The following is a 106,336-nucleotide window of genomic DNA, read 5'->3' as shown; positions in this document are numbered from 1 at the left end:
AGCCGCGACTACACGCACACGCAGCGGGTGTCCGCCCAGGTGCATGCGATGCTCGGAGATGATGGCCAGGCGCTGTTCGACGGGGTGCTCTATCCGTCGCGCAACAACTATCCCGCCAAGAGCATCGCCCTGTTCGAGCGTGCGGGAGCGAAGGTTGGCGTCATCGAGGACATCGACCTGGTGGACCATGTGGACTGGCCGCGTTTCGTTGTTACCTACCGCATCGGCGTTGAACCCGACCCCGGCCCGGTGGGGCCGGATGACGAAGCGTCCTGAAGCAGCAAGAAAACACATTGAAGCCGCAAACCGAATGAAGTGGAGCAAACTGGAATAGGCATTCCTCAACAGCAGGAGACGACCATGAACACGACGACCCGCACCAGCACCGCAGAACGCCTCGGCCGCGCCTTTGGCCGCGGATGGCGTGCCTATGCGCGACGCGAACGGCGGGCGTCGAACTGGTTGGTGTCCAAGGGCATGCCGCGAGCTGGCGCTACCGCGCTCGTGTGGGTAGCCAAGCTGGCTGTACTGGGGGTGCTGCTCTACGTTGCGTTTTGGTTTGCACTCGTGATGCTGGGCGTTGCGGCGGCGGGATGGGCTGCTGCTGCAAATACTTCGGATGAGGACGAGTGGCCTTTCACCGACCTCACCGAGCTGCGCAAGACGCCGGGCTACGATCCCAACCTGTACAACGACACGTCGCACGAGTTGTACACCGACGACTGACCGGCCTCGCGCTATTTCAGTTTTCCTCCGGTGAGCGCCCCGGCACCCTTGCCGCCAGCTTGGCCGGCGCTCTTGCTGCCATCGGAAAGTCCCTGGATGACGTGCCCGGCCCGAATCCCAACCCAGGTAAGGCTCGCCAGCCAGAATCCCGGCAGAACCAGGAACATCGTGCCCATGACGAACATCAGGAGCATGTCGCCGAAGGCGTTGTTCAACCCTACCAGCGGGTCAAAGTTGGTGTGCGGCCGGTTCCAGCCAAAGCCCCAGCCATAAAGCGCGTCCAGAATCGTTGAATCGATCCAGCGTGCGAGCTGGAACCAGAAGTCCGTGAAGAACAGCGCGAACTGCACGACGCTGACGGTGACGACCGTCTTCAGGTCGTAGGTGCCCACAACCAGCACGAGCGGGATGCAGATGACCAGCGCCATCTTCAGTAAGGCGAGGATCATGGGCAGGGATTGGCGCACGACATCCATGGCAGGAAACGCGGCAATCGCGCCGACTGCCATCCCCACGTCGCCCGTGGCGCGCGTCACGATGTTCGGCAGGGTCTTGTCGATCTGGCCGCCGTAGTCCGTATAGACGCTGCCCTGGTTCAGTTTCTGCTGCCGCGGTGACGCGATGGCGCGGATCACCGAATCGTCCACCTCGGCCCGGCTGAGGAACCCGGCCCAGCCCGCCAGGCGATTCAGCAGGGTCGGGTCCACTTGCCCCAGCAGCCGCGCGCGCAGGCCGTTGCTGCCGTCTGACCACCACTGCCTGCAGGTCGGGTAGCCGCCACCATTGGCAACCTGCGCGAGGCCTGCATCGCGGGTGTCGTCATAGGGCCATGCCTCGCGCGCCGTGCTGGAGCGGTAGCTGTCGTAGTAGCCACCCGTGTCCGTGAAAAAGCGCGAGCCGATCCAGGTTACGTCGTGCATCTGCTGCTCATCGAGATCCGGGCGCTGCATGAACAATTTGGCCCGCGCAGGCCCATAGCAATCCCGCGAGAAGTCCGCGACCTCCTGAGCCAGTACCGGGTCGTCAATGCGGGTCGCGTCGATCTCCATCCTCATCTGCCGCAGGTCCGTACCGCACGGGATCGCCGCTACCGAGGCGCTCGTGACGGCGCGCGAGAGCGCGTGCATGAAAGCCCACCAGACCGGCACCTTCGCCGACTGGTTGTTGATGGTGCTGAAGGACTGCGACCAGCCGGTTTCCGTGGGCTGCGGCACGCTGACCTGGCACTGCGCCGAGCGCGAGCTGTCGTACTGGATGGTGCTGAGGTCCACGTCGATGAACGGAATGCCCGCGAACATCACCACCACGATCGCGACGAACACCCGGTTCTCGATACGGGCGGCACTCAGAACGCCTTTGTTGCCCTCGTCAGCGCCTTCCGCGCGGGCCTTCAGCCACTCCTGCACGACGATGGCGACGAAAGGCAGCGCGAACACCCCGCTGGACACCAGCACGGCCCAGATACCGTTGTTGACGATCCAGGACACGAGGGTGAGGTAGTACTCCAGATAGTCGGTCGTGAAGAGCGTCATGGCCCCGATCTCCCCTCAAGCGGCCTGCATCAACAGGCTGGCTTCCAGCGCGACGATGGCGACGACGCCGGCGACCTCGGTACGGATCAGCCGGCGCCGCGCCTGCCCATCTGTCCCGCTTTGGTCTTCGCGGGCCAGCACCCGGCGGCGCATCCAGAACCATCCATAGGCCGTTGCCGCGTACACGCACAGCCGCCAGATGAAGAAATACCCTGCGGAGGCCGCCAGCCACCGTTCCCAGCCTGCAACGCTGCCGACCAGGTTGATGCCCGCGACGTTCGCCCCCACTGCGGCGGCAACGATAAGCACCAGCCACAGCAGCGTCTTCGCCGCGCGCCGGCTGAACAACCAGCGCAGCGGCCGCCAGGCCATGCGCGCCGGGCTCATGGCCGACTCCCCGGATTGCCCTTCTGGAGCTGGTCGAGACGGTCCGGCACAGGATCGCCCTCGTAGATGCCGCGCGAACCGGCCGCGCGCGCGCCGTGGCGCTGGATGATCGCCATGGGCGAGTTGTTCGCCAGTTCGCGCCGCAGCTCCAGTTCGGTCTTGAGGTTGCGAATCTCACGGTCGAGCGTGTCGCTCTCGTGGTTCACCGCCTCCACGGCAAGTTCGTTCGCCGCGACGTTGGGCTCCTTCTTGCCCGTGAGCAGCGTGCGCTGCAGCAGCAGCGCTTTCTCCAGCACGGATGCCAGCGCGACCTCGGACGCGAGGCGCTGCGACAGCAGGTGCTGGTCGGGCTCGTCGCGCAGCGCCTCGATCACGCCGCGCGTGATCGGCAGCGACGCACTGCCAGCTTCGCGCAGGTTCTCCGGCGTCGTGTTCTTGGCCTTGGTTACCAGGTCCTGGAGCGCCTGCAGCTTGGCGTCGTACTCCTCCTGGATCAGCGGCGTGAGCCCGACGCCCGGCGTCGTCTCGGTCTTGGTGCAGGCATCGCACGTGCGCTGCTCCTTCTCGCCGAGCACGCGCGTGGCCCACTCGACGGCAGCCTGCGGCGAGGTCCAGGTCTGGCACGAGAGACTGCTGCAACTGGCCGGCGCAATGGACGAGGTGTCGGTCACGCCGCGGCCGTTGACCAGGTTGTAGCCAGCGCGGGTGACATCGCCGACGACCTTGATCGCGGGCTGGCCGGAGCCGCCCGCGTTGCTGCCCCCGACCCACGGCACGCCGTCATTGCCGCGGCGCGTCTCGGCCTGCTCGATGGCCGAGACCGCATCCGTGCTCGACACGGCATCGCGCAGCGCCAGCCCTTCGGCCATCTGGCTCCAGCCGAGTTGGCCGCCCGCCGTTTCGGCCATCTTCTCGGCCATGGCACGGCACGTCAGCTTGCTGCGGTCGAAATCCAGCCGCGCCTGCAGCACGCCATTGGTGAGCAGGTTGTACAGACCGGGATCGGCCCGCTGGATGATCAGTGCGGGCAACGATGCCACCGCACTGGTGGCACTCTGGATCACCGACGACATGATTTGCTGGAAGCCGTTGGTAATGCCGTTAAGTTGGTTCTTCAACGTGGTCTGGATGCTCATGTCGCCGCAGATCAAGTTGCTGTTCCAACCCACGCCGACACCGATGGAGCGCATGCCGGCTGCACGTCCCATCGACACGGCGTTGCCGCCACCGATCGAGTACATGACGTCATCGCCGATGACGCTGCCGCTGGTCTGGTATCCCAGTTGACCCCAGGCCACGCCGCTGCCCAGCGCGAGCGCGCCGGCCAGTGCCAGGACGATCTCCGTGCGACGTACCCGGCGGGAGAACGGATTGAATGCAGGACGGAACTTCATGGCACCCCCTCAGAGGAAATCGACGCTGCCCAGGAACACCTGGCCCCGGCGCTCGCAGCAGGCATACGGCCGCCACAGCGCCCATGCGTAGTCGCCTTGCTGGGCCTGGGTAAGGAAGCCGCTGCGCGGGAAGACCGTGCAGGACGAGGACAGGACGGGCGTGAGTTCTTGCCACTTGCCGGTCGAGGCATCGCCCTCCATCAGCGCGCCGGCCGGCCAGTAGCCGTCACGGGAGTTGGCAAGCAACGGCTGATAGACGTGGATCTGCCCGCGGCGCGTGACCACATCGCCCGCACGCTGGGCCACCACTGCGCCGGCCTTGAAGTCGTCGGTCTGGTGCAGGAAGCCGCCACGGGGATACACGTTGCCCCAGAGATTCATCGTGGTACGGGCACCGACTTCGCGCCGGCCCGGAATCAGCGCTTCCGGGTAGGCCATCTCGGGCACGTTGTAGCGCCAGGCCAGCGTATCCAGGGTGCTGAGCAAGTACGGCATAAACGCCGTGCCCGCGCCCTCACAGAAGTAGCCTGACGAAGAGACGAACTGGTTGAACACCTCTGCGCCGGGGTGACCGATGACATCCGCGTTCTTGAATTTGGCGAGGCTGTTTTCGTGATCCTCGTTCGTCGTTCCGTCGCCGCCAGCTTGGGCGGACGGGTTGGGCGTGCTCATTGCCTGGACTTCGACCCAGGGGTTTTCTCCGGTATTCGAGTACGACGACACCACTGCATCGGGGATGTAGTGGCGCACCTTGATCGACGTGCGCACGGTGCAGCCCGTCCATGTGCAGTAGAGCCAGTAGCAGATGCCGACGACGCGGTATTCGAGGCAATCGGGCGATGCCACCGAGCCGATGATGGTCGCTGTATTGAGGGCGTAGCTGCCCGTGGCGCTGAGCAGCAGCAACGAAGCCACGCCAGCGCGCAGGCGGCGCATCAGGTCGAATGGTCGGGTCACGGCTGGGTCCTCCGGTGCTGCTCGATGCGCGCGACAGCGCGAGCCACATCCGGCTCGCCATAGACCACATAGCGCCTGTCCACCACCACGGCCGGGAGGCTGGTGATGCCGAGGCTCCATGCGTCGGTAACGCCTTGGTATGCGGAAGCGATGCGTCGCTGCAGATCGGCACCGCCGCCATTCAGCCGGCGCTTGACGATGGCCGTCGCCTGTTCGGGGTCGGTGGGCAGTCCCGCGGAAAGCTCCGCTTCAATCCTGTGGGCTTCGTCCAGCTCGATCAGCCGCTCGCCGCCCATGGTCTTGACCGGGTGGCGGCTGTCGGTGACGACCACCACGTCGGCGGCGAAGGTGGCCGGGCTGAAAACGGCCAGGGCTGCCGGCAGCGCCACGGCCCGGCCGAGGGTTCGCCAGCCCGGCGCGAACCTGGAAAGGGATGCTGTCATGTCGCGTGCCCTTGAAGTTGATCAGAGCAGTAGTCAAACGCGAAGCCGACGCGGCCCCAACAAACAATGCGCATCGCGCACTGCCCGCATACCTGCTTGTCTCGCGCCCATGAAAAAGCGGAGGCCGAAGCCTCCGCGTGGATCAGGGAGCCGATGCCGTCGCTACAGCAGGCCGGATTCCGCGAACGAGTACGGCGTGCCCTGGCCGACGATGAGGTGATCCAGCACCCTCACGTCGATCAGCGACAACGCGGCCCTCAGCGTTTGGGTCAACGCACGGTCCGCGCTCGACGGCTCCGTGCAGCCCGAAGGGTGTTGGTGAGAAAAAATGACCGCTGCCGCATTCAGTTCCAAGGCACGCTGCACGATCGGACGCGCATGCACCGAGGTCGAATGGATCGTGCCTCTGAACATCGGCTCGTAGGCCAGCACCTCGTGCATGCTGTTGAGGAACACGATGGCGAAGACTTCATTGGGCTCGGCGGCCAGTTTCAGGCGCAGGTAGTCCTTGACGGCGGCAGGCCTCTCCAGGGATGGCCCCTTCTTGAAGACCCGCTGCTCCAGCAGCGCGATGGCTTGCCGGATGATCCAGTCATCGGATTGGGACATGGGGGCAAAACGTGGCTCCACGCAGGAGTCGTTGGCGACGAGAGACATGGCGGACCTCCAGAAAGTGAGCGGAGGGCGCCACCCTGGGAGGGCAAGCCCTCCTGGGGATGGAAACAGCGGAACAAGGTGCATCCATCACCGCGCGGCGGTGATTGTTCGCGGCCAGGATGCGAAAGCGAACGGGTAGCGGTCAGCGCGGCGAGCCGCGCCGTAGCCTTCAAGACCGAGGGCTACCTGGGCATGTCGCCGACAACGTCGGCAGGCATTTCGGATGTGGGGGTGGCGGGCGAACCCGGCGCGTCGCTGGCCATTTCCCCGGCCGCCAGCAGGTCCATGGCCGAGAGCAAGGCATCGCCCTCGATCGGCCCCTGCAACAGGATGGCCTGGCCCGTCTGGCGATCGAGCAGTCGCAGCGACGGCGTGGCGGTCACGCCGCTCTTGGTGGCTTCCGCGGCCTGCGCGCGGATGGCCACGTTGGGGCGCTCGCTAGCCATGCACTGTTCGATGGCTGACGTTGTTTCGGGGTAACGCAAGCCATCGGGCAAGCCCTGGCCGTCGCTGCGCGTGTGGGCATAGACCCATTCGACCGCCTGCCAGAACGCCGCATGCCCGCCCGCTTCGGCGGCGCACTCGGCCAGACGTGCCTCGGCCGACGCGGCAGGCTCGTGCGCGGCCAGCGGCTGGTGATGCCATTGCAGCGCCACGTCGGTGTTGTTGCCGACCCAGCGCTTGAGCTGCGGGAAATACTCCCGGCAGAACGGGCATTCCAGGTCGGCATAGAGCGTCAGCGTGAAACGGCCTTCCGGGTTGCCCATCTGCCAGGGTGGCCCAGCGACCTGCGCCGTGCTGACCGGCGCGCGCGACGGCGCTGAGGATTCGCCGGGCGTCCGGGACACCAGCCAGATCAGCAGCAGCGCGACCAGCGCAGCAGCCAATACCCAGGGCCAGCGAGGCCGCCAGCGGCGACGGCGGAACGCCTGGACCTGCATCGGAATGGAAGGACGTTTCTGTTCCATGGCGTTCTCCGGTTTACGACAGTTCCAGGGCCGGCGACTCGATGCCGCGGGCCTGGTCGATCTTCTCGGCCACCTTGAAAGCCGCTTCCAGTTCGGTGCAGCCGTACTGCTGCATGAGCTGGTAGCGTTCGGCCTTCTCCTCGGGTTCTGTCTGCGCGAGGGCGAGGTACAGGGACGGCGGCACGGCGCGGAACAGCACTTCCATGCTCTTGGAGAGGATGACGCCTTCGGTGAATTTCCCCGCTTCCTTGCGCGCCGAAAGCATCAGCGCCTTCTGCGCGGGCGAGAGTTCGCGGAACCGCGCGATCTTCTCAACTTCATCGGGCGGCATGCTGAGACAGATCCACCACTCGATCATGTTGAGCATGGGCTCCGCGGCGCGCGGCAGGTCGTCGATGTTCTGCGTCGCGAGCCAGAACCAGGCCCCCAATTTCCTCCACATCTTTGTAATTTTCACGACGTAGGGCGCGAGCAGCGGGTTCTTCGTGATGATGTGGCCTTCGTCGGTGACGTTGATGATCGGGCGTCCCAGGTATTGGTCGCGCTCGGCGATGTTGTTCACCGTGCTGATCAGGCTGATGTAAGCGATGGAGAGCTGCGCGTTGTAGCCCTCGCGGGCGTATGTCGCGAGGTCAACCAAGGTGATGTCGGCTTCGGGCCACGGCGTGCCGTCGCGGTCGAACATTTCGCCGTCCGTGCCTTGACAGAACATGTCCATCGCATCCGCCATCTCCAGCAGCCGCACGCGGCGCATTTCGGGCAGCGTCGGGTCCTGGCCGCGGGCGCGCAACGCGTTGCGCACGTCGCGCGTAAGCACCGTGCGTTTGTCGGCCACGCAGTGCTCGGCGGCGTCGAGGATGCACTGACGGATCAGCGAGCGGTCAGCCCGCGTCATCCGGGCTTCCTCCTTGTCCTCTCCGCCCGTGATCATCAGCCGCGCCGTGATCTCCAGTTCGCCGAGCACGTCGCGCTGCTCGTCCGCCTCCATGGCCGAGGCATCTGGTGGCGGGTCTTCATCCAGCGCGTCGGCGTCGAGCGTCTGCACGTCGCTGGGCGTCTCGATCAGCCGACGCGCGTCTGCGAATGGCGCGAGGCTGATGCCCGAACCTGGGGCCAGCTTGACCCGGTTTACCGTCAGCCCGAGCATGCGTGCGAAGTCGCTGAACAGGCCGAAGCTGTTGCCAGCCTCCACGATGAACAGCCGCGGTCGGTAGATGGCCGTGACCTGATTCAAGAGGTTGTTGAGCGTGGCGCTCTTGCCGGAGCCGGTGGGGCCGAACAGGAACAGATGGGCGTTCATCTGCCGATCCAGGCGGCTGAGCGGGTCGAAGGTGATCGGCCCGCCACCGCGGTTGAACATCGTGATGCCCGGGTGCCCCGTACCTTGAGCGCGGCCCCACACCGGCGACAGGTTCGCCGCGTGCTGAGCGAACATCAGTTGGGTGTACCACTTGCGCCGATCCTGGCCGGGGTTGTAGCAGCATGGCAGCCACCGCAAGTAGCTGTTGAGCGGCGCCACCTCGTCGTCCTCGCGCACCGGCTGCAAGCCAGCATTGAGCATCACGTTCGCCAGGTCCAGGCCGCGCCGGTCCAGTTCCGCTTCGTCGCGTCCGCGCAGGTAGAATGCCAGCGTCCCCCGGTAGAGCTTGTGTGCGCTGCCGATGAGGGAGCGGGCTTCCTGCACGTCCTTCAACGTCTGCTCCGACGCCAGCGTCTCGCCCACGGCCTTCTTCGCCAGGTGGTTGAGATCCGCTTCCAGGACATCCTGCGGCGTGGCGACCATCGTGAGACACAGCAAGGTGTCTTCCGGCATCTGGTCGAACAGCGTGTTGATGGCATCCCCTTTGCGGGTCTCGCCGGTCAGGTGTCCGGTGCCGGGCGGCATGCGCAGCCGGTCGGTGATCAGCACGCGGTGCGGCATGCCGTCGAAATACCAGGTGCCGTGCTCCACGTCGGAGCGTGGCTGGCCGAAGAACAGCCGCTGGCTGAAATCCCGCCCGCTCGCCAGCTCGATTTCGCCGGCCTCGCTTTCTTCGGTGCTGTCGGGGTAGCGCGCCAGCGCGTAGAAGCGCTCCCGGTCCTCTGCACTCGGTCCAAGCATCGCCGGGCGCGGATTGAACCACCGCAGCAGCCAGTCGTGGACGTCGGCTGCGACCATGCGCCGTGCCTGGATGCCGGCGTTCGCCAGGCCGCCGCACAGGCGGTCGCAGACGATGTTCAGCATCTGCTCGGGCGTCTGGCCGCGGCGGCTTGCCTGCCCAGTTGCACGGCGATAGATCACCATGCGCACCCGCCGCGTCTGGCCGCGCCAGCGCAGCCGCGTGACCACCGTGTCCTCGAACAGGCCGCCCGGCTTGGCGACCGCGCGCAGGTGGTGGCCGAAGAAGCGCAAGTAGAACTCGGTGAAAGCGGTGCCGCGGGCACGCGGCTGCACGTAGTCGCGCAGGGTCTGCATGTACTGGTCGAAGCTGGGCTCGTCCTGGGCATAGAGCTGGAGTACCCAGGGGTTTTCGTCCAGCTCATCGAACGAGTCCTGGAGCGCGTTCTCCAAGGCATCGCGGGCATGCGCGAGCCAGCCGGGCTCCCGCCCCTCGGTGCCCAGCGGCACCAGCTCGTAGAAGGCAGCGACCGACTGCCCATCCTCCAGCAGCATGGACTTCGACTGCGGCAAGAACTCCACCCAAGGCAGCAGTTCCGCGAACGACGGCGCGACGTCGTACAGCGCCTGCTCGTCGGCTACCGTCGCCGGCCTGCGGCCCTGGACCGCTGCGCCGGGTTCAGGGACGCCGGCCTGGCGCAAGGCCTCGACGTGGCGCTGCCAGCCGTCCGGCTTCTCTTCGTCGCCGGTGCCGGATGCGGCCAGCTTCGGCCAGGGAAGTTCCCAGCGCATCAATAGTCCTCCAGCCGTTCACCGGGCATGGCGTACTGCACGCGCTGGTACAGGGGGAAGACCGTCGTGTAGCCCGGAACCGGCACGGGGTCCGTGCCCGCCAGGTGCGGGTACACATACATGACGAGATCGGGGTTGGGCAGGCGCTGGAACTGGCGATAAACCTCGTTGCGCGCCGTGCGCGTGTAGCGCATCTGCTCGACGGGCGCAGCCTGCACATCGGCGTCGGTCAGCGGCCGGCGCAGGCTCTGGCGCGCGTCGAGCAACTGCCGGCGCGCGACCTGGCCGGTGCCACTGCCGCCGCCACCCGTTTCCTGCTGCCAGATGTCCATCATGGTGCGGTCGCTATGGGTCAGCAGTTCTTCCTTGCTGGTGGCGCAACCGCTGAGCACGGCGACGGCCGCGGCCAGCGCGAGGCCCTTAATCGAGTTCGAGCGCATGGCTTTCTCCTGCACGGTGATCGACGCGCCGGCCTTCGGGGTCGTGATCGATGGCCAGCGGCTTTTCGAGGTGGACGGCGACCTTGGCGCCTGGCTGCACATAGACGGCGGCGAAAGCCTGTCCGTAGAGCTTGTTGACCCAGGTCGACATGTCCCGGACGCCGCCCGCGAGGATCTGGCCGACTGCTTCCTTGCCGCTGATGCCCACGGTGCCGATGGCGCCGTCCGAGCCGACGTAGGACATGCGGCCGCTGTCGCTCTCGATGAGCGAGGCCACGCCGGCTCCGGCCGCGGTGATCAGAGCTTGCGACCCGAGGTACTGCTGGGCGTTGCTGCGCCGTTCGCCGCTGACGCACGGGATGCCGTGCGGGTCGCTGATCCAGCCCAGGCCGTCGCGCTGCTGGTTGTTCTGCTGGTTGCCTTCGCGGTCTTCGGGAATCGTGCGGATCGTGCCGTCGTTGAAGACGAAGGTGATGCTGCGAACCTGGCCGCGCACGCACGAGAGCGTCCAGTCGCCCGATGCGGTTCCGGAGAACACCGCGCCGGCCACGTCGGGAATGTCGATGCCGTTGGCAGTCAGATTGTCCGGCCCGACCAGCACCTTGAAGGGGTACGGATCGTTCACCGTCCCGTCGATCGGCACGCGCCCAATCAGCGCCGTCATCGCCACGGAGCCCATCAGTGTCGAGTTGGTCGGCACGGTATAGACCGGCTTGGCGCTCTTGACGCCTGCCGCACCTGCGCCGGCGTTCGCCACGGTTTCCGCGGTGGTTTCCAGTGTGCTTTGTGCCGGGCCGAAGCTCGTCGGGAAGCTCATGCCGCTGCCTGCGCCACGACTGCCATTGCGGCCCTCGGCCTTCTTCGCGTCGTCCGGTTCGACCCAGCGCATGCCGCCTTCCATGCCGGCCTCGTCGCCGCCGCGCAGCCCCAGGCCCACCGGCAGATCAGCGTGACCGCCGCCGCGCCCGCCAATGCTGTCCAGGCGCCGCTGCAGGTCGGCGAGCAGCCCCTCGGTCTGCTGGCGCGCGCTGGCCGCCTGTTCCTGGTCGCGGCGCAGGTTGGAGCGCTCGGATTCGAGGGCCGAATTGATGCGCTGATCAATGGAGTTCTCCCGCTGGCGCAGCCGCTGGTTTTCCTCGCGCTGCGACTTGTTGTCGGTCAGCGCGGTCTGAAGCTCGGTGCGCAACTGTTTCACCTGGGCGACGAGCGTTGCCACGGTATCGCGCGGGGTATCGCCTTCGATGCCCAACGCCTTCATTTCCTCGGGCGTGAGCTTGGAGCCAGCATCCGCGGCGGGCGGTGCCGACGTGCTTCCACCGGAGAACAGCCGGATGGCAACGAACAGCACCAGCAAGGCGACCGGGATCATCAGCCACTTGAGCAAGCCGTTACTGCGCATGGCGGGCCTCCTTGCCATCGTCGGCTTCAGCTTCCCGCTGCGGCAGATGCACGGCCGGGTCGAAGCGGTGGATCGCCGGCAGCAGCGATTGCGCGAGGCCGTGCCCGCGCGTCACCAGGTACAGGACGGTCGTGTCCTCGGGCGTCCCGCGCGGTCCGAGCGCTTCGTGCTGGAAGGTGGCGGTGAGGAAATCGCCTTGCAGCACGCGCGGGTCGAGCGTGACCCAGCCGCTGCTGCTGTTGGTCAGGCGCACGGCCGTGACCCACTGGTCTTCCAGACGCCACGACGCGAGCGCGACCGCGCGCACCGGCAGCGTCGGCATCAGCGTGCCGAGGTCGAGGTCACGGCGCAGGTTCACCCGCATGACGCCAGGCAGCGACTCCACAGTGCGCAGCGGCGCGTAGAGGTTCTGCGCGGCGAAGCGCGTCAGGACGACCGGAACCGGGGTTTCGCGCCGGGTCGCCCGCGTACCTGCTTGGTCCTGGGCGCGTGCCGGGGCCTCATCGGCACCGCCTGGCTGATCGCCGTAGCGCGCAGGGGTGCTGCTGCCCTCGACGATGCGCACCGGCTCCAGCTCGGCTTCGCCGTCTTTGGGCGGCTCGGCCGCAATGTCGAGCAGGATCAGCGCGCCCGTGTCGGCGTCCTGCAATTGCAGCCGCGTGGGCTCGATCGGCTCGCTGGCGCGCAGGTACACCGCGCCACCTGCGCTCTGCACGCGCAGGCGTTCGCCCACGCCTGCGGGCACGCCCACGCGGACGTTCCGGTCGATGAACACGATGCGCTCCTGGCCGACCTTCAGCGGCACCGCCAGCGGCATGCGTTCCCACCGCAGAATCTCCACAGCATGGGAGACGGGTGCCGCGGCCACGGCCAGCAGCCCCAGCAGCACGAGTACAGGATGCTTCATGGGGTGTTTCCTCCTTGGGGCGCTTGCGGAGACAGGCCGCCAGGTGCCGGGCGAGTCGGCTCCGGTGCGCTGATGCGCTGGGGCGCGCCGTCGTAGCAGTCCAGCGCCAGGCCGAAGGGGTTGCGGGCGGGATCGACGTCCACCCGCGTGACCTTCACCGGGTAGCGCACGAGCGCGCGCTTGACCTGCTCGGCGCCGTAGTACTCGTCGGCGGTGATGTCGAGCGTCACCACCCAGTCGCGGTCGGAGACCACGCGCACGCGCGCCGTGGGGTCGTCGCCGTAGCCGCGGCCGGGGATCTCATAAATCCCGCGCACGCGCTGGCGCAGCTCGCCCGTGGAACGGCGGTAGTCGTAGTCCGCGCGCAGGAAGGCCTGGCAGGACGGGGTAAGGTACGGCGAGAGCGTGTGGAGGTTGCGCGGATAGTCCTCTTCGCCGTTCGTCGGCCAGCGGTTGAGGGTCTGGAACACGTAGAACGTGAACGCATAGACCGATTCGGGCGGCACTTCCCACCACTTGCGGGTACTGCCCGAGCGCAGGTCGGGCGGGACGTGGATGGTCAGGTCGCGCGGCGCGCTCCACCAGCCACCGCCCATGACCAGGGCGACGATGACCAGCGCACCAGCACCCAGGCGAAGCGTCTTGATGTGCGCCTGCAGGTGGGTGATCTCGTTCTTGAAGCGGCTCATCGTGCCCCCCTTGCAACGGACCTTCGGGTGGACCAGAAGCCGGAGCGCGAGATCAGCACGTGGCCGCCTACCCATCCCGCCATCAGTGGATGGCGCGTGGCGATGCGCCATTGCAGTTGCCGGTACAGCCAGGTGTCGGGGCGCCCGCGCTTGAGCCGGCGCAGGATGCCGCCGCCGATGAAGACGCCCAGGGCCACGCCCAGGACGACGAACGTCGGCGCGATGGCGATCGTGCGGAACACCCAGGACAGCGGCGCGCCGACCAGCAGGCCGGCGGCGCCGGACAGGCCGCAGCAGATCCACAGTTCGTCGGCGGTGAGGCCGCGCACGACAACAGGGTGGCGGTTGAGCCGATGCGGAAGGAACGTGACCGTCCCGTCCGCACGGACGTGCTGCTGCTCGGACATACCGGCCTCGCCTTACAGGATGCCGGTGGCTTCGGTGAGCAGCCAGATGCCGATCACGAGCAGCACGGCACCGATCGCGACGGTGAGGCCAAACTGGCCCCAGGTCTTGCGGCCGGTGTGGATTTCCGCGTAGGTGCCGTAGGCGTGGTAGCAGACGCCGATGAACATCGACGCCACGACCAGGAGGGCTACGAGCATGATGATGTCGTAGCCGTAGTTCCTGATCGTTTCCATGATGCCGTTGCCGGTGCCGCGGGTCGGGTTTTCCAACTGCGGCAAGCCTTGCGCGAACGACAGCGCGGGCAGCGCGGCGGAGCCCAGTGCCACAGCGGCGCGCTGGGCAAGGCGGGAATGGAGGATGCGGTTTTGCATGGTCGTGCCTTTCAGGTCAGGAGAGGAGGAAGAAGCTCAGGACGAGGTACATCGCGACGAAGCGGATGCAGACGCCGAGGAACTGGCGCTGGTTGAGGCGGCTCTCGGACCACCCCACGTAGGCCGTTCGGATGGCCCAGACGCCCCAGACGAGGAGCACCGCGAACACGGCGCCGACCAGGACGGTCGCCATCGCCGAAGGCGCGATGCCGCTGTTGGCTTGAAATGCCGAGACCTGGGCGCCGTTCATGGCTTGGCTTCCGTAGTCGTCGGCGATGGCGAAGCGGACCGCTCGGTGCGGTAGTCGCTGGCCAGTTCGGAGGGGTCGCGCGGCTGGGCACGCGACGGTGTGAGATGGGCCTGGATGCCGGCGCGCACGCGCGCCAAGTCAGCCAGCAACCGCGGGTAATCGAAGTGGTAGCGCTCGCCCGGCTGGATGGGGGCACGCGCGGCGCTGTCGGCGACGGTGCGCTCCAGCGCGTCGAGTTGGCGCAGCGCGGCGACCAGCTCCTGGCGCTGTGCGGGGGACTCGGCCAACGCCATCGGGGACTGACCCAGCAGCAGGGCCGTCACGAGAAAAATGGGCACGCCGCGATGCGCGGCGCGCTGCCAGATCGGAGCCAACATCGCGCCATTCCTGTGTGATCAGAATAGTGCGATGGTGGAGTTCAGGGTGACTGCAGGCAGCAAACAATAGGAAACTGCGCTGATCGGTTTGATTGGCAGCGTGCGTCCAGTTCGCTCAGGGAGTGGTCGTCAGGCCAGAATTCAAGAAGGGAATTTCCACCGGCCGCGTGGCAAAATATCAACGCTCTTACAAAGATCCAGGATAAAAATGCAAGGACTGACCTTTAGAACTGATCAAGATTTTGAGGAAATTTGCTGCTACCTCATGAGGGACTGGGTCGCGCGGAATATGAGGTATGACGTGCAATTCAGAAGATACGGCGGAAATGGGCAAAGGCAGCATGGCATTGACATTTTTCCTGCCGTTGGCGGCTACTCAGTGTTTGGGCAGGCAAAATTTGTTAATCAACTAAACTCTACAGACGTTACGGCTGAGTTGAGTAAGACCGATTCCTTCCCTGAGCCGATTGGTTGTTATGTGATTTTCACAACGGCAAATCGCCATACCAGCATAAATCATCATCAGTTCCATGGCACTCAACACAAAAGGCTGGATGGATCGATTTTTCCGGTTCACGTGGTCTATTGGGGTGAAATTTCTGATATTAGTTTTATCCCACAAGATGTCTGTAAGAGAATTTTCCCATCAGCATTTCAAGTTGCCAGGAGCGCATTAACGCCTCAGCAGATGGCGGATTCCATAGCCACACTTCAAAATATTGTTCCTTCATATTTCAGGTCTGACTTTCTCGACTGGCTCGAAACATGGGACTTTTCATGTGGTTACATTCCATCTGTGCATTATGACGCCGTGGACAATCTTTACATTGAGTTGGATCGGGTAGGATGGGGAATGAAGGGTGTCAATGATTTTTTATATGCCCAAGGTCGCATTGACTTATCTCGTGCGCTTCCGGCTGGCGATGCCTTCTTTTATGCTCTCACTGAATTTCGAGATTCAATATATAACTACATAGCTTTTGTACGCGGACAGGATGGGCAGGGCTACGTTACATTGCAAGGAATGGATGGGCGCGGCGCAACAGATTTCCCAAAGATTACAGAGCAGTGGAGCATGAGGGCGCGCCATTTGGCCAATATGTATCGCGAGAAAATCCTTGGTCAGCAAATTCAATAAATAAGAAATACTGAATGAGTTGCCTAATGATCTGGTTTCTCTGTCATCACAAGTATTTTTTGAAGCTGCCCGCAGTCAGGCTCACGGCCAGTCCCAGCAAGGCTGCGCTGGGCAGCAGGATCAGCAGTGGATGCACAGAGATCGGCAAGGCCAGGTACGTGACCCACGGCAGCACGGCCAGCGGCATCAGGCTCGCCTTCGCGCGGTGGTAGATGAAGCCGGATTCCCGGCCTGCGCCGAACCGGCGCACGTCCCGCCGCACAAGACCGTCGATCAGGCCGACGAACGCCGCGGTGCAGATCAGCGGCAACGTGAGCACCAGAACCAGCAGGCGCACCAGAAACGTGAGGGTGGTGAAGGCCGCGGCAATCAGGTAGTTCTCGGTCCAGACATAGACCTGGCTGATGTAGTAGCGAAAGTTGCGCCCCCCGTCCTGGATCCTCCCGTGGCTCGGCGCGCGGGCGCGCTCGGCGGTCTGGCTCATGCGCTCCAGCAGCCCGGAGCGAACGAATACCCATTCGTAGCCGGTATCCACCAGTTCGTGCGCGGTGCGCCCCGGCTCCTGCACGACGACGCTGCGCGTGAAGTGGCTGGACAGGTGCCCCAGTTCGTACTGCAACATCTGCTGCGAGTGCCGCCAGCCCTGGTCCTTCCAGAACAGGTGCATGCCGACGCACTCCACGACGATCGAGAACAGCAGCGAGCCGATCAGCACCCCGAGCAGCCGGAACGGCAAGGTGATGGTGCCGACGATCAGGCCCTGGCGCTGGTTCTGCTCCCGTTGTGCAGTCGAGGCGGCGTCCTTCATGGCGAGGCCTTGTTGCCGGTGTCCTCGTCGGTGGCAATGGCCACCGCGGGAGGTTCGGCCGCAGCGGCGTCATCCAGCAGGTCGTCGGGCAGGCCCGTGTCCTGCAAGGCGGGGGAACTGGTGAACTCCCACCACTGCGTCGCTTCGCTGTAGCTCTGGCGCATGTACCCGGCCAGTTGCTGCAAGTCTGCCGGCATCACTTCGTCCGGGTCCGGCGCCGGCAGCGGCATGCGCACTTTCCAAAGCTGGCCGCCCTGCAGCAACGCGAAGCACTGGCCTTTCGGCAGGCCGACGACGTGCGACGGCTCGATCATCGGCACGCTGGACATGCTGATGCGGTCCTGAGTGTTCGACGTGAAATCCGTCGCCCCGCGAATGTCCGAGCTGTCGGTCGCGCCGCTGACGATGGTGGTCGTATAGACCTCGACCTTCGGCAATTGCCGGGTCAGCAGTTCGGCGGTCGCGGTCTCGCGCACGCGCAGCATGAACAGGTTGTTGAAATTCCCGATCACCTGGCCTGCCTTCGCGCGGTTGCCGATGCGGGCCTCGATGTCCGACAGGGTCTGCGTGTACGCAGTGACTTGCAGGCCGGCACCGCCGCCCTTGTTGATCAGCGGGATGAACTCGTCGCCCATCAATTCGTTGAACTCGTCGGCATGGACGTTGATCGGCACGCGCGCACCGGCCGATGCGCCCGGCAGGCCATCGTCGATCCCATGCTTGTAGATATGCCCGGCGACCGACACGAGATCGCTGAACATCGAGTTGCCGACCGCGGTGGCGACCTCGGCGTCGGAGAGCGCATCCAGGCCCACATAGACGATGGCCCTCTTACGGATGATCTGCATCCAGTCGAAGATCGGGCGCGGGTCGGCCAGGTCGGAGTAGTTCGGGGCCAGGAGCTGCGCGATCTTGCCGCTAGTGAGCTTCTCCAGCAGCGGCAGCAGCGATGCGACGATCTTGTCGAAGTACGTCTTGTCGTAGCGAACCGCCGAGCGCAGGCCATCCAGCACCGGGTCGTAGTTGCGCGCCTGCGAGAGGTACTGCTCCAGCGCCACCACGCGCTTCTCGCGCCCGATCATGTTGCGCGGGATGTTCTTCTCGTTGAGCTTGGCCTCGATCTGGACGATCACCTCCCAGGCCCTGGGCTCGGTCTTGGCGAAGTAATGCTGGGCGTACTCGATGAACAGCGCGTCGATGTTGATGACGTGCCGTTGGATCAGCATGTAGTCGGGCCGCTGTCCCAGCTCCACCAGGGCGCGGGCAATGATGTTGACGAACCGCCACGCAAACTCTCGGAAGGCGGCCGAGTTGCCTTCACCGGAAAGCTGCCCCGCAACGCGGGTGGCGACTTCCGATATACGCCCGAATCGCCCCACGGCGTTGTAGCGCGCGGAGATGTCCGGCCATCCCAGGTGGAAGACGTAGAACTCGCCTTCGCGGCCGGCGCGCTTAGCCTCGACGTACATCCGCTTCAGGAGATCGGCATCGCCCTTGGGGTCAATGACGATCACCACCTCGTGCTCGCCCGCGGCGTTCACGCGCCGGATGTCCTGGGTCACGAATAGTTCGGCCAGCCGGGTCTTGCCGACGCGCGTCGTGCCCAGCACCAGCGAGTGGCCGACGCGCTCGCCCAGCGGCAGGCTGACGTCCATCTCCTCGGGTTCGATGCCGTGCAGGCGCGGCAGGCCGCCCACAGGCGGCAACGGCCGCACCGGGTTGAAAGGTACGTCCCAGCCGGTGAGTTTCGACAGCCGGGACAGCGGGAACGGCGCGTACTCCAGCCGTTCTTCCAGCCGTCGCGCCAGCCGGTAGGCTGGTGTGGGCTCGACGTAGCGGCGGAACTCCGGCCGGTACGTTTGCATGAGCCTATGGGTGTGCTTCTGCTCCCACAGGAACCCGCGCCCCACGAACAGCCGCTGCTGGCTGACCGGCACGTCCTTGCTGGTCATCACGTAGCGCGGCAGGCGGCGGATGTTGCGCCGGTAGCGCAGGATGACGCGGGCATCGCGGTAGCGGATGGCACCGTAGGCGCCGAACGCCAGCGCGCTGCCGACGCCCATGGACGGGCTCAGCGCGAGCGACCATGGGGCCACCAGGGACAGAAACGCGGCGCCCGCGCATGCGGCAACGGTGTATAGCTCCACCGCTGGGCGAAGCAGTACCTCGACCGGCTGTTTCCCCGACATGGCTTCATTGCTCGATGCCGGTGGCTGTGATCAGCACCGGGTAGTGCCGCAGGCCCAGGCGCTCGGCCAGGTCGTCGCCGGACATGGGCGCGAGGGGTACGCCGGGCACCAGGGTGCGCAGCCGCGCCAGGCCCTGCACGGTCTCGACGTTGACCACCAGACCGACCGCGCCGCGCTCGCGCAGCGCGGCTGCCTGGCTGCGCAGCCAGGCCCGAGATGCCTCGTCGTCGCCGACGACAACGAAAGGCCGCAGACCCGGAGCCTCGATGACACGCCGCGGGACGGTGCCGGGGGTGAGCTTGGCGCTGCGCACCGGCAGCATCGCGGCCTCGTCCGCCGGCGTGGCGGGAACCTGGGGCGTCGGGATCGGCGGCCGGGCCGGTGCGTTGGTGCGCGGCTGGAGGTTCAGGGCTTCGTAGTACGGCAGCGCCGACGCGCCGCCGCGGTCTTCGACCACGATCAGCGGCTCGCCGGCAAGCGAGGCCAGCGGCAGACCCGCCAGCAGTACGAGCAGGCCACGCAAGGCCAGATGGGATGTCGTCATGGGGATGTCTCCTTGCGTGCGGCGAGAACCGCGGCGGTTGGGCGTGCGCCCTGCACCCGGGCGAGGTGGCGCGACACGCTGCGCCGGTAGCGGGCGGCGGGCTCGCCACCCGCGGGGCGGTGGTAGCGGCCCATCGCCAGCAACCAGTCCTCGCCGGGGGCGTGTTGCTCGCGCAGGATCTCGGCAGCGATGGCGAGATTCCGGTACGGGTCGAGCAGGTCGCAGGCGCTGGCGTAGCGCTGCTGGTGGTAGCCGAGGTTGATCTGGCCCAGGCCCGCGTCGATGCGCGTGTGCGGCGTGGAGCGCATCGCCTGCTGCAAACCCGCGCAGGCATCGGCGCGGGTCGCATAGCGGCGTGATTGGCCGGCGACGTTGAGGGACCACGGCCACGGGACGATGCGTCCGTTACGGCGGATGCCACTCTCCTGCAAGGCCACGGCGTAGAGCACCGTCGAGGGGATGCCTGCGCGCTGCGCGGCGAGCTGGTAGGCCGGTGGCGGAACCTCCTGGGCTTGGGCGACGCAGGCGCATAGGCCAGCGGCGAGCACCAGTGTGCGCAGGGGGGCGGCTATGGCTGGCGCTGCCATTGGCCGTTCACCTCGCGCACGACCGCCGGCAGGTCGCCGGGTACCCCCAAGGTCAACCAGCGGCCGCCGTCGTGGTTGAGCGTGATGCTGCCGCTGCGCACGCGCGCCGGATCGACGTTCGCGCGCTTGGCCCAATCGCGGATGCGCGCGTCGTCCTGGCGGCTGCCGACCATGTACAGGTCGAATTCGGCGCCCGAGGATTGCAGGCGCTGCACGAGCTGGCCGCAGGCCACGCAGTTATCTTTCACGAACACTGCCGTGCGGCCGGAGCCGCGCGTGGCCCCGGCGACCGGCTTGTCGTCCGGCAGGTTCACCCGCTGCATCCCGGGGTTCAGGCGCTGCCAGGCCTCGTCATAGGCCCGCTGATAAGCGAGCAGTTTCTCCACGCGGCGCGCTTCGACCTGCACCTGCAGCTCGGCGTAGCGTCGCCGTTCCTCTTCGGTACGCGCCTCGATGCCCAGGGCCGACAGCGGGTCCAGGTTGGGCGAATAGATGCCCAGTGGACCGTCCATCAGTTCGCGATAGCGCGCCCACTCCTGAGGTTGAAGGCCCCAGTCGCTCGCCACCCGGTCGTCCAGAATGCGGGCGACCAGCGGGCGTTCCTGACTCTGCGCATTGCGGGCGGGAGCCGTGGCGGATTGCTGCGCCCACGCGGGCAACTGGGTGGACGCCAGCAGAAGCGCGGAAAGGATGATCGACGGCTTCATGTGGTGTGCTCCGTTCAGGGGATCGCCACGTGGCGGGTCTGGTCGCCGGCCTGGAACACCGCAGTGCTGCCCTCGACGGCCTGCAAGCGCCACGGGCCGACCGCATCGCCGGGTAGCAGCACCTGAAGCTGGTCGGGCGTGAAGTCGCCATTGCTCGGCGCGACGGACACGCTGCGCTCGCCGGCACGCAGTTCGGCACCGACGATGCGGAACGGGAGCGGCGTCGGTTCGGGCTTGGCGGTGGGCTTGTTCCTGGTGCGCGGCTGGGCGGGTGCAGCGGCGCGCGCAGCGGTCTGCCGCGCCTTGATTTGCTCGACTTCGGCGCGCAGTGCCTGAAGGTCGTCGGCGGAGGCATAGGCGCTCAGCGATTTCTCGACCTGGGCCGCGCGTGCTTCCAGGATTTGGCGGGTGTCTTTGAGGTCTGCCGCCGTGGCGACGGCTGGACGCTGCTGGATGGCCTCGACGGTCTCGGCCAGGCCTGTTGCCTGCGCTTCGAGGCGTTGCAGGCGGGAATCGAGGCGCTCCTGGTCGGCCTGGTCGTTCATCGTCTGGTAGCCGAGGGCAACGAGGACACTGAGGCCGATCAGCCAGAGCCACATCAGGCTCTGCACCACCACGGCGGCCGTTGAACGATGGGCGGGCTGCGGGGCGTTCATGGCTGGCCTCCCGATGCCGCGGGCGCCAGCGGGAACGTCTGCACCGCCTCGGTGGCAGGCGGCGCGGGTACGTTGTCGGCGGTCATGCTGTCGCCGGGCCGCTCGAAGCAGATTTGCCGCGCGCGGTCATCCGCGTGCAGTTCCCAGGCCGAACCAGCCAGGGTGAGCAGCGCATCCCGCAGGGTCATGGGGCCGAGGTGCAGGTGGGCCGCCGGCAGCGGCAGTGCGTACAGCTCGATCACCGCGTGCGTCGTCTGGCACAAGCCGTAACCGCTGCGCTTGAGCACATGCCGTAGCCCGTCGCCGACCGTAGCGCGTGCATCCTCGGGCATCGACACGTCGATGGTCTGCAACAGCAGGTCGCGCTGCGCTGCTGTCGGTGCCAGTTCCACGAGGGTGTAGCGGCCGTAGCGCACAACGGGGATGTATTCGGGCGCCTCGGGTACGGGTGCGGCCGAGACTTCCTCGATGGTGTCGGGCGCGACCGGCGCGCTCGTCGTCGCGCAGCCGCCAGCCAGCACCGACCAAAGCAGGCCGAGAAAACCCGCCAGCAGACGGCGTTCGGGATGGTGAAACCAAGGTGGAGAGGGGCACATGGCGCGTCGTCCTGAAACATCGAGCCCTCACCATCGCCGCTCGGGCCACGAGCGGCAGCAAACAATGCGAACCAGGCAGCGCCCGATTTCCCGGCAGCCTCCCTCCAAAGGAAAAGGCCCCCGAAGGGGCCTGTGAAAACGCATCGGGCTTCGCCCGATCAATCCCGAGCCAGCTTCAGGCCGGGATCGACCCGTGCCAGTTGGGTGTGCGACCAGCAGCGCACGAACTGCCCGTTCTCGCCGAGCGGCCGGTTCGCCACCGCCGCCGAATACTCGTCAGTGTCGCTGGTGTCGTAGCAGATGACCTTGATCTCGCCGCTGTCGCAGCGGATGGAGTGGATCTGGCCGTCGGTCATATCGACCACGACGACCTGCGGAACGAGGCCAAGTTCGCGGGCGGCCGACAGGATGGGGCCATATTCGGCGGCGTCGAAGCAGATGAACGGCCCTTCGTACCGGGCCTCTTCGGCCAGGTCCCTGGCCTTGTCGTAGTGGATACCCAGGTCGTATTCCTCCTGGGTGATCCTGACCTTGAAGACCGGCACGTTGGGGCTACCGGAGGCACCGATGCAGACGACCGCGACTTGCATCTCGATCTCACCGCCGTCGGCAGGTTCGGTCGAGGGGATGACGGCTCGGCCCGTGGGGGCGTCGTCTTCCATGCCCATGCGCTCGCGCATTTCGTCGATGAAATCCTCGGGGGCCATCAGGCCATAGCTCGCCAGGCGCAAGGGAATGTCCTCTGCACAGAGGTTGCCGTCCCCGATGCGTTGCTGCATGAAGGCGGCGATCTCGGCTTCGAGCGCATCGCTGTTAGTCGCCGAGGGCAACTCGGTCACCTCGATCGACCAAACATCCACCTTCGCGGCGGTCTCATCGATTAGCAACCTCTCGCCGATGGCGCGGACCCACATGCGTTGCAGCCGTGCCAGTATTTCCGACGCGGCCTCGCCGTTGAGCAAACAGGTCACGTCCAGCGTCAGGCGGGCCTTCACGTTTTCGGGCGTGGATTGGGTATGGGTGTTCATGGAAATCTCCTTGGAATGAAAAATGCGCAGCCACGTCCACGGAGACCGTGGGCGTGGCTGCAAGGTGGGAACAATGGAAAGCCGGCGGCGCGAGGCCGGCGTTGGCGTGGGGATCAGGCGGCGACCAGTTGCCGGGCCAGCGCGACCTCGACGGAATCACCGTCCTGGTTGAGCACATCCAGGCCCGATTCGGGCACGTCGCCCGAGGTGGACTGCGAGACCATGATCTTCTTGGCCATCAGCTCCAGGCAGGTCATCTGCGAGGAACCGGCGTAGCCGAGGTAGATCACGCGCACCGGCTGTTTCTGTCCGATGCGCCAGGAGCGGCGTGCCGCCTGCTGGAGCGAGTACACGTTGTAGCCCGACTGCATGAAAACGATCGTCGGGAAGTCCAACAGGTCCAAGCCCGTCTTGACCAGCTCGGGGTTGGTGATGAGCACGTCGATGCCACGGTCCAGTTGCTCGGCGATCCAGTCCTCGCGGCGGCTGGCGTCCACGCTTGCGCGCAGCACCGCCACCCGAAAACCTTCCTGCTCCAGCAGCACCTTCAAGCGCGACGTGGTGTCGCGCGTGCCGGTATAGACCGTGTAGGCCAGGACCTTGCGGCCCTGCGCCTTCTCTTCTTTGCAGATGTCGATCAGCTCGCGCTCTTTCGGCGTCACCTCAAACTCGTTGAACTGAGCCGGGACGAACGCCAAGGTGTTGCGCGTGCGCGGATGCACCACGGTTTCCGACCGGAAGCAGCAGTCCGGCCAGGCCAGCAGCACGTTGAGCACCACACCCAGCAGCGTCGTATCGCGTCGCGCCAGAGCCTGTTTCAGCTCCGCGGTCAGCCGACCCGCCAGGTCGCGGTAGGCCGCGGCTTGCGCCGTGTCCATTGCGACTTCACGGAACTCCTCGTCATACGGCGGCAGGACGTTGCCGCCGATGTCCTTGAGCTTGAGGAAGATCGTGAACGGCAGGATGCACCGCAAGACCCCTTTCGGCCCGAAGCCGGGAGCCTTGACCGTGCGCACCGATACCTTGGTGCCCCTGGCCGTCTTGTGCGCCGTGCCGGTGCTTTCGGAGTAGATGTCCTTGAGGACCCCGTGGTCCCTCATGAACGCCATGGCCGCCGAGGTCATGCTGCCGCTCGTGGTCGGGCGGTAGCCGTCTTCGATCATCCGCCCAGGCAGGGCTCGGAACAGCAGGTAGAACAGGTCGTCCCCGTAGCCGCCCATCAGCGTGCCTGTCAGCAGCAAGGTCTTGCGAGCCTTCGCCGCCAGCACGCCCATGGCCTGGCCCTGGGCACTGCCACCGTTCTTGTACTCGTGGGCCTCGTCCGCGATGCACAGGTCGAACGTGCCTTGAGGCAGGTAGCGCTTGATGAACTCGGACGGCTGGTAGCCGCCTTCGCCGAAGCCGAACTCCATGTTCGCCATCGCTCTTTCCATGCGATGCGCCTGGCGGTCAGAGAAGACCAGTTCGCCGTTGCCGTCCATGAGGTTGATGAACTCATGGATGTTGTCGCCCAGCATCGACGCGAGGAAGCCTTCGCCGAACTTCTGCATCAGCTTCTGCGCGGTGACTTCCCCGATCGTCGGGATGCGCTTGAGGGCTTTCAGCACGGCCGAGGACTGGTCGCTGCCGGACAGGCTGCGCGGGCGGATCAGCGTCCACAGGGGGGCGGCGCAATGGCTGCACTTCCTGCGGTATTCCTCGGCTTGGAGCGCGACCGGATTGACCGGCTCGCCGTCGAGGTCGGTGATGACCGTGCCGCAGTCCGGGCACGCCGCCACGTTGCCGTGACGGGTGCGCCGCTGGGTGAAGACGGGCTTCCAGTGGAACCCCATCCGCATCCTGACCCGGCCCAAGACGAAGAACTCCTGGCCCGTGGGCTGGACATTCAACTGCTCGCGCAGCTTGATGAGCTTGATGAGCGTGTCCGGCCCGTTGAGCACCCACACCTTGGCGCCTGCCACCGTCTCCTGGATCTCGCGCCGCCACTTGTAAACAAGGTGCGGCGGCGAAAGAACCAGGGTGCGGCGATAGCCTTCGGCGTTGAGCACGGCGGCCGTGGCGATGCCGACGGTCGTCTTGCCGCAGCCCATTTCGCCATTGACGATCGCGGCGCGTTCGCCACGGTCGATCAGCAGCTCGGCGGCGGCGTGGACGACTTCGGCCTGGGCCGGAAACAGCTTGCGCTTGAGGCTGGCGACGACGAGTTGCCGGTGCGCCTGCGGCTGGCCGTTATAGACCGGCGGGTTCGCGCTGTTGAGGGCGTCGAGCAGTTCGTCGCCGAACTCGCCGACGAAATCCTGAAGGCTCAGGGTCAGAGGGGAAGATTCCGCATCGAGCAGTTCGCCCTGTACGGGCGCGGCTTCAGCGGCAGTGGTTTCGAGATCGAGGGACATGGTGATGCTCCAAAGAAAATGGGGCATGCACCACCCCCGCGGGGCGATGGCATGCCCCGTGGTGGGATGAAGAGACGGCAGGCGGCCGTCGTCTGGGAGAGATCAGTACTCGCTGGGCAGTAGCAGCGTGGTCACGCTGCGATCCCATTCGGTGATAATCCAAAGCTGCAGGCCGGGTGCGACCTGGTAGGAAGAGAAAAGGCGGTCCTCGCCGGACTCCAGCGCGGCATCGTTCTGCCGCTTGTCGTAGTCGTCGAGGTCGCCCCAGTCGCCATTGAGGTGGCGGTGCAGATACGGCACCGGGTTGAGCCGGCCCTGCTGGACCAGGGCGTCAACGCCACAGGTCACGACGGTCTCGCCAGGGAAGAAGCGCCGGCTCGATGCTTGGCCGATGGGAAGTGCTTGGGCTGCCATGGAAAGGCTCCTTGAAGATGAAGGGGCCACGGCGCCCCCTCGGGGCGACTGGACCCCGGTGGGTGGAGGAAGCCGACGGTGACCGTCAGCGGTAGAGAAGCGATCAGCGGATGGTCAACACCTCGCCCCGCGTGGCGGAGCCGGGCGTCATGTCCCACGCGCGGATGACGGGCACGAACTTGTCGGTGAGGATGCGGGTCTCGGCGATGGAGCCGTCTTCGCGTTCGGTGAATTCCCGCTGGAGCGTCTTGTCCTTGTGGGTGTCACCTTTGACGACGAGCACGCGCCCGGTCTTGGAGCGCACAACCCCCGAGATCGCGCCCGCGGCCAGAGCCAGGGCGAGATGCCAGTGGGACAAGGCACGCGCCGGTGGACGCAGCGACTGCTGCGCGGCCCCCAGGTGCGTGTCCTGCGACGGCCAGAGGCCTTGCAGCCGGCCGACTTCATCGGCGAACTGCTCTGGCTCCATCGTCACGCGGAAGAAATGCTCCGGCTCGGCCGGACTGGCGGGGACGATGTACGGCAGGAACGGCCATTCGCTCGGCAGTTCCTCGGCTTCGACTTCACCAAGCCCGATCTGCAGCAGCAGATTGCGCACGGCCTTGAGACCATCGGGTGCCAGCTCGCGCTGGCGCACCCTGCGGCCGAAGATCACCACCTGCTTGAACTGCGTTTCCACCGCTCGGTAGATGCGTAGGTCCGTGTAGTGGCGTGTCAGCCAGCCGACCAGCTCGGCGTCGAGCACGTAGCCAGGGACGATGAAGACCAGCACGCCGCCATACTGCAATAGCGAGAGGCTGCGCTGATAGAAGAGCTTCTCGAAGCGGGCACGGCCCTGGCCCTGATAGCCGATGTTGCCGTTGACGTCCTTGGACAGATCGCCATACGGTGGGTTGAGCCAGAGCAGCCCGAACGACTGCTTTGAGATCATCGTGTCCATCAGGTCCGCGTGCAGGCAATGATCGACCAGGCCGCGGGCATGGCGTGCCCGCTCCGCGTCGAACTCGACGGCGAACGCCTTGGCTTGCTCGCGCCCGAGAGCATGAGCGGCTTCGGCGATCGCCACGCCTTCGCCGGCGCAGGGATCGAGGATGCACATCGGGCCATCGCTGGGCATCAGTGCGTTGAGGGCTCTTTCGAGCGTGGGTTCGTCGGTCGGGTAGTACCCGTTCTTGGAGAAATTGCGGGCGAGCCGCGGGAACATGAGGGCCATGGAAGTCTCCTGGTTGGCGGGGATGAAGTGCGAAAGCACGCCTTGGCGTGCTCTCGCGGGCGGGTCAAGCCGCTACCGCTTCCGGCGTCCAAATCTTGGCCGGATACGGATAGGCGGTGAGCACGTCACTGCGGATCAGGGAGCCCAGCGCCAGGGTCAGCGCCGGCACGTCGATGGCGAGCCGATGGCCTTCCAGCGACCCGAGGGCGAACGGAAGACGGGCCAGCATCTCGCGGGTCTGTAGCAGCTCCAGCACGGTTTCGCGCCAGTGGTCGAGCAGCGGCAGTGGGCAGGTGTCCCGCACCAGCATCCACAGGCGGTCAAGCCGGTGGGCGCTGCCCTTGGGCAGCAATGCCAGTGCGCTGGCGTTGGCCTTGTCGGGCTTGACGCAGCGGCGGTCGAACAGCCACACGTTGGACAGCGAACCGAACAGCGTTCGCCGGTAGGCGCGGGTCATGCGCTTTTCCAGACGATCGACGTTGCTGACGAACACCGGGACGCTGCCGCCCTGGTCGGTGATGACGTGGAACTGGTCCAGGCCCTGTTCGTCGCGCCCGAGGGTCAGACGAGCGAGGAACTGCTGGACGGCGGTGTCGCGCGCCCAGATCGACAGGAAGATCAGATTGCCCTGGTCATCGCCGACGCAAGCATCGGCCATCACGTCGGAGCATTCGTCGATGCGATACAGCGTGGTGGAAGAAGTGTTTTCGGGCATGGTGGTGTCCTCGGATGAACGGGAACAGCACCGCCCGCTGGGGCAAGTACTGCCCCAGGGGGTGGAAGAAAGCCGCTCAGTCCGGCTCGAACTGCCGGGTGTGCGGGTTGAAGTGAAGCGCCTCATCTACCGAAGTGATTGGCGTGAAGCCCTCCAGGTAGATGTTGTTGAGGTACTGGTCGCGGTGGGTCAGTGCCTGCCGTGCCTGTGCCTCGGTGAGGCCGTTGCTGATGAAGTACTCCAGCATTTCCTCGTCGGAAGAAACTTCGTCGTTGGACAAACTCCCTTCAACGAGCTTCAACAGCGAGGGCGGAAGCGCAGCCAGGATCGGGTCCATGTCGGTTCCTCCTGGCTCAGGCCATCAGCGCTGCGGTGGGTGCCGCAGGTGCCGTGGGTGTGCGCCGCCGCGCGTGGTAGGCGCGAACGCCTGCACGCCAGTCGGCGGACTGCTCTGGTGCGAGGTCCAGATAGGACAGCGGGCACGTGTAGTAGTACGGGTGCATGGACTCGTCCAGTGGCTTGTAGCCCCACTGGTCGCCGCTGCGTTCGAGAAGATCGCAGCGGATGTAGCGCAGGGATTGGCCTGGCGCCAGATGACGATGCACGCCTTCGACCTTGGCCGTCACTTCCGTGACGGACCACAGGACGTTGCCGCGCAGCGCGTGGGCGATGACCTTGACGCTGGCGCGCTCGGTCTCTTGCGGTGCGATCAGTTCCGCGATCAGTTCAGACCGCGATTGGGGGGAGAAATACCAGCCCATGAAAGGCCTCCTGAAGAATCGAGCCGGAGGCCTCCCCGTGGGGGAGAGCCCCCAGCGGGTGATGGAATGCCGCGCGTGCGGCGATGGAGTCCGGTGCGGACTAGGAGCCGCAACCGGCTGGGCAGTAGCCCAGTTCGATGCCATGGGAGCAGTAGCCGTTCGCAGCGTTCCACTCCTGCGTTTCCTGCCGTTCGGCAGGGGTTGCGTAGTCCCATTCCTGGGTCGCGATTTCCAGGGCCTGAGCCCGCTGGGTTTCCGGCAACCGACTGGCTTGCGCGTCGATCTCCGAACTGAAAAGCGTGACCCAGTGATCCCAGGACAGGCCGCAACCACGCTGGGCGTGCTCGGCGGCCGTCTTGCAGACAGCGCGCCACGCGGGTTCGTCCAGCGTGCAATGAGGTGCATCGCAAGCGATGGTGGACATGATGGAGACCTCCAGAAGAAAGTCGGAGCCTCCCCCGCATGGGGAAGGAACCCCGGCGGATGGATCAAGAACACCGCGGATGCGGCGTCTGCGATCACGCAGGTTGCAGTTCGGCCTGGCGGCTCCACTCCTGCGTCTTGAAGTCCAGCGCGTAGCCCAGTTCACCCAGGCGGGCGATCTGCGCGCGCAGGGTGCGGCGGTCGATGGTCGAATCCAGTTTCACGGACTCTCCCAGCGGCCAGAGCAGCCCGAACAGCGCGGCGTCGCCATCTTCGGTGCTGCCGGGGGCAGCAGCCGCAGCGGGCGGCGGGGCATCCACACCAAAAGGCGTGGTATCGATCAGCGGGTCCGCGGACGCCTGCACGGATGCGGGCTTGGCGGGTCTGGATGCCTTGGCGGGCTTGGCCGGCGTTGACGCAGGCTGCGCGCCCAGTTCTTCATCGAGCGGATCGACTTCCTGGGTGGTGAAGCTGCGTGCCTCGTCACGGCTCAGTTTGTCGATGCCGTTGAGCGTCATCCCGTCCAGGTTGGCACGGATCTCGAACCGCATGCCGTCGCCGACGGGATAGGACTTCGGGAAGATGTAGCGGATGACGAACTCCCCGTCGTACTTGCCTTCGGGGTACTGCTCCAGCTCCGCATCCTTCACCGCGAACTTGCCGATGGGGGTGACAAGTCGGCCGACGTTGAAAGGGCCGTTTCTTCCGCGGATCGTGCGCAGCGTGAGTTGGCCTGGGACGGTGATGGGCGAACCCGATTGGTCGGGCGCCGATGTGACTGCCATGATGGTTCTCCTTGGGGAATAGGAAAAAGGCAAGGCCCCGTGAGGGGCCATGCCGGATCAGAACGAAGCAGCCAATGCCGGCTCCTGCTCCTTGACTTCACCTGCGGGCTCGCGCACGGCGGGCTCGACAGGCTGGTCGGCAGCGGTGTCGGCGGCAACCTCGGCTTCGGGCGCGGGTGCGTCCTCGGCTTGCGGCGCCTCGGCTTGCGCCTGGCTCGTCGGATAGACCTGGGTGCCGTCGATCTTGATGAGACCGATGTGGACCAGCGTCGATTCCAGGCTCGCTCCCGGTTCCCCGGCGCGCTCGCCCTTGGTGCGGATGTACGGATCGATCTTCATGTCGTTCAGACGGAAGGCGATCAGCACCTTGCGGTCCCCTTCGATGGCCTGCACGCACCGGCGAACCAGGTGCTCGGCTTCAGGGGTGGCGACGATGGTGTCGAAGTACCGATATTCCGGTTCACCGACAGGTCCGGCCAGCGCCGCGACGCAGCACGACAGGAACGGATCGCCATCCTTGGGGGAGACGTCCTTCGGGCGGCTGAGGTAGCCGATGCCGCGGGTGATCAGCTCGTGCAGCTTGATCGAAGCCAGTTCGGCCCGGTCAAGCGGCTCGGCCTTCAGCAGTCGCGCCTTCAGAGACGCGGCGGCCTGGCCCTTGTGCTCACCCTTGTCGCGGATGTACGCATCGCCCCAGAGGTCGCCGAGGCGGAAGCGCACCAGCGGCCGCTGCTTGGGATCGTCAACGCCGATGTAGCGCTCGACCAGTTTCTTGGCCTCGGCACCCGAGACCTTGACGTCGAAGTAGCGGTAGCTGGGGTCCTTGGCGGAGCCGACCAGCGCGGCGATGGTGCATGCCAGGAAGGGCTGCGCACGGCGGCCGCCCCGGACGGGAACCTCGCGGACACGCTGGATGTAGCCGATGCCCGAGGTGTGGAGGTCGAAATACGATTTCTCGTTGGACGTGGTGCTCATGGTGAATCTCCATTGGGATGAAGCGGAGACACACCGGCCCCACGCATGCGGGGAAAGGTGCGTAACCCCGCGGTGGGTTGATAAGGCGAAAGCATCCGCCACCAGGACTGGTGGCCGCTCGCGGATGGATGCGGTGCGAGCTGGCTCGGTCACGCAGTGGAAACTGCGCGGCAACCTCGAAGACCGATGGTTGCCTGGCATGTCGCTGACAACGTCAGCAGGCATGGGGGCAGCATGGACGGGCTTCGCGCGCGCGGCAGTAATCAATCGGCATCCGGACGCTTCCCTTTGTCCATGCCGCCAGCGCCGCAAAAAAAGAAGCCCCCATGAAGGGGGCCGTGAGGGGACAGTGGTATTCGCACTACATCGATGGCACCACCTCCAGCGACAGGTGCGTCGTGGTGGCGGATAGCATCAGATCGTCCATGCCGCGCAGGATGCGGGCGAAGACGCCTTCCTTCGGATCGAAGAACTCGCCGAAGTCGTCGCCACCCAGCTCGGCACGCGCCAGTTCCCACCAGCCGTCAAACGGGTCGGTATCCGGGTTGCAGCCGACGGCATAGGCCAGCAGCTTCACGCGGCCATCGGGACGGCGCTCTCCCTGCTCGGCGAGGAAGTACACGCCCTGGTCCTTGGCGAGGACGACGCGGCATTGGTTGGCAACGGCCTCGGCCAGCACGGGGCGCAGGTCGGAACCTTTGAATCGCAGTGACATGGTTGATCTCCTGAAGAAAAAGGCCCTCCACCCGAATGGATGGAAGGCCTATGGGGGCAAGTCGCCGGTAGGCTGCGGTCAGCCGTAGCGCCGCTTGGTTGCCTTGGCGTCGATGACGCTCACGTCGATCAGACGCCAGTGCCCGTCGTCGATAAGCCGCTCCAGCACTTCACCGAGCATGTCGAAATACACCTCGTCGTGCCGATCGACCAGTTCGCCGTCGCGGCTCAGTTCCACCGCGTAGGTGTCGCCGCCGCGGTCGTAGAGGATCGTCACCTGGCCCTCGAACTTCGAGGTCGAAACCGAGAAGCTGATCGCCGGGGGTGTCTCGATGATCTTGGACGGCTTCGGATCGACCCAGGTGAAGTCGCGGGCACCCGCATCGACCAGCATGTGGGTGATGCGCCGGAACCCATCGGGAGCCGGCATTTCCTCCAACTGCTGGATGAGCTGTCCCAGTTCCATGCACTGCGGCTCGGGGATGGGCAGCTTGGCAGGCGCGGAGCCGAGGATGTGCCTGGTGATGGTGTAGGGAACACCGTCCGCGGTCTTCTCGGTGATTACTTCCGGGGTGTCCGCGCGCAGGCCGTCGAAGCGGCGGCGGGCATACGGTTGGACATGCACCTTGGCGCCTTCGCTGGGAAGGGTGGTCACCAGGTGGGGGTCGAGCACCGCGAACTCGCTGGGCTTGAGCTTGACGACGATGGCGTCGTCGCTGGCCGCGACCACCTTGCCGTCGAAGGGCTGGGGGTCGATGGCGAAGCCCAGCGTCGAGGACTGCGGCTGATCATCGAACACGCGATACTTGAACGACCGCACGTTGCGGGGCACATGGCCTGCGACAAGCGAAGGCATCATGGATTTGATGAGGGAACGGTCCATGGGAATCTCCTTGAGGAAGAACAAGGGATTCCCCGCCCGCAAGGGAGAGGTCCCTTGTGGGTGGATGGACGCGGTGCGTCCGTAGGAAGAAACAACCAGCGCGGTTTCCCGTGCTTGCAGCCTCGAAGGTCTCGGCTGCCTGGGCATGTGTCGGCAACGCCGACGAACATGGGGGCAAGGATGGCCCTGGGCCGGGCTACCCGCCCGCATGAAACGGCACTGCGCCGCACCCGGTTTCCCGCGCTGGGGACAAGAAAAAGGCCCCTCGAAAGGGGCTGGTTGGATCAGGCTTGGTACACGAAGTAGTGTTCGCGCTGACGCGGGAAGAACACATGCTTCCACGTGTCGCCGCCGGTGTTGCCACCGTCGAAGACGACCATCTCGTAGTCGTCAATGTCGGTGTCCACCAAGTCGGCGCCGGCGATATGGCGCATGTGCAGCGTGCCGTGCGTGCGCTCGAATACCAGGATCTGGCCGATGGCGTCGTCCTGGCTCATGGCGTTGACGCAGGCTCCGAGCTGGTGCTCGAAGTCCGGTGCGCGCGAAATGAGGTTGGGGAACATGAGGTTGCTCCTATGAAAATGGACCAGCCCGACTCTTGGGGGAGACGGGCTGGCATGAGGGGACAAAGAGGAAGACCCGCGTGTCGCGCGGCTGCTAGCCCTCGGCCAGCGGCAGGCCCAGCAACGCGGGTGCGTCTGCATCGAGGATGAGGATGCGCACATCGGCCTGGCCAGCCAGTTCAAGGATGTTCGCCAGGTCGTCCGGCATGCCCTTGTTCCGGTGCTCCTGTCGAAGCTGCTCGGCGGTGATGCCCTCGGCGTGCTCCAGGTTCTGGTCCGTCCAGGGCGTGGAAATCAGCTTGACGCCGATCGCCGGGCTGTACGGCACACGGAAGGCGATGAACAACATGGCCTCCGGCGTGGCGATGTCCGCCAGGCCGGCGAGGTAGTGCCAGCTATCGACCGTGATGTGCTCACGGCTGATTTCCCAGCACCGGCTGTAGTAGCCGGTCTCGAAACTCAGGCGCTGCATCGCTTCCCGCGCGGCCTCGGCCGAATAGGCGTCACCGACGTGGACTGGGCGGCCGTCGAAGTCCTCGCCATGGATGGCATAGACCACGGCACCGATCACACCTTCGCCGCTGACGCCTTCACCGGCATCGCATTCGGCCAGTACCTCGGCGTTCACGGCTTCGCGGCCATCGCTGACCACGGCGAAATCGTTGGCGACGATGCAGGACGATGAAACCAGTTCCTCGTCGGAGAGGTGTTGCTGGCTCGCGTGGATGTTGCGCCAGACATGCGGGCTTCCGTCCTCGTAGCTGATGCACAGCGTGCGGACGATTTTCAGATTCCAGTAGCCACGGTGAAAGGGATTGGGTTTCTGGGACATTGGGAACTCTCCAGATTGAATAATGGAGCCAATTCCCGCCACCGGGAATTGGACCCGGTGGGTTGAAAATGGAAAATGCGTCAGGCGGCGCTGATCGTTGGCATCTGGGCCAGTCGGTCGGCGACGCGACGGCGCACATTCAGGCGGAACTGCTCGTCGTTGATGCCTGCGAGCAGGTTGGCGGCCTCCAGCGCGATCAATGCCGAGGCCTCTTCGATGTCGGCGGACAGGATCGTCTTGCGCAGTTGGTCGCCGAGTTGGAGCGCCTGCGAGGACGTTCTGAAGACCTGGACCTCGCGGCTCAGGTAGCAGCCGTTGCCGCCGAACTCGAACAGCCTCGGCCTGCTGCAATGCCAGCAGCCTTCGAACTGGATGGCGGTCAGGCGATGGCCGTCATCGAAGCAGGAAGCGATCAGAAGCAAGGCTTCCAGGTCGGCGCTGTCCTCGAACTTGTGGTGCTCGATCAGGTTCTCCAGCTCCGCGTCCTGCTCGGCACCGAAGTGCGCGGCCAGCCGTTCGAGCAGAGGTGGAATCGACAACTCTTCGTCGTCGGGCATGGGGATGCCGAGTTGTGCGGCCAGGTCTTCCAGGCCGTCCAGCACATCCGTCCAGCGCGGATCATTGGTCTCGGCGATCTGGGCGATGTAGGCCTGCCCGTTGCCGGGATGGCCTTCGTTCAGCGCGAAGGCGCCGAACAGCGCCTTGATGACGGGGGTGACACGCTCCAGCACGAGAACGCCCGTGCCTTCGTAGTAGTTGTTCGCCATGGTGGCTCCTTTCGAGAAAGCGGAGCCAGCCCATGCGGACGATGGCATCCGCAGGGTGATGGAGAAGAAATTGAGGGACATGGCCTTTTGGGCGCATGTCCCTCTCGGGGGGAACGAAAGACAGTGGTGTGCCGGAGACCGGCTCACCAACCGTTGTAGTTCACGAGCAGGTCGGCGATGACCTTGCGGCGTTGCAGGTCGAGACCGTCGAAGTCCGACAGCCCGTGGAAGTGGCAGCGCTTGAGCATGGCACCGCCCTCACGCGCGTTGTAGAAGCTGACCATGGCAGACAGGAACATGCGTTCGCCGCTGCTCAGGACGCCGAGGGCGTCGTTGAGCCGCAGCATGTTGGGACGCAGATCCCACTTGCTCTTGGCCTGGTTCAGACCTTCACGGGTGCCGTCGCCGAACCACTCGGGGCCAGCAATCTCGACGCCACGCTTCCATGCCTCGAAAAAGGCTTGAGGCGCGGCGGCGAAATGCTGTTCTTCCCGCATGATCTGATCGACGACTTCCCGCGGCAGTAGCTGGTTCATGACGTGATTCCTCCAGTTTGGATCAAGGAACGGCGAGCTGGGACCAGCCGCCTCTTTCGAGGGCACGTTGAGCCGCGGCATAGCTGCGGAAGTACTCGCGGGATTCCCGCGAAACGGGGCCTTCGGTATCGCGCGTGCCGATGTAGTGGCCGGCGGCGCTTTGCAGGACTTCGAGCGGCAGGAACTTGCCGCAGTAGGTCGAGGCCAATTGCCCGAAGGTTTGGCCGAAAGAGGCTTGCTGGGACATGGATAGGCTCCTTGGAAAAGCGGGGCCTCGTCCCTCACGGGATGGCGGCTCCCGCACGCGGTTGATAAAAGGCATCGACGTCACGAGGACGCGCGTCCGCAGACTTGATGCGATGCGGACTGGTGGGTAACGCGGGAGAGACCCGCGACAGCCTAAAACCCTGGCTGCTGGCATGTGCTGACGAATCAGCGAACATGCGGGCAGCTTCGTGCGCGGACCGCGCTGCGTCAGTTGGAAAATGGCATCCAGCCCAGACCCGATTGATGGGGACCGAAAGAAAGAAGCCCCGCATCGAGTGCGGGGCTGTCAGGAGGGTGCGGTGACGCTGGGTCAGTCGGGCTTGTCGCCCAGGACATACTGCTTCCACAAATCGAATGCCTGCTCGGGTGGAAGCTCGGCCAGGATGACGATGGGCTGGGCCTGCCGGGCGCGCAGCGAAGCGAAGTACGCCTTCCGGTCGGCGATGGCCTTGAGCTTGATGCCCTTGATAAACAGCAGTTTGCCTTCCTTGATGAACAGCACCTTGTTGCCGATGTCGCGGTTGAATGCGGCTCGCACCTTGCGTTCCGCGTGCATGGCGTCGGCCAGCTCATCGACCAGGAAGTCGAGCGTCATGTCGATGTAGTGAGGGTCTTCACTCTCGTGGCCGAGGTCAAGCGGCGCAGGCGGCAGGCCCTTGGCGAAGGCTTCGGCCTGCGCCAGTAGCCCCGCCTTGCCGTTGAGCGCGTGGAGGAACGTCGAGCCACCGTGGCCGTCGTTGCGGGCCTCGGCGATGGGAGTACCGTCGAACACGACGGTTGCGTTGAAGCACAGTGTTTCCTCGCTGGCGAAGTCGGCCACCTTGAGGTTCTTCAGCGTAATGCGGTCTTGCTTGGTGATGTTGTCCATGGGGAAGTCCTGAGATCGACCGGGTGGCGACATGCTCCTGACGGGACGTGGCGGCCATCCCGTGGGTTGGAGAAATGAGGCATCGATGCCCAGTGGGCAGCGTTCGCCGGTGAGATGCCGAGGCGAACTGGCGGGTGGCGTGGGTGAAACCCGCGGCAGCCTTGACACCCTGGCTACGGGCTGTTGCCGAACCATCGGCAATGCAAGAGGGAGAATGGAGTGGCCCGCAGGCTGCGTCGCCGATCAATCCGAAGCGGTCGAGCCCGTCTTGTGCAGGTACTGCACCAGGCGCTGGCCCAGCCACGCCATGCACGGGACGGCCATGGAGTTGCCGATCGCCTTGTAGCGCGGAGCATCTGCAGCGGGCTTGCCGCGGTACGGGATCAGCGTGTAGTCGTCGGGCATGCCTTGCAGCCGCTCGCACTCCACGGGCATCAGCCGCCGCACCCGCCAATGCGACCAGTCGCCGGGGCCAGGGTCGTTCCAGTCGTAGCGGAAATGCGCCTCGAAGTCGGGAGCCAGGACATAGGGCTTGTCCGCGCCGCCGCCGCTGGTGCGCAGTGCGCCCGCTACGCTGCCGCCCAGCTCGGCGGCAAGACCCTGCTCGCGGCCGTGCAGAGACACGCAGGCCACCATAGGTACGCCGTAGCCCGGCTTGCCGTTGGACAGCACGGTGCAAGCGACCTGGCCATGGCCCGACTCGAAGCGCACTTCACCGCGGTTGTTCTGCGCGAACGCGATGGCGGGCACGACCCCGGCGTTCGCATGGCTGTTGCAATGGCCGCCAGCGCGCAACGTCGGTGTCAGGTCGAGCGTGGCATCGGCGCCGCTGCCCTGCGCGATGAAGGCGATGATCGGAACACCCTTGCCGGTGCCGTCCTCGCTGCTGCCCTTGCCGTTGTTGGCGGTGTCGAGGGTGTGGCTGATGTTGCCTGCGACGGATTGCACCAAGTAGGTCTCGGTGCAGATGTCGTGCTTCGGGCCGCCAGCCATCAAACTGGCTGCAAGATCGGTCGGGCCACGCCCATTGCTGAACCCAAACGTCGTCGTGACCTTGCCGCAGGGCTGCTTCAGTCCTGCATATCCGTCTGCTGGGTCAACACTAGGTTCAGCAGTGCAGGCAGCTTCTTGCCACGGCGCGCTGCCCGCACAAGAATCCCCGAGCAGGCCTGCGCGCTCAAAAAGTACTTCTGCGGGATCGAGGTCATCTCCACCACTTGCCACAAGAAACACACGCTTGCGGCGTTGGGCGACACCGAAATATTGAGCATCGAGCACGCGCCAGGCGATGCGGCGGCGGGGTCCAGACACACAACCAGCGTACGCCCATTTTTCCCCTGGCGGCTGGAGCGCACGGCTTTCTCCGGCCAGTGCGCCCAGGAAATGCCCGAAGGCATTGCTGCGGTCGTTGAGTACGCCTGGGACGTTTTCCCAGACGAGCGTGGCCGCCGGGCGGCTGTCTTGTTGGCGGGTTTGGTCGATGGCATTGGCAAGCTCCACATAGGCAAGGGAAAGGGCACCGCGCGGGTCATCCAGCCCGCGACGGCTACCTGCAACGCTGAACGACTGGCACGGCGTGCCGCCGACCAGGATGTCGGGCGCTGGCACAGTGCCGGCACGCACCTGGCGGGCGATCGCGGTCATGTCGCCCAGATTGGGCACGCGGGGGTAACGGTGGGCGAGCACGGCGCTCGGGAACGGCTCGATCTCGGCGAACCATGCGGCTTCGAGGCCGAGAGGTTGCCAGGCGAGGCTCACGGCCTCAATGCCGCTGCACACGCTGCCGTACAGCAGTGGCGCGGTTTGGGGCACACCGCGTGGGGGGCGAGGTTGCGGGTTCATGTCGGGTCTCCTGTTTGTGTGGCCTTGGACTGTGTGGCCGGGCCGGGACGTTGATCGGCAGGAGAAAGGCGCCGAAGGCCCAGTGGCCTCCGGCTCGGGATGACAGAACCACCCGTGGGCTGTTGCAGGCCCGGTTGTCGCTAGAACCGGCTGCTCATCAAGCAATCGCACCCGGCGCATGTCGTGGTTGGCGCCGGCATCTTCTGGCGCACATCCGCGCACAAAAGGAGCCCAGTTTTTCGCCGTTGGGCACGGCATCGAATACCGCTGACCACGAAGGGTCTCCGGGTGGCTCGCAGGCGGGCAAGCCATCGGGGGACCCTTCGCAGAAGCGGAAAAATGCAGATCAGTAGAACGCGCCGGGAAACCCCGGACATGGTTCGTGGAGAAGCTACCTTCAGGTCCCGCGGCCGGGGACGGCCGGGCGGGACGCGCACACGGACAAGAGAAGGCGTTGCGCGCTGGGCGTCCCGCAGGGCGTGCGGGACATGGGCCACGCCGCCGATGGCGGACACGGCTCTCGGGGAACGGGGTCGGTCAAGAGCCTTTGCGGCCGCTACTGCCATAAAGGCGTAGAGATCGCGAGGCTCCGCGTTTGGACGCGCCGGATTCGACCGGCAGCGTACCTTTGCAGTCGGGGTAGCGACTGCACGACCAGAAGGGGCCGGTCTTGCCGGTGCGCTGGCGCGTGGGTGCGCCGCACTGCGGGCAAGCGGGTCCCTGGGGAACCTTGATGGACAGCGAGGTGCTGCCGTACTGCGCGATCAGTTGCGAAATCCATGCGGCCTGCTTGCCGATAAACACATCCAGGGTGAGCTGACCAGCCTCGATCATGTCGAGCGCCTGTTCCCACACTGCCGTCGTGCCGGGGTCTGCAATCGCCGCGGGTACGGCGTCGATCAGGGTGAACGCTGCATCCGATGCGCGAATGGAGCGTCCTTTCTTCACAAGGTAGCTGCGGGCGATCAACCCGCTGATGATGTTGGCCCGCGTGGCCTCTGTGCCGATGCCGACCGTATCCTTGAGCTTCTGCTTCAGGCGCGGGTCCGTCACCAGCTTGGCGACCCCCTTCATGGATTTGACCAGCTCGCCCTGCGTGTAAGGCTTGGGCGGCATCGTCTTGAGCGCCTTGATCTCGGCCTCGGTCACCTGACACGCCATGCCTTCGCGCAGCACGGGGAGTACCTGGCTGCGTGCCGTGGCTTCACCGTCCTCGTCCGCTTGCGGCTCGGCCAGCACCAGGCGCCAGCCCTTGACGATCACCTGTTTTCCGGTGGCCACCAGCTTCTGCTGGTCGCAGGACAGCTTGGCGACAGTGCGGTCGAACTCGTGGTGAGGGAGGAACTGCGCCAGGTAGTGCGCGCGGATCAGCCGGTACACCGCCAGTTCCTTCTCGCTCATGGCCGAGAGGTTCGCGGGTTCCAAGGTGGGAATGATGCCATGGTGCGCCGTCACTTTGCCGTCGTTCCAGGCGCGCGAGCGCTGGGAGCGGTCGAGCTGGCCCATGATCGGGCGCAGCGAGGGATCGGTCTTGAGCAGGCTGTCCAGAACAGTGGGCACCTCGGCAAACATGCTTTCGGGCAGGTAGCCTGAATCGGAACGCGGGTACGTAGTGGCCTTGTGGGTCTCGTACAGGGACTGGGCGATCTCCAGGGTTTCTTGAACATCCAGCCCAAGCTGTTTGGAACAGACCTCCTGCAAGGTGCCCAGGTCGAACAGCAGCGGCGGGCCTTCACGCATGTGTTCGGTCTCGACAAACACCACCTGAGCGCTACCCGCAGCGCGGATCTGTTGCGCGGCTTGCTGGGCAACCGGCTGTTGCAGGCAGCGGCCAGCGTCGTCGGTGCAGCCATCGGGCGGAACCCACTGCGCGCTGAAAGCCTGTCCACCCGCAGACAGGGACACGTCGATGGCCCAGAACGGCACCGACTTGAAGGCCGCGATCTCGCGGTCGCGGTCCACGACGAGCTTCAGGGTCGGCGTCTGCACGCGCCCGACGGACAGCACGCCGTCGTAGCCGGCCTGACGCCCGAGCACCGTGAACAACCGGCTGAGGTTCATGCCCACGAGCCAGTCGGCGCGTGAGCGCGCAAGCGCCGAGTAGTACATCGGCAGCGTGTCGGATGAGGGCCGCAACTTGCCGAGCGCGGTGCGGATCGACGCATCGTTGAGCGCCGACAACCACAGCCGTTCGATGGGGCCGCGGTAACCGCACAGGTCGATGATCTCGCGGGCGATCAGCTCTCCCTCGCGGTCGGCATCGGTGGCGATGACCAAATGGGTCGCCTTCGCCAGAAGCGCTTTGACGACCTTGAATTGCGTGGCGGTCTTCGGTTTGACCTCGACCCGCCACTGCTGGGGAACGATGGGCAACTGCTCCAGCGACCAGCGCTTGAGCGCCGCGTCATAGACCTCGGGAGCTGCTGCTTCTACGAGATGGCCAATGCACCAGGTGACGGTGACGCCGGAGCCGCTGAGACAGCCTTCACCGCGCTGCGTCGCGCCGAGAATCCGGCCAATGTCTTTGCCCTGGGAGGGCTTCTCGCACAAGAACAGCCGCATGTCAGTCCATCCGATTTCCATGGTTCATTGAGTTGCGGGAATCGAGGATGCCGAACACCACCAAGGGCAGCAGCAAACAAGCCGCATGCGGTGGCGACCACTTTTACGGGATGGGATGGCGGGGACGGGAGTGGCGTTCGGCCGGGGATGTGCGGGCCGGGAGCCGCGATTTTTTGGAGCGCACGGACGCCGGTGGACGTTGATGGAGCTATCCCCTGGGGATAGCTCGCGAGGGCATGGGGGCGACGGACGACTGCCACCGCCCCATGCCGGATCACTTCCTGCGCTTCGGCTCCTTCGGCGCGGTCGGTTCCTGGGCGGCCGGGGGTTTCGGCTGCGCATCCTGCGCGGCCTCTTGCTGCCTGGGGCTGAGGGCTACGGACTCGATGCGGAACGGCAGGATGCCGACGCTGCGCGCGTTGATCTGCCAGGTCTCGCGCGGCTGATCCTCGTTGTCCGTCCAAGGTTCGCGCTCCATCCGGCCGACGACCAGCACGCGCATGCCCTTCTGGTAGAGGTCCTTCCAGTGCGCGGCGTCGCGGTGCCAGATTTCCACCGGCGCCCAGAAGCCGCCGCGATCCTCGAAGGTGCCATCCTTCTTGGGAATGGGGTTGTCGAAATAGACGTTCAGGCGCAGAAGGCGGCTGGGCTCGTCGTTGCCGTTGGGGAACTCCCGGTACTCGGGGGGCGAGCCGATGTTGCCCTCGCCAGAAAAATGCGTACTCATGTTGCAATCTCCGTGGTGGTTGAAATACCCGCACCTGGTCGGTGACGAGCGCGTGCTGGGTTGCCCGGCGCGATCACTGATCGCGCAGTGCGGGTGGGATGGACTTGAGCCGACGCAGGTAAGCGTCTTCCGCCTCGGTGGCCTTGCTGGCACACTCCTGGGCCAGCCTGCCCAAGGTGTGCAACAGGCTGATCTGCATGTTCAGCGTGATGCGCTGCAGCTCGATGGCGTGCAAGTCGGCCAGCAGGTTGACCGGCGTGCTGGTACTCGCCATCAGCTCCTGCCACAGTGCCACGCCCATGGCCGAGCGGTCGTGCTTGCGCCAGCGAAGAAACGCCGTGCCTGCGCCAGTTGTCTGCTGGGCCAGTTCGATGGGGAGCAGGTGGAAGGGATGCCCGAGGGCTTGTTGCAGCACCTGTCGCTGCGCCAAGCCAATCAACTCGTCGCGCATGGCGAAGCACTGGCTGGCCCAGGCCTCCAAGTCCCCTTTACCCTTAAAGGGCTTTAAAAGGCCTTTTTGAGAGGCTGCGTGTTCCAACTGCATGAAGGCTGTCTGTTGCAGAGGGCGGAAGTAGCGGGTGTCGCGGTTTGGGTCGCTCATGCCTGCGCGTCCTCGCCGGCCGTCGCTTCGGGGGCGGCGGCCTCGTCGCTGGGCGATGCGGCTGCGGCAGGACCGTCACCGCGCTGCTGCAGGCCACGGCGCATGATGGGCGGCGCGAACTTCGAGCGGCGCGTGCCCTCCAGCACGTCCGGCGGCATCTCGCCGAACTTTTCCAACGCCGCCCGCGCTGCGGCATTCTTGGCGGCGAAGTCGTCGCGGGTGCAGCCCGAGTAGCGGTACTGCTGGGCCAGCGAGAACAGGCTGCGCAGTGCATGCGCGCCTTCGTTGAGCCAGCGTTCGAGCGTCGAGCGATCGATCAGCGCGGTGTGGTGCGCGAGGATCAGCTTGCGGGCGATATCGTCGTAGTCGGCGAGCAGGTACACGGCGGCAAAGCCGAGCTGCGCATTGACGAACAGCGGCAGCTTGACCGGCTGGACGTTGAGGTTTTCGCCCAGGGTGAGTGCCGGCGGCACGCTCGCCAGGGCCTGGTCCACCTGTTCGCGCAGCGATTGCAGCGTGGCCTTGGTCTGGTCGAGCTTGTCCTCGATGCGGAGCATCCAGAAGTCGCTGTACGGGTCGTCCTGCTCCGAGCCGCGCCGCATCTTGTTCATCTGGGCGATGTAGCCGTTCAGGCCGACGATGCCCGGTCGCCCTTCGGCGGCGGCGCGGCCGTGCCAGATGCGCGAGGCGTGGTGCGTGTGCAGCGTCAGCGACATCGCGCTGCGCAAGGAGCCGAGATTCAGTTGCAGGGGTTCGTTGGTGGTTGCCATGGTGTCCGCTCGTTGTTGGAAAAGAGCGGACAGCTTCGGCAGGTAGCGGAAGGCAGTCAGTCAACAAACCGAAACCCGCCCGTCCCCGGTTCACGGCGCGGTGGGTGCATGCGTCGCGATCTATCCCCTGGGGATAGCGCCATGGAGCGCCAAGGAACGCTGCACACCCGGATCAGCGCGAACAAGGCCGATCCCGCTGCAGGCGATCGAGGCCTGGCGTGCAGCGGTTCGACGTGTAGCCGTCAGTGGAACTATCCCCAGGGGATAGCTCTACTGGAAGCCACCGGCATCCACTTCACCACCTTGCAGGCCCGCTCACTTGCTGGCGAGCAGGTTGCGCAGCCGCTCGATGTGCTGCCTGGCGACTTCTGGCGGCACAGGCTTGCCCTGCGGCTGGGATGGTGGCGGTGCTGGTGGTGGCGGCCGCTCGTTCGGCGCAACGGGCGCCGATGGCGCGTCCTTCTTGGCCCAGGCGTTGAACTCGCCATGGATGGCCCGCTGGATGATGCCGAACAGATACCCTGCAGGATTGCGGATGCCATGGTTGCTGCATCGTGCAGCCCATTCGTCCAGCACGGCCTGCCTCAGCGCAGCATCGACCTGCTGTAGTGCCACCCTCGCACCTGTCTGCTGCTCTGCCTTCAGTTCCGCGAAGCGTTTGGGCCATTGCAGGTCGCCCAGCGCGCGCGCATGCGCTTGTGCCTGCGCGGTAGTACGTACTTCATTAATACGACTACTACGTACTGTACGGGCCTGCTTCGGATTCCGAAGAGAGGCGTCTGGCGCGGGTTTCGACCCTGCTTCGGATTCCGAAGTGGGATCGTCAGGATTCCGAAGAAGGCTCGTCGCCCCTTCTTCGGATTCGTGCGTGGCGTCCTCCTGTGGATAACTTTCGTGCGCCCCGACGCCCTGGCTGGCGAGGCGTTCGGCCAGGACTTGCAGCCTCGATGGCAGGGTGCGCCCGGCCAGCATCGGGTCTTCGCCGATTTCCTTGAGGGTGTGCAGGCCTACGATCTGCACGGCTTTGGCCGAATGGCCGAGCGCTTGGCTGACGAGTTGCAGGTAGTCCGGGTCGAGCTGCATCGCTTCAAAGGGGGTCAGCGGCTCGTCGTGCAGGACATAGAGGTTGCCGAGGATGCGGCCGGTCTTGGCGTCGCGCCGTCGCCGCACCAGGCTCAGCCATCGAGTCAGCCGCAGCAGCGTCAGTGCTCGCGCCACGGTTTCGTGCGAGGCTTGCCCGGCGCAGGGCATCGACGCCAGCCAGGGCCGAAGCTGTTCATACGTCGGGAACGCCGTCACGCCATCGTCGTTGAGCATCAGCCGGAAGACCTGCCAGGCATTGCGCTCCAGCGGCGTCAGGCGGCGGTCGAGGAACAGCCGTCGCGGTACGGTCTCGTGCCGGTTGCCGCTGAACAGGAAGGCATCGCCAGACGCCGGACCAGTGGGCATCGCGACAGGTGTAGGTGTGGGCGGGGGCGCGTCGGCGTTGGGCTTGGGCACAAGGTCTTTCAGCGCAGCGTCGAACAGGTCTGCGAGTGCGATGGGGCCACGACGTGGTGCGGTGTCGTCCACGGCCATGGTTAACCCAATCCTTGATCGACCCAGCTCTTGATCGAAGCCCAGACCACCGACAGAGGCAGCGACATGCCTTCGGCGAGGTCCATGGCGGCATCGAGGATGGAGGTTTCGTCTTCGAGATCGACGTTCCTGCTGCTGGTCACGGCCTTCCATTGCCGCCACAGCTCCGTGTCCTGCTTCTCGTCCAGCACGGGATGGCGACCCTTGCGCTTGGGCAGGCCGAGGATTTCGCGGCGAAGCGCCACTTCCTGGTGGGTCAGGCCGTAGAAGCGGCTGACCATTTCGGTGCTCGCGCCGAGGCGCAGCATGCGATCGACCGTGGCGATCTCCTTCTCCACATCCTGCGCCTGCCTGAGCAGACGCCGGAGCACTTCGCGGTTGACCGTCACCGAGCACCACGAGACGTTGGCGTTGGCCAGCACGCTGATCAGCGCGGGATGCTTGAGGGCGTCCAGCTCTTCCTCGCCAAACCCCATCAGCTTGCAGCGGCGCAGTTGCCCATTGCGCAGGTCATAGAGGGCCTGGGCGATGACGGCCTGGTTGAGTGGGTGTGGTGCGGACATGCTGGTCTCCCTCGGTCACGTTCCAGGGTCCGCAGCGCCGGCGTCCAGGTCGAGCAGACGGCGGGCCAGCCGCAGCAGCCGGAACAGCTTGACCAGTGCGGTGTCGCTCAGTCGCCGGGTTGCGTCGCCTTGTCCGTGCAGCAACGCCGACAGGTCGATGACGAATTGCCTGTTATCCAAGCCGACGTCGGCGGGCTGCTGACCGGCCATGCATGCCAGCAGCGCCAGGACGGCACGGCCCAGCGGCTCCAGGTCTTGGGCGTGGGCACGGCAGGCGAAACCGATGCCGTCTGGACGGTCATCGATGCACTCGTCCAGGCGAGCCTCGCCCGCGATCTCGCGGGCGAACTGCGCGACGTGGATGCGCAGGCGCTCGGGCGTGTCCAGGCTCGCGTCGATGTGCCAGACGTCGGAAATCGGGTAGAGACCGCCTGCTTGGACGGGAATGGACTGCAAGACGTTGGCCGAGAAATCGGGCAGCGCATCCCCCAGCTCGTCGGCGACCATCCGCTGAATGGATTGCAGCCGCTCCGTCGTCGGTGCAGGCGAAACGATGTGCCCCTGCAGCCGATCACCAGGAGCAGCCATGGGGCTTCCTGCGGGTGAGCCGTCCGACCCTGAGCCGCCCTCGCGCTCGCGCGACCCAGGTGTGGTTGCCGGCGTCGGGGCCGATGGGGCCGGCGCCGCGGGCGGGCGTGCCATGGTGTCAGGCTCAGGCAGCGTGGGGGGTGCCGTTGGTGGGGTCGGATCGCTGACCAGGGCGCGATGGCGGCTTTCGGATTCGGTGAGGTCGAGCGCCAGTACGTCGTAGTCGATGCCGAGCAGTTCGGACATTTGGCCGATCAGCTCGTCCTGCACGCGCTGGGGGGCGAACTCGTCGGCCTGCGTGTCGAACTGCGACAGCACCTCCTGAAAGAAGTCATCGAAGTCCTGTACCAGTAGTGTGCGGCCTTTGGCGTAGCGCTCCCACGCGAGCATGCAGGCCTTGCGCATGACCGACAGGCGTTCGACCTGGTGGCGGCCGAGCCCGCCATAGAGCACGGTCGGGATCGCCGGCAGGAGGTAGCGCACCGCGTCGTTCATCCGGCTGATGTGCGACTGCTGGACCGGGAAACCATCGGCGGCGAGGCGGCGTGCCAGTTCGGACTGGCTCAGGGCGGCGCCGCTTTCCTGCTCGTAGAACTCGCGCGCCTTCTCGACGCCGAGGGCGCGCTCGATGAACGTCAGGCCTCCACGCAATTCGTTCTCGGCCAGGTGGCCGGTCAGCATGACGACTTCGCCGCGGCTGGGCCACGGCCGGAACAGGCACGATATGCGAAAGAACCGCTCGTCCTTGGTCTCCGACCACAGTTCGCGCAGGATCGCCAGGCGCGTGTTGCCGCCGTTGCGAATGATGTAGTGGTCCTCGCCCGGGCGCCGGGTGATCGCCGGGGCTGCGTCCAGGCCGCGCTCGCGGATGGACGCCTTGATGTCCTCGTAGGCCGGGTTGCGCTTCTTCCTGGGATCGTGGTCGTAGGGGCGCAACTGGTCCAGGGTCACGACCATGGGCGTGTCGGCGATCGGGTCGCTCAAGGCCGAGGTGGACGGGCCGCTGCGCTCGAACCCGGCCGCGAGCAGCTTGCCGGCCATCTGCTGGGAGGTCATTTCAGCCATGGCGGCCTCCCTGCACTGGGGACCGGGCCTCGCGCTCGGCGCGGCGGATCTGCGCGCGGGCGTTGAGGGCGGCCCGGTGGTCACTGGCCGTCGAACTGGTGTAGATCGCGGCGCAGCCGGCCTTGGTGAATTTGAGGTGGCCGCCCGGCGTGCGCTTGACGTGCCAGCCCTCGCCGACGGCGAATTCGATCAGGGCGCGCAGCCGCTTATGGCCTCGGGCCAGTTCATGTGCGCTCGCCATGGGGCCTCCCGGTATCCAGAGGAAATGGCGGGCGGCCGGACACCGTGGCAAATCGGTGCTGCCATTGCGGGAACAGTTCGCCGGCGAGGCCGCGGATGGTGTCGAGCGCGGCGGGGGCGACTCTGCCCGGTGGCTGGCGGTATTCGACCCGATGCACTGGCAGGCCGCGCGTCGCGGCGCGCGGATAGGCTTCGATGGCCGGCACGTCGGTGGTCAGCACGCGGATGCCGGCGTGGTCCTGGAACAGGTCGCGCAAGGCCTGTTGGATCAGCCGGGCGTTCGCCGACACCGGGTGGACCCTGTTGATGAGCAGATGCAGCGGCGGCGGCTCAATGCCCAGGTGCCGGTACGGAGCGATGTCCTCCAGCAACTGCATGGTGCCGCGCCGCAGTTCGCGGGCGGCGAGGATTTCCGGGGTCACGGGTGACAGCGCGAGATCGGAAGCGAGCACCGCCATCTCCAGCGTCACCGAACGCGCGCCCTGGGTGTCGATCAGCACCAGGTCGTAGAGAGGAGCCAGCATGGGCAGCAGGTGCCGCAGCCGCAGGCGCCCATCCGGCGCGTGCAGCAACAAGGTGCTCAGCTCGCCCCGGTGGTCGTTGGACAGCACCAGGTCCAGACCCGTAATGATCGTGCGGGACACGAGCTGGCCGAGGTCGCGCTCGTTGAAGGCCAGCAGCTCATAGATGCCACCAGGCGCACGGTGTCCCAGTTCGTAGTAGGACGACAAGGTGGGCTGCACGTCGAGATCGAGCAGCAGCACGCGCAGCCCCGCGTCGGCGACGAGCCCGCCCAGGTTCGCGGCAGTGGTGGTCTTGCCGACGCCACCTTTCGTTGAAATGATGGATACAACCTGCATGGCGTTCTCCGTGTGAGGATGGAAGGTCCGCGGGAGAATGGGTCAGGCCCGGTTGTTGACGCGCTCGGCGATCCACTGATCGATTTCGATGGAATCCCAGCCGACGGCGCGCACACCCAGGCGCAGCGCCTTGGGGAACTTGCCCGCGCGCATCAGGTTGTAGAGGTGGGCGCGCTTGAAGCCGGACTTCGATTCGACTTCTTCCAAGCGCAGGATGCGGCGCTCGTTGGGCGGCAGAACAGGTGTTTGCGACATGGTGGTCACTCCTGAACGCTCAGTGGCGTTTGTTGGCGTGACCTCTATTCAATAGACATGGCTACGGAAAGACATTGCAAATGCAATCTCCGCGACTGCACATACAAGCTGGCAATCCTCAGAGGGTGGCGCTATGCAGCCGGCGTCTGGCCGTGGCGAACTTGCCGTTCAACGTCCGCTCGGCGATCCCCATGACGCCGTGGTGATGGGCGACCAATGCGCTTACGACAGCCTCTTGCGTTTTGAAGCTGGAGTACGGTGTGCCCGAGGGCGATTGGCCGAGCATCAGCTCCAATATGCCGCCGATGATGTTCAGGTAGGTGGCTTCGGCCCGATCACTGATTGGGTACTGCGCGCAGGCCGGGATGATTTTGGACTGTTTGAGCAGTGCGTCGTGCTTGTCTTGCAGCTCGCGGAGTTGGCGCTTGGACTGCTCCAGGGCAGATTTGAGGGCCAAGCGCTCGACCAGCATGGCCTGCCCGGTTTCCAGAGAGATGGAGGGATGGGCGATGCGCTCGCTGCGCGAGAAGAGAAAGCCGGGGCGCTGTTCGGGGTAGTGCTGGCGCATCCAACGCTTCAGATCGACGTGACGGACAGTGAGATCAGGGGAGTCGATCAGCGCGGTGTCGTGCGTCGTGATGCCGTTCCTCCCGAAAGGAAGTTCCGCATTGAGGATGCCATCGTAGATGCGTTCGGTATACAGCCTCAGCTCACCCCAACGTGGGCAATCCAACGACTGTGGCAGGTTCCTTGACGACGAGACCGAAGTGAGGATGACATGCTCAAACCGCAGAAGCCCAGCCCACCGGAGGGAGGCTTCGATCGGACGATAGAACACCTTCGATGCTGGTGCATTGTGGTTCATGCTCCCATCTCCTTCCAGGAGAACTACATGGCCGACTCCTTTGGCGCCAACCTCATGGCCGGGCAGTTGTCTGTGGATGAAGCGAGTCCCGAGTCTCGCTTCTTCATGAGCCCTGAGCACTTTTCAGTAGCTCAAGTCAGTGGTAGCCGCCATGTGCTCAATGTGTAAGAATCCGTGAGTGGTAGGTTGATCGGTCCTGTCGCTGATCAACACGAAGAATGGCGCTCACACTGGCAGCGTCATGCGTTACCGCAATCTCATCAAGAGCAATTTGTCATGGTGTGATACCCCTGCGGTTTCACAGGGCGCAATAGGCGCGCAGTGGCTTCTAGATGCCAAGGCAGGCGTACTGATCCCGAGCCTGTCATGCGTTCCCAGGTATCCTGATATACCGATAAAGAATCGCGCATCCAGTCCCAGTGACAAGCGTATGGGTTCTTCCCGCGCAACTTGCGCAGACGGGTATGGGTGGTCGCTTCTGCAGCGAGCCGGTGTGCCGAACAGCTCAGGCACGGCGAGAGCCATGCAGTCCAACCTTGGTCGCCGGGAGGCGCTAACGACGACAGGCGTCTGCCGCCAGACAACAACCGCGTCGAGAGGCAAATTCGTCCAGTGGCACTTCAAAGGGCGAACCAGTTGTTCGTCGGTAGCTTGCGTGCCGGTCAGCGCGCTGTTTCGGTGATGAGCCTGGTGCGCTCGGCTCGGCCCAACGGGCATGACCTCTATGCGGACTTGCGTGACGTGCTCGAATGCCTTTCGACGCAGCTAGCCAAGCATATGGAAAGGTGATCATTGGTGAGTTCGAGACCACCGTAGCCGGCGATGAACGAGGTGTGGGGACGATGCGCTGAGGAGGTGTCCTTGGACCTTACTGGAAGTTTCTGGACGAACTTGTTGCCGAGGGTGAAAAATGAGGCTACAATTAAGGTCTTCGCTAGTCAAGCCAGCGAAGAAAGTGATTGGGAAACAACGGCTTACGGTCTTAGTAAACGTCTCGTTTCCCGCTCCAGATTCTACAGGGCCCCGGTAGGGGCCTTGTTTTTCTCCCGCCACGGCAAGGCGGGGCACGTTGGGCCGCAAGGCTTTACGCGCAGTCAGAAAGGTGAAATCGCTGGTGTGTGTTCCGGATTTCCGGTACCATGGCGGCTTACGCGGGAATAGCTCAGTTGGTAGAGCGCAACCTTGCCAAGGTTGAGGTCGCGAGTTCGAGTCTCGTTTCCCGCTCCATGTTCCGACAGGCCCCATCATGGGGTTTTGTCTTGTCAGGGCTCCGTTCCTGGCGCGCAGTACGTTGGCCTCATGGCAGAGTGGCTATGCACCGGATTGCAAATCCGTTTACAGCGGTTCGATTCCGCTTGAGGCCTCCAAATAAAGCCCTGATTTATCAGGGCTTTTTCTTTGCCTGGCGTTTGGCGGTGCTAGCCAAAATCCCCTGATTCGGCACTGAAATCATCGGTCTGCCACCCGTTTCCGGGTGGCAAACTCGCGTTAACATGTGCCGAGTGCGTTTACGTGAGTTTGAGCAGGGATGGCAACCAAGCGACGCCGGGGCGACTCCTGGCAGTACACGATCAAGCGGGCGGGGCTGCTGCCCCAGCCGGTCTACCTGAGCTTTTCCTCGGAGGCGGAGGGCGACGAGTACGTGCGCCGCCTCGAGGCGCTGCTCGACCGTGGAGTGGTGCCGGAGGAGCTGGCCAACAGCAAGGCCGCCGCGAAGGATCTACGCAGCCAGGTCAGCGAGTATCGGAGCGCTCAGCACATCTCTGTCGATGACGAGCAGCTGCTGCCCGTCCTGCTCTCTCGGCTGCCAATCGGAATTACCCTGCCGCAGCTGACGTTTACGTGGGCGACCGAGTGGGTCACGACCATGAAGCGTGAGCAGAACCTCGCGCCTTCGACCATCCGGCACTACGTGGGTGCCTTGTCGCGGGCCCTGGACTGGCTGGCTGCGCATGGCGCGCTGCCAATGAACCCACTGCGGCTTCTGCCCCGGGGCTATTCGACGTACACGGCTGACGACAAGGTAGCTGTGAAGCGTATCGACGGGGAAGCGAAAGCTGACCAGGAGCGTGATCGCCGTCTGGAGCCTGGTGAGGAAGAACGCATCCGGGAGATCCTGGCCGGCGCAAAGCCGCCGGGGCGTCAGCGGCCGCTCGATCTGCCACAGCGCGAGGCGTTGATAATGATGTTCGACTTGGCGCTGGAAACCGCCATGCGCATGCGCGAGATCTACACGCTGGAGCGCAGCCAGCTCGACGTGGCGCAGCGTACGATCTTCCTGGACAAGACCAAGAACGGGAGCAAGCGTCAGGTACCCATGACATCAGTTCTGCTGGCGAAGCTTGCCGCGTACGGGGGTGACTACGAAGGGCGGCTTTTCCCGTTCTGGACCGGCGAGCGTAGCCCTCTGGCCCTGCGGCGCGTATCGAGCAAGCTGTCGCGCCAGTTCGAGCGCATCTTCGTCTCGGCGGGGTGCGCGGATCTCGGCTTCCACGATCTGCGCCACGAAGCGACGAGCCGACTGTACGAAAGGACCTCGCTGACGGACATTCAGATTGCGAAAATCACCGGGCATCGCGATCCGCGGCAATTAAAGCGGTACGCCAACCTGCGTGCCTCGGATCTGGCCGATCAGCTCTGGTGATCGGCCAACTCATAGGCGCGTAGATCGGGCGGGGTGATGCGGCGAGCGCTGCCTGGGCGTCTGGCTGGCACCTCGACGGGAGCGCGCGCGGGTAGTCGCCTGCCGGTAGCAGACTTCTTCCGCTCGGCAGCTTGCCGGCGCCCCTCCGAGCGCAGGAAGTCGATCAGATCCTCGCGCAGCATCACCGTGTGCTTCTGATTTAGGCGGACAGCAGGGACATCTCCCCTATCCACTAAATCCTTCATGGCATCCAAGCCGAGGCGGAGCATCCTTGCAGCATCTTCCAGGCCAATAGTGTCATCTGTCACTTTCAGAGCGTGCCTTCTAGATGGTTGTCCCATGGGACGCCTCCAGAATGTATGCAGGCGTGTCAAAATGCCGCTCAGTGCAAAGTAGGGGGGCTAAATGAGTAAGTGGGATGGCGTAATTATCTGTTCGCCGCTGAGTTCTACATGCGTCGTGGATTGGGCGGCAGTGACGACAGGGCTCGCCGTTCTGGTGGCCCTTGGTGTAGGTGTGACGCCCGTGCTTAGAGATCGCTGGCACCGCCAGCGGCAAGCGAAAATGGTCGCCAGAATTGCTGTGGGTGAGGTGGCACTGATGGAGCACCGCCTTCGTGTTGCTGGCGGATCCATCGCAATGTACGGCGGCAACGTGAATCATTGGACGCACCAAGAGATTGGCAAGTTGATTGCTCAGGTTTCTGCTGATGGTGTCACGACTCTGATTCCGCACGTGCACAGCCTTCCGAGATATCTCGAGCAGAGACTTGCTAAGTGCATCGGACTCTTGAAGGCGTTTGAAAGATCTCTCACTAAAGGTGAGAAAACACGTCCCTACGAGACGGTTCGTATGCACGTTGAGCACAATTACTACATCGGTCTTGCAGATAGCCTTAAAGAGCTCCGGCAGGATCTCTGCAAGTGGTCTAAGGAAGATTTCGAAGATTTGACCAGCGCTATCGAAACTGGAGTGACCGATGCGAACCTGCGTGCAGTGGATGAGATGGCGAGGTACCAATCGGCTAACCCTCCAAGTTGGAATCAGCGCGCTGACCCGACCGAGGTCGATCCTAAGAGTGTCACTTCTCATCAGCCCCCCTTGAGGTCACGATGGATCTGCCGCGCCTGGTCGAAGGTCTCGGGACTCTTCTAGCGACTTTCTGCGTGCAGCTCCGAGGAGTTTTGCCGGTATTCGCTTCCAAGATGGCAAGCAGCGGCGGCGGGCTCACGCTGTTGCCTACCATGGCGACGGCGCGGCTATTGCTGACCTGTCGACCATCCTGCGTGCGATCGATGATGTAGCTGGCCGGGAAGCCCTGGGCACGAAACAACTCATGCGGCTTGAGCATTCGCAGCCCGATATCCACGATCACATACGGCACGCCGCTCAGATGCACCGTGACCAGCGCCAGCCGGTCCTTCGTGGTGATGGTCGCCAGCGGCTCGTTTAGTTCTCCGTGCTGTCCGCCAGTGCCGTAGTAGCGCATCAGGAACGCGGCAACGCGCAGTGCGCCGGCTTCCTGCTCAGGACTCAGGACGCACTCGATCACCCCATGGTGAGTTGCACCAGCGCAGATGGTGCCGAGCGGATCAACCGTGGGTTGGCCGTCCAGGTTCCTGCGCAGCGTCACCAGGTGCGCGGTCGTGAGACGCTGGTGGCTGCCATTGGCGCAGATGGTCGGCATCGGCTCGTCGGCGGCGCTGCCGGCGCCCTGGTAGAACCCGCCGTTGGCCTGTTCCAGAAACGCCGCCATTACCCCCATGGCATGGGCGGCACCGGCCGGCCGCGCCGCGCCAGCGCCGCTGGTGATGGTCGGCATCGGGTGGCCGGCGTCTCCGCCATCGCTGGTGCCCCGGAACTTCACCAGGCTGGCGGCTGCGAGGGCGTGCTTGGTGCCTCCCGCGACTACCGTGCCCAGCGGCTTACTGATGTCGAGGCTGCGGGGCGCCTGCCCGGTCTTCTCGCCGTATCCGGACTGCACAAGCACGGGTGCAACCAAGGCGTGCGAACCGCCGCGCGGCCAAGCCGTGATGGTGCCCAGCGGATCGCCTCCGGAAGCGACGCCGTTGGCGGACGCGTTCGCGCACTGCACGATGGTGGGCGACACGATCATCATCTCGCCACGGTTGGCGGCAGTGATGGTCGGCATCGGTTCACTGATTCCGTGCGGCCTGCGTTCCCCGCCGTGGGTGGCGTGAACGAGAAACGGCTCAGCGGCATCCAGCACGAAGCGCTTAATGCCTCGGGCGATGCGCGCCTGCGTCGCGTCCGCGAGCGGCTTCTTGCGACCGAAGATGCTGGGGCACGGAATGGACCAGTCGATACTGGACGCCGCTGAGACGTGCGGCTGAGCGCGGGCTGGCCCGTGGGTCGGTTCGGGCCAGACGATAGACTCCCCATCGCATCGGGCGATCATGTAGAGCCGCTCCCGCGTGGTTCCGGCACCGTAGTCACAGGCTCGCAGCACACGCCACTCCACCTGATACCCGAGCGCCTGCAGCACAACGACGAAGCGACGCCAGGTGCTGCCCTCGCGCTTCTTGTCTGGGATCAGGAACTGCTGGTCCAGCGGGACGCGCTCGCCGACAGCGGCGACTGTGCCGTCCAGCTTGATCACGCGGCCGGTCGCCTTGTCGCGCTTTGCGATCAGCGGGCCCCACTTCAGGATCTGCTTGACGTTCTCCAGCGTGATGATGCGCGGACGCACGGTGCCGGCCCAGCGGGGCACAACCCACGAAAGGGAGCGGGTTGCTCGGCTGCGCGGCTGACCACCCTTGGCCTGGCTAAAGTGGGTGCAGTCCGGGCTGGCATGCAGTGCGCCCACAGGTCGACCGCCGCACTCGACGCGCGGGTCTGCTTCCCACACGTCCTGGCACAGGTGGCGAGTAAAGGGGTGATTGGCGGAGTGTAGTCCCACAGCCCAGGGGTTGTGGTTGATCGCAATGTCGACCGCCCGAGCCAGCGCGGTCTCCATCGCGTGGCTGGCGCCGCCTCCTCCTGCGAACAGATCAACTACGATCTCGTCCGAGCGCAGCCGTGATTTGAGGTCGTGCAACGGGAAGCGGAAACCGCCGGAGCCGTCAGCCATGTGCTGCCTCCCAGGCGACAACCGCCTCAGCTGCAAGCGGCCGCACGAACCATGCCCCTGGGCCATCTTCGGTATCACCCAGCCAGACCAAGCGCCAATCTGGGCCGGGGCCAGTGGGCTGCCACGCGCGCATCTCATCCCAGTAGCGATGGTCCCCGGCCTCCACGGCTTCTTCGGTGAAGTCGCCAAACGTCACCTGCAGGTCGAATCCCTGTGCGAGGAACAACGGCCGCAGCGACACCTCGCGACCGTCAGCCCACTTGGGCACGTCCGGGTGGCACAGGATCTCGCCGTCCGCGTTGCGCGCCGGGAGGCGACTCGGGTGGTACAAGCCGCGCCACGGGTCCGCAGGATCGATGACAGTGCGGCTCTGATTCCTGACCAGCTCCAGCAGTTCGTCGGCCTGCGCCAGCCGGGCGCGGGTCGTATCACAGAGCGGCGTGTCGCCATCCTGCATGCTGCTGCGCAGGGTGGCGCGATAGGCGGTGACGGCGGTTTCGAACACGCGCAGGTCCTGCAAGCGCGGGAGGCGGTGATGCAGATCACGCAGGGCGTTTTGGGCCTGGGCGAGAGTGATGGCCTTCGCCTGGTTCGGCAGCCACACTGCCTCGACCGCGATCGCGCTGATCGTGTCGAATGCGTCGCGCAGGACGGAGCAGTTTGTCGGAAGAGCCGTGGTGTTCGCGGTCATTGGCAGGCCTGATCGAATTGGGTGAAGGTGTTGACGAAGGCGCCGGCGAGAGGTGCATTGCAGACGGCATGCGCTTGGTCGGCGGGGCGGCGGGGAAACGGCGGCGTGCGGCGGTACCGGCAGTTGGGGTCGTTGGCGTACTTGCCCTCCTTGAGTCGAATCACCTGGTACTCGGGGAACGCCTCATCAGGCAGGGCCTGGCGCGCCTCCTGCATCAGCGCGACGAATCGCGCCTGCCATTCGATCGGCATCGACTGCAGGGTGCGTCGCGGCACCACGTGATAGGCGGCGCGGCTGACGCCGAATGCGTGCCATGCCGGGCCGTCGGAATAGGTGCTGCCGGGCCGGCCGGGTTCGGTAGCGCTCGCTGCGTGCGAATCGCTGCTCATGGGTACCTCAGTCAATGTCATGGGCTGCCATGCGTTCTGCATGGCTGCCGTGGTTGGCTGCGTGGCGGCTCATCAGCGGGCGAAGCGGCGTGTGCCCCAGCACCTCGATGTGCCCGCCCGCTGCGAGAAAAGCGTCCAAGTCGTCGGCCAGCTGCTGCCGGTCGAGTTCCCTGTGTCGGATCGTGGTCGCCGCGTCACTGACGCCTGTAAGCGGACCTAGCGTGCAGGTCGGCTGCACCCGGGCAAGTGCCGCGCGCAGCGGGGCGATCGCATGTTGCGTGTGGCTGGAGAGGCGCCAGATGCCACGCACGCCGGAGCGGTGGCAGATGGCTTGGCCGCTGCGCGCCAAACCCTTCAGCGTGTAGCCGATGGCCTGGTGGGTGCCGTTGATGCGGCCAGCGGTCTTGATCTGCTCGACCGTGGCGCCTTGCGGGAACATGGACAGGACCCTGCGAACTTCGGCAGCGCGGCCGGTCTGCTGTGGACGGGCGCTCATGCGCGGGCCCCGGCAATCAGTTCGCGCATGGCCCAGCCGTGATGCATCACCTTGGATGAGCTGTCGGCGACAGCATCGGGGTTCTCGGTCAGGACCAGTGTGTTATCCAGCGGATAGCTGCTGTGCCCATCCCAGTCTGCAATCACGGCCTGCAGGCCGAAGTGTTCGCGCAGCTCCTGCGCGTTGGCGTTTTTGCCGCACAGGTGCGGCCCATAGATCACAACAGAACGGCTCATGCGGGGATTCCTCGCGTGCGGCGCGTAGCGCGGTTGTTGGGGGAGATCGACCGGACGCGCACGCCCTGATGGTCAAGCCAGCGGTGCGCGGCCTGTGCTGCAAGTCGGTTGAGGGAAAACGTGACGCCGCCGAGGGTGAGCGAGCGGTGCGATACCCCCACGCTCCGGCTGGCGCTGGCGGCGACCTTCAGGAGCGACTCGCGGGGCGCGGCGGTGTAGAGGCCGGCCCATAGCCAGCCCTGGCACACCATCAGCACGAGCGACTCGCCCTGATGGCCGGTGGCGAATTGCTGCTCCACTGGCAGGATGGGCTGCACGCTCATGCCGTGAGTGCCAGGTCGCGGGCCTTGGCAATCTCGGCCTCGGCGGCAGCGATCCCGGTCGCCGTCAGGGTCGCCTTGCGCGGTAGTTGCGGGTCGTCGTACCTGATCAGCACGCGCTCATCCAGCCAGTTCATGACGCGGCGCGTGAACAGCTTCTCGGGGCGGTTGCGCGGCGCGAATCCGTTGGCGGTGCGGTGGAGGGTGAGGTCGGAAGCGCCACGCGCTGCGAGCAACGCGGCTTTTTCCTTCGGCTTCAGTGGAGCGGCCATGGGCAGTTCTCCTGGTCAGGCGGCGATGGGCGTGGAAGGGGAAGCGGCAGCGATCTCGGCAAGTACTTCGCCGCGATGGCGGGCGAGCAGGGAGATCGGGATGCGCAGGTGGACAAGGCTCGGATCGGTCCAGCGCAGCTCGGCCAGCGCTGCCTTTTCCTTCGGTACCGGACGGGTGGCGAGGCCACACCGGTGGCATTCGATGTGCAGCAGCGGCGGGCAGGGCGCGCCAAGGCGATGGCCGGTCGGGGCGCCTTGGGTCACCACGATTTGCGGTCGATGGCCGGGCCAGCACAACGGCACGGAATCGGGGAGCGGGCGAGCGGTCTGGCGCATGGTTAGCCCCTCACCGAGGTGCTGAGCGCCCAGCGCACCTTGGCCGCATCACGGTCGCTGTGCGCCTGCTGGATCTCGGTGATGCGCAGCGGTACGACAACCGCGGCCAGCAGCGCGACAGCTGCCCAAGCGAGGCGGAGACGTCGGCTCATGCTGCACCTCCGCCAATCTCTTGCCGCATTGCCCGCAGGCTTTTGACAGGGAGTGCTTCATCCAGGAGTTCGGCGCAGTCGGCGCATGCGTACTGCGCTCCACCGCCGCCGTCGATGTCGATCCCAAGCACCCAGCCCTCGCGCCCGGCGAGATCCTCGCAGTCGTCAGCGCTCTCAGCGTCTGGGCTGTTCTCATCACAGTTGAAGCACCACAGGTGGTGGTTGTTCGCTGCAAGCGCAGTCATGCCCGCACCTCCGCAGACATGTCGCGCGAGCAGGCTTCCAGGCGGAGGCTGGCAACGCCCATGCGCCGGGAGCGGCGCAGCTGGTTGCGGCTGTGTTCGCCCTTACTGCGAACCCACAGGGTCCGGGCGGTGCTGTGATCGCGTGCTGCCACGGCCCGCAAGGCCTTTACGGCCAACAGGGGCAGCAGGCAGGGGCTTGGATAGGCGTAGCGATGAGACATGGCGCGCTCCTGTTCGAAGGAGGGCGCCGGCGGGTCAACGGCCGAGGGGGCGGCTACTGCCGGTCAGGGGAGGGGCCGGCAGGGTTGCGACCCGCCGGTCGCCCGCCAGCTGATGAGCTGGCAGGCGGAGTAAACATCAAGTTGATTGTTCAGTCAACTAAAGGTTGATCTATGGTGCGAACTGTTGATCGCGTGCCGGTTCAGCTTTCGCTCCCTTTGCCGTTGAGCGGCCAAGAAAAAGCCCCGCCGAAGCGGGGCCTTTTCTTGGGTCATCGTCTATCAACTTCAAACTTTAGGCTGGCGTCACCGCGTCGGATGGTGAGCTTGACCGTTACGCCGGGTTCTCCTGAAAGCCGAATGATGTTCTCCCGCAGATCGTTGCCAGTGAATTGTCCATCAATCTGAACTACGCGATCGCCAGAATTGATGCCGGCATCCGCTGCAGCCGAGCCATCTGCTACCGAGTGAACTACCTTCGGGTCATCGGCACGCAGGGAGATTCCAGTCCAGCCCATGTCGGCCAGTAGGACGTCGAGATCCCGCATCTCTTCTGGCGTGTAAGTGCGTACTACCGCCTCGCCACGTTGAGCGGTTGTCGGGCGGCGGCGACCAGCTATCCACATGATCATGCCGATGAGCAACAGGCCAAGGCTGATTGTCACCAGCATCGTCTGCTGGTGCATGAGCCCGATGTTGTTGACCCTCGTGCCGAGGTCGGTCGCAACACTGACATCCATGTTGCAAGAGACAAGCAGCATCACAAAGCCAATGGCGACCAGGAAAAAACCCAACGTTCTCATGCAAGTCCCTTGTGCAATTCGCGCATCACTCGTTGATGCCAAGGCTCAGTTGAGCCTGTCGATACGGTTGCGGAGATAGACCTTGCCGCCAATGATCGTGCTGATCGGAAGTGGGAAGGCCGGATAGAGTGCTGTGTTGGCGCTCACCACATAGATGGCATCGCCGCGATCTTGAAGCCCCTTGATCTGTTGACCGTTGCCGGTGTTGATCAGGTAGATCCCATCACCGTCGAAGTTGGTGATTCCAGTATCGACCATCAGGCTTTCGCCTGGCTGGATGACGGGAATCATTGAGTCCCCGCGCCCCGTCACCAGGACCAGTCGACCAGGTGCTGGAACGAACCCGACGATGGACCTGATGTAGGCAGAGGTGAAATCCATCGCCCTGATCACTTCAGGGTAATCATCATTGACGGTCTCGCCCCCCATACCTGCCTCCGCATCCAGTTGCTGGACGCGAACATAGCTGCCGGCTGTCGCAGGGGTCGAGAACGAGGGAGGAGCAATGTGCATCTGGCCTTCCCCGTCGTTTACCCAGTCGATGGAGATGCCAAACCCGGCGAGGCGCTTGCGCTCCTTCTCCGGAATCTTCTGATCGCGCTCGTACCAGTTATAGAGCGTCTGGCCCGACGCAATGCCAATCTTTCGACCCCACGCCGCTCGGTTGGGGACGTCCATTGCCTGGAGTACGGCGTCAAACCGTTGCTGGAAGGGCGTTTTTACGGATTCATCAACCATTTGTTGATGTTCCCGAATGGGCTTGATGCGGTCAATCAACATATAGTTGACTCCGTAATCAACATTTGGTTTAGAATTGAGGGCATGAACCCTGTCGAATCCGCGATCTCCAGGTTGTCTCCACCCTCCCAGGCAGAGCTGGCGCGTGTATGCGGCCAAAAGCCGCAGGCAGTCACCCGCTGGCTCGCGAAGGGCGTTGTCCCCGCAGTCCATGTCCTCACCATTGAAGCGGCGACAGGGGTGTCCAGACATTTGCTGCGCCCGGATGTCTTCGGGCCAATGCCGCAAGACGGCGCGGAGGCGCGCAGTAATGCCGTCGCGTGATCAGTCGCTAACCCTCCCGATTGCCCAGCACGGCTGGGCAGCTGGGCACCGCCGCTATCGGCTGGCTCGCCGCCGCCTTCATCTCCGCAATTGCGGGGTGATCGTCTTGCTGATCGCCGCAATGACCATAGCCGCACACGCCTTGCTCTGGTCCCCAGAACACCGCGATGACGCCGCCGAGCCCGCTGCGAATGTCGAATGCGCGCAGTGCAGTGAAGCGCATGCGAACGGGAAAGCCAATGATCTCGCTCATGGCATGCATGGTGCACCGGCTAGACAGATCAACGGAACGATGAAACATCGAGTGTTTCAGGGGGCACGATGACCTGCCGCCGCTCCGACGTCTACTGGCTCGATGCGCTCTACACCGCTGTATCGCTTGCGCCTGGGAGTGTGCAGGCGGCGGCCGCGTACTTGACCGAGCGCAGGGGCGCCGCGATCGCTGGAGAGACGCTGCGTAAGAAGCTGCGTGGCCTGCCAGGCGAGTCGCTGTCGATGGAAATGGCGGAGATGCTCACTGAGTACCTGCAGCAGTTCGTAGGCACCACCGCACAAGCAACGGATTGGATCGTCTCATTGGGACGACAGTTCGACCTGGTCGTGGACTACGTCCCACCTGCACCCGAGGGTGGATGGCCTTGCGAGTTCACTGCGCTGCGCGAGAAGTTGCTTGAGCTGCACGAGCTGACCGGAGGACTTGCGGGTACGGGAAGAGAAGCAATGGCTGATGGGGCGATATCGCTCGCGGAGGCAGACTCCATGCAGGATCTGACGCGCGAGATTCGAACGCTTTGCTTCCGAATCGAACGCAACGCCGTCCGCGCTCATCAGAAGGCGAGGGGACGTGCGTAACGTGGCCATCTACCGCGCTCCCAAGCAACAGCTACCGAGGCGCGGGCCGATCGGCGATTCGGCGCGGCGCGCCATGGAGCAGGCCGCACTGGCGTTGACCGATTCGGTTCCGGCCCTGCTTGGCGAGGAGGCATTGGCGGAGCGGGCGCGGCTGAGGCGAACGCGGCACGGAGCGGACGATGCACAGGCGTCTCTGCTGTTCACGCTGCTGCCAGACGACGACCACCGATGATCTGGCCCCTTTCCCCCGGGGAGGGCGTTCGAATGCGCGAGCAAGCAATGGCTTTTGGCGCACCACTGAAATGCGATTCGCTCGTATCCGCGTTGGGTCCTCCTTCGGGATGGCCCCATGCGGGTAGCGAGGCCGCAAAAGGTGGGCAGTTAGTGACCTTGGAAACTACTGAATGTCAGTGAATTACGACGATGTGCTGGGCCAGCTGCAATCAGCAGGACTGCAAGTGACGGAACTGGATGCCTCCGGGCGCATGGTCCGCTGCCGCGTCGAGGGCTCGCGCGAGCGTCGCGGCTGGTACGCGCTCCACGAGCTGAATACCTCGGCCGGCGAAGTGCTAGTCGTCGGCACCTACGGCGTCTGGCACGGAAACGAAAACGGCGCGACCAAGGTTGATCTGCGCAAGCGCGATAAGACCTTCTCTGATGAACAGCGCGAAGCGCTGCGCAACCGGCTGGCCGAGGATCGTCGCAGGGCCGAGTCTGCTCGCCAGTCCCAGGCGAAGCGGGCGGCCGAGCGTGCATCGTCGGCCTGGGCCAAGGCGAATGCAGTCGGCGAGGCTGACTACCTGGTCAGCAAGGGCGTGCAAGGGTTCGGTCTGCGCTACGGCACCACCGGTGCCGCACTTGTGCCGTTGCTCGATGTGAACGGCCAGGTGCATGGCCTGCAGGTGCTGCGCAGCGCGAAGCTGGCCGCCGCAGGACGCAAGCCGGCCAAGGAGTACTGGCCGGCAGGCATGGTCAAGAAGGGCCACTTCCACCTGATCGGCGGAAGCCCGCAGTGGATCTTGCTGGTGGCCGAGGGCTATGCCACTGCGGCCACGCTGCACATGGCGACGGGTTATCCGGTAGCCGTGGCATTCGATGCTGGCAACATGCTGGCCGTCGCCTCGGCTCTGGCGAAACGCTATCGCAGCATCAAGATGCTGCTGTGCGCCGACGACGACGTGCTGCAGAAGTGCCGGCACTGCAAGAGCCGCCTGGTGCTGGCCGACCATCCGCAGTTCTGCCCATCGTGCGCGCAGCCGCATGGCGCGTCGAATGCCGGCCTGCTCGGTGCCGAGGCCGCAGCACTGGACGTGGGCGGAGCGGTGCTGCACCCAGTATTTGCCGATGAGTCGGCCAGGCGTGAGCGCTTCATCGACAGCGGACGTAAGGTCAGCGACTTCAATGATTTGCACGCCCAAGAGGGCCTTCACGTCGTGCGGGCGCAGGTCGAGGCTCGCCTCACGGAGCTTTCATGGCGGGTGCCTGCAGAAAGACGTGCGCGTTCCATCACCAGCGATGGGGGCGTGGGGAATGATCGCCTGGCACCGATCCACTCGTTGAGCGAGTTGCTTGAGCGCTTCGCGCTTGTTTATGGGCAGGGCGGCACGGTGTTCGATCACAAAGAGCACATGCTGGTTGCCTTGGGCGACATGCGCGATGCCTGCGTGCGCAAGGAACTGCATCGGGCGTGGATGGAGCACTCGGATCGGTCCATCGTGCGTGTGCGGGAAGTGGACTTTGACCCGTCGTGCGAGAAACCCGGGGTGACGTGCAATCTCTTCGCCGGGTGGCCGACCGTACCGCAGGAGGGCAACTGCGACCGGCTGTTGCAGCTGCTCTGGCACATGTGCGGAAACGAGGCCAACCAGAAGGCGCTGTACGACTGGGTGGTCAAGTGGCTTGCGTACCCGCTGCAGCATCCTGGCGCCAAGATGAAATCGACCATCGTCATTCATGGTCCGCAGGGCACCGGCAAGAACATGTTCTTCGATGAGTACATGAAGCTCTACGGTGACTACGGTCGCGTGCTTGACCAGGCGGCGCTGGAAGACAAATTCAATGACTGGGCAAGCCGTAAGCTGTTCCTGCTGGCCGATGAAGTGGTTGCACGCACCGAGGTGTACCACCTCAAGAACAAGCTCAAGGCGCTGATCACGGGCGACCGCATCCGCATCAACCCGAAGAACATCCAGGCCTACGAGGAAGACAATCACGCGAACCTGGTGTTCCTCTCGAATGAAGCGATGCCGGTCGTTCTGGAAGAGGACGACCGGCGCCACGCGGTGATCTGGACGCCGGAGAAGCTGAGCCTGGAGTTCTACACCGAGGTGCTGGCCGATATCCGCAACGGCGCAACGGCAGCGTTGCACCACTACCTGCTGCAGGTTGACCTGACCGGGTTCACCAACGGCACCCATCCGCCGATGACCCATGCGAAGGAAGAGCTGATCGGCTTGAGCCAGGACAGCCCGCAGCGCTTCCTGGACGAGCTCTACGGCGATGACATTCCCGGGCTGAAGCCCATGCCGGCGCTCTCGAAAGAGTGGTACGAGGTCTACAAGGCCTGGTGCGCGCGTGAGGGCTTGCCGCGCCCGGCACCGTCACCAAAGTTCATCAACGCACTGGTGCGCAAGCGCCAGATCATCCACCCCGACCGGGCCAGGAAGCGCTACCAGATCGAGCAGACCGTGAACGGGCCACATGGCTTCCTGATGCTCGGCGATTGCACGGTGCCTGACGGGAAGACAGAGGCAGCATGGCTGGGCGACCAGGTCGTGTCCTTCCGCCGCATGTACTCGGACTACAAGGGGCGTGCGTGATCACTATGCCCATTGACGTGCGGGGAGTGCGGGATGTGCGGGCAGATGTGCGGGCACTGAATTGCCGTGAATCGCTTGCGGCAGTTGGCATGTGCGGGACGTGCGGGCATCAGCCTACATGGGCGGGCGCGGGCGCGTACGGGTATCGCGCTGCAAAGCCGCAATGCGTCTCGCGTGCGTATGTGGGTGACCGCACATCCCGCACACACCGCACACGCCTTGTGCCACGTCGATTCAGCGGCTATCGCATCCCGCACACGCCACCGCACAGCCCGCACATGCTCACGTGCGCGCTTTTTTCCGCTTTAACGATCTTCGAAGGAAATGGAGTAGGGGGAATCAATGGCTGAGGAAGACGTGACGATCACTGGCAAAGAGCTGGCCTCGCTGATCGGCTGCAAGCCGTCCTACGTGGTAGAACTGAGGAAGAAGGGCCGGCTGGTGGTCGGTGAGGGCGGCAAGGGATTCCTGAAGGCCGCCTCCCTGGAGCTCTACGCTCGCACCGCAGACCCGGTTTATGCCGGTGTCGCCCAGCGCCACGCAGATGAGCGCGGTAGCGCGCTGGTGGGGAGCGGGGAGGGGGGCGATGCTGTAGACGCCGACGTCGATGACGACGAAGAGGATGGCGACGACGACGATGCCAAGCCTTCACGGGTAGGTCGGCCCCAGACCCCAGACTCCGCGCGCAAGGCCAAGGCGCTGGCCGACAAGGCAGAGACCGACGCGCACATGGCCCACATCGCGCTGCAGAAGGAGCTGGGGTTGCTGCTGCCCCGCGCAGACGTGGAGGCGTTCCTCGCTGAGCACGCAACGACGTTCCGGGGTGCGATGGAACGCCTGGCCGACACGCTGGCGCCGCAGCTCGCTGCAACGCTGGATGAGGCCGGTTGCCGGCGGCTGGTCTGGGATGAGGTGAGCCACGCCCTGGAAGAACTCAGCCAGGGCTTCCGCACGTTGGCGGCCAAGGCAGCGGAGGCTGCGGAATGATGGAGGCACAGAGCTGCCTGGCGTCGGTGCTGGCGCGCTCGCTGCAGCCGCGGCGGCCCATGAGCGTTTCGCAGTGGTGCGACGAACACATGCGCCTGTCCACCAAGAGCGGCAGCAAACCCGGGCGCTGGGTGACGGACCGCAACCCGCCACTGCGTGAGCCGATGGACAACATGTCCGCCCGTAGCCCGGTGCATGACCAGGTCTGCATGTTCCCGATCCAGTTCGGCAAGAGTCAGCTGGCGACCAATTCCATGGCCTACTGGATGGACTATGCGCCGGGCCCGATGATGTATGCGCTGCCGGGTGAGGTGTCCATGAACAAGTGGATCGCCCAGAAGTTGAACCCGATGATCGAGGTCTGCGCAGCAGTCAAGAAGGCGCTGACCAGCACCGCCAGCCGCGACAGCGCGAACCAGCGCACGTTCAAGGACTTCGCTGGCGGCCAGCTGTTCGTGGAGCACATGGGTAGCCCGCAGCGCCTGAAGTCCTCGACGGTGAAGTACCTGCAGGTGGATGAGATCGATGAGGCGCCGCAGCAGCTCTCCACCGGCGACGATCCGGTGAAGATGCTGGACGGCCGCACGTCGTCCTTTCCGACCACCTACAAGCGCCAGTACATCAGCACGCCTGGCATCGCCGGACTCAGCCGGATCGCGAAGCTGTACGACAAGAGCGACCAGCGCCGCTATCACGTGCCGTGCCCCCACTGCGGCCATTACCAGGCGCTGCAGTGGAGTGGCCTGGTGTGGTCGCCCGATAAGAGCCACGCGTGGTACGCCTGTTGCGAGTGCGGTGTCGCCATCGAGGAACACTTCAAGACCGAGATGATCGCCAACGGGCGCTGGGTCCCGGCCAACCCTGACTCGCCCATTCGCGGCTACACCATCAACTGCCTCTACTACCAGTTCGGCCTGGGGCCGCGCTGGTTGGACCTGGTGAAGGAATGGCTGGAGGCGCAGGGCGATCCCGCTGCCCTAAAGACCTTCGTCAATGATCGCCTGGCCGAGACGTGGGAAGACCCGGCAATGCGGGCAGTGAAGCACAACGTCATCAAAGATCGTGCCGAGCCCTATGCGCTTCGCTCGGCTCCGCAAGGTGTGCTGGCTATCACCGTAGGTGTGGATACGCAGGACAACCGTCTTGCTGTTCATGTCGTCGGCTGGGGACGGGGTATGACCGCATGGACGCTGGACTATGTGGAGCTGCAGGGCGATCCGGCCGAGGAAGCGGTGTGGGTAGCCCTGACCGATTTGCTCAACCGCGCAATCGAGCGCGAAGATGGAGCGCTGCTCCGGCCGATGGCAGTGGCCATCGACGCTGGTGGCCACCGCACCGAGGCCGTCAAAAACTACGTCCGTCAGCGGCGCATCACCCGACCAATGTGCATCTTTGGTGCTGTACCCAACAACGCTCCCGTGCTGTCCAAGGGCAAGCTGGCTGACGTCACCTGGAAGGGCAAGACTGACAAGCGCGGCATTACCATCAACCACGTGGGTACCGTTGCAGCCAAGCACTACCTCTACAGCCGTCTTTCGGCTGACGCCGAGCGTAAGCCCGAGAATCGCATGGTCCACCTCAGTGACCAGCTGCCGGATGAGTTCTTCCCAGGCCTGGTGTCGGAGGTCTACAACCCTGTCAAGAATCGCTTTGAGAAGAAGGTGACCCGAAACGAGCCGTTGGACACATGGGTGTATGCCTACGCGGCGACCCATCACCCAGAGGTCCGCATCAACCGCTTCACGCGTTCCGATTGGGATCTTTTGGAACAAAGGCTGGCTGCGCCGCCAAGCGTGAACGTTTCACGCGAAACGCAAGGTGCTGCGTCGGAGGCCGACACGTCCACTGATTCCCGTGAAACATCGGATGTGCCTCGCCGGCAACGTCCCGCGCAGCCTCGCAGCACGGGGAGGCAGTGGTGAGCAGGAACACAGTCCGAAACAAGGTACGAATCAGTGAGCTGACCGAGGAGCTCGCGGTCGGCGCCGCGCTGCGCCTGCGATGTGATAGCGACGATATACGCAGCGTTGTGGAGGCCGTGGTGGCCTACCTTGTCGAAGAGTACCCAGCACAGGATCTGTACATCCCCGCCAGCATGCAAATCAGTGCCTACCCTGTGGATGAGATCCGAAAAGGGATGCAGGAACAGGAGTCTGTACGGTCGCTGTGCAGGAGGTTCAGGATTGACAGAAGGACGCTGTACCGCTTGCTTGATGAGCCTTGCGCCAATGAGTAGGGGGTGCGGGTGAGTTCCCCGAGACTCACCCGCACTTGATCAGGAAACTGGCATCCATGATCTCGCGGATGCCTCACTGATGAGCTGGACCAAAGACGATGTGCAGAGGCTGAAGGCCGCCATCGCCAGCGGTCAGTTGTCCGTTCGGCATGGTGATCGTCAGGTCACGTATCAGTCCGTCGAAGCAATGTTGACGGCATTGGACCGCATGGAAGCTGAGGTTGCCGCCAAGACGGCTGGCCGACGGATGTCGGCCACGCGCCGCTACCGCTTCACGACGCTGAGGGGCTTCTGACATGGTGGCCTCGCTGCTGGACAGGGTCATCGGCGCCATTTCTCCCCAGGCGGCCCTGAAGCGTCACCGCGCCAGGGCAACGCTGGAAGCGGTACGTGCCTACGAGGGTGCCTCGCGCACTGACGGTTGGCGTGTTCGTAGGGCGGGGGCCAGCGCGAACACCGATCACCTGGCAGACGCCCGCGAGCTGCGCAACCGTGCTCGGGCGCTGGTTCAGAACGTTCCGTACTGCGCGCGGTCCCTCCAGGTGCTGGTGAGCGCAACGATCGGGACCGGCATTACTCCCAAGGCCGATGGCCCAAACGCTGCTGCGCTGGACGCCCTTTGGGGCCGCTGGGCAGACGTGGCGGACGCGGATGGAAAGTCGGACATCTACGGCCTTATGGCTACCGCGTATCGTGCAATGGAGCAGGACGGCGAAGTCATGATTCGCCGCCGCACCAGGCGTCAGTCGGACGGTCTCGCGGTCCCGCTGCAGCTTCAGGTACTTGAGATCGACTGGCTCGACGGGAACAAGAACGGGTCTGCGTCAGGCGGTGGTCAGATCATCAACGGAATTGAGTACGACGCGATCGGTCGGATTCGCGGCTACTGGTTGTTCGGAGCGCATCCCGGTGAGGCCGTGCGTGGCTCTGTACGCTTGAGCAGTTCGTTGGTGCCGGGATCCGACATCATCCACCTCTACAACCCCGTCCGCCCTGGGCAGGGACGCGGCATCACGCGCTTCGCCCCCGTGATCGCGCGAGTGCGCGACCTGATGCTGTACGAAGACGCCGAGCTGGCGCGGAAGAACCTGGAAGCGCGGCTCGGTGTGATTGTCAGTGGCGACATCGACTCGATGTCCAACGCGGACGATGACGGCCCTTCGCAGCTCGGCTCAGATCGCGACCAGGTCACCGACCTTGGCCCACTTCCCAGCGGTGGCGTCACCCACATCACAGGTGCCACCGCCTTCCAGACTGTCGAGCCAAAGCCGGCAGGAGGCTACGTCGAATACTGCAAGTTTAACGCGCACATCATCACTGCTGGCATCGGTGTCCCCTACGAGTCGGCCACCGGTGATATGCGTGAGGTGAACTTTTCCAGTGCCCGCATCCGGCAGATGGAGTTCCGCCGTGACTGCGAGCAGATGCAGTGGCTGGTGCTAGTCCCACAGATGTGTAAGCCAATCTGGCGCTGGTTTGACGAAGCAGCCGCGCTAGGCGGCGGGGTGCGTTCCACGGGAAGCACTGCCGACTGGAGCACGCCGCGCTGGGACTACGTCAATCCCAAGCAGGACATCGAATCGGAAATCGCAGCGATGGGCGCCGGTCTCAACTCACCCAGTGAGGCGCTGCGTCGGCGTGGCTACGACCCGGATGCCGTTTACGTCGAGATGGGCAAGGACTTCAAGCGGATGAAAGAGACCGGCGCCCTCGGTCTGATGACTTTCCTTCAATCCAGTGGCGCCCGGACCGGCCTGGTCGACGCCTCAACAACCAACGAGGAATGACCATGCCCCAGCCAATCCAGGCTCCGACGCAGGATGGTACGACACGCCTCATGCCCACCCAGTTGCGTGAGGCCGAGCTGCAGCCGACCAGCTTCGATAGCGAGGCACGCACGATCGAACTCCAGTGGACCGCCGGTACCCGAGTGCGCCGCTACGACTGGTGGAACGACACGTACTACTGGGAGGAGCTGGTAGTTGATGAGGCTGCCTGCAACATGGAGCGTCTGTCGTCTGGCGCTGCACCGGTCTTGGACAGCCATAACACCTGGGGTATCGGCTCACAGATGGGAGTGGTTGATCGCGCCTGGCTCTCCAATGGCGAAGGCCACGCCCTTATCCGTCTCTCCGGTCGCGAGGAGCTGGCCGGCGTAATCGCCGATATCGGTGCCGGAATCATTCGCAATATCTCGGTTGGTTACACCGTGCAGCGCTATGAGATCGAGCGCGCCGTCAACCCCGGCGATTTGCCGATCTACCGCGCGGTGGAGTGGACGCCGAGCGAGATCAGCTTCGTCACTGTGCCGGCCGACCCGGCAGCAGGCACCCGCAGCAATCAACCCGCACAGGGGACCCCCTGTGTATTCACCCGTAGCGCATCGTCGCAGGAGCACACCATGCCTCAGCCCGCCGCCCGCGCCGCCGAATCGGCGGTCCAGCAGGAACCCATCAACAACACCCCGGCTCCGGCAGCGCCGGCCGCAGCTCAGGCTCCGGAAGGTGACACGCGCGCAGCCGACATCGTGGAGCTGGCAACCCGCCACGGCCAGACCGAGCATGCAGCTGGCTGGATTCGCGCTGGTCACTCGGTCGACCACGTGCGTGGCCTGATCTTGACCACGCTGGAGCAGCGCGACGCCGCTGCTGGCGGCAACATCAACCGCATCAGCGTCACCGAGGACGAGCAGGATCTGCAGCGCTCCGCTGTGACGCATGCGCTGCTGCACCGAGCCCAGGTGATCGATCCCGCAACCAAGCGGATCTTCGCGCTCACCGGTGACAATCCAGTGCGCGGCCTGACCCTGATGGACCTGGCCCGTCGTAGCCTGGAGCGCTGCGGCGTACGCACCGATGGCATGGCGAAGCTGGAGCTGGTCGGCCGCGCGTTCACGCAGAGCGGCAGTGACTTCCCGGTGCTGCTCGAAAGCACGATGCACAAGGCGCTGCAGGCGGCCTACGCCGTTGCGCCGGACACCTGGTCCCGCTGGTGCGTCACCGGCACCGTCAGTGATTTCCGCGAGCATTCGCGCTACCGCGTGGGCAGCATTGGCAACCTGGACAAGCTGACCGAGGCTGGCGAGTTCAAGAACAAGAAGATCCCGGACGGCGAGAAGGCAACCATCACCGCTGGCACCAAGGGCAACACCATCAACCTGACGCGTCAGGCGATCATCAACGACGACCTGGGCGCGTTCCTCGGCTTGGCGACCGCCTTCGGTCGTGCCGCAAAGCGGACCATTGAGGCCGACGCGTATGCGTTCCTCGCCAGCAATCCGAAGCTGGATTCCAACAAGGCGCTGTTCCACGCCGACCACGGCAACATCCTGGCGGCAGCAGTGCCGAGCGTCACCTCGGTCGACGCGATGCGCGTCCAGCTGGCCCAGCAGAAGGACGTGGGCGGGAATGATGTGCTGGATCTGTCGCCGGCACTCTGGCTCGGTCCGACCAAATATGGCAGTGCCGCGCGTGTCACCAACAAGGCCGAGTACGACCCGGACGCTGAAGGAAAGCTGCAGCGCCCGAACGCGGTGCAGGGTCTCTTCCGCGACATCGTCGACACCGCGCGCATCAAGGACGACAAGTGGTACCTGTTCGCCGATCCAAACGACTGCCCGGCCATTGAGGTCGCATTCCTCGATGGGATCACCGAACCCTTCCTGGACTACGAGGAAGGCTTCACCGTCGACGGTGTGCGCTGGAAGGCTCGCCTCGATTTCGGCATCGCCGCCCTCGACTATCGCGGCGTGCAGCGCTGCGGCTGATCCCCAACTGGAGCACTGAGACATGGCACAGAACTTCGTATCCGATGGGGACGTGATCCCCTGGACCAACACCACCGAACAGCAGGTTGCATCGGGTCAGGCGGTTGTCGTCGGTCATCAGCTGGGGGTTGCCCTGGTCAACATCGCCGCCGGCGCGACGGGCAGCGTAGCCCTGGGCGGCGTGTTCACGCTGCCGAAGGTGCCGACGGCGGTCTTCGAGCAGGGTGAAAGGCTGGTGTGGAGCGCAAGCGCCAAGGCAGTCGACGGTAGTTCCTCGACTGCCGTGGCCGGCGACATCACCGGCGCAGCGTTCGCCTGGGCCGCCGGCTCCACCGGCCAGACGACCGCCGAAGTCCGTCTTTCGCCCGGCAACGCCACCAAGGCGTAATCAAACTGGCCGGCACCGCTCACAGAAGCCCGGGTGGCGTGAGCGGTGCCGGTTCTTCCACAGCGACAACGGGGGATCGCATGGGCACCACTGGCACGCCGCGCGGCGTACGCAACAACAATCCTGGCAACATCGACCGCACCAGCACGCCCTGGCAGGGCGAGGATCGGTCGGCCGCTGCCATCGCCCGCGAGGCTCGCTTCTGCATCTTCCTGACCCCGCAGGCGGGTTTCAGGGCCCTGGGCAAGACACTGCTCACCTATCAGCGCAAGCACGGCCTCCGCACGGTGAAGGAGATCATCGGACGCTGGGCACCACCGGTGGAGAACGATACGGGCGCCTACGTCCGGCAGGTTGCGGCGGCGGTGGGCGTCGAACCTTCCGAGGTCATCCGGTTGGATAACCCGGTGACGCTGGGGCGTCTCGCGACGGCCATCGCAAAGCACGAGAACGGTGGCATGTACTGGAGTGCCGATGTGGTCAGTGCTGGTGTCGCCGAGGCGCTCAGCTGATGGTCGGCGGCGGTGTCACCGCTACGGCTCCCTGGTGGGCTGCGGGCAGCGTCGTGGCCGTGTGGATTCTGCGCGAGACCTGGGCTGCATTTCTGTCGCGCAAAAAGGAACGCACCGAGACTGATGCGAACGTGGATCTCATCAAGGGTCTTTCCGAGCGTATCGGGTCGCTGGAACAGAGGGTCTCGGTCCAGGACGAGCGGCTGCAGCAAGAGATGATGATGCGGCTCAAGGCACAGGAGGAGGCCAGCGCATTGCGGATGCGAGTCCGGCAGCTTGAGTCCACGCTGCGCGGGCTTGGTGCAGTCATTCCGCCTGAAGACCCGGTGGTGTCCGCATGATCCGTGCCCTCATCCTCGCCACTCTTCTGCTGCTGGGCGTGATTGTCTGGCAGCGAGGGTCGGTTTCTATCGCGCACCGTGCGACCGACCAGGCAGCTGCCGCCCGTGACGTGATGGAGCGCGAACGCGATACGGCCCGCGCCGAGGCGAATGCAACGGCCGTCACGCTGGCGGCCGAACGTGGCAGCGCAGCCGCTGCGAACGCTTTGGCCGCGACATATGAAAAGGAAAAGGACGATGCACAGAAAGCCTCTGATCGCCTTATCGCTGATCTTCGCGCTGGCAACCAGCGCCTGCACCAGCGCTGGCAAGCGACCGTCGCCACCGCCGAGCTGTCCGCAGCCGCCGCTGCCGCCAGCCAGCCTGATGGTCGAGCCGACGACCGAATTGAGAGTGCGGGCCGAGCTGTTAGCGCCGCCGCCCAGTGCGACGCACAGGTAAGAGGTCTGCAGGCTTTCGCTCGCCTGTGCAGTGTGACGGAGGTGCCATGAGCTTTGACGACGACTTCGCACGGAGCGCTCTGCGCACGCTGTACGCGACCTTCGGGGTGGATGCGCTCGTCACACGCGGGTCGGAGGCCGGCATGCCGGTGCGCATCATCGTGAATCGTGGCGAGGTTCGGCTCGGAGAGTACGGTCAGGCGGTCGGTCTGGTGGACTCGGTTTCCTTCCTGTACGAGCAGTGGAAGCCGAAACAGGGTGATGTCGTCGCATGGTCGGATCGGCTTGGAGACCACTCCAAGCGGGTCGAGCGACCACGTCGAGATGATGGGCTCGAGGTCGAGGTGACCCTCAATGGCTGACCTGCCTATGCCCGTGACCGAGCGCATCGTACAGGCGGTGGTGGGGCGCCTCCGTCAGATCGACGGCGAGGGCTTTCACACCAGCATCGGTAAGCACGTCCACGATGAACCCACCTGGTACATCCCGGAGGGTGATCCCTGTGTTGTTGTGTTTGACGCGAGCAAGGTTAAGAGCGGCGATCGCGGTGTGCGCAGTGAGCGAGAGTACGTAGGCCTAATTGAGGCCACCATCCCCTGCAGCATGGCGAACGCCGCGCGTACGCGCCGTTTGGCGGACGCGGATATCGAGCAAGTGTTGGATGGCTGGATCTGGGATACGGGGGCGCTCCCGCTCCAGGTAGAGGAGAGCGTGTTTCTGGACAAGCCCGACGGACTGCAAGTCATTGCGCTGCAGGTCACATTCAGCACGAGGTATCGCTGATGGCTGGCTACGGTGGCTACGGGCGCTTGGCTCTTGCCTTTGAGATGCAGGGCGCCCTGGAGACAGGGCGAAACCTCACTGCGCTGGGGAATCGCGTGCCATGGCTGCAGGAGCGGACGATCGCGACGGTTCGTCGTCGCGTTGCTGTGGAGGCGCGACGGGACATCCAGCGTGAATACAACATTCCCGCTGCTCGGATTCGACGGGACCTGAGTGCCCGGAACACCGAGAAGGGAGTACGCATCACCGGACATTTCCGTGGCGTGGGCCTGCGCAACTTCGATGGACGTTCCAACACCAAGGGAGTGAGTGCTCGCGTCTTCAGGGGAGGGCCTCGCTCGCAGCAGGCCGGTGCCTTCGAGGCAACGTTGCTGGGTGGGAACCCCCAATTCGTCGAGCGCTACGGGCCCAAGGTCGAGATGACCAAGGGGCGATACAAGGGCCAGAAGCGGCAGCGGGTAGAGGTTCTGTATGGACCAACCGTTGCTCAGATGCTCGGCAAGGGGCGTCGTGCTGACCGCCTTGCAGATTTTGCGCGTCGGACCGCGCGTTCTGAAATGGAGCGCCAGATCGACATCTACCTTCGCAATCCCGCTGCCGCTGGCGACGGGACCTGAAACGCCGAACACGGCATCTACCGGAGAGCAACACCATGAAAGACTTCAGCTTCCAGGGAAAAATCTACCTGGGTGAACGTGCAGCCCCCGGTCGACCGGGCAAGCTCACGTGGGTAGGCGATCAATCCAGCTGCCAGCTTCAGCTGTCTACGGACAGCGAGGACCGTACGGAGACCCACAGCGGTAAGCGACTGCAGTCCGCGCGGCTGACGACCTCCATCACGGCCACTCTCAACCTGACCCTGCGCTACTTCAGCGCGGACAACGTGAAGCTCGGCCTCTACGCCCGTGCGAACAACGTGGCCAGCGCCACGATTTCGGCAGAGCCATTCCCGGCCGACCTGGCGGTCGGTGACCAGGTGCTGCTGGAGCGCTCGGTCGGCGTGACTGAACTGGTGATCAAGGACAGTGCAGCGTCCTCCCCCAAGACGCTTGTCGAGGGAACTGACTACAAGTTCGACCCCGAGTCCGCGATCGTCACTCTGCTGAAGGTCTCCGGGCTGACCCAGCCGCTGACGGCCGCATACAAGCACCTCGGCTTCACCAGCATGCCGTTGTTCACCGCCGATCCGCCGGAGCGCTACCTGTTCCTGGACGGCGTGAACACTCTCGATGGGACCCGCATCCGCATGCACCTGTACCGTCTGCGTTTCGATCCGGTCGCGCAGCTGGACCTGATCAACGACTCGTTCGGTGAGCTGGCCCTGACGGCAGGCGTTCTGTTCGATAGCGAGGCTGCTGCGGACTCCACGCTGGGTGGCTTCGGCCGCTTCGAAACGCCGAGCGCCTGAGCATGGCCGAGCGCGTTCCGAAAGCCAGCGCGGTCGCGGCACAAGAAGGCCACTCGCCAGCCGCGCAAGCGGCTGGCGAGGCAGACCTGGCTATCCTGTTCCCGGACAACGTCATCGAAATAGCTGGGCGGCGGGTGGTCATCCGCGAGTACCGCTTTGGTGAATCAATGGACGTCCTGCGCATCGCCGCGCCGTTGATCCAGAGCATTGCTACGAGCGCGGAGGAGGTGCCGCCAACCTGGGCGTCGGTTCGGCCCCACCTGCACCAGCACAAGGAAATCGTGCTTCAGATTTCTGCGCTGGCCGGCGACGTGGAGCCCGAGTGGCTGGCCGATCTCGCTCGGGCTGAGGGCGAGCTGTACCAGCAGGTGTGGTTCGCGGTGAACTGCCGTTTTTTTATGCAGGAAGTAGCACTGCTCATGGTCGAGCATCAGCGCCAGCTCAGGCTGTCCGGTGGTCGGACATCTTCGTCGCCCTTGCTTGTGCCGGACTAGGAGACGCCGCCCAGCTCGCTCGGTTCACCGAACGCCAGCTGCTCCTCTTCTACGAGCGAATGAAGCAGCAGGAAAGGGGGCGCCGCGCCGACTTGGTCCGCGATACCGCGATTGCGTTTGCCGGCGGCAACTGTGCCACTGAACACATCAAGAATCTAGAAAGGAACTGACAGTGTCCAACCGTGACTACACCATTGATATGCGTCTGCGCGCCGACTTCGCGCGTGCGCAGCGTGAGGTGGATGTGACGACAAATGCACTGTCAGAGATGGGCAACGCCGGTACTGACGCCGGCAACGCTCTGAACGAGGTTGCATCAGGTGCGGAGACCTCCAGTCGGGCGATGTCCGGCTTTGCGCGTGCATCTACGGCGGTCAGAGATGCTGTGCAACAAGAGATCCGCCTCATCGCAGAGCTGCAGGACCGTCTTGAGCGTGGGGCATCGAGTTGGCAGGAGTTGGCCGATACCGAGGCGATGCTCGACCGCGCGATGTCGAAGGGCCTCGTGACGGCGGATGAGTACAACGACGCGCTCAAGAATCTCGACAAGTCTCAGGCGTCGCTGGCCCGGTCCTCCCAGGCTGAGCAGAAAGCGCTAAACGGGACCGTCTCGCGCTATGACCAGGCTGCGTCGAAGCTCGCTCGACTGGAGTCCGACGAGCGAAAGCTGAAGGTGGCCGTCGACGCAGGAACCATCTCTCGGGACCAGTACAACCGCGCTATGGACAACATTGGCGCGCAGCGCCGCGCGCTTCAGAACCTTAATGACCAGGAACGCGCGACGCGCCGACTTGCCATCTCGCAGCAAGAGCTGCGGGGCGGTGTCGCTTCTGCCGCATCGCAGGCCCTGCGAGGTGACTTCGGGGGGGCTGGCACCACGTTGCTGGGGTTGACCACAAGGGGAGCCGCCGGGTTCGGTGCCCTTAGCTTGGCCGTTGCTGGTAGTACGGCCGTGCTGGGGGCGTTCCTCGTCGCGGCGTACCAAGGTCAGGAAAGCCTCAACGGTATTGAGCGTTCATTGCTGTCGGCCGGCAATGCTGCTGGCACAACGGCTGGCAGCATTCAAGTGATGGCGGGTGAACTTGGTAAGGCAGACGGCCGTATCGGGGATGCGCAGAAGGCACTGCAGGCAATGGCCGCTTCCGGCCTGGTGGTAGGCGACAACCTCCGTCTCGCTGGCCAAGGTGCTCTGGATTTGAGTCGTCTGACCGGTGAGAGCATCGAGGTGACCACACAGAAAGTGCTCACTTTGGCTAAGGCTCCTACTGAGGGCATGGTGGAGCTGAACAAGCAATATCGTTTCCTTACCGTTGAGGTGGCTCAACACGTCCGAGCGTTGGAAGAGCAGGGTCGTACTACTGAGGCAGTCACAGCAATCCTTGAGCAGTTTGGGGCCGTTCACCGAGAGCGGGTAGAGCAGGCCGAGGTGCAAGCCGGGAGTCTGGTGCGCGCCTGGTCCCGCGTTAAGGGCGCGATTGCTGGCGCATGGGAGGTGATGAAGTCGTTTGGATCGACCGACGTGGCTGTGCAGCTTGCCACGCTCCAGAAGGATCTACAGGTCAGCCTATGGTCGTCGGACAATCGCGAGACTGAGCGGACCCGCAAGCTGCGTCAGGAGATTGGAAAGCTGCAAGGCGAGCTTAAGGGGGTCCAGGAGCTGGCGACCGGCGATGCCTTCGTCGCCAGCATCACGCAAGAAGCCGTGGACGCTGCCAATGCCACGTCCGCTGCGCTGGAGAAGGCAACCGGAAAATCCGAGAAGCTTGCCGATGCCCTCGCTGATGTGGCGAAGCGGTACCGCATTCTTCGCGACGATTCGGAGCGAAACAACACAGACAATCCCCTATTGACTGGTGTGGTTTTCAAGGCGGATGGATCGATCAGTGGTGGCGGCTACGACAAGGAGGTTGCTGCGCTAAAGAAGCAGTTCTCGGAGAGACCTGGCTCCAGGCCTCGGGGGCGCAGCCCGGGGCAGGTTGCCCAGGATGCGGCGAAGCAGGAGCTTCAGGATCTGGCTCGCCGGGTGACTCTGCTCGATCAGGTTGCTGAGGGCGAGGACAAGGTGTCCGAGGCGTCCCGTGTCGCTTATGAGATCGAGAACGGGAAGTACAAGGCGGCGAGCGAGGCCATGAAGTCGCAGCTGCTCGATGCCGCACAGCTGTACGACAGTCAGAAGATGCTGGTGGATGTGTCCAAACAGGTAGCGACTTGGCAGGGGGAGATCTATCGCCTTCGCGGCCAGCCTGTGCCACCCGAACTGGAGGAGGCGACGCGCAAGCTGCAGGCGCAGAAGAAGGCGCTTGAGGACATCGGTCGTACCGATGAGGCGTCCAAGATCGGGGAGCTACTTGGGCTGCGAGAGGCGAGCCGGCAGCTCGCCGATGTTCGCCGTCAGTATGACCAGGTCATGGCACAGATCGGCTGGCAGTCTCAGCAGATTCAGGCAGAGCAGCAAGCGGGACTGATCACTCAGGCGGCTGCTCAGCAGAAGATCGTGGATCTCTACGGTTCGCAGCTGGGCGTGCTGAGGCAGCTTGTGCCCCTAATGCGGGAGGCCGCGTCTGCGCTTGGAAGCCCCGAAGCGCTGGCCAACGTCTCTCAGATCGAAGTGAAGCTGCAGGAGATGTCTGCGACGACGAATCTGCTGCAACAGACATTTACCAATAGCTTTGAGAGCGGGATCACCGCCAGCATCAATAGCCTTGTGGACGGAACGACGAGCCTGTCCGATGCGGTGGGTACATTCTTTCAGACCATCGCGAAGGGGATGGTTAGCTACTTCGCGCAGGACTGGGCTCAACAGGCCAGCGGATGGGTTAGGAGCCTAATGGGCAGTGCTGATGGCGATTCGCCGGTTTCGGCCGCCGCCTCGGCCGCCTCTATTACAACCGGCGCTGCAAGCACGGCTGCAGGCACGATCACGGCGGGAGCAACAACTGCGGCGGCAACAATGGCCTCTGGTATTGGTGCAGCGGCGTCTGGGCTGGTGGCTGCGGCGGCAACAGCGGCATCCATTTTGGCCGCGCAGAGCGCGTCGAATTCGGCGCAGGGGGTGGTGTCAGTTGGCGCAGCAGCGGCGGTTAGCCGAGCCAATGGCGGACCGGTATGGGGGGCTGGAACAGGTACGAGTGACAGCATTCCAGCCTGGCTTTCCAACGGCGAGTTTGTAACCCGCGCCATGATCATGCAGCAGCCTGGGGCGCTTGCGTTTATGCATGACTTCAACAGTCGCGGCATGGCGGCAGTCAAGCGCTGGGGGCGTTTCGCATCTGGCGGGCAAGTCGCAACACGAAAAGTTGCGACCGCAATCCCCGATAGAGCAGCGCAGCTAGCTGGCTCGGCTCCGAAGAACATGCGTGTCTACCTTCTGCAGGATCAAGATGAGTTGGTCCAAAAGCTGGCCTCCCATCCAGCATTCGAGCAGGCGGTAGTGATGACTGCCAGCCGGAATGGCGCTGCAATTCAGTCGGAGTGGTAACGATGTCCTTTGTCGCAAACGGGCCCCGCGTATTTCCGGTTCCGGCTGATTGGTCCGGCGCCGTTACAGAAACTCTGTCGTGGGCAACGGACTACATGCAGTCGCCGGTTACGGGAATCTCCCACCATTGCTCTTATCGCTCCGATCCGCGTCGGTCCTTTGAGTTTGCTGTGAAGTGTGAGGGTCAGCAGCGCCGCGTTGTCGACATGCTGCTCGCTGGCCACGGTGGACGCTGGCTTGTCCCAGTTTGGCCGGATGTACAGCTCATTCCCGCAGATTTGCCCGTAGGCTCGGGTGAGGTTGCCTGTCGAACCAATGGGTTTGATTTTGTCGCTGGCGGGAAGGCCCTGCTGTGGGCGGGGGTCAACCGCTGGGAAGTGGTGACGGTCTCCTCGGTGAATGCTGAACGCCTTTCGCTTGCCGCCGCCACTGTGGGCGCATGGCCAGCTGGAGCCATGCTGTATCCATTGCGAATGGCTCAGCTGCAGGACAGCGCTGAGGAGTCGCTGTGGCATGACAATGCCGGCGTTCGGTCACTGACGTTCGATGTTATTGACGTCTGTCAGTGGCCCAGCCTGGTCGACCTACCGCTCTACCTGGGCATGCCAGTCCTGAATCGTTGGGCGGACTGGACTGATTATCCGAAGGCCAGCTATGCCCGGCTGCGAGAGGTGTTGGACAACGGTAGCGCGACTGCCTTGACGGTGAACCTTGCGGACTTCGCCTTCCGATCGCAAACCACACAGTGGAAACTGTTCGGGCGCGAGGAGCACAGCTGGCTGCGCTCTCTGGCGTACACCCTGTGCGGCCGGTCCACGCCTATTTGGCTGCCGTCCTACACCAGTGATCTGCGCATCACAGGTGATCTAGCTGTGGGCGCCACCGAGATCCCTATCGAATGGGCTGGCTATGCGCTGTTTGGCGCGCAGGCGCCTGGGCGTCGAGACCTACGCATCGAGCTGCTGGACGGCACCGCAATTCATCGGCGCATTGTTGCCTCGGTGGCCTCCAACGACGTTGAGGTGATCACGCTGGATGCTCCCCTGGACATCAACATTGCCGCGTCGCGGGTGCGGGCCGTCCAGATCATGAGCCTGGCTACGCTCGCCAGCGATCAGGTCGAGATCCAGCACGCCACCGATGCAGATGGAGTCGCCAGCTGCACCCTCGGCTTTGCTTCGGTGGTTCCCCATGTTTGAGGCCTTCGAGACCAGTCGCTTCCTGGGGCGCCCCGTTCATCTGTTCCTGTTCACCCTGCAGGGCAACAGCTACCGTTTCGCTTCTGGCGCGCGCGATATGACCATCGGTAGTGGGGATGGCGCAAGGCTCTATCGCTCGGCCGCCGGCATTGAGCGCAGTGCCGTGAATGAGACCAGCGAGCGTTCGCAGAACAAGCTGACCATCAAGATGCCGTTCCTGTTGAACCCAGCGGCCGCCGAGCTGCCGGTCACGCAGGAGTTTGGCCGGATCTTCCGCCCTTTCGCGCCCAGTGGACGGGTTTCCGTGGTGTGCATGAAGGTCCACAGCAACGACCCCGACCTGCGGGCAGTGATCGAGTGGACGGGCCAGGTTGTGTCGCCGCGCTTCACGGACACTACCCTGGCCCTGACCTGCGAGCGCAACAACTCTCGCAAGGGTTTCCGGGGCAATACGGGGCGGTTCACCCGAGGCTGCTGGAAGGCACTCTATCAGTGTGGGGTGGCAATGTCCGATCACGCTGTGGCGGCGGTGCTGAGCTATGCCGGCGGCGCCACCTTGCGTTCAGCGGCGTTTGCCGCATTCCCGGCTGGTCGCCTGGAAGGCGGAGTTGTGGTCTGGCAGCGCAGCAACGGCCTGGCGGAGACGCGGACGATCAACTCGCATGCGGGCGACACCATCACCCTCAACTACCCCGGTCCTGAACTGGCTGCGGGTCTGGCTATCACGGTCGCACCTGGGTGTGCACATACGTTCGCCGACTGCGGCAGCTACTTCCAGAACACCCCCAACTATGGCGGTCAGCCGCAGCTGAACGTGGAGAACCCCTTTGACGGACACCGGATCTCATGGTGAAGACTGATCGACAACGGCCTCGGCGCGGCTTGCATAGGCTTCTGTACGTATATGGGTGGCGATTCCGGTACTGGTGGCATGACACGGAATCCGGTGCCCTTGCGCGTCGGGCCACCGCACTTGTTCTGGCGCTTGCCGGCCTAGGCTTCCTGGTCGACCACCTCCGTTCCCCGTTCCCGCAAGACCAGCCACAGCAGGCCTTCGTGTGGTGGGTGCAGCTGATCATCATGATCGTGTCGATGCTGATCAGTGCGCTGCTCGCCCGGACGAACCAGACCAAGCCGGAAGTGCAGACGCCCGAGATCCCCACCACCGAGGAGGGCACCGCCGTGAAGCGTGTCTACGGGACTGTGCGGATCTCCGAGCCGCAGGTGTTGGCGTGGCGGTCGGCGGGCACGGACAAGATCCGCAAGGGAGGCGGCAAGAAGTGATCGTGACCCTTGAGCACTTGCGCACGATTCCGGGCTTCGGCAACAAGCCTGGCTTCTGCTCGCGTGGCGGTCGGGACTGGTTTGCCGCGCATGGGCTGGATTGGAATGCGTTCCGTAAGGAGGGTGTCGAGGCCGAGAAGCTGGTCGCTACCGGTGATGGCCTGGCCTTGGCATTGGTTGCACACGCTCAGCGAATGGAGGCCAGCGATGGGCGGCGGAGGTAAGAAGACCGTTGGCTACTGGTACAAGCTCAAGCTGCTGTTCGGCTTGTGTCAGGGGCCGGTGGATGAGTTCGTGCAGTGGGACGTGGACGATGCCACCGCGTGGGCCGGCTCCGTCACGTCCAACGGCTCGATCTGGATTCACGCCGAGAACCTATTCGGCGGAGAGGATGAGCAGGGCGGCATCGAAGGCGAGGCCGAGATCATGTTCGGCCGCCAGGACCAACAGCTCAATCCGTGGCTTCCACCCAACCTCGGCGCTGCGCACAGCGCCTATCGTGGGCTGGTCACTGTCCTGTTCAAGGGCGGAAGGTGGTCGGCCTTTACCCCCTATCCGAAGTCGCCGAGCTTCGTCCTGCGACGTATCAAGGAAGGTTGGCAGGACGGCGTGTGCTGGTATCCGGAGAAGGTGAAGATCCTGCTCGACAAGGATGCCAGTGAGGTCGTGTCCGGCTTCCGCTCCGTGTCCTGGAGCCTGCCCTGCGTCGATATGCAGGGCACATACTGCACGGTGCCTGGTGACAGCGAAGACCGCTTCACCCTCAATGGCACCGGTGCAACGGTGTTCCAGGTCGGTTTGCGGATCACCGGCTCGGTCGAGACCAAGTACTACAGCGGCGGCTTCCCGATGCCAGGCTCGCCCAGCTTCATCAAGGGCGGCACTGGCTCGGGAAGCATCCTGCCTAATCACAACGTCTATCGCTTGGAGATCAGCAATCCGCCGGCGACGTACCACCTGAACTACACCCCCGGTTCTGAGTCTTCACGCCTGATCCTCGATGGGGCACCGCTGAACGTCGAGGTCGCCAGCAATGCGACCGTCAGGCTGCAGGCCCTGACGATCGACGGGCTGCAGGACGCACCCAGCCAGTGGCTGACGGCGCGGGTGGAGAGCTTGGATGCCAAGGTGCCGCTGGTTGGGATGAATGCCGCCCACATCCTGTACGACAGCATCACCCATGAAAGCATGGGGGCCGAGCCTATCTCGGTGATCGACGACGCCAGCTTCCGCGCAGCCGCGGATGTGTTCTTCGAAGAAGGGATGGGGTTGTGCCCGATCTACGATCCGGATCGGGAGTCCATCGAGCAGTATCAGCAGCGGATTTGTGACGCAGCAGGCGCGGTGCTTGTGCAGGGCATGGATGGTCGATATCGCCTGAACGTACCGCGCGGGAAGTACGTCTTGGACGACCTGCCGGTGCTGACCGACGACGACATCCTGGACTGGGCCGAAGAGCCTGCCACGATGGACAACGCCTGCAACCAGCTGTTCGTGAAGTACTTCGACCCGGTCGAGAACGCGATCGGCACCACCCCGGCGCTGCAGTCGCTGGGCGCGATTCAGGCCTTCGGCAGCGTGATCTCGGAGAAAGAGGATCGTTCCGGCGAGGTCGCCAATGTGGATCTGGCGCTCAAGATCGGCGCGCGCAATCTGCGCGCCAAGGCCACCTCGCTGCGCAAGTTCGACCTGACCACCACGCCTGCGGCCCGCACCTGGTCGCCGGGCAGCTACTTCCGCCTGCAGGCGCCCAAGCGCGGCATCGCCGACATGGTGTGCCTGATGGGCGAGAAGCGTGGCGGCACCCTGAAGTCCGGTGCCATCACCTTCAGCTGCAGCGAGGACGTCTACAGCCAGCCCAACTCGGTGTATGTGGGAACCGAGCCAGGCGGGAAGCCGCCGTCGACCGCGCCGACCGTGTCGCCGCACCAGGTGGCGATGGAGGTGCCCTACCTCTTGCTGGTCTCGCAGCTCAGTGCGGCCGACCTGGCGCAGCTCAGCAGCGACGTCTCCTTCCTGCTGTCTGCCTCAGCCCCGCCAACGGTGGGGCAGTACTTCCGCCTGATGGCTCAGGCTGGCGGGGCGGAGTACAGCTATCGCGGCCGGGGCGACTGGTGCGCAAGCGCTGCCCTGGTCGAAGGAGCCGGCTACCGCACCGAGACCTTCACCCTGACTGATCCGCTGGACCTGGGTTCGGTCGCCGTGGGCGACATCGCCCTGGTCGGTGCCGAGATCTGCCGCGTGGATGCCATCGACCCGACCGCGATGACCCTCACGCTCGGCCGTGGCTGCGCCGATACCGTGCCTCATCTGCACGACCCTGGTGCACGCGTGCTGTTCCTCACCGACTATGCAGCTGACACCACCGAGTACGTCGGCGGCGACACCGTCCACGCCAAGCTGCTCACCCGTGGCGCTTCGGCTCTGACGGACCTGGCCGACGCACAGGACCTGGTGGTCGAGATGGAGGATCGACAGGCCCGGCCGTATCCGCCGGCAGACGTACATATCAACGGCGAGCTGTACCCGGAAGACGTGGTCGGTGACGCTATCTTGAGCTGGGTGCATCGCGATCGCGTGGCGCAGGCGGACCAGTTGGTGGATACCGGCATGGCCAGCGTTGGGCCTGAGCCAGGCACCACCTACACCGTGACCGTGTATGACGCCGCGTCTGGCGCCCTGGTCGTCTCCTACCTGGATCTGGTGGGCACCTCGTTCACGGTTCCTGCTGGCCAGCTGGTCGAGCGCAACCGCGTGCTGCTCAGCTCCCGGCGCGACGGGCTGGATAGCTGGCAGTCGGTGGAGCTGCTGTTCCGTCGTGTCTATCAGCTTGATTTCAGCATCAGCGCCTGGCGTGGTGCCAACAACTCCGCCGCCTCGCTGGTGTTCACCACGGAGGCCGAGGGCGTGGAGTGGTCGATCGATCAGGGCGTGCTGCCTGCGGGGATGAGCCTGAACAGCGCCGCCGGACGGATCGAGGGGATTCCGCTCGGTGGCGCGCCGGGTTACTACCCGATTCGGGTCAAGGGTCAGGATGCGGCCGGCAATGTGGGCTTTGCCGAAACCGAGATTGCGCTATCGACCATGCGCAGCAGCTTCCCGATGCAGAGCGGGTATCAGGAGGCCGGTGGCCGCACGGTGGTGGTCGGCTCCTCCAATCTGCCCGTGCTGGACCCTACGCAGTCGCCATACGTCGGCGGCGCCTCTGTACGTTTCAATGGCACCGGATTGCGCCAGGAGCTGGACGCCAGTTTGGGTACGGCCGACTTCAGCGTGGCGTTGTGGATACGTCCTGACGCGGCCCCGAGCGACACGTATGCGCGTCTGTTCCAGATCGGTCCGAACACGACCAACGGTGGCCTCTATCTGCGCCGCGAGCAGCTGACCAACCCGATGCAGGTTGGCCTGGACGTGTTCACTGGCGGCAATTACGTGCGCCTGTTCAACGATGCAGTGCTTGCGCTGACGGAAAACCGGTTGCCCAATGCCGCCTGGTCGCACCTGGTGATCTCCAGGCGCGGCGGCGTGGCCCGCATCTTCAAGGATGGCCGGCTGGTCGATGAAAGCGCGCTGCCTGCGGCTGCGGTCAACTTGAGCCAGACGGCGTTGTCGCTGGCCAGCAACACGACCCTGGCAGCCGAACGGCTATATGCCGGCCTGGCTGGTGTCGAGGTGCATGCAGGTGCGGCTGTGTATTGGGAGCCTTTCACGCCGCCGGCCATGCCCTCGGACTTCCCCGCGCGGTTGCTGGAGCTGTCTGTACTGCCGATCGCGCTGGTTCGCGGCCGGGCCTATGGCCCGTACAGCCTGCACTTCAAGCGTGGCACCGAGGCCAGCCCGGTGACCTGGTCGGCCACCGGCCTGCCACCAGGGTTCACCCTGGACGTGGATCAGACCGGCAGCGACTCGACCTTGGGAGGAACCCCGTCGTGACCGCCTTCAACGCAGTGATTACCGCCACCGATGCACTGGGGTCCGTCGAGCGCCGTTCGCGGCTGCACGTCTTCGATCGGGGCCAGCTGTGGGCAGAGGTCGACAACACGGCCCAGATGACGCTGTTCGGGCCGGCTGGATCCGCCCTGTCGGTGCAAGCGGGGCGCTTGAACCTGCAGTGCGGTAGTAGCGGCACCGCCGCCAGGGCGCGCTTTGAGAGCGTGCCGGCGGCCAAGGATTGCCGCGCCTTGGTCGGCTTCGTCATCCCGGCCGGTACCGGCGTGCGCACGGATAACGTGGGCCTCCTGCTGCGCACCACCAGCTGGCAGGTCACCAATGACACCTACGCCTACATCCTGGGCGTCGGCCGGCGCAGCACGACCTCGTTTGGTGTCGAGTTTGGACGTGGTTCCAATGCTGCTTCCGGCTCTTTCCAGCAGCTGCAGTTCGTCGAGGTGTCGGGCATCACGGAAAGCGAGGTGGTGGTGTGGTTAGAGATTGAGCTGATCGGGTCGACGCTGACCGTCCGCCGCCTGGACGGGACGGTGGTGCTCACCCGTTCTGACAGCACCCATCAAGCCGCCGGGCGGGTCGGCGTCAACTACTTCCGTGGCAGCCAGAACGGTCCCGGGCTGTTCACGGGATTCTTCTTTGAGGCGCTGGATAGCTGATGTGCTTGACGGTCCAGTAGCCGGCTGCGCTGTCAAGAGCTATCGCGGGTATGCTGCCTTTTGGGGAGACGTGGATCAATACATGGAAAAGCTCCAGAACCTACAGTTGATGCGAGCTATCGCTGCAGTCCTTGTAGTTTGGGCTCACGCAATCGATGTGGTGGGCAAGCGGCAACAAGACGCCTTTCAGATCGCATGGGGGGCGCTCGAGAACTTCGGTGCGGTCGGTGTCGACGTGTTCTTCGTCATAAGTGGCTTCATCGTCTCACTGACAGCTGAGCGTTCCAGGTCCGTGACGAAGTTCCTGGTTGCCCGCCTTGTCAGGATCTGGCCCCTGTACCTGATCGCAACGGTTGTGGTGTTCGCCGTGGATCCAGCGGCCAGATCCTTGGCGACGCTGGCCTGGTCTGCTGTCTTCCTGCAGGCTCCCGGGCTTCCGGCAGGCATGCCCACCCATCCGTTGGGATGGAGCCTCATGTTTGAGGCGGTCTTCTACCTGATGCTCGCCGGGGCGATCTGCTGGCGAACCCGGCGATCGATGCCGGAGCGGGTGCTTATCATCGGCTCGGCGGCGATTCTTGTGGCGGGGGTGTGCGGTTTCCACCAGCCAACGAACATCATTGGAAACCCGGTCATCATCGAATTCCTGCTGGGTGTGGTTATTGGGTGGGTGTACCGCCGCCGGCCCGAGCTACCTACGTGGGTCACATCCGGACTGTTCGTGGTCGGGACGGTTCTGCTTCTTTCCACCGCAATGTACGGGTTTGGATTCATCAGCGAGGCGCCGCAAACCCTGGACGCAAGCCTCTCCTGGGATCGAGTGCGACTGTGGGGGATTCCTTCGGCACTACTGATCGCCTCGGCAGTTTTCCGGAGTAATGCGACGCCGGCGGTGGCCCGACCACTGGTCTTCTTGGGTGATAGTTCCTATTCCATATACCTATTCTCGTTCGTGGCTTTGTTGCTCCTTGATCAAGGCTGGGAGGTATGGGCTCCAGCGTCGCCGGACGTTGCAATCGTGCTGGCCACTTCGGTGGCAGTGGTGTTCGGCGTGATCTGCTATGTGATGCTGGAGCGCCCGCTTACTTCAGTACTTCGTACAAGGATCGAGATGCATCTGGCCAAGGCTTAAGGGAGATGACTAGGCAACCTGCGTCAGCAGATCCTCGCGGTTGTTCCGCGGTGTGTTCACTGCGCGGCTGACGCGGTAGGCCTCCATTGCCGGCGGCTCGGTCGCCAGCAGCATCGCCATGGCATCGTCGGGGCTGGCAGCTATCCACTCATCGATCTGGCCGGCCTGCAGCCATACCGGCATGCGGTCGTGGATGTCGGCGGAGACACCGCTGCTGTCGCCGGTGATGATGGTGAAGGTGCCCAGGTTACCGTCGGGCAGCAGCGGGCTGGTGTCCTCCCACAGGCCGGCGGCGAGCAGCGGCCCGGCCGCGTGGATGAACCAGGGATCCTTCTTCTCGTCGATCGGGCTCACCGACCACTCGTAGTAGCCGGCCATGGGGATCGCGCACCGGCGCTTCTTGAACGCTGACCGGAAGGCGGGCTTGGTGGCCACCGTCTCGATGCGCGCGTTGATGGTCGAACCCTGCAGGCCCTTGGCCTTGGCCCAGAACGGCAGCAGGCCCCACGCCAAGCGGGTGACCTGCCGGCCTTCGCCCCGGTCCAGGATCACCGACGCTCGCTGCGTTGGCGCCAGGTTGTAGCTGGGCTGGATCTCGGCCAGGCCGTGGGCGAGGTCAGCCAGCCCCGGCTGGCCGAAGTCGATCACGGGGAGCTGGACGAATCGGCCGCACATGGCCAGAGGGTAGCCCCGCTGACCGTGCCCGGGGCGTGTAGGGCGATCCTGAACTGTGATGCCGGTCCAGTGCCCTCCACGCGATCCTTACGGTAGCGGTTCTACGCTCGGGCTCCCTAGGGAGGCCGGAGAGAGTCATGCCCAACAGGGCTGTTGCATTTGTCAGCGAAGCCCGCAGCGATCTGACCATGGCTCACCTGTCCAAGATCATGGCGGACGCAGAGCGGTTCAACCGCACGGCAGGAGTTACCGGGGTCACGCTGTTTGATGGAGGGAGGTTCCTCGCGTACATGGAGGGCCCACCCGACGGCCTGGATGTGGCCTTCTCCAGGGCAGTGGGCGCCACCAGCCATTCAAGCCTGATCGAGATTGCGCGTGGGCGGGTCGGGCAGCGCAGGCTTCCCTACTGGCCGATGAATTGCATCCCTCTGTCGCCGTCGGAGCTGGTGCAGCTGGTGCGGGCCGACTGGACTTCCTTCCTGCAGCGGGGAGGCGATCAGGCTGGCCCGGCCACCGCGATGGAGATGCTGGTGGCACTGGTGGAACCGTTCGCCGAGGCTGCCTGAGCAGCCCCTTGCCGGCACCCAGTCCGAACGATTCAGCCAGGTCGCCGCCGCGTTCGCAGGATCTGCGACTGCCGGCCGTATCCTTCCGGCCATGCGTCCCTCACACGGCTACCAAGGCTTCAGCACCGCGCCCATTCCCTCCGGCTGGGTCCAGACGGGTGAGCGCTGGGCGCTTTGGTACAACGGACGGGAGACGGCCAGCGTCACCCCCGATGGCGGTCCTGGCGTACGCCTGTGGATGGAAGGCCAGAAGATGTGGGACATAAAGGAAGTGCGGGCCGCCAACGTTCGGCAGGCAAAGCGCTACGGCGAGCGCTGGTGCGCCGCTAGGCTGTATCCCGATCTTCCTTTGCGCGAGGCCGTTGCCCGGCTGACCGACAGCACGCCGATCCAGCCGGCACCGCCACTGCCCGGCCTGCCGCCGACCCGCGAGCAGCAGCAACAGGCCCGGCGCCTGGCCGAGGCTGGGGCGAAGGAGGTCGAGCGGATCAAGGCAGCACTCGAACCGCGCAAGCCGCCGGCAGAGACAAAGCCCCGCCCGAGGGATGCACGTAAGGCGTGGCTCAGGGCAGGGCTGCAGCAGCTGCGTCGCCGATAATAAGCATGCCGCCATGAATCGAGGTGCGTGAAGTAGCATTGTGGTTCAGGCAAAGCTACTGGGGCGACATATGGACTGGGTTCTTCTGTTTGGGGCAGCTTCTGCTGCCGGAAGTGCTCCCGGCGCTTCTGGCGGGATTGCCTGGGGGGCCTTGATAGGTGTCGCTCTCGGGTGGGCCCTCAAGGCGGTTTCTGATTTTCTGATGGAAAGGCAGCGGCGGCGAGATGCAGCTGACGCCCGGCGGGAACAGCGCTTCGATGCGTTGCGCAGCAGGCGCATCGAAGCGGAACGTGCGAACCTTTTGGCGTTGCAGCCGATGGTCACCGATTTCATGGTGGCTGGGGCACTCTGCTCGCGTGCGCCAAGGCGCCTGTCAGATCGCGGGGATCTAGTAGGAGAGGAATTCGAAGCGCAGCGCGAAGCGATGCGAGTTCAGGGGGCCTCCATGTTGGCCATACACGCGCGGCTACATGATCGTGGGATTGCGGAGCTTGCGGGGCGCCTTACGACGGGTGGGCTGCAAGCAGTTCAGCAACCTCATGCAGCAGAGAGCACCGCGTACTGGAATGAGTTCATCCCGATAGCCAGGGATCTCCACAACGACGTGGGGGCGGCGATCCGGCGATTGGAGGACGAGTCCATTCAGCTTGTCGCGCCGTCGAGCGGTGCCTGACGTCAGGTTCCGGGTGGGGTGAAAGCCATCCCGCCTCCGTAATATGCCAGGCGCTGGTGGAATAATCCTCGGGCGAGAGTATGCGCGATCCGTAAAATTATTCTGTGTATATTGTTGATTTTGCATGGTGATGTTGGCGGACTTTTAATTCTTTGTGCGCGCCTTGATGATGATGTCACTTATCGGCAAAACCCGATACTCCATTGACGTGCCTCGATCCAGGCGAAGGAGGGCGCGCTCATAAGGCACTATTGCGACGAGCTGATAGCATTCTCCACTCTTGTCTGAGGTCAAACGGACCTCCCTCAAGGAACTGCCATTTTCGTCCAGTGCCCTGCGCGCGTTTCGTGTGCCTGCCGTTTCGGCAAAGTGAAAGAATCCATATCCCAATAAAAGCAGCAGGTATGTAGCTGCTGTTACCTTGTTGCGGCTTGCAAATAGGTGCCTAACTACTTTTGTCGCTATCATTAAGGCGGCTATGCCGCCGGCGATCGCCGTAACGATCCAGATGTAGGAGACGTATCTAGTTGAGTATTTTTCTACGGCTAGATGGATGCAGAATGCAATGACCCCAACAACCGTTGTAATGAAAATCTGAGCGGCGCTGATCGGGGCTTTGCTAATTTGCGGATATAGGTTCCAGACTGTGAATGAAAAGCCGATAAGAAAAATGGCAACCGGTGCGGATATCTGTATGATTTGCGTCGGCGGGTAGAGGTCAATTGCCCACTCGGCTCCGAGGCCTCGATAGAAGGCGCTTAGGTATCGATAGGATATAATGTATCCAAAGGCAGTTAGAACGCTAACTGCACTTGCAGCCATCGCGAACAGGCTTCCGGTCGTAGCTATGGTGCTGCTTACAGCACTAGAATTTGGAGGCGAGCCAGTCTGAGGGTTCATTGTTGATATGGGATGAGTGTTGCTAATTTTTGCTGCGCAAGGCCTTAATTCGCGCCGCTTTGGCCTGCTTTAGAGAGCTGAGAAGTGCTTTGCGGTTGTCGCGATAGAGCGGAATAAAGTTCGACCCGTTTGGGTCTTTTCGTCCAGGTGTTGGATAGTCTGGAATTTCCTCAACAAGTAAGTACAGCTCATCTGCGACAAGAGCCACGTCGTCGGCATTATTTATATTGTCGATGAGAGTTAGGATCTCTGTGCGGATTTTTTCTAGGTCCTCAGCTTTACCTTTCACGCCCTGATCTAGGGAGTCCGCTTGAGCGGCGTCAATTGATCTGAGAATTCTATGAAGTTGGCCTACAATTCCTGTCCTAATCTCTACTCTCTTGATCTCTTGTCCGCGCGCCTTCAGGGCGAATAGTGTCTCGGTGGACGCGACCTCAGCAACACGGCGAACGTCGTCATATAGAAGTGAGATACCTTCTCGGAAGTCCTTGTAGTTGGAAATGGCCTGAAGGGCGACCAGAATGGTCCCGAACACCGTAATTCTTGACTTTACGGATCCCTGCTCGGATTCAAATCCAAGCTCAGCGTCTTCGTAAAGGAAGAATTTCGCCCGAGTCGCGATGAGAGGCAGCGCATTGTTTTGAATGGCTGCAACTGCAAGTGCGAAGTTCTCGTCAACCTCCGCATGCACGTATGCTTGGCACAGAATATTTGTTCGAATGTAGTCGGCCATTTTTTGATCCCCCCTTTGGATCGGACTGTCCTTGTCTGCCTTCCGTGAACATGGCAGCGGCTAGTTCCGGAACTTAACCCGTGCCCTCAAATTTATCTAGCGCAACCTTGAGGCTGGGCGGCATGATAGGTGGCGAGCAGTCATATGATATTGATTAATATTGATTTGATGCGGATTGCAAATCCGTTTACAGCGGTTCGATTCCGCTTGAGGCCTCCAATTGAAAAGCCCTGACTCCGGTCAGGGCTTTTTGTTTGTCTGGATACCGGCACGTGCCCGGATCGATACCCGTTATAGCCTGGCCAGCGCCTGCACCGTGGCCTGGGTCAGCAGCTGGGGCAGCGCATCCAGCGCGAACCAGCCCAGCCCTGTCTGCACACCCGGCTCCTGGATGGAGGCCTCGGCACCGGCAGGTGCCCGAGCCTCGAAGATCGGCGCGACCCAATGCTGCGCAAGCGCCGGCTCGAAATGATCGGCCACGCATAGCAGGCGCAGCAACCTCACTTCCAACGCCGTCTCCTCGCGAGTTTCGCGGACTACGGCAGCCTCCACCGTTTCCATCCAGTCGACTTTGCCGCCGGGCAGGCCCCAGTGCCCGCGCTCCGGATCGCGTCCGCGCTGGATCAGCAGAATGCGGCCGTCGGCATCACGGACGACGGCGCCGCATCCAACGCGGGGAATCTGCAGTTCAGTCATGGCAGAGAGTGAAGAAGGAGCTGTCTTCATTTTTGCATGCACGCCGTATCAGGCGAACCCGCGCTAGGCGGGGCACCTGTGCATCAGCAACCTCACAGGTGTGTCGCATGCTTCTCCGGCAACTCAGCGCTGACGACGCCGATATTCTCTGGCAAGCACGGTTGCAGGCCCTTCGCGAGTCGCCCGCGGCGTTCCTGTCCACGCTGGCCGAGGCGCAGAATGACTCGGCGGACGTGATGCGCGCCCAGCTTGCCGATCCCGGCACGCGCTACTTCGGCACGTTCGTTGACGGCATGCTGGTGGGCTTCCTGCGTTACGTACGCCCGGTGCGGATGGCGCGACGGCATACGGCGGAGATCCACAGTGTCCATGTTGACGCAGCCCATCGTGGACACGGCATCGCCCGTCAACTGTTCCTTGCGGCATTCGCGGCGGCACGCGCGGATGGTATCGAGTCGCTCACGCTCACGGTGCTGGCAGACAACGCCGCCGCGCGTGGACTGTACGAATCGTTGGGATTTACCGAATTTGGCATCGAGCCGCGCGCGGTGAAGCGCGACGGCCGCCATGTGGACATGGTGTCGTACTGGATTTCAGTGACCAGCCACCCATCATCGCCGGCACCTTGAATCATCGGCTCTACGCCGGATCGTGCGCCGGCGTCTCCGCGCGGAAGTTGCGCCCGAGCGGTTCGCCCACGCCCAGATAGTGGCGGAACAGATAGATCAGCGGTTTCCAGTGCGCGACGTCGATGTGCTGGGTGCCAGCCACGGTGATCGCTTCGTGCGCATGCACGCAACGTATCCGTCCTTCGACGATCACGAAGCCCTGGCCGTCATCCTCGCCGGGCGGGTGCATCGCCATCACACTGACTTCCACCTGCAGCGGGCACTCGGCAATCGCCTCTGGCGCGACGTGCGTCGAGGCGACCGAACTGAAGCCCCCCAGCGCGAACTTGTCGCGGACGTGCACGTAGCCCATCGCCTGTTTGGCAGTGGGCACCGGGTCGCAGCCTGTCGCCCGCGCGATGGCCTCGACCTGTGCGGCCTGCGCGGAGGATGGGAAGTTCAGTACGCATTCGTTGCGCAGCTGCAGGTTGCGATAGCCCTGACCCTGCACGCCGAGGCCCAGCACTACCCGGTTGCCCAGGGCCCAGAACGAAGACAGTGGACTGATGTTGCTGCTGCCGTCGTCGTTCAGCGTGGTCATCAGCAACACAGGCGTGCCCGGGTACAGGACCGAAGGGGTAATGCGGCGGCGGGGAATCGGAGCGGATTTCATGGCAGGCCTTGCACTATCGGGGTGGCCACTGTGCCGTGGCAGCGGGTGCCGACGCTTCGGCCTGCATCGAACTGTCGGCCCGCAACGGCGTGTCACAATGCCGGCATGGTCCATACCTCTGGTTCCCTTGTCAGCGTCGGTGCTCTGGTTGGCGACCAAGCGCGCGCATCCATGCTGCTGCAGTTGATGGACGGACGTGCGTATACCGCGACCGAGCTGGCACGCGTGGCTGGGGTGACACCGCAGACGGCGAGCTCGCATCTGCGCAGGCTTGTCGAGGGCGATCTGCTGGTCGCCGTCTCGCAGGGGCGCCACCGCTATCACCGGCTGGCCTCGCACGAAGTTGCCGACATGCTGGAGGGCATCCTGCGCGTTGCGGACCGCACGCCGTCCTGCACCGCTGAGGCATCACGCAGCATGCCGGCGTTGCGCCAGGCGCGTTCCTGCTACCGCCATCTGGCCGGTGTGCATGCGGTGGCGATCACCGACCGCTTGTTGCAGGCAGGACACCTGGTCCCGCACCAGGCGCATTGGCAGGTGAGTGTGGAGGGCGCAGCGTTCCTGCAGGAGCTCGGCCAGCCGTTGGCTGAGCTGTTGCGGCTTCCCGTGACGGTCAAGCCTGCGCGCTACTGCCGGGGATGCCTGGACTGCACCGAGCGGCGCCCGCATCTGGCAGGACTGGTCGGCGAGGCGATGCTGGACAGCTTCGTGAAGAACGATTGGCTTCGGCGGGTTGAGGGCCGGCGCGAACTGCGTCTGACGCCGCTGGGGCGCGAAGCGCTGTGGACGCGGTTCGGCCTGGCGACCTGAGCGCCCGACCAGTCTCATTCACCCGCGACATGCGGAGGCGCTATGGTCAGGTTCCAAGTCTTAGGGAGCTGCAATGGCGAGCAAGGACATGATGGACCGCAGTACGCAGCCGGAATGCCGCCGATGAGCAAATCCGCTGCGGAAGTACGCTGGTTGACGTTCCGGCTGATGAACGGCCAATCGATCGGGCCGGACCGGTTGAAGGATGGCTGGGTGGTCGCCTCGGAGACCCGCCACTGTGGCGTGCGGCGTGAAGCCATCGAAGGCGCGGGCGTGGTTTACGCGCTGTATGCACCGGCCAATCTGGCCTCACCGCGGCGCGCGGAGATGCGCATGCGCGAATTCCTGATGCGCTCCGGCTACACCTTCACCATGGGTACGCTGGGCGGTTGACGCCGCCCTTTTTGGGATTACGGGCGTACGGTCAGTGCTTGGCCGAGCATGCCGATGTGTGCCCGTCAATGGCCCGGCCACCATAGCAGTCCTTATGCCGCGCCCCTGATGCGCTGCGACACGATGAGCTCAACGCTGGATTGCCTTCAAGGCGTCGACCACCTGTGCTTCAGAGAAGCCACAATGCCCTTCGCCCACCGGCGGCAGCACGCGCGGCAATGGTCGCGCGCCGGCCTGTGCGGCCATCTGCGGATACACCGCCTGCATGTGCGGCACGATGGTGGGATCGTTGTTGTTGAACTGGATCACCAGCGGTCGCTTCAACGCGCCGCTCAGTGCCAGCTTCGCGCGGACATCGGCCTGCGCCGCAGGCACGGCGTCGAGACGCTGCACGCCGGCATTGAACGCCATGTCGTCACCGAAGCCGCGGTAGACCACGCCCCTGTTGCCCACCGGCATGCCGCCGCTACGTGTCGCCAGTTCGTGCAGGACCAGTGCATGCAGGCTGATCGTACCGGCCAGCGCATCCGGAGCAACCTGCAGCCGCCTGGCCAGCACCTCGGCATGTTGGGGATTCTGCTGCAGCGCGCCGGCGATGCCTTGATAGAGGGCTCCCTGCGGCAACGCGGCTGCTTCGCGCGAGGCCAGTCCACTGGCCGGCAGGCCTTCGGCATTGGGGAAGAAGTAATCGAAGGCGACCAGCGTGGTCAGCAGGTCGGCGGCGATCTGTTCGCCACTGAGGTTGGCACCGCAGAGCGAGACGCCACCGGCGTAGTGCTGCGGGTTGCGCTCGAGGCTGGCGAGTGTCACCGCGCCGCCCATCGAGAATCCGAGCAGCCAGGTGTGGTGCACGCGCTTGAGTTCGCCCAGCGCATGCTGGCGCAGGCGCTCCATGTCGGTGATCGCATCGGCCACTGCCCAGCCCTGGCTGGCATACGCGCTCTGCGCGACGGCGTAGCCTGCGGACAGCAGCGTTGCAGTGCTGTCATTGGCGGTCATCGGCGTAGTGCGTGGCACGCCCACCGGCTCGTAGCCGTGCGCCAGCATCACCAGGTCGCCGTTCCAGTCAGCCGGCACGTCCAGGCGCCAGGGGGCGCCCTGCAGCTCACCGCTGAGCATGCGTGGTGCCGTGGGTGGCGCAGCCAGCAGCGATGCCGCAGGCAGCAGAAGGCCGAGGGCAAGCGCGCATCCAAGCAAGGGTCGCATCGTGGTCATTCCATACGGGAATGGCGCCGAGCATAGATCCCCGCAAAACCTTGCGCGCGCTGCACTGCCGCAGAGGATTGCCCGCCGGCCAGGCTGCGCTCTACGCTGGCGGCATGGTCCTGCACAGCACCGCGTCGATTATCCGCATTCCCCACCGGAAGGCGGGATAGCGCGCGGTCGCCACGGCCATGCAACCCGCCCGGGAAGGCGGGTTGCATGCGGCGCTCTCCCGGGTATTGGAATCCATCGAGGAGAACGCAGATGCATCATCTTTCATCGACCGACAATGCGCCGACCCTGCACCTGGTGTGCGGCAAGATCGGTGCCGGCAAATCCACCCTGTCGCAGCAGCTGGCGGCGCAGCCACGCCACGTGCTGATCAGCGAGGACGCCTGGCTGGCCGCGCTGTATCCCGATCAGATTCATTCCGTTGACGATTACCTGCAGCGCGCGGCCGCGCTGCGCGGAGCGCTGACGCAGCATGTATGCGCGATCCTGCAGGCTGGCGTTTCGGTCGTGCTCGACGTTCCGTTCAACACGCCGGCCGCCCGTGCATGGGGCCGCGAACTGTTCGAGTCGGTCGGTGTTGCCCACCAGCTGCATTTTCTCGATGTTCCCGACGCCATCTGCAAGGCGCGGCTGCATGCCCGCAACGCGCGCGGCGAGCACCCGTTCCAGGCCAGCGACGAAGCCTTCGAGCAGATCACCCGTCACTTCGTGGCACCTGCGCGGGAGGAGGGCTTCGTGGTCATCCGTCATTCACAGGATGCTTGAGGGCGCGGAGAGGGCGGCGTTCAGTCGACCATTTCGGTGGCGATTCCGATACGATCTGTCGCATTGAGCCCACCTCGCTTGACCCGGAGTCCCGTCATGGTCGACCGTCTCGCCATACTGCTTGAACGTTTTGCGGTGACCGCCTCGGTATTCCATGCCGGTGCGCTGTGCGGCATCAACACGCTGGAGGGCGAAGACGAGGCGGGTCAGCTGCACCTGGTGCGGCGCGGGCCGGTGCAGGTCAGCCACGGGCAGCAGACCGTGCAGGTCGAAGTGCCGAGCCTGCTGCTGTATCCGCGGCCGATGCCGCATCGCTTCAGCACCGACCCGCAGCAGGGCGCCGACATGGCCTGCGCCAACCTGCATTTCGAGGGCGGCCGGCTCAATCCGATCAGCGCCGCGCTGCCTGATTTCATCTGCCTGCCGCTGGCCGATCTGTATGGTGGCAACGCGGCGCTGGAACTGCTGTTCGAAGAAGCGTTCGAGCAGCGTTGCGGGCGGGCGGCGATGGTCAACCGGCTGTTCGAGGTGGTGATGATCCAGGTGCTGCGCCAGCTGATGGAAGGCGGCGAGATGCGTGGCGGCCTGTTCGCCGGGCTGGGTCATCCGCGGCTGCGGTTGGCGCTGGTGGCGATGCATGAAGCGCCGGCGCAGGCGTGGACGCTGGAAGACCTGGCCGAAGTGGCCGGCATGTCACGCAGCGTGTTCGCCGCCAGCTTCCGCGAGGCGATGGGCACCACGCCGGGCCAGTACCTGCAGGGCTGGCGGGTCGGGCTGGCGCAGCAGGCACTGCGCCAGGGGCGGCCGCTGAAGCGGATTGCCGATGATGTGGGCTATGGCAGCGAAGCGGCGCTGTCGCGCGCGTTCAAGGCGCACACCGGGCAGTCGCCGCGGGAATGGCGGGGACAGGTCCGTGCCAGTGCGGCCTGAGCGTCAGCCCAGCACCAGCCGGGCCAGCTTCATCCCACCGAACAGGCCGGCCAGGCCCAGTGCCACCGAGCCGCCGGCATACAGTGCCGCCAACCCATGCTGGCCACGCTGCAGCAGCAGGCCGATCTCCAGCGCATAGGTGGAAAACGTGGTGTAGCCGCCGAGGATGCCGGTGGCCAGCAACAGGCGCAGCTGCGGCGAGGCGCCATTGCGCATGGCGAAGAGCTCGACCACCACTCCCATCAGCAGGGCGCCGCTGACGTTGATCAGGAAGGTCGACCAGGGCCAGGGACTGCCGACGGCCACCCGCGCCCCGATCAGGTTGCAGGCATGGCGCAGGCAGGCACCGATGCCTCCTCCGACGAAGACCAGGAAATAATTGTTCAGTGTTTGCATGGCGTGCCTCGAATGCGGGTTCGCAGGGTCAATGGCGAACGCCGAGGGCAGGCACGACCTGCCGTCGACGAACACCGGGTTCGTCCTGGCAGGAGCCATCAGCCTTCTCAGGCGGTTATCGGGGGAGCCCCATCCCCATCGCGGTCCATGCTACCAGCGGCGGTGCATTCACGTCATCGAGGTCGTCAATACGCGGGCGACCTTGCTGCGGCTGAAGCCATCCATCAGCAGTTCGAACGCGAGCAGATCCAGCGCTGCATGGCGGCGATGGTCGATCTCCAGCCCGTTCTCGGCCACCAGGTGACTGACCAGCTCGTAGGCGTCCTGCCAGACATCCAGATGGGCCTGGCTGGGGATGTAGGCACTGCCCGGCTCGCCGACGCCGAGCCCGCTGACCCCGTACAGCAGCTCGCGTGCGTCCAGCTTGGCCGCATCGGCGATGCGGAACAGCTGTTCGGCTTTCACGTGCGAGGCGCTCACGTGGTCGTTGAGCCAGTTGCTGATGGTTGCTGTCGTTGATTTGGCGGCGCGTGCCAGATCGGCCGGGCGTGGGTGCCCGGCTTTCTTCATGGCTGCCGCGAGTCGTTGGCCGAGAGTATTCATCTATGCAAGCCAGCTTAACGCGTGGATTGCGAAGAAGCCTTGTCGCAAGAATCAGTCTGGTTAACAGAAGGACCGACCGTGACCGAATTCTGGAGCAAGCGGCAGGTGCGCACCCGGCTGGGATTCCAGACCGATGCCGAACTGGCCCGCTTCTTTGGCATCAGCCGTTCCGCAGTGTCGCAATGGCCGAGGGATTTCCCGATTCCGGCCCTGCGGCAGTACATCCTGCATCAGCGCTATCCGAACCTGTTCCCCGCGACAGAAGCGTCGGTGAGCGAATCCATCTGACTTGCGCCGCCTTTTGTCGCATTTAGCACGCTAAGCGCAGTTTGCTAAGCATGCTTAGCAAAATAGGCAAGATCGATCGATCTGAGGGTCACAATCGGCGCCATCTACTGGAGGCATCGGTCCATGGTTCCCGCGGTCTGTCGGCTTCACCCCATCCGAGGGAGCCGGGGTCCCGTATGTAGTTTCGTGAACGATTAATAATTTCAATCACGAAAGTCGCTGCATGTAATTGACATGTCGTGAAATCTATGACTAATTGGCATCAACCGGGCGTGAAGCCTGGGAGTCTTTCAGTAGCACGCAAGTGAGTCGGTAGACCGTCAACAATGCAGAACAAGTCCAACGGAGGTCGTATGGAATACGGCATGCATGGCTTGGCTGAACGGGTACGCCGCGAACTGGAAGCCAGTTACCACAAACACGGATGCGGTCCGGCGTTCTGGGATACCTACCAGCAGGTGCTGGACCGCCTGGTCCCGCAGGGGACCGAGCGTACCGAAGTCACCAACGAAATGGCGCTGATCATCGAACAGCTGGGCATCGTCCGGCGTGCGCAGCTTGTGCCGCCGCACGCCAGCGGGTCGCGTTGATTCAGAGCAGGCGCCAGGCGCCGCAGGCAAGCAGCGCCAGCAGCATCGACAGCAGGGCCAGGGTGCGTGGTCGCCACCAGCGCCGCGGTTGTCCGGCCATCGCCTGGGGACTGCAGTAACGCAACAGGCCTGGACCGAAACCGGCACGGTGCTGCTGTTGTGCGCAGGCTTCCAGGCAGGCGCCGCAGGCCAGGCAATCGGCCTGCGGCCCCTGGCGGATGTCCAGCTGCATTGGGCAGGCGCTGACACAAGCAGCGCAGTCGGTGCAGTCACCGAGGCGATCGGCGTTGAAGGTCGGCATCGGTCCGGCCAGCAGCGGATGCGCAGCACGGAACACGTAGTCCTGCGCAGTTGTTGGATCGAGCAGGCCACGGCCGCGACCGAGCACGCCGCCCAGACCGGATGGACGCGGTCCGCGTGGCTCGCCGCGGCGGGCGTCGTACAGCATGCGCGGCGTATGCGGATCGGTCAGCAATGGCTGCATGCGTGCGAACGGGCACAAAGAACGGCAGACCTGCTCGCGCAGGAAGCCGGCATTGCCCCAGGTCGCGGCCGCGTAGAACAGCACCCAAAAGGTTTCCCAGCGGCTCCAGCCGGCGTGGGGCGCAGCGGTCACCAGTTCGGCGATGGGGCTGAACAGGCCGACGAAGGTGATCCCGGTCCATAGCGACAACAGCCCCCAGGCCAACTGGGTGGCCGGGCGCGCAGCCGAGGCGGGAAGCAACCGGGACGCGGCGCGGGCGATCCCGTCGAAGGCCCGGCGCCACAGGGTCTGCGGGCAGGCGTGGCCGCACCAGATGCGCCCGGCGAGGTGGGTGAGCAGCGCAAGGCCCACCGCAAGCACCGCAAGCAGTCCGATCAGCACACCGACGTCGCTGGGCCACAACGTCCAGCCGAACAAGTCGAAGCGCCGGGCATTGATGTCCAGCAGCAACGCCTGGCGTCCGTCCCAGCGCAACCACGGCAGCGCGTAGAACAGGGCCAGCAGAACAGCGTTGAGTGTGCCGCGCCAGTGCCAGGGGCGCGGTGTCGTTGTGCAGGGGGTGGTCATCCCAGCGGCAGCTCGTCGTCGTCGTCGCTCGGCATCGGTCGCTGCAGATACCAGGTGACCGCGCTGGACAGCGCCGTTACCGTCCAGAACATGAAGAAGCCTGCGGTATAGCCCAGCTCGCGGCTGATGGCCGTGTCCGGGAAGCTGATCGCCTGCAGGCGCAACGGATCGACGAAGGCGAAGAACACCACGCTGGCCACGCCGGCGGCGATGAAGCTGGGCCAGAGGATGGCGCCCCAATGCTGTATCAGCCGCTGGCGGCGGCTGGGAGAGGGTCTGTTCATGCTGTCCCGGATCGGAAAGTGGGCGGCGCGTATACTTCGCCAGGGTTGGCGAAGCATCCGCAGGGCATGCTTCCTGCAAGCGTGCCAGCCTAGGTGCAGCGGACTGCGCCGACATTGATCTGGATCAACGGCGCTGCCGCCTGGGTGCGGCACACTGCCGGCACGCTTTGGGTACCCCGATGAACGCAGCACCGCCGCCTGTCCTCCCCGTCGCCTCGCCCGAGTTGTGTACAGAGCAGGAAGTGACCCGCCTGGTCCACGATTTCTATGCCCGTGTACGTGAGGAAGAACGGCTGGGACCGGTGTTCGAGGCGCACGTGCATGATTGGCCAGAACACCTGGCACAGCTGGTCGACTTCTGGTCGGCGATGCTGCGCGGTACCCGCCGCTTCAAGGGCTCGCCGATGTCCAAGCACATGGCCATCGAGCTGGACAAGGACCTGTTCGACCGCTGGCTGGTGCTGTTCCGGATCACCACCGCCGAATGCAACAACCCGCCGATGCAGGAACTGGCCAACGACGTGGCCGCGCGCATCGGTGACACCTTCTGGAAGCGCTACCAGATGCTGCGCTGGCCGCAGGTTGGCCTGCCGGTGCTTGGGATCCCCGGCAAGGATTGATCTGGGTCAAGGCGGCGCAGGCCGCCCGGCGCGATGCTGGCGCCATGGACACATTCTCTCCTGCCGCCGGTGGCCTGGCCTGGACCTTCGACCCCGACCTTCTGCGCCGGCACGACCGACCGGGCCCGCGCTATACCTCGTACCCGACCGCGCCGCATTTCCATGATGGGTTCGACGCGCCGGCACTGCGCCAGGCGATCGCCGACAGCAACCAGCTGGCCCGCGCGCTGTCGCTGTACGTGCATGTGCCGTTCTGTTCCAGCCCCTGCTTCTACTGCGGCTGCAACCGGGTGATCACCCGCGATCGCGGTCGTGGCCACAGCTACGTCTCGCGCGTGCTGGCCGAGGCCGACCTGCTGGCGCCGCAGTTCGATGACGGCCGCGAGGTGATCCAGCTGCACCTGGGCGGTGGTACGCCGAACTTCCTCGACGCCGAGGCGATGACCACGCTGGTGGAAGGGTTGCGCCGGCGCTTCGATTTCAGTGATTCGCCGCAGCGCGATTTCTCGATCGAACTCGATCCGCGCTTCATCGACACCCGCGACGTCGCCATGCTGGCGCGGCTGGGGTTCAACCGGGCCAGCCTGGGCGTGCAGGATTTCGACCCGCAGGTGCAGGAATCGATCAACCGCATACAGGGTGTGCAGCAGACGCTGGACATCCTGCGCGCCTGCCGCGACAGCGGCATGCGTTCGGTCAACGTCGACCTGATCTATGGGTTGCCGGGACAGAGCCTGGAAGGCTTCGGTCGCACCCTCGAGCTGGTGCTGGCGCTGCGCCCGGACCGCCTGGCGGTCTACGGCTACGCGCACCTGCCGCATCTGTTCCGCGCGCAGAAGCAGATCGACGAAAGCCGTTTGCCTTCGCCGGAAGACAAGCTGGCATTGCTGGGGCTGGCGGTGGAGAAGCTCTCCGCAGCGGGCTACCAGTACATCGGCATGGATCACTTCGCACTGCCGGAAGAGGATCTGTCGCGCGCACAACGCGCCGGCCAGCTGCATCGCAACTTCATGGGCTATACCACCCACGCCGACACCGATCTGCTCGGCCTGGGCGTGAGTGCGATCAGCCACATCGGCGCCACCTACAGCCAGAATCCGCGCGATCTACCGTCGTGGGAGGATGCGGTGGACCAGGGCCAGCTGCCGGTCTGGCGCGGCGTGGCGTTGAGTGCCGACGACCAGTTGCGCGCGGAACTGATCCAGCAGCTGATGTGCCAGGGCGAGGTGGATGGCGTGCTGCTGGGGCAGCGTCGCGGCGTGGATTTCGAGCAGTACTTCGCCGAGGACCTGCGTTCGGTACAGCGGCTGCAGGAAGACGGCCTGGCCGAATACCGCAATGGCGTGGTGCGCGCCAGTGAACCCGGGCGACCGTTGCTGCGGTTGCTGGCGATGTGCTTTGACCCGTATCTGCGTGCCGCGCACGAGCAACCACGTTATTCGCGGGCAATCTGAAAGCGGGACGTGCTGCGTGCGTGTGGTGCCCGGAGCCGGAATCGAACCGGCATGGGGTTGCCCCCGGCGGATTTTAAGTCCGATGCGTCTACCAGTTTCGCCATCCGGGCCTGCAGCGCGGCGCCGATTGTAGCCCACCTGCGGTTCCGCAACCGGATTGCATCATGGCGGCGGCGTGCTTAACTGTCGATCGCATTCATGTCATAGTCCCTGCCATCGTTCCCAGGGGGGGAGCCACCTGATGTCGCTGCACGCGATTGCCTATGCCAGTGAGGCCCGCGCCGATCTGCAGACAACCGATCTTGACCGCCTGCTGGCCGATGCCACGGCATTCAATCGTGTAGCCGGTGTCACCGGTGTGCTGATGTTCGACGGAGCGCGCTTCCTGCAGTATCTCGAGGGCCCGGAGGACGGCATCGATTCGGTGTTCCAGCGCATCCTCAACGCGCGCAGCCACGGGCAGCTGAAAGTGTTGTGCCGTGCCCCCGTGGTGCAGCGCGCATTTCCGCGCTGGTCGATGGGCACGCGGCGGATCGAGCCGGAGCTGCTGGCACAGATCGTCGACGCCGCGTGGCCCGGTTTCCTGCTTGGCAGCGGTGGATTCGAGCGCCTGCTGCAGGCTTGGACCGGCGCAGACGGTGAACTGGAACCGGCCGCGGTGGCATTGGGGTCCTGAGCCCGCCTTGGCGGCAGGGCGCCGAGGCCGGTAGGCTGTAGCCTTTCTGGCGCAGGTTTTCCGGAGTGGTGCAGCAGATGAGTGTGTTGGCCGAGGCCATGGCAGCGTATGTGCGATCGCATCCGTTGCGCGGGATGTGCCGATGAGTGCGCCGGTAGCGGCGGCCAGCGCACCCCGGTTCGCGGTGATCGGCCTGGGCTACGTCGGCCTGCCGTTGGCGGTGGCGTTTGGCCGGCAGTGGCCGACGTTGGGTTTCGATATCGATGCCGGTCGCATCGCCGAGCTGCGCAACGGCCAGGACCACACGCTGGAAATGGAATCCGACGAGCTGGCCGGTGCGCAGCTGCTGCAGTACGGCAGCGATCCGGCACTGCTCGATGCCTGCAACGTCTACATCGTCACGGTGCCGACTCCGATCGATGCTTACGAGCAGCCCGACCTGGAGCCCCTGCGTTCGGCGACACGGCTGATTGCCAGTCATCTTCGCGCCGGCGACCTGGTGATCTACGAGTCCACGGTATACCCCGGTACCACCGAGGAAGTGTGCGTGCCGCTGCTGGAGCAGGGTTCGGGCCTGCGCTTCAACGAAGACTTCTATTGCGGCTACAGCCCGGAACGGGTCAGCCCCGGCGACCGCCAGCGGCGCCTGGCCGACATCCGCAAGATCACTTCCGGCTCGACACCGGAAGTCGCTGCGGTGATTGATGGTCTGTACCAGCGCATCATCGCCGCCGGTACCTTCCCGGCACCCTCGATGCGGGTGGCCGAAGCGGCCAAGGTGGTCGAGAACATCCAGCGCGACGTCAACATTGCGCTGGTCAACGAGCTGGCCCTGATCTTCGACAGGCTGGGCATCGATACCCAGGACGTACTGGACGCCGCTGGCAGCAAGTGGAACTTCCTGCCGTTCCGGCCGGGGCTGGTCGGCGGCCACTGCATCGGCGTGGACCCGTACTATCTGCTGCACAAGTCCGAGAGCGTGGGCTATCACCCGGACCTGATCCACACCGCACGACAGGTCAACAACCGCGTCGGCGAGCACGTGGCGGCGCGGGTGCTGGCGATGCTGGCCGAGCGTGGCCGTGCGCCGGCGGACGCACGCATCCTGGTGCTGGGCGTGACCTTCAAGGAGGATTGCCCGGACCTGCGCAACAGCCGCGCGCTGGAACTGGCGCAACGCCTGCGCGATGCCGGTGCGCAGGTGGAGGTCAGCGACCCTTGGGTCGGCCCGGCGGCGCTGACCGGCGAGGGCCTGGATTGGCTGGCCGATCCCGGGGCGGGGTGTTATGACGCGGTGGTGCTGGCGGTAGCGCACGCCCGTTTCAAGGCGATGGATGAATCCGCAATCCGGGGCCTGCTGGCGCCGGGAGGCCTGGTCTACGACGTGAAATCGGCCTGGCCGCGCAACGTGGTTGACGATCGCTTGTAGGCCTTGGCAGCCGGCGGCGCGGTAGACTCGGGGGCAGTTGCAACCGAGGAACGCCATGCACCGGTATATCGTCTACCTGCTCGCCATCCTGATGTTCCCGATATGCCTGTGGCTGGCCACGATCTGGCCGGCCTGGTATTGGGGCGTCGGCCTGACTGCCGCGATGGTGGCGCTGGGGACCTGGGACCTGCTGCAGAAGCGCAGCACGCTGCGCCGCAACTATCCGGTGATGGCGCACTTCCGCTACGGGCTGGAATCGATCGGCCCGGAGATCCGCCAGTATTTCGTGCAGAGCGACCTGGAGGACGTGCCGTTTTCGCGCCAGCAGCGTGCACTGATCTACCAGCGCGCCAAGAACGAGATGGACACGGTGCCGTTCGGCACCCTGCGCAGCACCTATGCGGTGGATTACGAGTGGATCAACCATTCGCTGGCACCGACCGCCATCGCCAAGCATGACTTCCGTGTGTTGATCGGCCCGAACTGTGCCAAGCCTTATTCGGCCAGCGTGTTCAACATCTCGGCGATGAGCTTCGGTTCGCTGTCGGCCAATGCCATCCGCGCGCTGAACGAAGGCGCACGCCGCGGTGGCTTCTACCACGACACCGGCGAAGGTTCGATCTCGCCCTACCACCGCGAGATGGGCGGCGACCTGGTGTGGGAGATCGGCTCGGGCTACTTCGGTTGCCGTGACGAGAAGGGCGGTTTCAGCGAGGAACGCTTCGTTGCCAATGCCACCCATGATCAGGTCAAGATGATCGAGGTCAAGCTTTCGCAGGGCGCCAAGCCCGGCCATGGTGGCGTGCTGCCGGCGCCGAAGGTGACCGCCGAGATCTCGGTGACGCGTGGCGTGCCGATGGGTGTGGACTGCGTGTCGCCGTCGCGTCACTCGGCCTTCTCGACGCCGGTCGAGCTGCTGCAGTTCGTTGCACGCCTGCGCGAGCTGTCCGGTGGCAAGCCGGTCGGTTTCAAGCTGGCCATCGGCCACCCGTGGGAGTGGTTCGGCATTGCCAAGGCGATGCAGGAAACCGGCCTGTTGCCGGACTTCATCGTGGTCGACGGCGCCGAGGGTGGCACGGGTGCGGCACCGGCGGAGTTCGTCGACCATGTCGGCGTGCCGATGCACGAAGCGCTGCTGCTGGTGCACAACACCCTGGTTGGCCTGGATCTGCGCGATCGCATCCGCATCGGTGCGGCTGGCAAGATCACCAGCGCGTTCGACATCGCGCGGACCATCGCGCTGGGGGCTGACTGGTGCAATGCCGGCCGAGGCTTCATGTTCGCGCTGGGCTGCATCCAATCACTGAGCTGCCACACCGACAAGTGCCCGACCGGCATCGCGACCCAGGACCCGGCACGCTGGAAGCATCTGGATGCACCGGACAAGGCCACCCGTGTGTACAGCTACCACGAGCATACGCTGCACGCCCTGAAGGAGCTGCTGTGTGCCGCCGGCCTGAACGATCCGGCCGAGCTGGGGCCGGAGCACATCCTGCGCCGCGTCTCACCGGTGGAAATCCGTTCGCTGGCCTCGCTGTACCGCTACCTGGAACCAGGCGAGCTGCTGCAAAAGGTGCCCGACCATGCGGTGTTCCACGCATTCTGGGCCGATGCACGCAGCGACTCGTTCCAGCCGCCGCCGAAGATCCAGGCGCTGCGCGCCAGCAAGTCGCGGTAACCGTCGTTGTAGAGTCGAGCCATGCTCGACTGCCTTTCGATCAGGCATCGCGACGTCGGAACGAAGAACAGCCGAGCATGGGCTCGGCTCTACAAGGAGGCATCATGCAGTTCAGGACCGGCACCATCGACGACGTGGCCACGCTGTGGGCCCTGCGCACGCGCTGCGTGCGCGAGACCTGCAGCAGCCACTATCCGGCGGAGGTCATCGCACCGTGGTCGGCCTCGCCGCCACCGTCGCAGTACGCGCGGCTGCTGGGGCAGGGCGGTTGCGTGGTGGCCGAGGACGATCATGGACGCCTGCTCGGTTTCGGCGTGTTCGATGCCAACGCCAATGAAGTCGATGCGTTGTTCGTCGATCCGGATCGTGGCGGCAAGGGCATCGGCCAGGCGCTGATGCAGCGCCTGTTGGCGATGGCCGATCGTGAGCGTGAGGTGGTGCTGTCGGCCTCGCTCAACGCCGTGCCGTTCTATCAACGGCAGGGGTTCATCAGCGTGCGCGAAGAGGCTTACCCGCATCCCAGCGGCGTGGCGCTGGCTTCGGTGAGCATGCGCAGGCCATGGTGATGTAGCGTCGAGCTTGCTCGATGGCTTTTGTAGAGTCGGGGGGGGGGGGGGGGGGGGGGGGGGGGCGGGGGTGGGGGGGGGGGGGGGGGGGGGGGGGGGGCACTGGGGGGGAGGT

The 106,336-nt window shown here is 64.6% G+C and carries 128 protein-coding genes, 4 tRNA genes and 1 riboswitch (1 of these 133 only partly in view); of the genes, 53 read left to right on the top strand and 79 right to left on the bottom strand.

The genetic code is table 11. The annotated features are described in order from the left end of the window. Both V3B46_RS15830 and V3B46_RS15825 read left to right on the top strand, forming a co-directional pair. Positions 1-276 carry the 3' portion of an RES family NAD+ phosphorylase gene (locus V3B46_RS15830; RefSeq protein WP_012614066.1) on the top strand. 357 nt of this gene lie to the left of the window's left edge, so the window shows 276 of its 633 coding nt (coding positions 358-633); its start codon lies beyond the left edge, outside the window; the stop codon is at positions 274-276. Positions 277-360: 84 nt separating this feature from the next. Beyond that, a complete protein-coding gene (locus V3B46_RS15825) occupies positions 361-726 on the top strand; it encodes a DUF3742 family protein (protein ID WP_003821127.1) in 366 nt (121 codons plus the stop codon). Positions 727-737: 11 nt separating this feature from the next. Here the strand turns inward: V3B46_RS15825 and V3B46_RS15820 are convergent, their stop codons facing one another. The 16 genes from V3B46_RS15820 to V3B46_RS15745 all read right to left on the bottom strand — a co-directional run bounded on the left by V3B46_RS15820 (position 738) and on the right by V3B46_RS15745 (position 14,795). Beyond that, a complete protein-coding gene (locus tag V3B46_RS15820; RefSeq protein WP_003821126.1) occupies positions 738-2,258 on the bottom strand; it encodes a conjugal transfer protein TraG N-terminal domain-containing protein in 1,521 nt (506 codons plus the stop codon). A 15-nt stretch (positions 2,259-2,273) separates the two neighbouring features. Beyond that, positions 2,274-2,645: a hypothetical protein gene (locus V3B46_RS15815; protein ID WP_003821125.1), complete on the bottom strand. Its 372-nt coding sequence runs from the start codon at positions 2,643-2,645 to the stop codon at positions 2,274-2,276. Further along, a complete protein-coding gene (locus V3B46_RS15810) occupies positions 2,642-4,039 on the bottom strand; it encodes an integrating conjugative element protein (protein ID WP_003821123.1) in 1,398 nt (465 codons plus the stop codon). The genes V3B46_RS15815 and V3B46_RS15810 overlap by 4 nt, the downstream gene beginning before the upstream one ends. A 9-nt stretch (positions 4,040-4,048) precedes the next feature. Continuing rightward, entirely contained in the window at positions 4,049-4,975 is a 927-nt protein-coding gene (locus V3B46_RS15805; RefSeq protein WP_205301664.1) for a TIGR03756 family integrating conjugative element protein, read from the bottom strand. A 17-nt stretch (positions 4,976-4,992) separates the two neighbouring features. Next, a complete protein-coding gene (locus V3B46_RS15800) occupies positions 4,993-5,439 on the bottom strand; it encodes a TIGR03757 family integrating conjugative element protein (protein ID WP_003821119.1) in 447 nt (148 codons plus the stop codon). A 162-nt stretch (positions 5,440-5,601) separates the two neighbouring features. Then, the gene (locus V3B46_RS15795) at positions 5,602-6,096 is read right to left on the bottom strand and encodes a JAB domain-containing protein (RefSeq protein WP_003821118.1); all 495 of its coding nucleotides are present in this window, start codon (positions 6,094-6,096) and stop codon (positions 5,602-5,604) included. 182 nt (positions 6,097-6,278) lie between these two features. Next, on the bottom strand, positions 6,279-7,064 hold the full coding sequence (locus tag V3B46_RS15790) for a DsbA family protein (protein ID WP_012614069.1): 786 nt from the start codon (positions 7,062-7,064) through the stop codon (positions 6,279-6,281). 13 nt (positions 7,065-7,077) lie between these two features. Further along, positions 7,078-9,954, bottom strand: coding sequence for a conjugative transfer ATPase (locus V3B46_RS15785; RefSeq protein WP_003821116.1), 2,877 nt, complete (start codon positions 9,952-9,954; stop codon positions 7,078-7,080). Continuing rightward, positions 9,954-10,394: a TIGR03751 family conjugal transfer lipoprotein gene (locus V3B46_RS15780; protein WP_003821115.1), complete on the bottom strand. Its 441-nt coding sequence runs from the start codon at positions 10,392-10,394 to the stop codon at positions 9,954-9,956. The genes V3B46_RS15785 and V3B46_RS15780 overlap by 1 nt, the downstream gene beginning before the upstream one ends. Next, on the bottom strand, positions 10,375-11,793 hold the full coding sequence (locus V3B46_RS15775) for a TIGR03752 family integrating conjugative element protein (protein ID WP_003821113.1): 1,419 nt from the start codon (positions 11,791-11,793) through the stop codon (positions 10,375-10,377). Before V3B46_RS15775 ends, V3B46_RS15780 begins: the two co-directional genes overlap by 20 nt. After that, entirely contained in the window at positions 11,783-12,700 is a 918-nt protein-coding gene (locus V3B46_RS15770; RefSeq protein WP_003821112.1) for a TIGR03749 family integrating conjugative element protein, read from the bottom strand. The genes V3B46_RS15775 and V3B46_RS15770 overlap by 11 nt, the downstream gene beginning before the upstream one ends. Continuing rightward, positions 12,697-13,389, bottom strand: coding sequence for a PFL_4703 family integrating conjugative element protein (locus tag V3B46_RS15765; protein ID WP_003821110.1), 693 nt, complete (start codon positions 13,387-13,389; stop codon positions 12,697-12,699). The genes V3B46_RS15770 and V3B46_RS15765 overlap by 4 nt, the downstream gene beginning before the upstream one ends. Continuing rightward, positions 13,386-13,796: a TIGR03750 family conjugal transfer protein gene (locus V3B46_RS15760; RefSeq protein ID WP_003821108.1), complete on the bottom strand. Its 411-nt coding sequence runs from the start codon at positions 13,794-13,796 to the stop codon at positions 13,386-13,388. The genes V3B46_RS15765 and V3B46_RS15760 overlap by 4 nt, the downstream gene beginning before the upstream one ends. A gap of 12 nt (positions 13,797-13,808) precedes the next feature. Beyond that, complete coding sequence (locus tag V3B46_RS15755) at positions 13,809-14,123, bottom strand: TIGR03745 family integrating conjugative element membrane protein (RefSeq protein WP_425279593.1); 315 nt, start codon at positions 14,121-14,123, stop codon at positions 13,809-13,811. A 61-nt stretch (positions 14,124-14,184) separates the two neighbouring features. Further along, positions 14,185-14,418 (bottom strand): TIGR03758 family integrating conjugative element protein, encoded by a 234-nt coding sequence (locus tag V3B46_RS15750; RefSeq protein ID WP_003821106.1) that lies wholly within the window; start codon positions 14,416-14,418, stop codon positions 14,185-14,187. Next, a complete protein-coding gene (locus V3B46_RS15745; RefSeq protein WP_003821105.1) occupies positions 14,415-14,795 on the bottom strand; it encodes an integrative conjugative element protein, RAQPRD family in 381 nt (126 codons plus the stop codon). The genes V3B46_RS15750 and V3B46_RS15745 overlap by 4 nt, the downstream gene beginning before the upstream one ends. Before the next feature lie 208 nt (positions 14,796-15,003). Between V3B46_RS15745 and V3B46_RS15740 the strand changes: the two genes are divergently transcribed. Next, positions 15,004-15,933: a hypothetical protein gene (locus V3B46_RS15740; protein ID WP_003821104.1), complete on the top strand. Its 930-nt coding sequence runs from the start codon at positions 15,004-15,006 to the stop codon at positions 15,931-15,933. A 46-nt stretch (positions 15,934-15,979) separates the two neighbouring features. On the opposite strand, the gene V3B46_RS15735 is transcribed toward V3B46_RS15740, so the two are convergent. The 37 genes from V3B46_RS15735 to V3B46_RS15555 form a co-directional block, all read right to left on the bottom strand. Continuing rightward, complete coding sequence (locus V3B46_RS15735; protein WP_003821103.1) at positions 15,980-16,741, bottom strand: TIGR03747 family integrating conjugative element membrane protein; 762 nt, start codon at positions 16,739-16,741, stop codon at positions 15,980-15,982. Beyond that, positions 16,738-18,930: a type IV conjugative transfer system coupling protein TraD gene (traD, locus tag V3B46_RS15730; RefSeq protein ID WP_003821101.1), complete on the bottom strand. Its 2,193-nt coding sequence runs from the start codon at positions 18,928-18,930 to the stop codon at positions 16,738-16,740. The genes V3B46_RS15735 and traD overlap by 4 nt, the downstream gene beginning before the upstream one ends. A 4-nt stretch (positions 18,931-18,934) precedes the next feature. After that, complete coding sequence (locus V3B46_RS15725) at positions 18,935-19,474, bottom strand: integrating conjugative element protein (RefSeq protein WP_003821097.1); 540 nt, start codon at positions 19,472-19,474, stop codon at positions 18,935-18,937. Beyond that, entirely contained in the window at positions 19,471-20,061 is a 591-nt protein-coding gene (locus V3B46_RS15720; protein ID WP_003821096.1) for a transglycosylase SLT domain-containing protein, read from the bottom strand. The genes V3B46_RS15725 and V3B46_RS15720 overlap by 4 nt, the downstream gene beginning before the upstream one ends. Beyond that, positions 20,043-20,768 (bottom strand): TIGR03759 family integrating conjugative element protein, encoded by a 726-nt coding sequence (locus V3B46_RS15715; protein WP_003821095.1) that lies wholly within the window; start codon positions 20,766-20,768, stop codon positions 20,043-20,045. The genes V3B46_RS15720 and V3B46_RS15715 overlap by 19 nt, the downstream gene beginning before the upstream one ends. Before the next feature lie 14 nt (positions 20,769-20,782). After that, positions 20,783-21,424: a hypothetical protein gene (locus V3B46_RS15710; RefSeq protein WP_003821094.1), complete on the bottom strand. Its 642-nt coding sequence runs from the start codon at positions 21,422-21,424 to the stop codon at positions 20,783-20,785. After that, on the bottom strand, positions 21,421-22,020 hold the full coding sequence (gene pilL2, locus V3B46_RS15705) for a PFGI-1 class ICE element type IV pilus protein PilL2 (RefSeq protein WP_003821093.1): 600 nt from the start codon (positions 22,018-22,020) through the stop codon (positions 21,421-21,423). The genes V3B46_RS15710 and pilL2 overlap by 4 nt, the downstream gene beginning before the upstream one ends. A gap of 158 nt (positions 22,021-22,178) precedes the next feature. Further along, the gene (locus V3B46_RS15700) at positions 22,179-23,048 is read right to left on the bottom strand and encodes a hypothetical protein (protein WP_003821092.1); all 870 of its coding nucleotides are present in this window, start codon (positions 23,046-23,048) and stop codon (positions 22,179-22,181) included. Between the two features lie 113 nt (positions 23,049-23,161). Further along, a complete protein-coding gene (locus tag V3B46_RS15695) occupies positions 23,162-25,441 on the bottom strand; it encodes a helicase-related protein (protein WP_021205692.1) in 2,280 nt (759 codons plus the stop codon). A gap of 102 nt (positions 25,442-25,543) precedes the next feature. Continuing rightward, complete coding sequence (locus tag V3B46_RS15690) at positions 25,544-25,855, bottom strand: hypothetical protein (protein ID WP_003821089.1); 312 nt, start codon at positions 25,853-25,855, stop codon at positions 25,544-25,546. Positions 25,856-25,958: 103 nt separating this feature from the next. After that, positions 25,959-27,092 (bottom strand): DUF6094 domain-containing protein, encoded by a 1,134-nt coding sequence (locus tag V3B46_RS15685; RefSeq protein WP_255632234.1) that lies wholly within the window; start codon positions 27,090-27,092, stop codon positions 25,959-25,961. Positions 27,093-27,132: 40 nt separating this feature from the next. Next, a complete protein-coding gene (locus tag V3B46_RS15680) occupies positions 27,133-27,783 on the bottom strand; it encodes a hypothetical protein (RefSeq protein WP_003821087.1) in 651 nt (216 codons plus the stop codon). Between the two features lie 76 nt (positions 27,784-27,859). Continuing rightward, positions 27,860-28,120 carry a hypothetical protein gene (locus V3B46_RS15675; protein ID WP_003821086.1) on the bottom strand — a complete coding sequence of 87 codons (261 nt, stop codon included), beginning with the start codon at positions 28,118-28,120 and terminating at the stop codon, positions 27,860-27,862. Positions 28,121-28,136: 16 nt separating this feature from the next. Continuing rightward, positions 28,137-28,544, bottom strand: a complete 408-nt coding sequence (locus V3B46_RS15670) for a hypothetical protein (RefSeq protein ID WP_003821084.1) — start codon at positions 28,542-28,544, stop codon at positions 28,137-28,139. A 100-nt stretch (positions 28,545-28,644) separates the two neighbouring features. Beyond that, complete coding sequence (locus V3B46_RS15665) at positions 28,645-28,968, bottom strand: hypothetical protein (protein WP_003821078.1); 324 nt, start codon at positions 28,966-28,968, stop codon at positions 28,645-28,647. 94 nt (positions 28,969-29,062) lie between these two features. Then, positions 29,063-29,752, bottom strand: coding sequence for a DUF3275 family protein (locus V3B46_RS15660; protein WP_003821074.1), 690 nt, complete (start codon positions 29,750-29,752; stop codon positions 29,063-29,065). A 57-nt stretch (positions 29,753-29,809) separates the two neighbouring features. Continuing rightward, the gene (locus V3B46_RS15655; protein ID WP_198887590.1) at positions 29,810-30,727 is read right to left on the bottom strand and encodes a DUF3577 domain-containing protein; all 918 of its coding nucleotides are present in this window, start codon (positions 30,725-30,727) and stop codon (positions 29,810-29,812) included. A gap of 361 nt (positions 30,728-31,088) precedes the next feature. Next, positions 31,089-31,442 carry a DUF3085 domain-containing protein gene (locus V3B46_RS15650; protein ID WP_003821070.1) on the bottom strand — a complete coding sequence of 118 codons (354 nt, stop codon included), beginning with the start codon at positions 31,440-31,442 and terminating at the stop codon, positions 31,089-31,091. 78 nt (positions 31,443-31,520) lie between these two features. Then, on the bottom strand, positions 31,521-32,324 hold the full coding sequence (locus V3B46_RS15645) for a hypothetical protein (protein ID WP_003821069.1): 804 nt from the start codon (positions 32,322-32,324) through the stop codon (positions 31,521-31,523). A 284-nt stretch (positions 32,325-32,608) separates the two neighbouring features. Continuing rightward, entirely contained in the window at positions 32,609-32,887 is a 279-nt protein-coding gene (locus V3B46_RS15640) for a hypothetical protein (RefSeq protein ID WP_003821068.1), read from the bottom strand. A 94-nt stretch (positions 32,888-32,981) separates the two neighbouring features. After that, positions 32,982-33,719, bottom strand: a complete 738-nt coding sequence (locus V3B46_RS15635; protein ID WP_003821067.1) for a DUF5983 family protein — start codon at positions 33,717-33,719, stop codon at positions 32,982-32,984. Positions 33,720-33,799: 80 nt separating this feature from the next. Continuing rightward, positions 33,800-34,567 carry a hypothetical protein gene (locus tag V3B46_RS15630; RefSeq protein WP_425517689.1) on the bottom strand — a complete coding sequence of 256 codons (768 nt, stop codon included), beginning with the start codon at positions 34,565-34,567 and terminating at the stop codon, positions 33,800-33,802. A 62-nt stretch (positions 34,568-34,629) separates the two neighbouring features. After that, complete coding sequence (locus tag V3B46_RS15625) at positions 34,630-35,022, bottom strand: hypothetical protein (RefSeq protein ID WP_003821065.1); 393 nt, start codon at positions 35,020-35,022, stop codon at positions 34,630-34,632. A 22-nt stretch (positions 35,023-35,044) separates the two neighbouring features. After that, positions 35,045-35,269: a hypothetical protein gene (locus V3B46_RS15620; RefSeq protein WP_033470933.1), complete on the bottom strand. Its 225-nt coding sequence runs from the start codon at positions 35,267-35,269 to the stop codon at positions 35,045-35,047. Positions 35,270-35,599: 330 nt separating this feature from the next. After that, complete coding sequence (locus tag V3B46_RS15615) at positions 35,600-36,157, bottom strand: hypothetical protein (RefSeq protein WP_033470935.1); 558 nt, start codon at positions 36,155-36,157, stop codon at positions 35,600-35,602. A gap of 243 nt (positions 36,158-36,400) precedes the next feature. Next, positions 36,401-37,999 (bottom strand): DNA cytosine methyltransferase, encoded by a 1,599-nt coding sequence (locus V3B46_RS15610; RefSeq protein WP_003821062.1) that lies wholly within the window; start codon positions 37,997-37,999, stop codon positions 36,401-36,403. Between the two features lie 537 nt (positions 38,000-38,536). Next, positions 38,537-40,561, bottom strand: coding sequence for a DNA topoisomerase III (locus V3B46_RS15605; protein ID WP_003821061.1), 2,025 nt, complete (start codon positions 40,559-40,561; stop codon positions 38,537-38,539). Positions 40,562-40,835: 274 nt separating this feature from the next. Next, on the bottom strand, positions 40,836-41,288 hold the full coding sequence (locus V3B46_RS15600; RefSeq protein WP_003821059.1) for a single-stranded DNA-binding protein: 453 nt from the start codon (positions 41,286-41,288) through the stop codon (positions 40,836-40,838). Between the two features lie 73 nt (positions 41,289-41,361). Next, positions 41,362-41,889 carry a DUF3158 family protein gene (locus V3B46_RS15595; protein ID WP_003821057.1) on the bottom strand — a complete coding sequence of 176 codons (528 nt, stop codon included), beginning with the start codon at positions 41,887-41,889 and terminating at the stop codon, positions 41,362-41,364. Then, complete coding sequence (locus V3B46_RS15590) at positions 41,886-42,659, bottom strand: PFL_4669 family integrating conjugative element protein (RefSeq protein WP_003821056.1); 774 nt, start codon at positions 42,657-42,659, stop codon at positions 41,886-41,888. The genes V3B46_RS15595 and V3B46_RS15590 overlap by 4 nt, the downstream gene beginning before the upstream one ends. Positions 42,660-42,974: 315 nt before the next feature. After that, on the bottom strand, positions 42,975-44,237 hold the full coding sequence (locus V3B46_RS15585; RefSeq protein ID WP_003821055.1) for an STY4528 family pathogenicity island replication protein: 1,263 nt from the start codon (positions 44,235-44,237) through the stop codon (positions 42,975-42,977). 2 nt (positions 44,238-44,239) lie between these two features. Then, entirely contained in the window at positions 44,240-44,800 is a 561-nt protein-coding gene (locus tag V3B46_RS15580; RefSeq protein WP_003821054.1) for a DUF2857 domain-containing protein, read from the bottom strand. Positions 44,801-44,815: 15 nt separating this feature from the next. Continuing rightward, complete coding sequence (locus V3B46_RS15575) at positions 44,816-46,453, bottom strand: ParB family protein (protein ID WP_033470938.1); 1,638 nt, start codon at positions 46,451-46,453, stop codon at positions 44,816-44,818. After that, positions 46,446-46,694: a hypothetical protein gene (locus V3B46_RS15570; protein ID WP_003821044.1), complete on the bottom strand. Its 249-nt coding sequence runs from the start codon at positions 46,692-46,694 to the stop codon at positions 46,446-46,448. Before V3B46_RS15570 ends, V3B46_RS15575 begins: the two co-directional genes overlap by 8 nt. Further along, a complete protein-coding gene (locus V3B46_RS15565; protein ID WP_003821043.1) occupies positions 46,678-47,553 on the bottom strand; it encodes a ParA family protein in 876 nt (291 codons plus the stop codon). Before V3B46_RS15565 ends, V3B46_RS15570 begins: the two co-directional genes overlap by 17 nt. A gap of 42 nt (positions 47,554-47,595) precedes the next feature. Continuing rightward, positions 47,596-47,808, bottom strand: a complete 213-nt coding sequence (locus V3B46_RS15560) for an AlpA family transcriptional regulator (RefSeq protein WP_003821041.1) — start codon at positions 47,806-47,808, stop codon at positions 47,596-47,598. A gap of 118 nt (positions 47,809-47,926) precedes the next feature. Beyond that, on the bottom strand, positions 47,927-48,673 hold the full coding sequence (locus V3B46_RS15555; protein WP_003821040.1) for a hypothetical protein: 747 nt from the start codon (positions 48,671-48,673) through the stop codon (positions 47,927-47,929). 27 nt (positions 48,674-48,700) lie between these two features. Between V3B46_RS15555 and V3B46_RS15550 the strand changes: the two genes are divergently transcribed. From V3B46_RS15550 to V3B46_RS15530, 5 genes are all read left to right on the top strand, one after another. Continuing rightward, positions 48,701-48,841: a hypothetical protein gene (locus V3B46_RS15550; protein ID WP_153573857.1), complete on the top strand. Its 141-nt coding sequence runs from the start codon at positions 48,701-48,703 to the stop codon at positions 48,839-48,841. Between the two features lie 300 nt (positions 48,842-49,141). Continuing rightward, positions 49,142-49,462 (top strand): IS66 family transposase, encoded by a 321-nt coding sequence (locus tag V3B46_RS15545; RefSeq protein ID WP_074167576.1) that lies wholly within the window; start codon positions 49,142-49,144, stop codon positions 49,460-49,462. Between the two features lie 362 nt (positions 49,463-49,824). Next, positions 49,825-49,900, top strand: a tRNA-Gly gene (locus V3B46_RS15540). A 66-nt stretch (positions 49,901-49,966) separates the two neighbouring features. Further along, a tRNA-Cys gene (locus V3B46_RS15535) sits at positions 49,967-50,040 on the top strand. Positions 50,041-50,201: 161 nt separating this feature from the next. Next, positions 50,202-51,317 (top strand): site-specific integrase, encoded by a 1,116-nt coding sequence (locus tag V3B46_RS15530; protein ID WP_329892301.1) that lies wholly within the window; start codon positions 50,202-50,204, stop codon positions 51,315-51,317. On the opposite strand, the gene V3B46_RS21735 is transcribed toward V3B46_RS15530, so the two are convergent. After that, positions 51,305-51,658, bottom strand: coding sequence for a helix-turn-helix domain-containing protein (locus tag V3B46_RS21735; RefSeq protein ID WP_489686295.1), 354 nt, complete (start codon positions 51,656-51,658; stop codon positions 51,305-51,307). The genes V3B46_RS15530 and V3B46_RS21735 overlap by 13 nt on opposite strands. A gap of 64 nt (positions 51,659-51,722) precedes the next feature. Here V3B46_RS21735 and V3B46_RS15525 point away from each other — a divergent pair, with 64 nt between their 5' ends. Continuing rightward, positions 51,723-52,472: a hypothetical protein gene (locus tag V3B46_RS15525; protein WP_329892300.1), complete on the top strand. Its 750-nt coding sequence runs from the start codon at positions 51,723-51,725 to the stop codon at positions 52,470-52,472. Here the strand turns inward: V3B46_RS15525 and V3B46_RS15520 are convergent. The 13 genes from V3B46_RS15520 to V3B46_RS15460 all read right to left on the bottom strand — a co-directional run bounded on the left by V3B46_RS15520 (position 52,399) and on the right by V3B46_RS15460 (position 59,346). Beyond that, positions 52,399-54,408, bottom strand: coding sequence for a DNA cytosine methyltransferase (locus V3B46_RS15520; protein WP_329892299.1), 2,010 nt, complete (start codon positions 54,406-54,408; stop codon positions 52,399-52,401). The two genes, V3B46_RS15525 and V3B46_RS15520, sit on opposite strands and share 74 nt — an antisense overlap. Beyond that, positions 54,401-55,099, bottom strand: a complete 699-nt coding sequence (locus tag V3B46_RS15515) for a hypothetical protein (RefSeq protein WP_329892298.1) — start codon at positions 55,097-55,099, stop codon at positions 54,401-54,403. The genes V3B46_RS15520 and V3B46_RS15515 overlap by 8 nt, the downstream gene beginning before the upstream one ends. Further along, positions 55,096-55,488: a hypothetical protein gene (locus V3B46_RS15510; protein WP_329892297.1), complete on the bottom strand. Its 393-nt coding sequence runs from the start codon at positions 55,486-55,488 to the stop codon at positions 55,096-55,098. Before V3B46_RS15510 ends, V3B46_RS15515 begins: the two co-directional genes overlap by 4 nt. A 7-nt stretch (positions 55,489-55,495) precedes the next feature. Then, a complete protein-coding gene (locus tag V3B46_RS15505; protein WP_329892296.1) occupies positions 55,496-55,984 on the bottom strand; it encodes a hypothetical protein in 489 nt (162 codons plus the stop codon). Next, positions 55,981-56,220, bottom strand: a complete 240-nt coding sequence (locus V3B46_RS15500) for a hypothetical protein (protein ID WP_329892295.1) — start codon at positions 56,218-56,220, stop codon at positions 55,981-55,983. The genes V3B46_RS15505 and V3B46_RS15500 overlap by 4 nt, the downstream gene beginning before the upstream one ends. Then, positions 56,217-56,543 carry a hypothetical protein gene (locus V3B46_RS15495; RefSeq protein WP_329892294.1) on the bottom strand — a complete coding sequence of 109 codons (327 nt, stop codon included), beginning with the start codon at positions 56,541-56,543 and terminating at the stop codon, positions 56,217-56,219. The genes V3B46_RS15500 and V3B46_RS15495 overlap by 4 nt, the downstream gene beginning before the upstream one ends. Further along, positions 56,540-56,812, bottom strand: a complete 273-nt coding sequence (locus V3B46_RS15490) for a hypothetical protein (protein WP_329892293.1) — start codon at positions 56,810-56,812, stop codon at positions 56,540-56,542. Before V3B46_RS15490 ends, V3B46_RS15495 begins: the two co-directional genes overlap by 4 nt. Before the next feature lie 15 nt (positions 56,813-56,827). After that, positions 56,828-57,076 carry a hypothetical protein gene (locus V3B46_RS15485; RefSeq protein ID WP_329892292.1) on the bottom strand — a complete coding sequence of 83 codons (249 nt, stop codon included), beginning with the start codon at positions 57,074-57,076 and terminating at the stop codon, positions 56,828-56,830. A gap of 74 nt (positions 57,077-57,150) precedes the next feature. After that, a complete protein-coding gene (locus V3B46_RS15480; protein ID WP_329892291.1) occupies positions 57,151-57,300 on the bottom strand; it encodes a hypothetical protein in 150 nt (49 codons plus the stop codon). Next, complete coding sequence (locus V3B46_RS15475; protein ID WP_329892290.1) at positions 57,297-57,545, bottom strand: hypothetical protein; 249 nt, start codon at positions 57,543-57,545, stop codon at positions 57,297-57,299. The genes V3B46_RS15480 and V3B46_RS15475 overlap by 4 nt, the downstream gene beginning before the upstream one ends. After that, the gene (locus tag V3B46_RS15470) at positions 57,542-57,766 is read right to left on the bottom strand and encodes a hypothetical protein (RefSeq protein WP_329892289.1); all 225 of its coding nucleotides are present in this window, start codon (positions 57,764-57,766) and stop codon (positions 57,542-57,544) included. The genes V3B46_RS15475 and V3B46_RS15470 overlap by 4 nt, the downstream gene beginning before the upstream one ends. Positions 57,767-58,035: 269 nt before the next feature. Beyond that, positions 58,036-58,566, bottom strand: a complete 531-nt coding sequence (locus V3B46_RS15465) for a PDZ domain-containing protein (protein WP_241882510.1) — start codon at positions 58,564-58,566, stop codon at positions 58,036-58,038. A 45-nt stretch (positions 58,567-58,611) separates the two neighbouring features. Beyond that, complete coding sequence (locus V3B46_RS15460) at positions 58,612-59,346, bottom strand: S24 family peptidase (protein WP_329892288.1); 735 nt, start codon at positions 59,344-59,346, stop codon at positions 58,612-58,614. A 42-nt stretch (positions 59,347-59,388) separates the two neighbouring features. Here V3B46_RS15460 and V3B46_RS15455 point away from each other — a divergent pair, with 42 nt between their 5' ends. Continuing rightward, complete coding sequence (locus V3B46_RS15455) at positions 59,389-59,628, top strand: transcriptional regulator (protein ID WP_329892287.1); 240 nt, start codon at positions 59,389-59,391, stop codon at positions 59,626-59,628. 7 nt (positions 59,629-59,635) lie between these two features. On the opposite strand, the gene V3B46_RS15450 is transcribed toward V3B46_RS15455, so the two are convergent. Continuing rightward, the gene (locus V3B46_RS15450; RefSeq protein WP_241882508.1) at positions 59,636-59,881 is read right to left on the bottom strand and encodes a hypothetical protein; all 246 of its coding nucleotides are present in this window, start codon (positions 59,879-59,881) and stop codon (positions 59,636-59,638) included. A 68-nt stretch (positions 59,882-59,949) separates the two neighbouring features. On the opposite strand from V3B46_RS15450, the gene V3B46_RS15445 reads away from it, so the two are divergent. From V3B46_RS15445 to V3B46_RS15320, 26 genes are all read left to right on the top strand, one after another. Beyond that, on the top strand, positions 59,950-60,480 hold the full coding sequence (locus V3B46_RS15445; RefSeq protein ID WP_241882507.1) for a hypothetical protein: 531 nt from the start codon (positions 59,950-59,952) through the stop codon (positions 60,478-60,480). Beyond that, a complete protein-coding gene (locus V3B46_RS15440; protein WP_241882506.1) occupies positions 60,473-60,712 on the top strand; it encodes a hypothetical protein in 240 nt (79 codons plus the stop codon). The genes V3B46_RS15445 and V3B46_RS15440 overlap by 8 nt, the downstream gene beginning before the upstream one ends. A 172-nt stretch (positions 60,713-60,884) precedes the next feature. Then, a complete protein-coding gene (locus tag V3B46_RS15435; protein ID WP_329892286.1) occupies positions 60,885-63,299 on the top strand; it encodes a DUF5906 domain-containing protein in 2,415 nt (804 codons plus the stop codon). A 342-nt stretch (positions 63,300-63,641) separates the two neighbouring features. Next, positions 63,642-64,286 (top strand): hypothetical protein, encoded by a 645-nt coding sequence (locus tag V3B46_RS15430; protein ID WP_154348797.1) that lies wholly within the window; start codon positions 63,642-63,644, stop codon positions 64,284-64,286. Then, positions 64,283-66,208 (top strand): phage terminase large subunit family protein, encoded by a 1,926-nt coding sequence (locus V3B46_RS15425; protein WP_329892285.1) that lies wholly within the window; start codon positions 64,283-64,285, stop codon positions 66,206-66,208. The genes V3B46_RS15430 and V3B46_RS15425 overlap by 4 nt, the downstream gene beginning before the upstream one ends. Continuing rightward, a complete protein-coding gene (locus V3B46_RS15420; protein WP_199157845.1) occupies positions 66,205-66,522 on the top strand; it encodes a helix-turn-helix domain-containing protein in 318 nt (105 codons plus the stop codon). Before V3B46_RS15425 ends, V3B46_RS15420 begins: the two co-directional genes overlap by 4 nt. Before the next feature lie 79 nt (positions 66,523-66,601). Continuing rightward, positions 66,602-66,817: a phage head-tail joining protein gene (locus V3B46_RS15415; protein WP_329892284.1), complete on the top strand. Its 216-nt coding sequence runs from the start codon at positions 66,602-66,604 to the stop codon at positions 66,815-66,817. 1 nt (position 66,818) lies between these two features. Further along, entirely contained in the window at positions 66,819-68,309 is a 1,491-nt protein-coding gene (locus V3B46_RS15410) for a phage portal protein (RefSeq protein WP_329892283.1), read from the top strand. Positions 68,310-68,359: 50 nt separating this feature from the next. Next, positions 68,360-70,288, top strand: a complete 1,929-nt coding sequence (locus tag V3B46_RS15405; protein ID WP_329892282.1) for a prohead protease/major capsid protein fusion protein — start codon at positions 68,360-68,362, stop codon at positions 70,286-70,288. A 22-nt stretch (positions 70,289-70,310) separates the two neighbouring features. Further along, positions 70,311-70,676, top strand: coding sequence for a DUF2190 family protein (locus V3B46_RS15400; protein ID WP_329892281.1), 366 nt, complete (start codon positions 70,311-70,313; stop codon positions 70,674-70,676). Positions 70,677-70,756: 80 nt separating this feature from the next. Continuing rightward, entirely contained in the window at positions 70,757-71,188 is a 432-nt protein-coding gene (locus tag V3B46_RS15395) for a structural protein P5 (protein ID WP_329892280.1), read from the top strand. Further along, complete coding sequence (locus V3B46_RS15390; protein ID WP_049423649.1) at positions 71,188-71,529, top strand: hypothetical protein; 342 nt, start codon at positions 71,188-71,190, stop codon at positions 71,527-71,529. The genes V3B46_RS15395 and V3B46_RS15390 overlap by 1 nt, the downstream gene beginning before the upstream one ends. Further along, on the top strand, positions 71,526-72,020 hold the full coding sequence (locus V3B46_RS15385) for a lysis system spanin subunit (protein ID WP_329892279.1): 495 nt from the start codon (positions 71,526-71,528) through the stop codon (positions 72,018-72,020). Before V3B46_RS15390 ends, V3B46_RS15385 begins: the two co-directional genes overlap by 4 nt. Then, the gene (locus V3B46_RS15380; protein WP_329892278.1) at positions 72,017-72,331 is read left to right on the top strand and encodes a hypothetical protein; all 315 of its coding nucleotides are present in this window, start codon (positions 72,017-72,019) and stop codon (positions 72,329-72,331) included. The genes V3B46_RS15385 and V3B46_RS15380 overlap by 4 nt, the downstream gene beginning before the upstream one ends. Beyond that, positions 72,324-72,752 carry a hypothetical protein gene (locus tag V3B46_RS15375; RefSeq protein ID WP_329892277.1) on the top strand — a complete coding sequence of 143 codons (429 nt, stop codon included), beginning with the start codon at positions 72,324-72,326 and terminating at the stop codon, positions 72,750-72,752. Before V3B46_RS15380 ends, V3B46_RS15375 begins: the two co-directional genes overlap by 8 nt. Then, on the top strand, positions 72,752-73,369 hold the full coding sequence (locus V3B46_RS15370; RefSeq protein ID WP_241882496.1) for a hypothetical protein: 618 nt from the start codon (positions 72,752-72,754) through the stop codon (positions 73,367-73,369). The genes V3B46_RS15375 and V3B46_RS15370 overlap by 1 nt, the downstream gene beginning before the upstream one ends. A 35-nt stretch (positions 73,370-73,404) precedes the next feature. Then, positions 73,405-74,160, top strand: a complete 756-nt coding sequence (locus V3B46_RS15365; RefSeq protein WP_329892276.1) for a phage tail tube protein — start codon at positions 73,405-73,407, stop codon at positions 74,158-74,160. A 2-nt stretch (positions 74,161-74,162) separates the two neighbouring features. Further along, positions 74,163-74,654 (top strand): DUF6631 family protein, encoded by a 492-nt coding sequence (locus V3B46_RS15360; protein ID WP_329892275.1) that lies wholly within the window; start codon positions 74,163-74,165, stop codon positions 74,652-74,654. Positions 74,655-74,826: 172 nt separating this feature from the next. Then, on the top strand, positions 74,827-78,132 hold the full coding sequence (locus V3B46_RS15355) for a phage tail length tape measure family protein (RefSeq protein ID WP_329892274.1): 3,306 nt from the start codon (positions 74,827-74,829) through the stop codon (positions 78,130-78,132). A gap of 2 nt (positions 78,133-78,134) precedes the next feature. Next, positions 78,135-79,331, top strand: coding sequence for a hypothetical protein (locus V3B46_RS15350; protein WP_329892273.1), 1,197 nt, complete (start codon positions 78,135-78,137; stop codon positions 79,329-79,331). Further along, positions 79,324-80,184 carry a phage BR0599 family protein gene (locus V3B46_RS15345; RefSeq protein WP_329892272.1) on the top strand — a complete coding sequence of 287 codons (861 nt, stop codon included), beginning with the start codon at positions 79,324-79,326 and terminating at the stop codon, positions 80,182-80,184. The genes V3B46_RS15350 and V3B46_RS15345 overlap by 8 nt, the downstream gene beginning before the upstream one ends. A gap of 212 nt (positions 80,185-80,396) precedes the next feature. Continuing rightward, positions 80,397-80,615 (top strand): hypothetical protein, encoded by a 219-nt coding sequence (locus V3B46_RS15340; RefSeq protein WP_329892271.1) that lies wholly within the window; start codon positions 80,397-80,399, stop codon positions 80,613-80,615. Between the two features lie 2 nt (positions 80,616-80,617). Beyond that, positions 80,618-80,839 (top strand): hypothetical protein, encoded by a 222-nt coding sequence (locus V3B46_RS15335; RefSeq protein ID WP_345786187.1) that lies wholly within the window; start codon positions 80,618-80,620, stop codon positions 80,837-80,839. Continuing rightward, positions 80,823-84,548 carry a LamG-like jellyroll fold domain-containing protein gene (locus V3B46_RS15330; RefSeq protein ID WP_329892269.1) on the top strand — a complete coding sequence of 1,242 codons (3,726 nt, stop codon included), beginning with the start codon at positions 80,823-80,825 and terminating at the stop codon, positions 84,546-84,548. Before V3B46_RS15335 ends, V3B46_RS15330 begins: the two co-directional genes overlap by 17 nt. Further along, on the top strand, positions 84,545-85,219 hold the full coding sequence (locus V3B46_RS15325; protein WP_329892268.1) for a hypothetical protein: 675 nt from the start codon (positions 84,545-84,547) through the stop codon (positions 85,217-85,219). The genes V3B46_RS15330 and V3B46_RS15325 overlap by 4 nt, the downstream gene beginning before the upstream one ends. A gap of 82 nt (positions 85,220-85,301) precedes the next feature. Beyond that, positions 85,302-86,351 (top strand): acyltransferase family protein, encoded by a 1,050-nt coding sequence (locus tag V3B46_RS15320; protein WP_329892267.1) that lies wholly within the window; start codon positions 85,302-85,304, stop codon positions 86,349-86,351. 9 nt (positions 86,352-86,360) lie between these two features. Here V3B46_RS15320 and V3B46_RS15315 read toward each other — a convergent pair whose 3' ends face one another. Beyond that, positions 86,361-87,026, bottom strand: coding sequence for an SOS response-associated peptidase (locus V3B46_RS15315; RefSeq protein WP_329892266.1), 666 nt, complete (start codon positions 87,024-87,026; stop codon positions 86,361-86,363). Positions 87,027-87,163: 137 nt separating this feature from the next. On the opposite strand from V3B46_RS15315, the gene V3B46_RS15310 reads away from it, so the two are divergent. The 3 genes from V3B46_RS15310 to V3B46_RS15300 all read left to right on the top strand — a co-directional run bounded on the left by V3B46_RS15310 (position 87,164) and on the right by V3B46_RS15300 (position 88,863). Further along, entirely contained in the window at positions 87,164-87,592 is a 429-nt protein-coding gene (locus V3B46_RS15310) for a BLUF domain-containing protein (RefSeq protein ID WP_329892265.1), read from the top strand. Positions 87,593-87,683: 91 nt separating this feature from the next. Next, the gene (locus V3B46_RS15305) at positions 87,684-88,190 is read left to right on the top strand and encodes a hypothetical protein (RefSeq protein ID WP_329892264.1); all 507 of its coding nucleotides are present in this window, start codon (positions 87,684-87,686) and stop codon (positions 88,188-88,190) included. 70 nt (positions 88,191-88,260) lie between these two features. Next, on the top strand, positions 88,261-88,863 hold the full coding sequence (locus V3B46_RS15300) for a hypothetical protein (RefSeq protein WP_329892263.1): 603 nt from the start codon (positions 88,261-88,263) through the stop codon (positions 88,861-88,863). A gap of 144 nt (positions 88,864-89,007) precedes the next feature. On the opposite strand, the gene V3B46_RS15295 is transcribed toward V3B46_RS15300, so the two are convergent. Both V3B46_RS15295 and V3B46_RS15290 read right to left on the bottom strand, forming a co-directional pair. Beyond that, entirely contained in the window at positions 89,008-89,685 is a 678-nt protein-coding gene (locus V3B46_RS15295; protein ID WP_329892262.1) for a hypothetical protein, read from the bottom strand. Between the two features lie 100 nt (positions 89,686-89,785). Beyond that, the gene (locus V3B46_RS15290; RefSeq protein WP_329892261.1) at positions 89,786-90,496 is read right to left on the bottom strand and encodes a hypothetical protein; all 711 of its coding nucleotides are present in this window, start codon (positions 90,494-90,496) and stop codon (positions 89,786-89,788) included. A gap of 119 nt (positions 90,497-90,615) precedes the next feature. Here V3B46_RS15290 and V3B46_RS15285 point away from each other — a divergent pair. Next, positions 90,616-90,715, top strand: a tRNA-Cys gene (locus V3B46_RS15285). A gap of 72 nt (positions 90,716-90,787) precedes the next feature. Here the strand turns inward: V3B46_RS15285 and V3B46_RS15280 are convergent. Beyond that, the gene (locus tag V3B46_RS15280; protein WP_329892260.1) at positions 90,788-91,192 is read right to left on the bottom strand and encodes an NUDIX hydrolase; all 405 of its coding nucleotides are present in this window, start codon (positions 91,190-91,192) and stop codon (positions 90,788-90,790) included. A 107-nt stretch (positions 91,193-91,299) separates the two neighbouring features. Here V3B46_RS15280 and V3B46_RS15275 point away from each other — a divergent pair, with 107 nt between their 5' ends. Further along, entirely contained in the window at positions 91,300-91,821 is a 522-nt protein-coding gene (locus V3B46_RS15275; RefSeq protein WP_329892259.1) for a GNAT family N-acetyltransferase, read from the top strand. A 10-nt stretch (positions 91,822-91,831) separates the two neighbouring features. Here the strand turns inward: V3B46_RS15275 and V3B46_RS15270 are convergent, their stop codons facing one another. Further along, a complete protein-coding gene (locus V3B46_RS15270; protein ID WP_329892258.1) occupies positions 91,832-92,473 on the bottom strand; it encodes a flavin reductase family protein in 642 nt (213 codons plus the stop codon). 105 nt (positions 92,474-92,578) lie between these two features. On the opposite strand from V3B46_RS15270, the gene V3B46_RS15265 reads away from it, so the two are divergent. Further along, complete coding sequence (locus tag V3B46_RS15265) at positions 92,579-93,283, top strand: ArsR/SmtB family transcription factor (RefSeq protein WP_329892257.1); 705 nt, start codon at positions 92,579-92,581, stop codon at positions 93,281-93,283. A 123-nt stretch (positions 93,284-93,406) separates the two neighbouring features. After that, positions 93,407-93,676, top strand: coding sequence for a hypothetical protein (locus tag V3B46_RS15260; protein WP_154263049.1), 270 nt, complete (start codon positions 93,407-93,409; stop codon positions 93,674-93,676). A gap of 129 nt (positions 93,677-93,805) precedes the next feature. On the opposite strand, the gene V3B46_RS15255 is transcribed toward V3B46_RS15260, so the two are convergent. Then, complete coding sequence (locus V3B46_RS15255) at positions 93,806-94,882, bottom strand: alpha/beta hydrolase (RefSeq protein WP_329892256.1); 1,077 nt, start codon at positions 94,880-94,882, stop codon at positions 93,806-93,808. Positions 94,883-95,143: 261 nt separating this feature from the next. Here V3B46_RS15255 and V3B46_RS15250 point away from each other — a divergent pair, with 261 nt between their 5' ends. Together V3B46_RS15250 and V3B46_RS15245 are read left to right on the top strand one after the other, a co-directional pair. Next, the gene (locus V3B46_RS15250) at positions 95,144-95,656 is read left to right on the top strand and encodes a P-loop nucleotide/nucleoside kinase family protein (protein WP_154264935.1); all 513 of its coding nucleotides are present in this window, start codon (positions 95,144-95,146) and stop codon (positions 95,654-95,656) included. Positions 95,657-95,752: 96 nt separating this feature from the next. After that, complete coding sequence (locus tag V3B46_RS15245; RefSeq protein WP_329892255.1) at positions 95,753-96,586, top strand: AraC family transcriptional regulator; 834 nt, start codon at positions 95,753-95,755, stop codon at positions 96,584-96,586. A 3-nt stretch (positions 96,587-96,589) separates the two neighbouring features. On the opposite strand, the gene crcB is transcribed toward V3B46_RS15245, so the two are convergent. Together crcB and V3B46_RS15235 are read right to left on the bottom strand one after the other, a co-directional pair. Next, positions 96,590-96,982: a fluoride efflux transporter CrcB gene (gene crcB / locus V3B46_RS15240; protein WP_329892254.1), complete on the bottom strand. Its 393-nt coding sequence runs from the start codon at positions 96,980-96,982 to the stop codon at positions 96,590-96,592. A gap of 82 nt (positions 96,983-97,064) precedes the next feature. Further along, positions 97,065-97,128, bottom strand: a riboswitch (Fluoride riboswitch). Between the two features lie 22 nt (positions 97,129-97,150). Next, positions 97,151-97,552, bottom strand: a complete 402-nt coding sequence (locus tag V3B46_RS15235) for a transcriptional regulator (protein WP_010486043.1) — start codon at positions 97,550-97,552, stop codon at positions 97,151-97,153. 111 nt (positions 97,553-97,663) lie between these two features. Between V3B46_RS15235 and V3B46_RS15230 the strand changes: the two genes are divergently transcribed. Beyond that, positions 97,664-97,873 (top strand): helix-turn-helix domain-containing protein, encoded by a 210-nt coding sequence (locus tag V3B46_RS15230; RefSeq protein ID WP_154263053.1) that lies wholly within the window; start codon positions 97,664-97,666, stop codon positions 97,871-97,873. A 353-nt stretch (positions 97,874-98,226) separates the two neighbouring features. Then, the gene (locus V3B46_RS15225; RefSeq protein ID WP_032128931.1) at positions 98,227-98,463 is read left to right on the top strand and encodes a hypothetical protein; all 237 of its coding nucleotides are present in this window, start codon (positions 98,227-98,229) and stop codon (positions 98,461-98,463) included. A 1-nt stretch (position 98,464) separates the two neighbouring features. Here the strand turns inward: V3B46_RS15225 and V3B46_RS15220 are convergent, their stop codons facing one another. Both V3B46_RS15220 and V3B46_RS15215 read right to left on the bottom strand, forming a co-directional pair. After that, complete coding sequence (locus V3B46_RS15220; RefSeq protein WP_329892253.1) at positions 98,465-99,514, bottom strand: 4Fe-4S dicluster domain-containing protein; 1,050 nt, start codon at positions 99,512-99,514, stop codon at positions 98,465-98,467. Then, positions 99,511-99,798 carry a hypothetical protein gene (locus tag V3B46_RS15215; protein ID WP_088025584.1) on the bottom strand — a complete coding sequence of 96 codons (288 nt, stop codon included), beginning with the start codon at positions 99,796-99,798 and terminating at the stop codon, positions 99,511-99,513. Before V3B46_RS15215 ends, V3B46_RS15220 begins: the two co-directional genes overlap by 4 nt. Before the next feature lie 179 nt (positions 99,799-99,977). On the opposite strand from V3B46_RS15215, the gene V3B46_RS15210 reads away from it, so the two are divergent. After that, positions 99,978-100,418: a group III truncated hemoglobin gene (locus V3B46_RS15210; protein ID WP_154263057.1), complete on the top strand. Its 441-nt coding sequence runs from the start codon at positions 99,978-99,980 to the stop codon at positions 100,416-100,418. Between the two features lie 44 nt (positions 100,419-100,462). Further along, complete coding sequence (gene hemN, locus V3B46_RS15205) at positions 100,463-101,872, top strand: oxygen-independent coproporphyrinogen III oxidase (RefSeq protein ID WP_164171322.1); 1,410 nt, start codon at positions 100,463-100,465, stop codon at positions 101,870-101,872. Between the two features lie 23 nt (positions 101,873-101,895). Here hemN and V3B46_RS15200 read toward each other — a convergent pair. Beyond that, positions 101,896-101,982 (bottom strand) — tRNA-Leu (locus tag V3B46_RS15200). A 131-nt stretch (positions 101,983-102,113) separates the two neighbouring features. On the opposite strand from V3B46_RS15200, the gene V3B46_RS15195 reads away from it, so the two are divergent. The 4 genes from V3B46_RS15195 (at position 102,114) to V3B46_RS15180 (ending at position 106,221) form a co-directional block, all read left to right on the top strand. Then, positions 102,114-102,548, top strand: coding sequence for a BLUF domain-containing protein (locus V3B46_RS15195; protein ID WP_032128935.1), 435 nt, complete (start codon positions 102,114-102,116; stop codon positions 102,546-102,548). 142 nt (positions 102,549-102,690) lie between these two features. Continuing rightward, entirely contained in the window at positions 102,691-103,977 is a 1,287-nt protein-coding gene (locus V3B46_RS15190) for a nucleotide sugar dehydrogenase (protein ID WP_329892252.1), read from the top strand. A gap of 55 nt (positions 103,978-104,032) precedes the next feature. Beyond that, positions 104,033-105,655 (top strand): FMN-binding glutamate synthase family protein, encoded by a 1,623-nt coding sequence (locus V3B46_RS15185; protein ID WP_329892251.1) that lies wholly within the window; start codon positions 104,033-104,035, stop codon positions 105,653-105,655. A gap of 104 nt (positions 105,656-105,759) precedes the next feature. Continuing rightward, positions 105,760-106,221, top strand: coding sequence for a GNAT family N-acetyltransferase (locus V3B46_RS15180; protein WP_154263063.1), 462 nt, complete (start codon positions 105,760-105,762; stop codon positions 106,219-106,221). Positions 106,222-106,336 lie beyond the last annotated feature (115 nt).

Source organism: Stenotrophomonas sp. SMYL11 (assembly GCF_036320005.1).
Classification (GTDB): domain Bacteria; phylum Pseudomonadota; class Gammaproteobacteria; order Xanthomonadales; family Xanthomonadaceae; genus Stenotrophomonas; species Stenotrophomonas maltophilia_A.
This window is presented reverse-complemented; position numbering and strand designations above follow the sequence as displayed.

Excerpts from the sequence above, each read along its gene's own strand:
- V3B46_RS15825 (WP_003821127.1), top strand. The coding sequence starts at position 361 with ATGAACACGACGACCCGCACCAGCACCGCAGAACGCCTCGGCCGCGCC.
- V3B46_RS15820 (WP_003821126.1), bottom strand. The coding sequence starts at position 2,258 with ATGACGCTCTTCACGACCGACTATCTGGAGTACTACCTCACCCTCGTG.
- V3B46_RS15815 (WP_003821125.1), bottom strand. The coding sequence starts at position 2,645 with ATGAGCCCGGCGCGCATGGCCTGGCGGCCGCTGCGCTGGTTGTTCAGC.
- V3B46_RS15810 (WP_003821123.1), bottom strand. The coding sequence starts at position 4,039 with ATGAAGTTCCGTCCTGCATTCAATCCGTTCTCCCGCCGGGTACGTCGC.
- V3B46_RS15805 (WP_205301664.1), bottom strand. The coding sequence starts at position 4,975 with ATGCGCCGCCTGCGCGCTGGCGTGGCTTCGTTGCTGCTGCTCAGCGCC.
- V3B46_RS15800 (WP_003821119.1), bottom strand. The coding sequence starts at position 5,439 with ATGACAGCATCCCTTTCCAGGTTCGCGCCGGGCTGGCGAACCCTCGGC.
- V3B46_RS15795 (WP_003821118.1), bottom strand. The coding sequence starts at position 6,096 with ATGTCTCTCGTCGCCAACGACTCCTGCGTGGAGCCACGTTTTGCCCCC.
- V3B46_RS15790 (WP_012614069.1), bottom strand. The coding sequence starts at position 7,064 with ATGGAACAGAAACGTCCTTCCATTCCGATGCAGGTCCAGGCGTTCCGC.
- V3B46_RS15785 (WP_003821116.1), bottom strand. The coding sequence starts at position 9,954 with ATGCGCTGGGAACTTCCCTGGCCGAAGCTGGCCGCATCCGGCACCGGC.
- V3B46_RS15780 (WP_003821115.1), bottom strand. The coding sequence starts at position 10,394 with ATGCGCTCGAACTCGATTAAGGGCCTCGCGCTGGCCGCGGCCGTCGCC.
- V3B46_RS15775 (WP_003821113.1), bottom strand. The coding sequence starts at position 11,793 with ATGCGCAGTAACGGCTTGCTCAAGTGGCTGATGATCCCGGTCGCCTTG.
- V3B46_RS15770 (WP_003821112.1), bottom strand. The coding sequence starts at position 12,700 with ATGAAGCATCCTGTACTCGTGCTGCTGGGGCTGCTGGCCGTGGCCGCG.
- V3B46_RS15765 (WP_003821110.1), bottom strand. The coding sequence starts at position 13,389 with ATGAGCCGCTTCAAGAACGAGATCACCCACCTGCAGGCGCACATCAAG.
- V3B46_RS15760 (WP_003821108.1), bottom strand. The coding sequence starts at position 13,796 with ATGTCCGAGCAGCAGCACGTCCGTGCGGACGGGACGGTCACGTTCCTT.
- V3B46_RS15750 (WP_003821106.1), bottom strand. The coding sequence starts at position 14,418 with ATGAACGGCGCCCAGGTCTCGGCATTTCAAGCCAACAGCGGCATCGCG.
- V3B46_RS15745 (WP_003821105.1), bottom strand. The coding sequence starts at position 14,795 with ATGTTGGCTCCGATCTGGCAGCGCGCCGCGCATCGCGGCGTGCCCATT.
- V3B46_RS15740 (WP_003821104.1), top strand. The coding sequence starts at position 15,004 with ATGCAAGGACTGACCTTTAGAACTGATCAAGATTTTGAGGAAATTTGC.
- V3B46_RS15735 (WP_003821103.1), bottom strand. The coding sequence starts at position 16,741 with ATGAAGGACGCCGCCTCGACTGCACAACGGGAGCAGAACCAGCGCCAG.
- traD (WP_003821101.1), bottom strand. The coding sequence starts at position 18,930 with ATGTCGGGGAAACAGCCGGTCGAGGTACTGCTTCGCCCAGCGGTGGAG.
- V3B46_RS15725 (WP_003821097.1), bottom strand. The coding sequence starts at position 19,474 with ATGACGACATCCCATCTGGCCTTGCGTGGCCTGCTCGTACTGCTGGCG.
- V3B46_RS15720 (WP_003821096.1), bottom strand. The coding sequence starts at position 20,061 with ATGGCAGCGCCAGCCATAGCCGCCCCCCTGCGCACACTGGTGCTCGCC.
- V3B46_RS15715 (WP_003821095.1), bottom strand. The coding sequence starts at position 20,768 with ATGAAGCCGTCGATCATCCTTTCCGCGCTTCTGCTGGCGTCCACCCAG.
- V3B46_RS15710 (WP_003821094.1), bottom strand. The coding sequence starts at position 21,424 with ATGAACGCCCCGCAGCCCGCCCATCGTTCAACGGCCGCCGTGGTGGTG.
- pilL2 (WP_003821093.1), bottom strand. The coding sequence starts at position 22,020 with ATGTGCCCCTCTCCACCTTGGTTTCACCATCCCGAACGCCGTCTGCTG.
- V3B46_RS15700 (WP_003821092.1), bottom strand. The coding sequence starts at position 23,048 with ATGAACACCCATACCCAATCCACGCCCGAAAACGTGAAGGCCCGCCTG.
- V3B46_RS15695 (WP_021205692.1), bottom strand. The coding sequence starts at position 25,441 with ATGTCCCTCGATCTCGAAACCACTGCCGCTGAAGCCGCGCCCGTACAG.
- V3B46_RS15690 (WP_003821089.1), bottom strand. The coding sequence starts at position 25,855 with ATGGCAGCCCAAGCACTTCCCATCGGCCAAGCATCGAGCCGGCGCTTC.
- V3B46_RS15680 (WP_003821087.1), bottom strand. The coding sequence starts at position 27,783 with ATGCCCGAAAACACTTCTTCCACCACGCTGTATCGCATCGACGAATGC.
- V3B46_RS15675 (WP_003821086.1), bottom strand. The coding sequence starts at position 28,120 with ATGGACCCGATCCTGGCTGCGCTTCCGCCCTCGCTGTTGAAGCTCGTT.
- V3B46_RS15670 (WP_003821084.1), bottom strand. The coding sequence starts at position 28,544 with ATGGGCTGGTATTTCTCCCCCCAATCGCGGTCTGAACTGATCGCGGAA.
- V3B46_RS15665 (WP_003821078.1), bottom strand. The coding sequence starts at position 28,968 with ATGTCCACCATCGCTTGCGATGCACCTCATTGCACGCTGGACGAACCC.
- V3B46_RS15660 (WP_003821074.1), bottom strand. The coding sequence starts at position 29,752 with ATGGCAGTCACATCGGCGCCCGACCAATCGGGTTCGCCCATCACCGTC.
- V3B46_RS15655 (WP_198887590.1), bottom strand. The coding sequence starts at position 30,727 with ATGAGCACCACGTCCAACGAGAAATCGTATTTCGACCTCCACACCTCG.
- V3B46_RS15650 (WP_003821070.1), bottom strand. The coding sequence starts at position 31,442 with ATGTCACTGCGATTCAAAGGTTCCGACCTGCGCCCCGTGCTGGCCGAG.
- V3B46_RS15645 (WP_003821069.1), bottom strand. The coding sequence starts at position 32,324 with ATGGACCGTTCCCTCATCAAATCCATGATGCCTTCGCTTGTCGCAGGC.
- V3B46_RS15640 (WP_003821068.1), bottom strand. The coding sequence starts at position 32,887 with ATGTTCCCCAACCTCATTTCGCGCGCACCGGACTTCGAGCACCAGCTC.
- V3B46_RS15635 (WP_003821067.1), bottom strand. The coding sequence starts at position 33,719 with ATGTCCCAGAAACCCAATCCCTTTCACCGTGGCTACTGGAATCTGAAA.
- V3B46_RS15630 (WP_425517689.1), bottom strand. The coding sequence starts at position 34,567 with ATGTCCCTCAATTTCTTCTCCATCACCCTGCGGATGCCATCGTCCGCA.
- V3B46_RS15625 (WP_003821065.1), bottom strand. The coding sequence starts at position 35,022 with ATGAACCAGCTACTGCCGCGGGAAGTCGTCGATCAGATCATGCGGGAA.
- V3B46_RS15620 (WP_033470933.1), bottom strand. The coding sequence starts at position 35,269 with ATGTCCCAGCAAGCCTCTTTCGGCCAAACCTTCGGGCAATTGGCCTCG.
- V3B46_RS15615 (WP_033470935.1), bottom strand. The coding sequence starts at position 36,157 with ATGGACAACATCACCAAGCAAGACCGCATTACGCTGAAGAACCTCAAG.
- V3B46_RS15610 (WP_003821062.1), bottom strand. The coding sequence starts at position 37,999 with ATGAACCCGCAACCTCGCCCCCCACGCGGTGTGCCCCAAACCGCGCCA.
- V3B46_RS15605 (WP_003821061.1), bottom strand. The coding sequence starts at position 40,561 with ATGCGGCTGTTCTTGTGCGAGAAGCCCTCCCAGGGCAAAGACATTGGC.
- V3B46_RS15600 (WP_003821059.1), bottom strand. The coding sequence starts at position 41,288 with ATGAGTACGCATTTTTCTGGCGAGGGCAACATCGGCTCGCCCCCCGAG.
- V3B46_RS15595 (WP_003821057.1), bottom strand. The coding sequence starts at position 41,889 with ATGAGCGACCCAAACCGCGACACCCGCTACTTCCGCCCTCTGCAACAG.
- V3B46_RS15590 (WP_003821056.1), bottom strand. The coding sequence starts at position 42,659 with ATGGCAACCACCAACGAACCCCTGCAACTGAATCTCGGCTCCTTGCGC.
- V3B46_RS15585 (WP_003821055.1), bottom strand. The coding sequence starts at position 44,237 with ATGGCCGTGGACGACACCGCACCACGTCGTGGCCCCATCGCACTCGCA.
- V3B46_RS15580 (WP_003821054.1), bottom strand. The coding sequence starts at position 44,800 with ATGTCCGCACCACACCCACTCAACCAGGCCGTCATCGCCCAGGCCCTC.
- V3B46_RS15575 (WP_033470938.1), bottom strand. The coding sequence starts at position 46,453 with ATGGCTGAAATGACCTCCCAGCAGATGGCCGGCAAGCTGCTCGCGGCC.
- V3B46_RS15570 (WP_003821044.1), bottom strand. The coding sequence starts at position 46,694 with ATGGCGAGCGCACATGAACTGGCCCGAGGCCATAAGCGGCTGCGCGCC.
- V3B46_RS15565 (WP_003821043.1), bottom strand. The coding sequence starts at position 47,553 with ATGCAGGTTGTATCCATCATTTCAACGAAAGGTGGCGTCGGCAAGACC.
- V3B46_RS15560 (WP_003821041.1), bottom strand. The coding sequence starts at position 47,808 with ATGTCGCAAACACCTGTTCTGCCGCCCAACGAGCGCCGCATCCTGCGC.
- V3B46_RS15555 (WP_003821040.1), bottom strand. The coding sequence starts at position 48,673 with ATGAACCACAATGCACCAGCATCGAAGGTGTTCTATCGTCCGATCGAA.
- V3B46_RS15550 (WP_153573857.1), top strand. The coding sequence starts at position 48,701 with ATGGCCGACTCCTTTGGCGCCAACCTCATGGCCGGGCAGTTGTCTGTG.
- V3B46_RS15530 (WP_329892301.1), top strand. The coding sequence starts at position 50,202 with ATGGCAACCAAGCGACGCCGGGGCGACTCCTGGCAGTACACGATCAAG.
- V3B46_RS21735 (WP_489686295.1), bottom strand. The coding sequence starts at position 51,658 with ATGGGACAACCATCTAGAAGGCACGCTCTGAAAGTGACAGATGACACT.
- V3B46_RS15525 (WP_329892300.1), top strand. The coding sequence starts at position 51,723 with ATGAGTAAGTGGGATGGCGTAATTATCTGTTCGCCGCTGAGTTCTACA.
- V3B46_RS15520 (WP_329892299.1), bottom strand. The coding sequence starts at position 54,408 with ATGGCTGACGGCTCCGGCGGTTTCCGCTTCCCGTTGCACGACCTCAAA.
- V3B46_RS15515 (WP_329892298.1), bottom strand. The coding sequence starts at position 55,099 with ATGACCGCGAACACCACGGCTCTTCCGACAAACTGCTCCGTCCTGCGC.
- V3B46_RS15510 (WP_329892297.1), bottom strand. The coding sequence starts at position 55,488 with ATGAGCAGCGATTCGCACGCAGCGAGCGCTACCGAACCCGGCCGGCCC.
- V3B46_RS15505 (WP_329892296.1), bottom strand. The coding sequence starts at position 55,984 with ATGAGCGCCCGTCCACAGCAGACCGGCCGCGCTGCCGAAGTTCGCAGG.
- V3B46_RS15500 (WP_329892295.1), bottom strand. The coding sequence starts at position 56,220 with ATGAGCCGTTCTGTTGTGATCTATGGGCCGCACCTGTGCGGCAAAAAC.
- V3B46_RS15495 (WP_329892294.1), bottom strand. The coding sequence starts at position 56,543 with ATGAGCGTGCAGCCCATCCTGCCAGTGGAGCAGCAATTCGCCACCGGC.
- V3B46_RS15490 (WP_329892293.1), bottom strand. The coding sequence starts at position 56,812 with ATGGCCGCTCCACTGAAGCCGAAGGAAAAAGCCGCGTTGCTCGCAGCG.
- V3B46_RS15480 (WP_329892291.1), bottom strand. The coding sequence starts at position 57,300 with ATGAGCCGACGTCTCCGCCTCGCTTGGGCAGCTGTCGCGCTGCTGGCC.
- V3B46_RS15475 (WP_329892290.1), bottom strand. The coding sequence starts at position 57,545 with ATGACTGCGCTTGCAGCGAACAACCACCACCTGTGGTGCTTCAACTGT.
- V3B46_RS15470 (WP_329892289.1), bottom strand. The coding sequence starts at position 57,766 with ATGTCTCATCGCTACGCCTATCCAAGCCCCTGCCTGCTGCCCCTGTTG.
- V3B46_RS15465 (WP_241882510.1), bottom strand. The coding sequence starts at position 58,566 with ATGAGAACGTTGGGTTTTTTCCTGGTCGCCATTGGCTTTGTGATGCTG.
- V3B46_RS15460 (WP_329892288.1), bottom strand. The coding sequence starts at position 59,346 with ATGTTGATTGACCGCATCAAGCCCATTCGGGAACATCAACAAATGGTT.
- V3B46_RS15455 (WP_329892287.1), top strand. The coding sequence starts at position 59,389 with ATGAACCCTGTCGAATCCGCGATCTCCAGGTTGTCTCCACCCTCCCAG.
- V3B46_RS15450 (WP_241882508.1), bottom strand. The coding sequence starts at position 59,881 with ATGAGCGAGATCATTGGCTTTCCCGTTCGCATGCGCTTCACTGCACTG.
- V3B46_RS15445 (WP_241882507.1), top strand. The coding sequence starts at position 59,950 with ATGACCTGCCGCCGCTCCGACGTCTACTGGCTCGATGCGCTCTACACC.
- V3B46_RS15435 (WP_329892286.1), top strand. The coding sequence starts at position 60,885 with ATGTCAGTGAATTACGACGATGTGCTGGGCCAGCTGCAATCAGCAGGA.
- V3B46_RS15430 (WP_154348797.1), top strand. The coding sequence starts at position 63,642 with ATGGCTGAGGAAGACGTGACGATCACTGGCAAAGAGCTGGCCTCGCTG.
- V3B46_RS15425 (WP_329892285.1), top strand. The coding sequence starts at position 64,283 with ATGATGGAGGCACAGAGCTGCCTGGCGTCGGTGCTGGCGCGCTCGCTG.
- V3B46_RS15415 (WP_329892284.1), top strand. The coding sequence starts at position 66,602 with ATGAGCTGGACCAAAGACGATGTGCAGAGGCTGAAGGCCGCCATCGCC.
- V3B46_RS15410 (WP_329892283.1), top strand. The coding sequence starts at position 66,819 with ATGGTGGCCTCGCTGCTGGACAGGGTCATCGGCGCCATTTCTCCCCAG.
- V3B46_RS15405 (WP_329892282.1), top strand. The coding sequence starts at position 68,360 with ATGCCCACCCAGTTGCGTGAGGCCGAGCTGCAGCCGACCAGCTTCGAT.
- V3B46_RS15400 (WP_329892281.1), top strand. The coding sequence starts at position 70,311 with ATGGCACAGAACTTCGTATCCGATGGGGACGTGATCCCCTGGACCAAC.
- V3B46_RS15395 (WP_329892280.1), top strand. The coding sequence starts at position 70,757 with ATGGGCACCACTGGCACGCCGCGCGGCGTACGCAACAACAATCCTGGC.
- V3B46_RS15390 (WP_049423649.1), top strand. The coding sequence starts at position 71,188 with ATGGTCGGCGGCGGTGTCACCGCTACGGCTCCCTGGTGGGCTGCGGGC.
- V3B46_RS15385 (WP_329892279.1), top strand. The coding sequence starts at position 71,526 with ATGATCCGTGCCCTCATCCTCGCCACTCTTCTGCTGCTGGGCGTGATT.
- V3B46_RS15380 (WP_329892278.1), top strand. The coding sequence starts at position 72,017 with ATGAGCTTTGACGACGACTTCGCACGGAGCGCTCTGCGCACGCTGTAC.
- V3B46_RS15375 (WP_329892277.1), top strand. The coding sequence starts at position 72,324 with ATGGCTGACCTGCCTATGCCCGTGACCGAGCGCATCGTACAGGCGGTG.
- V3B46_RS15370 (WP_241882496.1), top strand. The coding sequence starts at position 72,752 with ATGGCTGGCTACGGTGGCTACGGGCGCTTGGCTCTTGCCTTTGAGATG.
- V3B46_RS15365 (WP_329892276.1), top strand. The coding sequence starts at position 73,405 with ATGAAAGACTTCAGCTTCCAGGGAAAAATCTACCTGGGTGAACGTGCA.
- V3B46_RS15360 (WP_329892275.1), top strand. The coding sequence starts at position 74,163 with ATGGCCGAGCGCGTTCCGAAAGCCAGCGCGGTCGCGGCACAAGAAGGC.
- V3B46_RS15350 (WP_329892273.1), top strand. The coding sequence starts at position 78,135 with ATGTCCTTTGTCGCAAACGGGCCCCGCGTATTTCCGGTTCCGGCTGAT.
- V3B46_RS15345 (WP_329892272.1), top strand. The coding sequence starts at position 79,324 with ATGTTTGAGGCCTTCGAGACCAGTCGCTTCCTGGGGCGCCCCGTTCAT.
- V3B46_RS15330 (WP_329892269.1), top strand. The coding sequence starts at position 80,823 with ATGGGCGGCGGAGGTAAGAAGACCGTTGGCTACTGGTACAAGCTCAAG.
- V3B46_RS15320 (WP_329892267.1), top strand. The coding sequence starts at position 85,302 with ATGGAAAAGCTCCAGAACCTACAGTTGATGCGAGCTATCGCTGCAGTC.
- V3B46_RS15315 (WP_329892266.1), bottom strand. The coding sequence starts at position 87,026 with ATGTGCGGCCGATTCGTCCAGCTCCCCGTGATCGACTTCGGCCAGCCG.
- V3B46_RS15310 (WP_329892265.1), top strand. The coding sequence starts at position 87,164 with ATGCCCAACAGGGCTGTTGCATTTGTCAGCGAAGCCCGCAGCGATCTG.
- V3B46_RS15305 (WP_329892264.1), top strand. The coding sequence starts at position 87,684 with ATGCGTCCCTCACACGGCTACCAAGGCTTCAGCACCGCGCCCATTCCC.
- V3B46_RS15300 (WP_329892263.1), top strand. The coding sequence starts at position 88,261 with ATGGACTGGGTTCTTCTGTTTGGGGCAGCTTCTGCTGCCGGAAGTGCT.
- V3B46_RS15295 (WP_329892262.1), bottom strand. The coding sequence starts at position 89,685 with ATGGCTGCAAGTGCAGTTAGCGTTCTAACTGCCTTTGGATACATTATA.
- V3B46_RS15290 (WP_329892261.1), bottom strand. The coding sequence starts at position 90,496 with ATGGCCGACTACATTCGAACAAATATTCTGTGCCAAGCATACGTGCAT.
- V3B46_RS15280 (WP_329892260.1), bottom strand. The coding sequence starts at position 91,192 with ATGACTGAACTGCAGATTCCCCGCGTTGGATGCGGCGCCGTCGTCCGT.
- V3B46_RS15275 (WP_329892259.1), top strand. The coding sequence starts at position 91,300 with ATGCTTCTCCGGCAACTCAGCGCTGACGACGCCGATATTCTCTGGCAA.
- V3B46_RS15270 (WP_329892258.1), bottom strand. The coding sequence starts at position 92,473 with ATGAAATCCGCTCCGATTCCCCGCCGCCGCATTACCCCTTCGGTCCTG.
- V3B46_RS15265 (WP_329892257.1), top strand. The coding sequence starts at position 92,579 with ATGGTCCATACCTCTGGTTCCCTTGTCAGCGTCGGTGCTCTGGTTGGC.
- V3B46_RS15260 (WP_154263049.1), top strand. The coding sequence starts at position 93,407 with ATGAGCAAATCCGCTGCGGAAGTACGCTGGTTGACGTTCCGGCTGATG.
- V3B46_RS15255 (WP_329892256.1), bottom strand. The coding sequence starts at position 94,882 with ATGCGACCCTTGCTTGGATGCGCGCTTGCCCTCGGCCTTCTGCTGCCT.
- V3B46_RS15250 (WP_154264935.1), top strand. The coding sequence starts at position 95,144 with ATGCATCATCTTTCATCGACCGACAATGCGCCGACCCTGCACCTGGTG.
- V3B46_RS15245 (WP_329892255.1), top strand. The coding sequence starts at position 95,753 with ATGGTCGACCGTCTCGCCATACTGCTTGAACGTTTTGCGGTGACCGCC.
- crcB (WP_329892254.1), bottom strand. The coding sequence starts at position 96,982 with ATGCAAACACTGAACAATTATTTCCTGGTCTTCGTCGGAGGAGGCATC.
- V3B46_RS15235 (WP_010486043.1), bottom strand. The coding sequence starts at position 97,552 with ATGAAGAAAGCCGGGCACCCACGCCCGGCCGATCTGGCACGCGCCGCC.
- V3B46_RS15225 (WP_032128931.1), top strand. The coding sequence starts at position 98,227 with ATGGAATACGGCATGCATGGCTTGGCTGAACGGGTACGCCGCGAACTG.
- V3B46_RS15220 (WP_329892253.1), bottom strand. The coding sequence starts at position 99,514 with ATGACCACCCCCTGCACAACGACACCGCGCCCCTGGCACTGGCGCGGC.
- V3B46_RS15215 (WP_088025584.1), bottom strand. The coding sequence starts at position 99,798 with ATGAACAGACCCTCTCCCAGCCGCCGCCAGCGGCTGATACAGCATTGG.
- V3B46_RS15210 (WP_154263057.1), top strand. The coding sequence starts at position 99,978 with ATGAACGCAGCACCGCCGCCTGTCCTCCCCGTCGCCTCGCCCGAGTTG.
- hemN (WP_164171322.1), top strand. The coding sequence starts at position 100,463 with ATGGACACATTCTCTCCTGCCGCCGGTGGCCTGGCCTGGACCTTCGAC.
- V3B46_RS15195 (WP_032128935.1), top strand. The coding sequence starts at position 102,114 with ATGTCGCTGCACGCGATTGCCTATGCCAGTGAGGCCCGCGCCGATCTG.
- V3B46_RS15190 (WP_329892252.1), top strand. The coding sequence starts at position 102,691 with ATGAGTGCGCCGGTAGCGGCGGCCAGCGCACCCCGGTTCGCGGTGATC.
- V3B46_RS15185 (WP_329892251.1), top strand. The coding sequence starts at position 104,033 with ATGCACCGGTATATCGTCTACCTGCTCGCCATCCTGATGTTCCCGATA.
- V3B46_RS15180 (WP_154263063.1), top strand. The coding sequence starts at position 105,760 with ATGCAGTTCAGGACCGGCACCATCGACGACGTGGCCACGCTGTGGGCC.